The 115085-nt window shown below is 62.0% G+C and carries 104 protein-coding genes, 2 tRNA genes and 1 pseudogene (1 of these 107 running past the window's edge); 54 read left to right on the plus strand and 53 right to left on the minus strand.

Annotated features, from left to right (window positions below; all coding sequences use genetic code 11):
- Positions 1 to 9 precede the first annotated feature (9 nt).
- Together BUB53_RS04905 and BUB53_RS04910 are read left to right on the plus strand one after the other, a co-directional pair.
- Positions 10 to 939: an MBL fold metallo-hydrolase gene (locus BUB53_RS04905; protein WP_073033363.1), complete on the plus strand. Its 930-nt coding sequence runs from the start codon at positions 10 to 12 to the stop codon at positions 937 to 939.
- Between the two features lie 44 nt (positions 940 to 983).
- Positions 984 to 1379, plus strand: coding sequence for a metallopeptidase family protein (locus tag BUB53_RS04910; RefSeq protein ID WP_073033731.1), 396 nt, complete (start codon positions 984 to 986; stop codon positions 1377 to 1379).
- 269 nt (positions 1380 to 1648) lie between these two features.
- Here BUB53_RS04910 and BUB53_RS04915 read toward each other — a convergent pair whose 3' ends face one another.
- A complete protein-coding gene (locus BUB53_RS04915) occupies positions 1649 to 2179 on the minus strand; it encodes a hypothetical protein (RefSeq protein ID WP_073033365.1) in 531 nt (176 codons plus the stop codon).
- A gap of 66 nt (positions 2180 to 2245) precedes the next feature.
- Positions 2246 to 3910 carry an NAD+ synthase gene (locus tag BUB53_RS04920; protein ID WP_073033367.1) on the minus strand — a complete coding sequence of 555 codons (1665 nt, stop codon included), beginning with the start codon at positions 3908 to 3910 and terminating at the stop codon, positions 2246 to 2248.
- Positions 3911 to 4064: 154 nt separating this feature from the next.
- On the opposite strand from BUB53_RS04920, the gene BUB53_RS04925 reads away from it, so the two are divergent.
- Together BUB53_RS04925 and BUB53_RS04930 are read left to right on the plus strand one after the other, a co-directional pair.
- The gene (locus BUB53_RS04925; RefSeq protein WP_073033369.1) at positions 4065 to 5555 is read left to right on the plus strand and encodes an MORN repeat-containing protein; all 1491 of its coding nucleotides are present in this window, start codon (positions 4065 to 4067) and stop codon (positions 5553 to 5555) included.
- Between the two features lie 277 nt (positions 5556 to 5832).
- Positions 5833 to 7422 carry a 2-isopropylmalate synthase gene (locus BUB53_RS04930; protein WP_073033371.1) on the plus strand — a complete coding sequence of 530 codons (1590 nt, stop codon included), beginning with the start codon at positions 5833 to 5835 and terminating at the stop codon, positions 7420 to 7422.
- Positions 7423 to 7634: 212 nt separating this feature from the next.
- Here the strand turns inward: BUB53_RS04930 and BUB53_RS04935 are convergent, their stop codons facing one another.
- Positions 7635 to 9542, minus strand: coding sequence for an acyl-CoA synthetase (locus BUB53_RS04935; RefSeq protein ID WP_073033373.1), 1908 nt, complete (start codon positions 9540 to 9542; stop codon positions 7635 to 7637).
- A 140-nt stretch (positions 9543 to 9682) separates the two neighbouring features.
- Positions 9683 to 10777, minus strand: coding sequence for a zinc ABC transporter substrate-binding protein (locus BUB53_RS04940; RefSeq protein ID WP_073033732.1), 1095 nt, complete (start codon positions 10775 to 10777; stop codon positions 9683 to 9685).
- 90 nt (positions 10778 to 10867) lie between these two features.
- Between BUB53_RS04940 and BUB53_RS04945 the strand changes: the two genes are divergently transcribed.
- The 4 genes from BUB53_RS04945 to BUB53_RS04960 all read left to right on the plus strand — a co-directional run bounded on the left by BUB53_RS04945 (position 10868) and on the right by BUB53_RS04960 (position 14064).
- Positions 10868 to 11347, plus strand: coding sequence for a transcriptional repressor (locus tag BUB53_RS04945; protein ID WP_073033375.1), 480 nt, complete (start codon positions 10868 to 10870; stop codon positions 11345 to 11347).
- Positions 11344 to 12111: a metal ABC transporter ATP-binding protein gene (locus BUB53_RS04950; protein ID WP_073033376.1), complete on the plus strand. Its 768-nt coding sequence runs from the start codon at positions 11344 to 11346 to the stop codon at positions 12109 to 12111. Before BUB53_RS04945 ends, BUB53_RS04950 begins: the two co-directional genes overlap by 4 nt.
- The gene (locus BUB53_RS04955; protein ID WP_073033378.1) at positions 12108 to 12917 is read left to right on the plus strand and encodes a metal ABC transporter permease; all 810 of its coding nucleotides are present in this window, start codon (positions 12108 to 12110) and stop codon (positions 12915 to 12917) included. Before BUB53_RS04950 ends, BUB53_RS04955 begins: the two co-directional genes overlap by 4 nt.
- Positions 12918 to 13041: 124 nt before the next feature.
- Complete coding sequence (locus tag BUB53_RS04960) at positions 13042 to 14064, plus strand: extracellular solute-binding protein (RefSeq protein ID WP_073033380.1); 1023 nt, start codon at positions 13042 to 13044, stop codon at positions 14062 to 14064.
- A 129-nt stretch (positions 14065 to 14193) separates the two neighbouring features.
- Here BUB53_RS04960 and BUB53_RS04965 read toward each other — a convergent pair whose 3' ends face one another.
- From BUB53_RS04965 to capB, 7 genes are read right to left on the minus strand one after another with little or no spacing between them, the layout of a single operon-like run.
- Positions 14194 to 15366: an ABC transporter substrate-binding protein gene (locus BUB53_RS04965; protein WP_073033382.1), complete on the minus strand. Its 1173-nt coding sequence runs from the start codon at positions 15364 to 15366 to the stop codon at positions 14194 to 14196.
- A 20-nt stretch (positions 15367 to 15386) separates the two neighbouring features.
- Complete coding sequence (locus BUB53_RS04970; RefSeq protein ID WP_073033392.1) at positions 15387 to 16451, minus strand: branched-chain amino acid ABC transporter permease; 1065 nt, start codon at positions 16449 to 16451, stop codon at positions 15387 to 15389.
- 3 nt (positions 16452 to 16454) lie between these two features.
- Positions 16455 to 17369 (minus strand): branched-chain amino acid ABC transporter permease, encoded by a 915-nt coding sequence (locus tag BUB53_RS04975; RefSeq protein ID WP_073033394.1) that lies wholly within the window; start codon positions 17367 to 17369, stop codon positions 16455 to 16457.
- The gene (locus BUB53_RS04980) at positions 17366 to 18100 is read right to left on the minus strand and encodes an ABC transporter ATP-binding protein (RefSeq protein WP_073033396.1); all 735 of its coding nucleotides are present in this window, start codon (positions 18098 to 18100) and stop codon (positions 17366 to 17368) included. Before BUB53_RS04980 ends, BUB53_RS04975 begins: the two co-directional genes overlap by 4 nt.
- Positions 18100 to 18852, minus strand: a complete 753-nt coding sequence (locus BUB53_RS04985; RefSeq protein ID WP_229709429.1) for an ABC transporter ATP-binding protein — start codon at positions 18850 to 18852, stop codon at positions 18100 to 18102. The genes BUB53_RS04980 and BUB53_RS04985 overlap by 1 nt, the downstream gene beginning before the upstream one ends.
- Positions 18853 to 18856: 4 nt before the next feature.
- On the minus strand, positions 18857 to 20977 hold the full coding sequence (gene capA / locus BUB53_RS04990; protein ID WP_073033399.1) for a caprolactamase subunit alpha: 2121 nt from the start codon (positions 20975 to 20977) through the stop codon (positions 18857 to 18859).
- 25 nt (positions 20978 to 21002) lie between these two features.
- A complete protein-coding gene (gene capB, locus BUB53_RS04995; RefSeq protein ID WP_073033402.1) occupies positions 21003 to 22754 on the minus strand; it encodes a caprolactamase subunit beta in 1752 nt (583 codons plus the stop codon).
- Positions 22755 to 23036: 282 nt separating this feature from the next.
- Between capB and BUB53_RS05000 the strand changes: the two genes are divergently transcribed.
- Entirely contained in the window at positions 23037 to 23993 is a 957-nt protein-coding gene (locus BUB53_RS05000) for an AraC-like ligand-binding domain-containing protein (protein WP_073033405.1), read from the plus strand.
- Between the two features lie 55 nt (positions 23994 to 24048).
- Here BUB53_RS05000 and BUB53_RS05005 read toward each other — a convergent pair whose 3' ends face one another.
- From BUB53_RS05005 to gabT, 3 genes are read right to left on the minus strand one after another with little or no spacing between them, the layout of a single operon-like run.
- The gene (locus BUB53_RS05005) at positions 24049 to 24978 is read right to left on the minus strand and encodes a phosphate acyltransferase (protein ID WP_159437760.1); all 930 of its coding nucleotides are present in this window, start codon (positions 24976 to 24978) and stop codon (positions 24049 to 24051) included.
- Entirely contained in the window at positions 24945 to 26048 is a 1104-nt protein-coding gene (gene buk, locus BUB53_RS05010; RefSeq protein WP_073033407.1) for a butyrate kinase, read from the minus strand. The genes BUB53_RS05005 and buk overlap by 34 nt, the downstream gene beginning before the upstream one ends.
- A 53-nt stretch (positions 26049 to 26101) precedes the next feature.
- Complete coding sequence (gene gabT / locus BUB53_RS05015) at positions 26102 to 27403, minus strand: 4-aminobutyrate--2-oxoglutarate transaminase (protein WP_073033409.1); 1302 nt, start codon at positions 27401 to 27403, stop codon at positions 26102 to 26104.
- A gap of 123 nt (positions 27404 to 27526) precedes the next feature.
- Between gabT and BUB53_RS05020 the strand changes: the two genes are divergently transcribed.
- The 3 genes from BUB53_RS05020 (at position 27527) to BUB53_RS05030 (ending at position 30057) form a co-directional block, all read left to right on the plus strand.
- On the plus strand, positions 27527 to 28105 hold the full coding sequence (locus tag BUB53_RS05020; RefSeq protein ID WP_073033411.1) for a cupin domain-containing protein: 579 nt from the start codon (positions 27527 to 27529) through the stop codon (positions 28103 to 28105).
- 79 nt (positions 28106 to 28184) lie between these two features.
- Positions 28185 to 29075 carry a cation diffusion facilitator family transporter gene (locus BUB53_RS05025; RefSeq protein WP_073033413.1) on the plus strand — a complete coding sequence of 297 codons (891 nt, stop codon included), beginning with the start codon at positions 28185 to 28187 and terminating at the stop codon, positions 29073 to 29075.
- A gap of 28 nt (positions 29076 to 29103) precedes the next feature.
- Positions 29104 to 30057, plus strand: a complete 954-nt coding sequence (locus BUB53_RS05030) for a cation diffusion facilitator family transporter (RefSeq protein WP_073033415.1) — start codon at positions 29104 to 29106, stop codon at positions 30055 to 30057.
- Between the two features lie 22 nt (positions 30058 to 30079).
- Here the strand turns inward: BUB53_RS05030 and BUB53_RS05035 are convergent, their stop codons facing one another.
- The gene (locus BUB53_RS05035) at positions 30080 to 30973 is read right to left on the minus strand and encodes a hydrogen peroxide-inducible genes activator (RefSeq protein WP_073033417.1); all 894 of its coding nucleotides are present in this window, start codon (positions 30971 to 30973) and stop codon (positions 30080 to 30082) included.
- A gap of 178 nt (positions 30974 to 31151) precedes the next feature.
- On the opposite strand from BUB53_RS05035, the gene katG reads away from it, so the two are divergent.
- From katG to BUB53_RS05060, 5 genes are all read left to right on the plus strand, one after another.
- A complete protein-coding gene (katG, locus tag BUB53_RS05040) occupies positions 31152 to 33326 on the plus strand; it encodes a catalase/peroxidase HPI (RefSeq protein WP_073033419.1) in 2175 nt (724 codons plus the stop codon).
- A 285-nt stretch (positions 33327 to 33611) separates the two neighbouring features.
- Positions 33612 to 35036: a circularly permuted type 2 ATP-grasp protein gene (locus BUB53_RS05045; RefSeq protein ID WP_073033421.1), complete on the plus strand. Its 1425-nt coding sequence runs from the start codon at positions 33612 to 33614 to the stop codon at positions 35034 to 35036.
- A 6-nt stretch (positions 35037 to 35042) separates the two neighbouring features.
- Positions 35043 to 35984 (plus strand): alpha-E domain-containing protein, encoded by a 942-nt coding sequence (locus BUB53_RS05050; RefSeq protein WP_073033423.1) that lies wholly within the window; start codon positions 35043 to 35045, stop codon positions 35982 to 35984.
- Positions 35985 to 35988: 4 nt separating this feature from the next.
- Complete coding sequence (locus tag BUB53_RS05055) at positions 35989 to 36786, plus strand: transglutaminase family protein (RefSeq protein WP_073033425.1); 798 nt, start codon at positions 35989 to 35991, stop codon at positions 36784 to 36786.
- Positions 36787 to 36796: 10 nt separating this feature from the next.
- Positions 36797 to 37537, plus strand: a complete 741-nt coding sequence (locus BUB53_RS05060; RefSeq protein WP_073033428.1) for a proteasome-type protease — start codon at positions 36797 to 36799, stop codon at positions 37535 to 37537.
- Between the two features lie 91 nt (positions 37538 to 37628).
- Here the strand turns inward: BUB53_RS05060 and BUB53_RS05065 are convergent, their stop codons facing one another.
- Positions 37629 to 41258 (minus strand): hydantoinase B/oxoprolinase family protein, encoded by a 3630-nt coding sequence (locus tag BUB53_RS05065; protein WP_229709428.1) that lies wholly within the window; start codon positions 41256 to 41258, stop codon positions 37629 to 37631.
- A 142-nt stretch (positions 41259 to 41400) separates the two neighbouring features.
- Between BUB53_RS05065 and BUB53_RS05070 the strand changes: the two genes are divergently transcribed.
- The 13 genes from BUB53_RS05070 to BUB53_RS05130 all read left to right on the plus strand — a co-directional run bounded on the left by BUB53_RS05070 (position 41401) and on the right by BUB53_RS05130 (position 57347).
- Positions 41401 to 42381 carry a TRAP transporter substrate-binding protein gene (locus BUB53_RS05070; RefSeq protein WP_073033430.1) on the plus strand — a complete coding sequence of 327 codons (981 nt, stop codon included), beginning with the start codon at positions 41401 to 41403 and terminating at the stop codon, positions 42379 to 42381.
- Positions 42382 to 42457: 76 nt separating this feature from the next.
- Positions 42458 to 43000 carry a TRAP transporter small permease gene (locus BUB53_RS05075; RefSeq protein WP_229709426.1) on the plus strand — a complete coding sequence of 181 codons (543 nt, stop codon included), beginning with the start codon at positions 42458 to 42460 and terminating at the stop codon, positions 42998 to 43000.
- Positions 43000 to 44304, plus strand: a complete 1305-nt coding sequence (locus BUB53_RS05080; RefSeq protein WP_073033434.1) for a TRAP transporter large permease — start codon at positions 43000 to 43002, stop codon at positions 44302 to 44304. Before BUB53_RS05075 ends, BUB53_RS05080 begins: the two co-directional genes overlap by 1 nt.
- Positions 44301 to 44831 carry a winged helix DNA-binding protein gene (locus BUB53_RS05085; RefSeq protein WP_073033436.1) on the plus strand — a complete coding sequence of 177 codons (531 nt, stop codon included), beginning with the start codon at positions 44301 to 44303 and terminating at the stop codon, positions 44829 to 44831. The genes BUB53_RS05080 and BUB53_RS05085 overlap by 4 nt, the downstream gene beginning before the upstream one ends.
- The gene (locus tag BUB53_RS05090; protein ID WP_073033438.1) at positions 44828 to 45751 is read left to right on the plus strand and encodes a hypothetical protein; all 924 of its coding nucleotides are present in this window, start codon (positions 44828 to 44830) and stop codon (positions 45749 to 45751) included. Before BUB53_RS05085 ends, BUB53_RS05090 begins: the two co-directional genes overlap by 4 nt.
- Positions 45752 to 46114: 363 nt before the next feature.
- Entirely contained in the window at positions 46115 to 47911 is a 1797-nt protein-coding gene (locus BUB53_RS05095; RefSeq protein WP_073033440.1) for a sigma-54-dependent Fis family transcriptional regulator, read from the plus strand.
- 128 nt (positions 47912 to 48039) lie between these two features.
- Complete coding sequence (locus tag BUB53_RS05100; RefSeq protein WP_229709424.1) at positions 48040 to 50193, plus strand: hydantoinase/oxoprolinase family protein; 2154 nt, start codon at positions 48040 to 48042, stop codon at positions 50191 to 50193.
- A gap of 22 nt (positions 50194 to 50215) precedes the next feature.
- Positions 50216 to 52525: a hydantoinase B/oxoprolinase family protein gene (locus tag BUB53_RS05105; RefSeq protein WP_073033442.1), complete on the plus strand. Its 2310-nt coding sequence runs from the start codon at positions 50216 to 50218 to the stop codon at positions 52523 to 52525.
- A 61-nt stretch (positions 52526 to 52586) separates the two neighbouring features.
- Positions 52587 to 53090 (plus strand): acetone carboxylase subunit gamma, encoded by a 504-nt coding sequence (locus BUB53_RS05110; RefSeq protein WP_073033444.1) that lies wholly within the window; start codon positions 52587 to 52589, stop codon positions 53088 to 53090.
- Between the two features lie 200 nt (positions 53091 to 53290).
- A complete protein-coding gene (locus tag BUB53_RS05115; RefSeq protein ID WP_073033446.1) occupies positions 53291 to 54328 on the plus strand; it encodes a zinc-dependent alcohol dehydrogenase family protein in 1038 nt (345 codons plus the stop codon).
- 431 nt (positions 54329 to 54759) lie between these two features.
- Positions 54760 to 55029, plus strand: coding sequence for a hypothetical protein (locus BUB53_RS05120; RefSeq protein ID WP_073033447.1), 270 nt, complete (start codon positions 54760 to 54762; stop codon positions 55027 to 55029).
- 180 nt (positions 55030 to 55209) lie between these two features.
- Positions 55210 to 56172 carry a bifunctional enoyl-CoA hydratase/phosphate acetyltransferase gene (locus tag BUB53_RS05125; RefSeq protein WP_143163128.1) on the plus strand — a complete coding sequence of 321 codons (963 nt, stop codon included), beginning with the start codon at positions 55210 to 55212 and terminating at the stop codon, positions 56170 to 56172.
- Positions 56169 to 57347 (plus strand): acetate/propionate family kinase, encoded by a 1179-nt coding sequence (locus tag BUB53_RS05130; protein WP_073033449.1) that lies wholly within the window; start codon positions 56169 to 56171, stop codon positions 57345 to 57347. Before BUB53_RS05125 ends, BUB53_RS05130 begins: the two co-directional genes overlap by 4 nt.
- A gap of 136 nt (positions 57348 to 57483) precedes the next feature.
- On the opposite strand, the gene BUB53_RS05135 is transcribed toward BUB53_RS05130, so the two are convergent.
- From BUB53_RS05135 to BUB53_RS05155, 5 genes are all read right to left on the minus strand, one after another.
- Positions 57484 to 58260 carry an aminoglycoside adenylyltransferase family protein gene (locus BUB53_RS05135; RefSeq protein ID WP_073033451.1) on the minus strand — a complete coding sequence of 259 codons (777 nt, stop codon included), beginning with the start codon at positions 58258 to 58260 and terminating at the stop codon, positions 57484 to 57486.
- A 260-nt stretch (positions 58261 to 58520) separates the two neighbouring features.
- Complete coding sequence (locus BUB53_RS05140; RefSeq protein WP_084728878.1) at positions 58521 to 59297, minus strand: 2-oxo acid dehydrogenase subunit E2; 777 nt, start codon at positions 59295 to 59297, stop codon at positions 58521 to 58523.
- 19 nt (positions 59298 to 59316) lie between these two features.
- Positions 59317 to 59628 (minus strand): biotin/lipoyl-containing protein, encoded by a 312-nt coding sequence (locus tag BUB53_RS05145; protein WP_073033455.1) that lies wholly within the window; start codon positions 59626 to 59628, stop codon positions 59317 to 59319.
- The gene (locus BUB53_RS05150; RefSeq protein ID WP_073033456.1) at positions 59628 to 60638 is read right to left on the minus strand and encodes an alpha-ketoacid dehydrogenase subunit beta; all 1011 of its coding nucleotides are present in this window, start codon (positions 60636 to 60638) and stop codon (positions 59628 to 59630) included. The genes BUB53_RS05145 and BUB53_RS05150 overlap by 1 nt, the downstream gene beginning before the upstream one ends.
- 23 nt (positions 60639 to 60661) lie before the next feature.
- Positions 60662 to 61636, minus strand: a complete 975-nt coding sequence (locus tag BUB53_RS05155) for a thiamine pyrophosphate-dependent dehydrogenase E1 component subunit alpha (protein WP_073033458.1) — start codon at positions 61634 to 61636, stop codon at positions 60662 to 60664.
- Between BUB53_RS05155 and BUB53_RS23115 the strand changes: the two genes are divergently transcribed.
- Complete coding sequence (locus BUB53_RS23115; RefSeq protein ID WP_229709422.1) at positions 61622 to 61819, plus strand: hypothetical protein; 198 nt, start codon at positions 61622 to 61624, stop codon at positions 61817 to 61819. The genes BUB53_RS05155 and BUB53_RS23115 overlap by 15 nt on opposite strands.
- Positions 61820 to 61821: 2 nt before the next feature.
- Here the strand turns inward: BUB53_RS23115 and BUB53_RS23480 are convergent.
- A pseudogene (locus BUB53_RS23480) lies at positions 61822 to 62016 on the minus strand (hypothetical protein); the annotation flags it as partial.
- A gap of 487 nt (positions 62017 to 62503) precedes the next feature.
- Positions 62504 to 65206: a cation-translocating P-type ATPase gene (locus tag BUB53_RS05165; protein ID WP_073033462.1), complete on the minus strand. Its 2703-nt coding sequence runs from the start codon at positions 65204 to 65206 to the stop codon at positions 62504 to 62506.
- Positions 65207 to 65401: 195 nt separating this feature from the next.
- Here BUB53_RS05165 and BUB53_RS23360 point away from each other — a divergent pair, with 195 nt between their 5' ends.
- The gene (locus BUB53_RS23360; RefSeq protein WP_084728880.1) at positions 65402 to 65572 is read left to right on the plus strand and encodes an SDR family oxidoreductase; all 171 of its coding nucleotides are present in this window, start codon (positions 65402 to 65404) and stop codon (positions 65570 to 65572) included.
- Positions 65573 to 65704: 132 nt separating this feature from the next.
- The gene (locus BUB53_RS05175; RefSeq protein ID WP_073033463.1) at positions 65705 to 66121 is read left to right on the plus strand and encodes a CBS domain-containing protein; all 417 of its coding nucleotides are present in this window, start codon (positions 65705 to 65707) and stop codon (positions 66119 to 66121) included.
- Positions 66122 to 66127: 6 nt separating this feature from the next.
- Here the strand turns inward: BUB53_RS05175 and BUB53_RS05180 are convergent, their stop codons facing one another.
- Both BUB53_RS05180 and BUB53_RS05185 read right to left on the minus strand, forming a co-directional pair.
- Positions 66128 to 66826 (minus strand): Crp/Fnr family transcriptional regulator, encoded by a 699-nt coding sequence (locus tag BUB53_RS05180; protein ID WP_073033465.1) that lies wholly within the window; start codon positions 66824 to 66826, stop codon positions 66128 to 66130.
- Between the two features lie 567 nt (positions 66827 to 67393).
- Positions 67394 to 68593: a tyrosine-type recombinase/integrase gene (locus tag BUB53_RS05185; protein WP_073033467.1), complete on the minus strand. Its 1200-nt coding sequence runs from the start codon at positions 68591 to 68593 to the stop codon at positions 67394 to 67396.
- Positions 68594 to 68776: 183 nt separating this feature from the next.
- Between BUB53_RS05185 and BUB53_RS05190 the strand changes: the two genes are divergently transcribed.
- From BUB53_RS05190 to BUB53_RS05225, 8 genes are all read left to right on the plus strand, one after another.
- The gene (locus BUB53_RS05190; RefSeq protein ID WP_073033469.1) at positions 68777 to 69274 is read left to right on the plus strand and encodes a hypothetical protein; all 498 of its coding nucleotides are present in this window, start codon (positions 68777 to 68779) and stop codon (positions 69272 to 69274) included.
- Positions 69271 to 69768 carry a hypothetical protein gene (locus tag BUB53_RS05195; RefSeq protein WP_073033470.1) on the plus strand — a complete coding sequence of 166 codons (498 nt, stop codon included), beginning with the start codon at positions 69271 to 69273 and terminating at the stop codon, positions 69766 to 69768. Before BUB53_RS05190 ends, BUB53_RS05195 begins: the two co-directional genes overlap by 4 nt.
- Before the next feature lie 282 nt (positions 69769 to 70050).
- On the plus strand, positions 70051 to 70317 hold the full coding sequence (locus BUB53_RS22395; protein WP_143163129.1) for a hypothetical protein: 267 nt from the start codon (positions 70051 to 70053) through the stop codon (positions 70315 to 70317).
- A 242-nt stretch (positions 70318 to 70559) separates the two neighbouring features.
- The gene (locus tag BUB53_RS05205; RefSeq protein ID WP_143163130.1) at positions 70560 to 70880 is read left to right on the plus strand and encodes a hypothetical protein; all 321 of its coding nucleotides are present in this window, start codon (positions 70560 to 70562) and stop codon (positions 70878 to 70880) included.
- Between the two features lie 262 nt (positions 70881 to 71142).
- Positions 71143 to 71331 (plus strand): hypothetical protein, encoded by a 189-nt coding sequence (locus BUB53_RS22715; RefSeq protein ID WP_073033477.1) that lies wholly within the window; start codon positions 71143 to 71145, stop codon positions 71329 to 71331.
- Positions 71328 to 71567: a hypothetical protein gene (locus tag BUB53_RS05215; protein ID WP_073033479.1), complete on the plus strand. Its 240-nt coding sequence runs from the start codon at positions 71328 to 71330 to the stop codon at positions 71565 to 71567. Before BUB53_RS22715 ends, BUB53_RS05215 begins: the two co-directional genes overlap by 4 nt.
- 159 nt (positions 71568 to 71726) lie before the next feature.
- The gene (locus BUB53_RS05220; RefSeq protein WP_159437761.1) at positions 71727 to 74468 is read left to right on the plus strand and encodes a bifunctional DNA primase/polymerase; all 2742 of its coding nucleotides are present in this window, start codon (positions 71727 to 71729) and stop codon (positions 74466 to 74468) included.
- A gap of 492 nt (positions 74469 to 74960) precedes the next feature.
- Complete coding sequence (locus BUB53_RS05225; protein WP_073033483.1) at positions 74961 to 75647, plus strand: helix-turn-helix domain-containing protein; 687 nt, start codon at positions 74961 to 74963, stop codon at positions 75645 to 75647.
- Positions 75648 to 75762: 115 nt separating this feature from the next.
- Here the strand turns inward: BUB53_RS05225 and BUB53_RS22720 are convergent, their stop codons facing one another.
- Positions 75763 to 76419 (minus strand): hypothetical protein, encoded by a 657-nt coding sequence (locus BUB53_RS22720; protein WP_073033485.1) that lies wholly within the window; start codon positions 76417 to 76419, stop codon positions 75763 to 75765.
- A gap of 241 nt (positions 76420 to 76660) precedes the next feature.
- On the opposite strand from BUB53_RS22720, the gene BUB53_RS05235 reads away from it, so the two are divergent.
- A complete protein-coding gene (locus tag BUB53_RS05235) occupies positions 76661 to 77341 on the plus strand; it encodes a recombinase family protein (protein ID WP_073033487.1) in 681 nt (226 codons plus the stop codon).
- 564 nt (positions 77342 to 77905) lie between these two features.
- Positions 77906 to 81154 (plus strand): phage tail length tape measure family protein, encoded by a 3249-nt coding sequence (locus BUB53_RS05240; protein WP_073033489.1) that lies wholly within the window; start codon positions 77906 to 77908, stop codon positions 81152 to 81154.
- Between the two features lie 760 nt (positions 81155 to 81914).
- On the opposite strand, the gene BUB53_RS05245 is transcribed toward BUB53_RS05240, so the two are convergent.
- The 10 genes from BUB53_RS05245 to BUB53_RS05290 form a co-directional block, all read right to left on the minus strand.
- A tRNA-Phe gene (locus tag BUB53_RS05245) sits at positions 81915 to 81989 on the minus strand.
- A 79-nt stretch (positions 81990 to 82068) separates the two neighbouring features.
- Complete coding sequence (locus BUB53_RS05250) at positions 82069 to 82251, minus strand: DNA gyrase inhibitor YacG (RefSeq protein WP_073033491.1); 183 nt, start codon at positions 82249 to 82251, stop codon at positions 82069 to 82071.
- Positions 82248 to 83273 (minus strand): ribonuclease E/G, encoded by a 1026-nt coding sequence (locus tag BUB53_RS05255; RefSeq protein WP_073033493.1) that lies wholly within the window; start codon positions 83271 to 83273, stop codon positions 82248 to 82250. Before BUB53_RS05255 ends, BUB53_RS05250 begins: the two co-directional genes overlap by 4 nt.
- Positions 83270 to 83848 carry a Maf family protein gene (locus BUB53_RS05260; RefSeq protein ID WP_073033738.1) on the minus strand — a complete coding sequence of 193 codons (579 nt, stop codon included), beginning with the start codon at positions 83846 to 83848 and terminating at the stop codon, positions 83270 to 83272. The genes BUB53_RS05255 and BUB53_RS05260 overlap by 4 nt, the downstream gene beginning before the upstream one ends.
- A 66-nt stretch (positions 83849 to 83914) precedes the next feature.
- Positions 83915 to 84133 (minus strand): translation initiation factor IF-1, encoded by a 219-nt coding sequence (infA, locus tag BUB53_RS05265; RefSeq protein WP_023849011.1) that lies wholly within the window; start codon positions 84131 to 84133, stop codon positions 83915 to 83917.
- 82 nt (positions 84134 to 84215) lie between these two features.
- Entirely contained in the window at positions 84216 to 85100 is an 885-nt protein-coding gene (locus tag BUB53_RS05270) for a carbon-nitrogen hydrolase family protein (protein ID WP_073033739.1), read from the minus strand.
- Between the two features lie 135 nt (positions 85101 to 85235).
- Positions 85236 to 85664 carry a peptidoglycan-binding protein LysM gene (gene lysM, locus BUB53_RS05275; protein WP_073033495.1) on the minus strand — a complete coding sequence of 143 codons (429 nt, stop codon included), beginning with the start codon at positions 85662 to 85664 and terminating at the stop codon, positions 85236 to 85238.
- A gap of 72 nt (positions 85665 to 85736) precedes the next feature.
- Complete coding sequence (locus tag BUB53_RS05280) at positions 85737 to 87533, minus strand: ABC transporter transmembrane domain-containing protein (RefSeq protein WP_073033497.1); 1797 nt, start codon at positions 87531 to 87533, stop codon at positions 85737 to 85739.
- A 126-nt stretch (positions 87534 to 87659) separates the two neighbouring features.
- Positions 87660 to 87733: transfer RNA gene (locus BUB53_RS05285), tRNA-Gly, on the minus strand.
- A gap of 264 nt (positions 87734 to 87997) precedes the next feature.
- On the minus strand, positions 87998 to 88825 hold the full coding sequence (locus BUB53_RS05290) for an SDH family Clp fold serine proteinase (RefSeq protein ID WP_073033500.1): 828 nt from the start codon (positions 88823 to 88825) through the stop codon (positions 87998 to 88000).
- Positions 88826 to 88995: 170 nt separating this feature from the next.
- Between BUB53_RS05290 and BUB53_RS05295 the strand changes: the two genes are divergently transcribed.
- A complete protein-coding gene (locus BUB53_RS05295) occupies positions 88996 to 89334 on the plus strand; it encodes a hypothetical protein (RefSeq protein WP_073033740.1) in 339 nt (112 codons plus the stop codon).
- Positions 89335 to 89348: 14 nt separating this feature from the next.
- Here the strand turns inward: BUB53_RS05295 and BUB53_RS05300 are convergent, their stop codons facing one another.
- Positions 89349 to 90152, minus strand: a complete 804-nt coding sequence (locus BUB53_RS05300; protein ID WP_073033502.1) for an ABC transporter permease — start codon at positions 90150 to 90152, stop codon at positions 89349 to 89351.
- Between the two features lie 132 nt (positions 90153 to 90284).
- Between BUB53_RS05300 and BUB53_RS05305 the strand changes: the two genes are divergently transcribed.
- Positions 90285 to 90866 carry a GcrA family cell cycle regulator gene (locus BUB53_RS05305; protein ID WP_073033504.1) on the plus strand — a complete coding sequence of 194 codons (582 nt, stop codon included), beginning with the start codon at positions 90285 to 90287 and terminating at the stop codon, positions 90864 to 90866.
- Between the two features lie 61 nt (positions 90867 to 90927).
- Here BUB53_RS05305 and BUB53_RS05310 read toward each other — a convergent pair whose 3' ends face one another.
- The gene (locus tag BUB53_RS05310) at positions 90928 to 92934 is read right to left on the minus strand and encodes an AsmA family protein (protein WP_073033506.1); all 2007 of its coding nucleotides are present in this window, start codon (positions 92932 to 92934) and stop codon (positions 90928 to 90930) included.
- Between the two features lie 103 nt (positions 92935 to 93037).
- Between BUB53_RS05310 and rimO the strand changes: the two genes are divergently transcribed.
- The 3 genes from rimO to cutA all read left to right on the plus strand — a co-directional run bounded on the left by rimO (position 93038) and on the right by cutA (position 95597).
- On the plus strand, positions 93038 to 94417 hold the full coding sequence (rimO, locus tag BUB53_RS05315; RefSeq protein ID WP_073033509.1) for a 30S ribosomal protein S12 methylthiotransferase RimO: 1380 nt from the start codon (positions 93038 to 93040) through the stop codon (positions 94415 to 94417).
- Between the two features lie 84 nt (positions 94418 to 94501).
- Positions 94502 to 95152 (plus strand): PAQR family membrane homeostasis protein TrhA, encoded by a 651-nt coding sequence (gene trhA / locus BUB53_RS05320; RefSeq protein ID WP_073033511.1) that lies wholly within the window; start codon positions 94502 to 94504, stop codon positions 95150 to 95152.
- 133 nt (positions 95153 to 95285) lie between these two features.
- A complete protein-coding gene (gene cutA, locus BUB53_RS05325; RefSeq protein ID WP_084728919.1) occupies positions 95286 to 95597 on the plus strand; it encodes a divalent-cation tolerance protein CutA in 312 nt (103 codons plus the stop codon).
- Between the two features lie 34 nt (positions 95598 to 95631).
- Here cutA and BUB53_RS05330 read toward each other — a convergent pair whose 3' ends face one another.
- The 5 genes from BUB53_RS05330 to BUB53_RS05350 all read right to left on the minus strand — a co-directional run bounded on the left by BUB53_RS05330 (position 95632) and on the right by BUB53_RS05350 (position 97599).
- Complete coding sequence (locus tag BUB53_RS05330) at positions 95632 to 95910, minus strand: DUF6455 family protein (protein ID WP_073033516.1); 279 nt, start codon at positions 95908 to 95910, stop codon at positions 95632 to 95634.
- Positions 95907 to 96179 carry a DUF6455 family protein gene (locus BUB53_RS23125; protein ID WP_073033518.1) on the minus strand — a complete coding sequence of 91 codons (273 nt, stop codon included), beginning with the start codon at positions 96177 to 96179 and terminating at the stop codon, positions 95907 to 95909. Before BUB53_RS23125 ends, BUB53_RS05330 begins: the two co-directional genes overlap by 4 nt.
- Before the next feature lies 1 nt (position 96180).
- A complete protein-coding gene (locus tag BUB53_RS05340) occupies positions 96181 to 96447 on the minus strand; it encodes a DUF6455 family protein (protein WP_073033519.1) in 267 nt (88 codons plus the stop codon).
- A gap of 85 nt (positions 96448 to 96532) precedes the next feature.
- Positions 96533 to 96889: a YigZ family protein gene (locus BUB53_RS05345; RefSeq protein ID WP_073033522.1), complete on the minus strand. Its 357-nt coding sequence runs from the start codon at positions 96887 to 96889 to the stop codon at positions 96533 to 96535.
- Positions 96886 to 97599: a M48 family metallopeptidase gene (locus BUB53_RS05350; RefSeq protein WP_073033524.1), complete on the minus strand. Its 714-nt coding sequence runs from the start codon at positions 97597 to 97599 to the stop codon at positions 96886 to 96888. The genes BUB53_RS05345 and BUB53_RS05350 overlap by 4 nt, the downstream gene beginning before the upstream one ends.
- Before the next feature lie 118 nt (positions 97600 to 97717).
- Here BUB53_RS05350 and BUB53_RS05355 point away from each other — a divergent pair, with 118 nt between their 5' ends.
- Positions 97718 to 97963: a hypothetical protein gene (locus BUB53_RS05355; protein WP_073033526.1), complete on the plus strand. Its 246-nt coding sequence runs from the start codon at positions 97718 to 97720 to the stop codon at positions 97961 to 97963.
- 12 nt (positions 97964 to 97975) lie between these two features.
- On the opposite strand, the gene BUB53_RS05360 is transcribed toward BUB53_RS05355, so the two are convergent.
- Entirely contained in the window at positions 97976 to 98239 is a 264-nt protein-coding gene (locus tag BUB53_RS05360; RefSeq protein ID WP_073033528.1) for a DUF167 domain-containing protein, read from the minus strand.
- 113 nt (positions 98240 to 98352) lie between these two features.
- Between BUB53_RS05360 and BUB53_RS05365 the strand changes: the two genes are divergently transcribed.
- Together BUB53_RS05365 and BUB53_RS05370 are read left to right on the plus strand one after the other, a co-directional pair.
- Positions 98353 to 98931, plus strand: a complete 579-nt coding sequence (locus BUB53_RS05365) for a nitroreductase family protein (protein ID WP_073033531.1) — start codon at positions 98353 to 98355, stop codon at positions 98929 to 98931.
- Positions 98928 to 99626: an EI24 domain-containing protein gene (locus tag BUB53_RS05370; protein WP_229709420.1), complete on the plus strand. Its 699-nt coding sequence runs from the start codon at positions 98928 to 98930 to the stop codon at positions 99624 to 99626. Before BUB53_RS05365 ends, BUB53_RS05370 begins: the two co-directional genes overlap by 4 nt.
- A 31-nt stretch (positions 99627 to 99657) precedes the next feature.
- On the opposite strand, the gene BUB53_RS05375 is transcribed toward BUB53_RS05370, so the two are convergent.
- Positions 99658 to 99957: a DUF1467 family protein gene (locus tag BUB53_RS05375; protein ID WP_073033534.1), complete on the minus strand. Its 300-nt coding sequence runs from the start codon at positions 99955 to 99957 to the stop codon at positions 99658 to 99660.
- Entirely contained in the window at positions 99957 to 100361 is a 405-nt protein-coding gene (gene mce / locus BUB53_RS05380; protein WP_073033537.1) for a methylmalonyl-CoA epimerase, read from the minus strand. Before mce ends, BUB53_RS05375 begins: the two co-directional genes overlap by 1 nt.
- Positions 100362 to 100509: 148 nt before the next feature.
- Here mce and BUB53_RS05385 point away from each other — a divergent pair, with 148 nt between their 5' ends.
- Positions 100510 to 101232: a response regulator gene (locus BUB53_RS05385; protein WP_073033539.1), complete on the plus strand. Its 723-nt coding sequence runs from the start codon at positions 100510 to 100512 to the stop codon at positions 101230 to 101232.
- Here BUB53_RS05385 and BUB53_RS05390 read toward each other — a convergent pair.
- Both BUB53_RS05390 and aspS read right to left on the minus strand, forming a co-directional pair.
- Positions 101229 to 101936, minus strand: a complete 708-nt coding sequence (locus BUB53_RS05390; RefSeq protein WP_073033541.1) for a GNAT family N-acetyltransferase — start codon at positions 101934 to 101936, stop codon at positions 101229 to 101231. The genes BUB53_RS05385 and BUB53_RS05390 overlap by 4 nt on opposite strands.
- Before the next feature lie 88 nt (positions 101937 to 102024).
- Positions 102025 to 103803 (minus strand): aspartate--tRNA ligase, encoded by a 1779-nt coding sequence (gene aspS / locus BUB53_RS05395; protein ID WP_073033552.1) that lies wholly within the window; start codon positions 103801 to 103803, stop codon positions 102025 to 102027.
- A 254-nt stretch (positions 103804 to 104057) separates the two neighbouring features.
- Between aspS and BUB53_RS05400 the strand changes: the two genes are divergently transcribed.
- Positions 104058 to 105290: an SAM-dependent methyltransferase gene (locus BUB53_RS05400; RefSeq protein WP_073033741.1), complete on the plus strand. Its 1233-nt coding sequence runs from the start codon at positions 104058 to 104060 to the stop codon at positions 105288 to 105290.
- Between the two features lie 7 nt (positions 105291 to 105297).
- On the opposite strand, the gene BUB53_RS05405 is transcribed toward BUB53_RS05400, so the two are convergent.
- Complete coding sequence (locus BUB53_RS05405; RefSeq protein ID WP_073033563.1) at positions 105298 to 106425, minus strand: aminodeoxychorismate synthase component I; 1128 nt, start codon at positions 106423 to 106425, stop codon at positions 105298 to 105300.
- A 186-nt stretch (positions 106426 to 106611) separates the two neighbouring features.
- Here BUB53_RS05405 and carB point away from each other — a divergent pair, with 186 nt between their 5' ends.
- On the plus strand, positions 106612 to 109908 hold the full coding sequence (carB, locus tag BUB53_RS05410) for a carbamoyl-phosphate synthase large subunit (RefSeq protein WP_073033564.1): 3297 nt from the start codon (positions 106612 to 106614) through the stop codon (positions 109906 to 109908).
- Positions 109909 to 110363: 455 nt separating this feature from the next.
- Here carB and BUB53_RS05415 read toward each other — a convergent pair whose 3' ends face one another.
- The 4 genes from BUB53_RS05415 to BUB53_RS05430 all read right to left on the minus strand — a co-directional run.
- Entirely contained in the window at positions 110364 to 112055 is a 1692-nt protein-coding gene (locus BUB53_RS05415; RefSeq protein WP_073033567.1) for an ABC transporter ATP-binding protein, read from the minus strand.
- A gap of 1 nt (position 112056) precedes the next feature.
- On the minus strand, positions 112057 to 113499 hold the full coding sequence (locus BUB53_RS05420) for an ABC transporter permease (protein WP_229709418.1): 1443 nt from the start codon (positions 113497 to 113499) through the stop codon (positions 112057 to 112059).
- Between the two features lie 13 nt (positions 113500 to 113512).
- Positions 113513 to 114469, minus strand: a complete 957-nt coding sequence (locus BUB53_RS05425) for an ABC transporter permease (RefSeq protein ID WP_073033569.1) — start codon at positions 114467 to 114469, stop codon at positions 113513 to 113515.
- A gap of 209 nt (positions 114470 to 114678) precedes the next feature.
- A protein-coding gene (locus BUB53_RS05430; RefSeq protein WP_073033571.1) for an ABC transporter substrate-binding protein crosses the window boundary here: on the minus strand, positions 114679 to 115085 show its 3' portion. Its footprint extends 1204 nt past the window's final position; 407 of the gene's 1611 nt are visible here — the last part of the coding sequence; its start codon lies beyond the right edge, outside the window; it ends in the stop codon at positions 114679 to 114681.

Genomic DNA, 115085 nt, shown 5'->3' on the forward strand with positions numbered 1-115085 from the left:
AGGCTTACCATGACCGATACAAGATTCACCCGCCGCGGCCTCATCGCCTCGGCAGCAGCACTGCCCATCGCCGCCGCCGGAGCCCGCATGGCGAATGCCGCCGCCCCGATGCTGGGGATGGGCGCTTCGCGGTTCAACCGTGTGACTCTGGGCGGTTTCGAGGTGACGACCATTCTGGCGGGCACGCGCACCGTACCTGACCCGCAAACCATTTTCGGCATGAATGTCGGCCCCGAGGAATTTGCCAGCGCGTCGGACGCGGCGCGCATCCCGACCGATGCGGCGCAGTTCTTTTTCACGCCCACCATCGTGAACACCGGCAGCGAGCTGGTCCTTTTCGATACCGGGCTGAGCGCCGACGCCACCACGGCGGCCCTGGCCGAGGCCGGCTACACCCCGGATCAGATCGACGTGGTGGTGATCACCCATATGCATGGCGACCATATTGGCGGGTTGATGACCGGAGAGACGGCGACGTTTCCCAATGCGCGCTACGTCACTGGCGCGGTCGAATACGATGCATGGTCTGCCATGGATAACAATGACTTCGATACCAAAGTTAAACCTTTACATGAACAAATGAGCATGATCGCTGACGGCGACAGCGTGGCCCCCGGCATCACCGGGATGGAAGCCTTCGGGCACACGCCGGGACACATGACCTATATGATCGAAAGCGACGGGGAGCAACTGCTGGTGGCGGCGGATTTCGCCAACCATTATGTCTGGTCTCTGGGGTACCCGGACTGGGAGGTGAAGTTCGATATGGACAAGGCCGCCGCCGCCACGACACGGCGCAGGATTCTGGACATGCTGGCCTCGGACGGGATTCCGTTCATCGGGTATCACATGCCATGGCCGGGACTGGGATATGTCGAGGCGAATGGGGACGGATTTCGCTATGTTCCCGCCAGTTATCAGTTGATGATGGAACGCTGAGCGAATGGGTTTATTGTTTCTATACAAATACTTATATCATGGAAATGAACACCCCTGACCCCAGCCTCGACGAGATACACCACATGGCCCGCGACACGGTTGCGGGCCTGCCTGCGCCGTTCCGATCCGCCGCGCAGGAGGTGGCGCTGCGGGTGGCGGAATGGCCTGCGCGGGACATGCTGGAGGAGCTGGGGCTGCATGACCCGCTGACCCTGACGGGGCTCTATGAGGGCATCCCGGTGACCCAGAAATCCTATATGGATCAGCCGCTTGCACCCGATACCGTCTGGCTGTTCCGGCAGCCGATCCTGGCCGAATGGCGCGATCGGGGGGATATCGGGATCGCCAGGTTGGTGGCCCATGTCACCATTCACGAATTCGCCCATCACTTCGGCTGGTCAGATGCCGATATCGCCAGCATCGACCGCTGGTGGGAGTGAGCAGCGTTTTGTACAAAACGTACAAAATGGACATGGGTTTTGTACGAAATACCGGCCATTCTTTCAGATTTGCGTCCATCATGGACGCATCCGCATAACCTGCGAAAAAAGGTCGCCGCGTTTACCCCGGCTTAACCCGATTACGGTTCACTGGCCGCAACACGCGAGAGACAACCAGCCAGAGACCGATGCAACCACGCGCCCCTCAGACAGACCCGCCCTCCCGACAGGCCGGCATGGATGACGATATGATCGGGATCTCCGACCCGTCATTCCAGCGGGGGCAGGTCGACGCGCCATTCGATGCGCACGGGCACCGGGGCGGCGCCCTCCGCCACGTTCGGCCCGGACGTATAGCCCGTCAGGCGCAGGACTTCGCCCGTCACGACGCCCGAACCGGTATCGCCCTCCATCGTGAACTCGGACAATTCGCCCGTGCCGCCATCGGCCCCCATGGCCAGCGGCGCGTCGTAGCCCCGATCGTCGAACAGTTCGGCAGACAAAAGCCTCATGTCCCCCATATGCTTTTGCAGCGTGACCTGAAGCATCGGACGATCCGGTTCGCCATCCTCGTCCACCGCCATCCCCAGGACGTTGATCGTCAGGAACTGGCCCATGATCATCTTCTGCCCGGCAGAGCCACGCTCTTTTTCGGTGTCGTAGGGAATCACCAGATCGAGCGTGTCACCGCCAATCTGCGCGGTCATGGTGCCCATGGCGATGTAGCGATCGGCCAGATCGGCGGCGGAGAGGGGCGTGGCATGCGCGACTGCGACCGGCGCGGGAAAGAAACGGGCCATTGGAAATCTGCCTCGGGTCGTGTCAATGGCGGGAGCGTAACGCTGGCTGACCTTCCGGCAAAACGGTCAGTCGCCGCTGTCGTCCCGCCAGCGATTGACGATGGGATAACGCCGGTCGAGCCAGAAGGCGCGTTTGGACAGGCGCGTGCCGGGGGCGGACTGAAAGCGTTTGTATTCCGAGATATAAAGCAGGTGTTCCACCCGTTTGGCATCGGCCCGGTCATAGCCGGCAGCGACGCAATCGGCGATGGAGCCGTCCCGATCGACGAGAATGTCGAGAATGCCATCCAGCACCTCATAGGGGGGCAGGCTGTCTTCGTCGCGCTGATCGGGGGCCAGTTCGGCGCTTGGCGGCCGGTCGATGATGCGCTGCGGGATGACCTGCCCCGCCGGCCCTTCCATCCAGTCGCGGTGATTGGCGTTGCGCCAGCGGCAAGTCTCGAACACGCGGGTTTTATACATGTCTTTCAGCGGGTTATACCCGCCCGACATATCGCCGTAGATGGTGGCGTAACCCACCGCGACCTCGGATTTGTTGCCCGTGGTCAAGAGCATCTCGCCGAACTTGTTGGAGATCGCCATGAGCAGCAGCCCGCGCAGGCGGGACTGGATGTTTTCCTCGGTCACGTCGGGTTTCGTACCCTCAAACAGCGGCGCAAGCGTGTCGGTGATCGCCTGCCGCCCCTGCGCGATGGGCACGAAATCGTACCGGCAGCCAAGGTTTTCGGCCAGCGCCCTGGCGTCTTCCAGAGAGGCGTCCGACGTGTATTCCGAGGGCAGCATCACGCAGCGCAGGTTGTCCGCGCCCAGCGCATCGGCGGCAACCGTGGCCACCAGCGCCGAATCGATCCCGCCGGAGAGGCCCAGCAGAACCTTGGAAAACCCCGCCTTGCGCAGATAATCGCGCAGGGCCAGCACCATGGCATGGTAATCCTGTTCGGTGGTCTCGGGGATCGGGGCCAGATCGCCCGCCTCGAAACGCCAGCCGCCGTCGGTGCGGATCAGGTCGAGATGCGCGATGTCTTCCTGCATCAGGGGCATTTGCAGGGCCAGTGCGCCCCCCGGATTGAGCGCGAACGTGCCCCCGTCGAACACCTGATCGTCCTGCCCGCCGACGAGATTGAGATAGATCAGCGGCAGGCCGGTTTCGACCACGCGGGCGACCATCAGTTGATGCCGGTACGAAACCTTGCTGTGGTAATAGGGCGAGCCGTTGGGGACCAGCAGGATCTCGGCCCCGGTTTCGGCCAGGGTTTCGGCAACATCCTCGAACCAACTGTCCTCGCAGATCGGGCTGCCGATGCGCAGACCGTCCACGGCATAGGGGCCGGTCACGTCGCCCGAGGCGTAGATGCGCTTTTCGTCGAATACGGTTTCGTTGGGCAGGTGGTGCTTGAACACCCGCGCGGCGATCCTGCCGCCCTGAAGGATGTAATAGGCGTTATAAAGCTCCACCCCTTCCAGCGCCGGGCCGCCGATGGCCAGCGCGGGCCCGTCGGCGCAGTCGCGCGCCAGCGCCTCGATTTCGGCGATGGCATCGGCCTGAAAGGCGGGCTTCATCACCAGGTCCTGGGTGTTGTAGCCGGTGATGAACATCTCGGGCAGGGCCACCAGATTGGCGCCGGCGGCGCGGCCCTCGGCCCAGGCCCTGCGCGCCAGCGCGGCGTTGCCTTTCAGATCGCCCATCGTGGGATTCAATTGCGCCAGGGTCAGGCGAAACCGGTCGGCCATGAGGTGCCTCTTGTTTGAATTTCAAGCCAGATTTAGCAGATCGTTGCGCGAGGGAAAGCCGATTTGGGCAAAACCCGTTGTCACTGCGGCGAGGCTCCACTAGATTTCACAGGCACCCGCAAAGGCGCGGGCAAGCCGGGGATCAGGGGCAGACATGAACGTTTCACTGGGCAGAATCATCCTTGTCGCCATCATGCTGGGCGGGGCCGCGCAGGCCCAGGACGACGAGGTCCGCACCAAGCAATACGACGATGGCGGCATTTACGAGGGCACGTTCCGCAACGGCCTGCAGCACGGCACCGGCACCTATACCCTGCCCAACGGGTACGAATATTCCGGTCAATGGGTCGATGGCGAGATTCGCGGCGAGGGCGTGGCGCGTTTCCCCAACGGATCGGTCTATGAGGGCGAGTTCGCCAAGGGCAAGCCCGAGGGCGTGGGCCGCATCGTTTTCGCCGATGGCGGTACCTATGAGGGCGAGTGGGTGGATGGCAAGATCACCGGCCAGGGCGTGGCCGTCTATGCCAACGGCGTGCGCTACGAGGGCGGGTTCCGCAACGCGATGCATCACGGCAAGGGCCGGATGGAAAGCCCCGGCGGCTATGTCTACGAGGGCGACTGGGTGAACGGCGTCAAGGAGGGCATGGCGAGCATCACCTATCCCGACGGCGCGGTCTATGAGGGCGAGGTGCTGCGCGGGGCGCGCCACGGTCAGGGCAAGCTGACCATGCCGGACGGGCTGATTTACGAGGGGCTCTGGAAAGAGGGCCAGATCGACGGCGAGGGCCGGCTGACCCAGCCCAATGGCGATGTCTACGAAGGTCAGCTCGTGGCCGGGCGCCGGGAAGGACAGGGCAAGGTCACCTATGAAAACGGCGATGTCTACGAAGGCCAGTTCACGGACGACCGCCGCCACGGGCAAGGCACGTTCACCGGCACCGATGGCTATCATTACGAAGGGTCGTGGGACGCCGGCAAGATTTCCGGTCAGGGCAAGGTGACTTATCCCGACGGCTCGGTTTACGAGGGGGAATTCCGCGACGACCTGGCCAATGGGCAGGGCGCGATCACCTATCCCGATGGCTCGACCTATGAGGGCGAATGGACCGGCGGCGTGATCGACGGACAGGGCAAGGCCACCTACCCCAACGGCGTGGTCTATGAAGGCGAGTTCGTGAATGCCCGCAACGAGGGCTTTGGCGTGATGACCTATGCCGATGGCTATCGCTACGAAGGGCAATGGCAGGACGGTCAGCGTCACGGCATGGGCACGGCGACCTATCCCGATGGCACGGTCTACGAGGGCCAGTTCCGGGAGGGTCAGCGCCATGGGCAGGGCAAGATCACCATGCCCGACGGGTTCGTCTATGACGGCGCGTGGGAAAACGGCGAAATCTCGGGGCAAGGCGTGGCCACCTACACCAATGGCGATGTCTACGAGGGCACCTTCCTGAACGGCAAGCGGCAGGGCGAGGGCACCATGCGCTATGCCACCGGGGAAGAGGCCAGCGGCACATGGGACAACGGCGCGCTGGCCGATCAGACCGAGGAGACCGCCCCGGCAGGGGACGACGGTGCAGCGGAAGATGCCACCCTCCCCGAGGACAGCCCGCAAGGCGAAAGCGGCGGCAGCGCGGCGGAATAGCCGCGCGCGGCCCTGTTCGCGCCCCCCGAACGATCCCGAATGGCCGGTATCCCAGCCCGAGGCGAAATTCGGGGGTTTTCAAGCGCGCGGCGCATTCCTATACTGCGCGCCATGACGAAGCAGACCCATATCGCGATTGTGCAAGCGCCCCGCCCCGCGGGTTGCGTTTCGGCTCTGCTACTCCTAAGCCGCCTCTGAGCGTGCCGTTCCGGCGCGACCGCTCAGAGGATGTGCCTGCTTTCGCGCCAATGGCTTAGGACAAAAAACGAGTTCCGACATGACTGATCAAACCAAAGACGTATCGCCCGAGGCGAACAAGGACCGCGTCGTCATTTTCGACACCACGTTGCGCGATGGCGAACAATCCCCCGGCGCGACCATGACTCACGAAGAGAAGCTGGAAATCGCCAGCCTGCTGGACGACATGGGCGTCGATATCATCGAGGCCGGGTTCCCCATCGCCTCCGAAGGCGATTTCCGCGCCGTTTCCGAGATTGCACAGCAATCGAAGGACGCCACGATCTGCGGGCTGGCGCGCGCCAATCTCAAGGATATCGACCGCTGCTGGGAGGCGATCAAACACGCCAATTCGCCGCGCATCCATACCTTTATCGGCACCTCGCCGCTGCATCGCGCCATTCCCAACCTGACGCAGGACGAAATGGCCGAGCGCATCCATGAAACGGTGACCCATGCGCGCAACCTCTGCGACAATGTGCAATGGTCGCCGATGGATGCGACGCGCACCGAGTGGGAGTACCTGAAACGGGTGGTCGAGATCGCCATCAAGGCGGGCGCCACCACGATCAACATCCCCGATACGGTGGGCTATACCGCCCCGGTCGAAAGCGCCGATCTGATCCGCCGCCTGATCGACGAGGTGCCCGGCGGCGACGAGGTGGTGTTCGCCACCCATTGCCATAACGATCTGGGCATGGCCACGGCCAACGCGCTGGCCGCCGTTGCGGGGGGTGCGCGCCAGATCGAATGCACGATCAACGGGTTGGGCGAGCGTGCGGGCAACACCGCGCTGGAAGAGGTGGTGATGGCCCTGAAGGTGCGGGGCGACATCATGCCGTTCTATACCGGGGTCGACAGCCGCAAGATCATGAATATCTCGCGCCGCGTGGCGACGGTGTCGGGCTTTCCGGTGCAGTACAACAAGGCGATCGTCGGCAAGAACGCCTTTGCCCATGAATCGGGCATCCATCAGGACGGGATGCTGAAAAACGCCGAAACCTTCGAGATCATGCGCCCAGAGGATGTGGGCCTGACCGAGACCAATATCGTCATGGGCAAGCATTCGGGCCGTGCCGCGCTGCGCTCGAAGCTGAAGGACCTGGGGTACGATCTGGCCGACAACCAGTTGAACGACATGTTCGTGCGGTTCAAGGATCTGGCCGACCGCAAGAAGGAAGTCTACGACGAAGACCTGATCGCGCTGATGCGCGCGGGCGAGGACGAGGCCAGCGACCGGCTGGTCGTGAAATCGCTGCGCGTGGTCTGCGGCACCGGCGGCCCCGCCGAGGCCGAACTGGTCATGACCATCGACGGTGTGGAAAAGACCGCAAAGCAATCGGGCGACGGCCCGGTGGACGCCACCTTCAGGGCGGTGCGCGAGTTGCACCCCAATGACGCGCATCTGTCGCTCTATCAGGTGCATGCGGTGACCGAAGGCACCGACGCGCAGGCCACGGTTTCGGTGCGTCTGGAGGAAGAGGGCAACATCGCCACCGGCCAGTCGGCGGATACCGATACGGTGGTCGCCTCGGCCAGGGCCTATGTGAACGCGCTGAACCGGCTGCTGGTGCGCCGTGGCCGCGTGGGCGAAAACCAGAAGGAAATCAGCTATAAGGACGTGAGCTGATCGCTTTCAAGCGGTGATGAAAACGCCCCGGCCCGCGAATGCGCGGCCGGGGTTTTTCTTTGTTCTGCGCCGTGTATTGGGGGCTCTGCCCCCGCCGCCCTTTGGGCGACTCCCCCGGGATATTTTGAGCAAGAAGAAGCAGCCAGGAACCGAATGCTTCTTAGCTAAAATCCTCCCGGAGGTCCGGGCGGGGGCCGGCCCGGTTCAGGAGGTCAGGCGGCCTCGGTTTCCGGGTTGTCGGCCCATTCCCAGGGGCGAGTGAACTGGCCGAGGACGTGGCCGAGTTGTTCTTCGTCGACCTCGCCGGTTTTTTCCAGTTGCGCGACGAGGCCGCGTTTCCTGGAATCGATCACGTGGCTGACACGGGCGGCGACGCCCGCCTCGTCCAGCGCGGCGTTGTAGATGCGGGTGATCGCCAGTTTGCGCAGGTCGGGTTTGAAGACCTTGCCCACCGCCGTCTTGGGCAGCTCGTCGAGGATTTCGACATGTTTGGGGATGGCCGCGCGCTCATGCACATGGGTCTTGCAATGGGTCATCAGGTCCTCGGCGGTGGCGGTGCCGCCCTCGACCAGTTCCACGTAAACGCAGGGCAGTTCACCGGAATAGGCGTCCGGCTGACCGATGGCGCCCGCGATGGCGACATCGTGATGCGCCATCAGCGCCTCTTCGATATCGGCGGGGTCGATGTTATGGCCGCCGCGGATGATCAGATCCTTGGCGCGGCCCGTGATCCAGAGATAGCCGTCGGGGTCGATCCGGCCCAGATCGCCGGTGCGCAGGTAGTTCTCGTGGAAATAGAGATCGGCGTTCTTGGCGGTTTCGGTATAGGTGTTGCCGGCATAGACGCCGGGATTGGAGATGCAGATTTCGCCCACCTCGTCCACGACGCATTCGACCGGCGCGCCGCTTTCGTCGGTCTTGTAGATGCGCACATCGGTATAGGGGAACGGCACCCCGACCGAGCCGACCTTTTTCTCGCCCTCGGGCGGGTTGCAGGACACGAGGCAGGTGGCCTCGGTCAGGCCGTAGCCTTCGATGACGGTCATGCCGGTGGCCGATTCGAAGCGGTTGAACAGTTCCAGCGGCATCGGGGCCGAGCCGGAAAAGGCGTTTTTCACCGTCGAGATATCGGCATTCACCTTGCGCTGCATCAGCGCCGACACGGCGGTGGGCACGGTGATGACGAAGGTGGTTTTCCAGCGTTCCAGCAGTTTCCAGAAATTGTCGATCACGCCGTCGCCGCGATAGCCCGCGGGCGTGGGAAACACCACATGCGCCCCGGATTTGATCATCGCCATCAGGATGACGTGGCAGGCGAAGACGTGAAACAGCGGCAGCGGGCACATCACGCTGTCATGTTCGGTGAACAGAAGCCGATGCCCCAGCCAGCCGTTATAGACCATGCCGGAATAGCGGTGCTGCGCCACCTTGGGCATGCCAGTGGTGCCGCCGGTGTGGAAATAGGCCGCCACACGATCCTGCCCGCCGTCCTCAAAACCGAGCGTGATCGGGTATTTGCTCATTTCCTTGTTGAAGCATTTGACATCGGCGTGGTGATTGCCGGGATTTTTGGGGCGGATCAGCGGGACGATCCAGCTTTTGGGCGGGCTGAGGTAACGGTTGAGGTCGATTTCCAGGACCGTGTGGACATGCGGGGCGTGGCGCACGGCCTCGGCGGTTTTCTGGGCGATGTCGGTTTTCGGGAACGCCTTGAGCGTGACCACGACGCGGGCGTCGGTTTCGCGCAGGATCGCGCCGATCTGTTCGGGTTCGAGCAGCGGGTTGATCGGGTTGACGATCCCGGCGATGGCCGCGCCAATGGTGACGATGGCGGTTTCCAGTGCATTGGGCAGGACCAGCGCGACAACGTCGGTTTCGCGAATCCTGAGATCGCGGAACATGTTGGCGGCGCGGCACACCTGTTCGTGGAACTGTTGCCAGGTCAGGGTGTGCGACGGATCGGTCGCCCCCGACAGCAGTTGATAGCTGATCGCGGGGCGGTCGGGGAAGGCCTCGACCGTGTCGCGCAGCATCTGGTAGAGCGTGGCGGGACGGCCGCGCGCCTCCCACGGCATTTCGTTCTGAATATCAAGCGCATCCTGCCGCGAGGCAAATGTCATTGCAGTCTCCTCCCGAAGAACGGCCCAAGGACGGGCCGTATCGTTCCCTGCCGATCACCATGGTCAGCTTTGGCGCGTCACGCAAGTTTGACGCTGCGTTTCGCACCAAATGCCACTCGAGGGAGAACTGCAACGGGGGATCAGCCCGGATCGGACAGGCAATCGGTCATCGCATCCGCCATATCGCGCAGGAGTGCCGGGTAGAGCCCCGGCCCCACCGGATGATCGAGGCCCAGCGGATCGAGTTGCCCGATGCGCAGATCGTCGGCGAAGACGTTTTCGAGGATCGCGGTGTTGAACTGCGGTTCGGCAAAGGCGCAGACGACATTTTCCTCGTCGACAAGGGCGCGCAGTTCGGCCAGGCGCGCCGGGCCGGGATCGGAGGCGTCGCTGAGCGAAACCGCCCCTGCCGCGGGGAGGCCGAAACGGGTTTCGAAATACTGGTAGGCGTCATGGAACACCAGGAAGGGGCGATCCCCGAGCGGCGCCAGTTGCGTGGCGATATCGCTGCTCAGCGCGGCGAGTTCGGCCTTGGCCTCTTCGGCATTGGCGGTGTAGAGCGCGGCATTTTCGGGGTCGAGTACGGACAGTTCCGCCGCGATCAGGCCCAGCCAGCGTTCGCCGTTCTGCGGATCGAGCCAGGCGTGCGGGTCGGTGCCGTCATGATCGTGGGCATGATCGTCATGGTCGTGGTCGTCATGCCCATCGTGATCGTCATGCCCATCGTGATCATGGTCGCTGTGTGCGTGGTCGTCATGCCCGTCGTGGTCATGATCGTGGTCGTGGTCGTCGTGCCCATCGTGGTCGTGATCGTCATGATCGTGCTCGTCATGCGCATGATCATCATGACCGTGACCGTGATCGTGATCGTGGGCCTCGAAGCGCGCGCCGGTGCGGGTGGGTAATGTGTGCGTTTCGGGGTTGTCCAGCAAGGTGATCACCGCCGCATCCCCGGCCAGCGTTTCGATCGCGTGCTCCATCCACGGGGTCAGGTCTGCCCCCAACCAGATCACCAGATCGGCCTGTTCCAGTGCGCGGGCTTCGGACGGGCGCATGGCGTAGCCGTGGGGCGACATGCCCGGGCGCACGATCACGTCGGCCTCCCCTGCCCCTTGCATGACGCGCGCCACGAGCGACTGGACCGGCGTGATGTCTGTGGCCACGCGCGGGGCCTCGGCCATGGCGGGCAGGCCACAGGACAGCAGGGCAACGAGGGAAAGGGATGGCAGGCGCATCGGAAGCTCCATGTAATAGTATAACATTCGGGCGCTTGATATATGTAACCATATAACATATCAAGCCGGAAATTCCGGGAGGCCCTCCGCATGGACGCGATAGGATTCGAACGCCACGATCATAGCAGTTGCATCCGCGCCGGTCTGGACGCGGTCGAGCAAAGCTGCGCCGAGCGCGGATTGCAGCTGACGCCGGTGCGCCGCCGGGTTCTGGAATTGCTGCTGGAAGGGCATCGCGCCATGGGCGCTTATGAAATTCTGGACATCCTGCGCAAAGAAGGCATGGGATCGCAGCCGCCGGTGGCCTATCGCGCGCTGGATTTCCTTGTGAGCCACGGCTTTGCCCACAAGATCGAGCGGCTGAACGCCTTTATCGCCTGCATGCATCCGGGCGAGGATCATACCCCCGCCTTTCTGATCTGCCGGGCCTGCGATGCGGTGGCCGAAGCCCATGCCGACCCTGCCCGCGGATTTCTGGGGCAAGCGGTGCGCGAGACCGGCTTTGTCGTCGAGCAGGCGGTGGTTGAGGCCGTGGGACTGTGCCCCCGCTGCGCCGGAACCCGCGCATGAGCCTGATCAGGACCGAAGGGCTGGGTGTGCAGATCGGCGGCACGCGCATTCTGGAGCATGTGGATTTCGCCATCGAGCGCGGCGAGATCGTCACCATCGTCGGCCCCAACGGGTCGGGGAAATCGACGCTGCTGCGCGCCATCATCGGCGCGGTCAAGCCGACCGAGGGCCGTGTCGGCCGCGCGCCGGGGCTGAAAATCGGGTATGTGCCGCAAAAGCTGCATATCGACCCGACCCTGCCGATGACGGTGGGGCGATTCCTGAACCTGCCGCAGCGCCATCCGCGCGCGGCCATTCGTAGTGCATTGGAGCGGGCCGGGCTGCCCGATCTGGCGGGGCGTCAGATGACCAACCTGTCGGGCGGTCAGTTCCAGCGGGTTCTGCTGGCGCGGGCGTTGATGAACACGCCCGACCTGCTGATTCTGGACGAAGCCACGCAGGGGCTGGATCAGCCGGGATCGGCGGCGTTCTATCAGCGGATCGAGGAGGTGCGCCAATCCATGGGCTGCGCGGTGCTGATGGTGAGCCACGATCTGCATGTGGTGATGAGCGCCAGCGACAGGGTGATCTGCCTGAACCGGCATATCTGCTGCGAGGGCCAGCCCGAGCACGTCGCGCAGGCCGAGGAATACCGCGCGCTGTTCGGCAGCGGAACCCATGGCGCGCTGGCGCTGTATCGGCATACGCACGATCATGCGCATGACGATGGCGAAGGTTGCACCCATTCCCACGACCACGACCGAGACCACGAGGCGGCGCAATGATGATGCTGGACGATTTCATGATGCGCGCGGCGCTGGCAGGGCTTGGCGTGGCGCTGGCTGCCGCGCCGCTGGGGTGTTTCGTGGTGTGGCGGCGGATGGCCTATTTCGGGGATGCCACCGCCCATGCGTCGATCCTCGGCGTGGCGCTGGCACTGGGCTTTGGCGTGTCGGTCTTTGCCGGGGCGCTGGTGGTGGCGCTGATCATGGCGGCGACGGTGTCCACCCTGTCGGGACGGGGCTATGCGATGGACACGCTGCTGGGGGTTCTGGCGCATTCGGCGCTGGCCTTCGGGCTGGTGGCGGTGTCGTTCCTGCAAGGGGTGCGGATCGACCTGATGGGATATCTGTTCGGGGATATCCTGGCGGTCGGGAAAACCGATCTGGCGGTGATCTGGGGCGGTGCGATCATCGTGGTGGGGCTGTTGGTATGGCGCTGGCAGGCGCTGTTGACGGCCACGCTGAACCCCGATCTGGCGCAGGCCAGCGGAATCGACCCGCGGCACGAGCAACTGGGCCTGACACTGGCGCTGGCCCTGGTGGTGGCGGTGGCGATCAAGGTGGTGGGCGTGTTGCTGATTGCGGCGATGCTGATCGTGCCCGCCGCCGCCGCACGCCCAATGGCCCACACGCCCGAGCGCATGGCGCTGATCGCCACGGTTCTGGCGGCGGGGGCGGCCATGGGCGGCTTGCCGGTGTCCTTTGCACTGGACACGCCGACGGGGCCGACCATCGTGTGCATCGCGGCGTTTATCTTTGCCCTGACCACCGGAGCCGCGGCCATCGGACGGGCCAGCGCGCGCGGGTGATCCGAGCTGACGGGAAGCTGGTGCGAAACCGGATAACGCCGGTCAATTTTCGTCTTGACTATTTTTGTCGGAAATAGGTAGGGGTACCCTATCAATTTCGTCAGAATAGAAGGATGAGTCTGACATGACAGTTTCAGCCCCCCGCAGCCTAATCGCGGCGCTTGCCCTTTCGGCCATGGCCGCACCGGCCCTTGCGCAGGAGGTCAACGTCTATTCCAGCCGTCACTACGATTCCGACGATGCGCTGTTCGACGAATTCACCAGCCGCACCGGGATCACCGTGAACCGGATCGAGGCCAACGCGGACGAGCTGATCGCGCGCATTCAGGCCGAGGGCGACAACAGCCCCGCCGACGTGCTGCTGACCGTGGATGTGGGCCGCGTGGGCCGCGCCGAGGAGGCAGGCATCCTGCAGGCGTTTTCCTCGGACGTGATCGAATCCCGCGTGCCGCCGCATCTGCGCGACCCCGAGAACCAGTGGTTCGGCGTGTCGCAGCGCGCGCGCATCATTTTCTACGCCAAGGACCGCGTGGAAAACCCGCCGCGCACCTATGAAGACCTGGCCGCCCCCGAGTGGAAGGGCAAGATCTGCATCCGTTCGTCCTCGAACGTCTACAACCAGTCTCTGCTGGCCTCGCTGATCGACGCGAATGGCGAAGACGCCGCCAGGGAATGGGCTGCCGGTGTGGTCGGTAACATGGCGCGCGCACCGCAGGGCGGCGACACCGACCAGCTGCGCGGCATCGTCTCGGGCGAGTGCGACGTGGCGGTGGCCAACCACTATTATTTCCTGCGCGGGTTCGAACAGAATGTCGATGGCCTGACCGACGGCATCGACAACATCGGTTTCGTCTGGCCCAACCAGAGCGGCCGGGGCGCGCATGTGAACCTGTCCACGGCGGCCAAGACGGCCAATGCGCCCAATGCGGAAGAAGCCGACAAGCTGCTCGAGTTCTTCACCTCCGAATTCGCGCAACAGCACTTTGCCGGGCAGAACAACGAATACCCCGCCGTCAGCGGCGTGGCGCTGGATGAAGACACCGCCCGTCTGGGCATGTTCATCCCCGACACCACCACCAGAACGGCGGTGTTCGGCGACAACGCGAAAACCGCGCAAACGATTTTCAACGAGGTAGGCTGGGACTGATCCCTCCCCACCCACAAGGTGACCCAACTGCCCCGCACTTCGGTGCGGGGTTTTTTCGTTTTTCCGACACGAAAGCCGCCCCGAAACAGGGGCGGCCAGGGCCGGACGGACCGGCGGGGAGACTTGCGATCAGCGCTTGAGCAGAACGTCCAGCGGCACCGGTTCGCTGATGGTCCAGCTGTCGGTGACCGCCGGTTTGGCGGCGGTGATTTCGACGATCTGCATTTGCGCATAGTTCTGGTGGTGCAGTTCGGGCGTGAAGGTGCGCGGGCCGAAGGCCGTCGGCTCGTCGCGCATCTTTTCAAGCTCGGCGGTCACGGCGGCGCCGTCGACACTGCCCGCACGTTCGACCGCCTTGGCCCAGAGGTCGATCAGGATATAGCCGGGATAGGCATAGGAACTGGCCGGGCGTGCGCCGGTGGCGGCCTCATACGCCTTGTTGAAGGCTTCGACCTCGGGGCGCGGATCGTCGCCATAGATCGAGCCCTGCACCGGCACGACAAAGCCCGACAGGTCGGGCGTGGCATCGAGCCAGTAGGACCCATCGACCGCCGAGCCGTTCAGGATCAGCGAGTCGATTCCGGCCGCCCGAAGCTGACGCACGGCGGAGGCCGCGCCGGGGATGACCGAGCACAGCATGATCACGTCGGGCTGTTCCGGCAGGCTCTTGATGCGGGTAATCTGGCTGGCGATCGAGGCGTCGTCGTTCTTGAAGGTGTCGCGCCCGACGATTTCGGCGCCGTCGAGGCGCGGGAACATCCAGTCGAAGCCCCGGCAGATACCCTTGTTGTATTCGATGATGGTATCGAGCAGCACATAGGCGCTGCGCGCCTCGCGTCTGGCGTGGCTCCATTCGGCCATCGTGGCCCCCTGCACCGCGGCCAGGACCGAGCCCGAGAAACTGTTGGGCCCGACGCCCTGAATACCGGCCTTCACGTCCTCGGCGCACAGGAAGAACGAATTCATGCCCTCGCTTTCGGCGGCCAGAGCGGCGGGTGCGCCGAAATCGTAGTCGCAGCTGACCACCATCATGTCTGCGCCGCCGTCGATCAGTTGCAGCCCCGCCTTGGCCGACTGGGCGCGGTCGGTCTTGGTGTCGGCCTCGATCCACTTGATCTGCTGGCCGAGCAGACCGCCATTCGCGTTGATCTCGTCGATGCGGATGCGCGCGGCGGTGGCGGCGGGGGTGTCATAGGCTTCGAGCCAGCCGGATTTCGCGGTGGCGAAGCCGATGGTGATGTCTTCGGCGACGGCGGGCAGGCCCGGCACTGCCAGGACGGCAGCGAATAGCAGGTGTTTCATTGGGTTCTCCTTGGTTGGACTTAGTTGGTTTTGATTTGATTGCGCGGGGCCGGTTTGGGCCACGCGGGCCGGGCAAGGCGGAATTCCCGCCCGCCCGTCAGCCCCGAAGGGCGCAGGATCAGCACGAGGATCATCACCACGCCGATGGCGATTTCCTGTGTGCCGCCCGGCAGGGCGAAGGTGGCCGCGCCGATGCCGACCCCCTGTTCGCCACGCACCAGAAGTTCGATGAGGATCGACAGGGCCAGCACCCCGGTGACGGCACCCGACAGGCTGCCGATACCGCCCACCACCAGCATCGCGAGCGAGATGAAGGTGATCCCGAGGTAGAAATTGTCGGGGTTGAGGACGCCGATGTAATGCCCCAGAAGCGCCCCGGACACGCCGGTGAAAAAGCCCGAGATCACCAGCGACAACAGCCGGTGGCGATACATGTCGATCCCCGAGGCACGCGCGGCGATCTCATCCTCGCGGGTGGCGCGCAGGGCGAGGCCCGATCCGGAATTGGCATAGACATTGGCCACGACGATGGCGGCCACGGCCCAGGCCAGCGCGACCCACTGATCGACATAGCGCTCCAGCCCCACCACCGAGGAGGTCGCGCCGGTCACACCCTCCCAGTTCGAATAAACGGTGTTGACGATGGCCAGAAAGGCGAAGCTCGCGATCGAGGCGGCGATGCCCGTCAGGCGCAGGATCGCCGCGCCGGACAGCAGCGCCACCAGCGCCGCGAGCCCGCCCGAGGCCAGCGCGGCGGGCAGCATCGGCCATTCGGCCCCGGCCAGCCATGCCGGGAGATCGGGCAGGAACAGCGCCTTCATCTGCGGCTTGAGCGTGAGCCATGCCGAGCAATAGGCCCCGATAGCCATATAGCCCGCATGGCCAAAGCTGATCACGCCGGAATTGCCGGCGAAAATCCACAAGCCCACCACCAGCACCACCCGGATCAGGGTTTCGGCGGCCATGCGCGCCAGGGCCTTGTCGCCGAACAGCGTGACCGCGACGACCAGCGCCAGCAGGATGGCCGAGAGAATCAATGGCGTGGAATAGGCCAGCAGGCGGGTACGGGCGTGTTTGTTCATCATCGGTCAGACCCTCGGTTTGGCGGAATTCGGAACGAACAGCCCCTGCGGACGCACCAGCAGGCTGACGATCACCAGCGTGTAGAGAAACGCATCGCGGAACGGGCGCGCATCGAGCGGCAGGAACGCCTGCAACAGGACTGAGGCCGCACCGATCAGGAACCCGGCGGCCACCGCCCCCGGCAGCGATCCCAGCCCGCCGATCACGGTGGCGATAAAGGCCACCAGCATGATGTGCCCGCCCATGCGCACGTCGGCCACGCCGGTCTGGGTGACCATGATCAGCGCCACGGCAGCGGCGAGCGCGCCGGACAGGGCAAAGGCCCCGGTGATCACCACGTTGGCGCGCACGCCCAGCAGGCGGGCCATGGTGAAGTTTTCCGCCGCGGCGCGCATTTCCAGCCCGATACGGGTTTTCCGGAGCAGCGCCGCCAGCCCTGTCACCACCGCCAGCGTCGTCAGGATCACGATCAGTTGCAGCAGCGGCACGCTGGCCCCGGCGATGTCGATCGGGGTGTTCAGCTCCGGCCAGAGGCTGATCGCCTTGGGCCGCCCGCCATACACCGCCAGCAGGGCGTTCTGGATGATGAAGCCGAGGGCGAAGGACGAGATCATCATCGCCACCGGGCTGGCCTTGCGCATGTGGCGGAACACCACGTATTCCGACGCCATCGCCACCAGCGCACCGATCGTCAGGATCAGCGGAATCAGCAGCAGCGCCGGGGCCTTGCCCAGAAACATCACCGCAGCCGCATCGGTGGACGGCACGATCAGGGCGAAGACGCAGAAGGCGATGTATTCGCCATGTGCGAAGTTCACGAGGTTCATCACGCCGAAGATCAGGGCGATACCGAGCGCGGCCATCGCATAGATCCCACCAAGCGCGGCGGCGTCGAAGAAAAGCTGTGCGAGGGATGTCATTGCGCGGCCTCCGTTTCAGGTTTTCCGAAATAGGCCTCGGTCAGGGCTTCTCGGTCGGCGAAATCGGCAGCGTCGCCGCCGCCCACCACCGCGCCGCCGCGCATCAGAATCATCCTCCCGCCGACGCGGGCCGCGCGAAGCGAACTTTGTTCGACGATCAGCAGGGTCAGGCCGCGTTCCTCCTGCAACCCGATCAGGGTGTCATAGACCTGATCCACCACCTTGGGGGCCAGCCCCAACGAGGGCTCGTCGACCATCATCAGCTTGGGGTTGGTCATCAGCGCGCGCCCGATGGCCAGCATCTGTTGCTGCCCGCCCGAAAGCGCCCCCGCCGAGGCATGGCGGCGGTCGCCGAGGATCGGGAACGCCTCGTAGATCTCCTCGATATCCGATTGCACGGCATCGAGGTCGCGGCGCAGGCCGGTGCCCACGCACAGGTTTTCCTGAACCGTCAGGCTGCCGAAGATGTCGCGCCCCTCGGGGACCATCGACAGGCCAAGCCGGGCGATGCTTTCCGGGGTGCGCCCGGTCAGAAGCGCGCCGTCCATTTCGATCCGGCCGTGGCTTGTGGCCACCGATCCGCAGATCGCCCCCAGCAGCGAGGATTTCCCCGCCCCGTTCGGCCCCGAGATGAACACCCGCTCGCCCTCGGAGACGGTCAGGGACACATCGTTGAGCGCGGGCACCTTGCCATAGCGCACGGATAGGTCGAATACGCCGAGCTTGGACATTACGCAGCCTCCTGATCGGCGCCGAAATAGGCATCGCGCACGGCGCGGCTGGCGGTGATCACGCCCCGGTCGCCCTCTTCGATGATCTGCCCGGCATCCAGCACATAGACATGGTCCGAGACCGACAGGACCAGCCCGACATTGTGTTCGATCAGCAGAACGCCGGTGCCCAGGTCGCTGGCCACGCGGTTGATCAGCGCGGCCAGATCGGCGGCTTCGGTTTCGGACATTCCGGCGGCGGGTTCGTCGAGCAGCAGGAACTGCGGGGCGAACATCAGCGCGCGGGCGATGCCCACGCGCCGCTCGTCGGTATAGGGCAGACCGGCGGCGGGGACCTCGGCCAGATGGGGCACGCCCATCCAGTCCAGCAGGCGCATCGCCTCGACCTCGGAGGCATGGCGCGAATGGCCCAGCCCCACGCCCGTCACCGCGAGGTTGTCGAGCACGTCGAACCCGGTGAACAGCCGCCCGGCCTGAAAGGTGCGGGCAATGCCCGCACGCCGCAGGTCATGTGCCGACAGCACACCGACATCGCGCCGGCCCAGTGTCACCTGCCCCCCGGTCGGGGCCTGAAACCCGGTCAGCACGTTGACCATGGTGGTCTTGCCCGCGCCGTTGGGGCCGATCAGCCCGTGAACGGCCCCCGGTGTGATCGAGAGGGTGACATCGGTCAGCGCCCTGAAGCCGCCGAAGGCCACCGTCACCCCGGACGCGTCCAGAGAGACCTGTCGGATATCGGTCTGCTGTGCCACGGCCCTATGCCTCGGCCAGGGCTTTTTCGGGCGCGGCGCCGCTGGCGTCCTGCGCGACGGTCAGCACATATGTGCCGGTCTCGTGCAGGGTGACGCTCCAGCCCGGTTCGACGGCGATGGTGGTGGTCACCTCTTCGATCACCGCGGGCCCTTGCAGGGTATCCCCCGCGCCAAGCACCGAGCCGTCATAGACCGGCGTGGCGCGGGCCGCGCCATCGGCATCCCAGACCATGTCGCGCCGGCCTTTCAGGGCCGCCTCGGCCCCCTTGCCCGGCGCGATCTTCATGCGCGAGGGCTTGGCCACATGGCCGTTGATGGTGCTTTCGACATTCACCACCTCGACGGCGTTGTGCGGCTCGTCATAGGTGTAAAGCTCCTTGTGGCGGGCGTGGAAGGCCTCCTTGATCTTTTCAAGCGAGGTTTCGGTCACCTCGAAGGGGCTGATTTCGACCGTGCATTCATGCACCTGCCCGACATAGCGCATGTCCAGCGAGCGGCGGATCGAGATATCGCTTTCGGCGAACCCGTCGCCTTTCAGGTCGGCGCGACCGCGCTCTTCGAGCCCGTTGAACAGACCGTCGAGGCGTTTGGCCGCCTCGGCCCCCTCAAGGCGCAGCGGCGCAGGAGCCATGTAGTTGTAGCGCACATCCGAGATGATCTGGCCATACGCGCACAGCCCCGAGGCCAGCTTGGAGATCAGCACCTTGGAAATACCCATCTCACGCGCCAGCGCGGTGATATGCGCGCCGGTGGCCCCGCCCGCGCCCATCAGCACGAAGTCGCGCGGATCGTAGCCGCGTTCGACCGACACGCGGCGGATACCGTTGACCATGTTGTTGTTGACGATGGTGAACATGCCATAGGCGGCCTTTTCCACCGAGATTCCCAGCGGATCGGCCAATTTGGCCTTGATCGCGGCGCGGGCCTTGTCCACGTCCAGCGGCAGGCGGCCCCCCACCAGACCGTCGGAATTGAGATAGCCGAGCGTCAGGTTGGCGTCGGTGGTGGTGGGATTTTCTCCCCCCTGCCCGTAACAGGCCGGGCCGGGCTCGGAGCCCGCCGATTGCGGCCCCATCTGCATCAGGCCCATTTCGTCGATCCAGCCGATCGAGCCGCCGCCCGCGCCCAGTGTTTCCACCTGGATCATCGGGATGCCGATGCGATAGCGCAGGAAGTCGATGTTCTTGTTGACGTTGGCCTGCCCATCCTTCGTGAGCGTGATGTCAAAGGACGTGCCGCCCATATCGACGGTGATGATATTCTTGTCGCCCCAGGGTTCGGCCACGTCCAGCGCTGCCTGCGGGGCTGAGGCCGGGCCGGAATTGATGGCATAGACCGACTGATCCGACACCACCTTGCCCAGCGCCAGACCGCCATTCGACTGGAAGTAACGCACCGGATGTTTTGAGCCCAGTTCGCGGAAATAGGCGTCGATCGCTTCGACATAGCGTTGCAGGATCGGGGCCAGATAGGCGTTGACCACCGCCGTCGAGGTCCGGGTGTATTCGCGCACCTGCGGATAAAGCTGGCTGCCGATGGTCAGGCGCACACCGGGCATCATTTCGCGCACGATCTCGGCGGCGCGGTTTTCGTGTTCGGGGTGCAGCACCGACCAGACGAAGGAGATCGCGACCGATTCGACACCCTCGGCGATGAAATATTTGCACGCCTCGCGCACCTGATCCTCGTTCAGGGCGGTGCGCACCGAGCCGTCGGACAGCACGCGTTCCTCGATGCCCTTGCGCAGGTGGCGCGGCACCAGCATCGTGGCGGGCGGATAGTCGGGATCGTAGCGATACCCGTCTTCCTTGTGGCCAAGGCGGATTTCGATGGAATCCTCGTGGCCGCTGGTGGCGATCAGGCCGGTTTTGGCCCCGTTATGGGTGATCAGCGCGTTGAGGCCGACGGTTGTCCCGTTGATGCACAGATCGGCGTTCGACACGATCTCCTGTGCCGAAATGCCGGTTTCGTCGGCGATCAGCGCCAGACCGTTCATGATGGCCTTGGTGGGCTCGTTCGGGGTGGAGAGAACCTTGAAGATCTGAACCCCGCCGTCCTTGTCGGCCAGAATGAAATCGGTGAACGTGCCGCCGGCATCTATGCCAAGACGATATTTGCTACGCATGGTCTTTTCCTTTCCTGTCGTGGGCTTACGCGGCTGAGCGCGCTTTGGCGGTGGCGGCTTCGTCGACGGTCAGAGCCTCCGCATCGGCGATGATCACGCCGTAATCCAGTTTCGCGCCTTCGATGCTGACCAGGCCGTTGCGGATGTCTTCGACCACCTTGCGCGGATCGCGCTCGAACGGGTTGCCGAAGCCGCCGCCGCCGGGATTCTTGTTGGCGGCGCGTTCGCCGGGGTTGATGGTTTCGATCACGTTGTCGGTGATGACCTCGGTCTGGCCGTTGCGGGTGACTTCGAGCCGGCCGACCTTGGGGGCGATCATGGTGGATTTCGCCCCGCCCGCGCCCATTGCCGGGATGCGGCGGCCTTCGCCGAAGGTGACCAGCGTCATCGGCTGATCCAGTGGTTCCACCTCCCAGCAGGCGCCCGATCCGCCGCGGAACTTTCCGGCCCCGCCGCTGTCGGTCATCATGGAATAACGGTGGATGATGATCGGGTAGGAATGTTCCAGCATCTCGATATCGCCCGAGGTCAGCGCACCGAAACAGCATTCCGGCCCGCGCACATGCCAGCCGTCCTGGCTGGCCGTGGCCCCTGCCCCCGAGATGATAGAGGCCAGAACCATCGTGACGTATTCCTCGTCATGGCGGGTGTCCCAGCCGGCGATGTTGCAGCCATTGGCATGGCCCCAACTGGCCGACACCTTGTCGGGCGCGGCCTGTTCGAATGCCAGGCGCACGGCATCGGTGAGGGTTTCCATCGGCGTCGTGGTACAATTGGCGTGCGGCGCGGGGGGCTTGGCGTTGCACAGGGTGCCGCGCGGGCCCATATCGACCGTCACATTCCGGTACAGCCCTTCGTTATAGGGCGGCGGAAGCTGGGCGAACATCATCAGGCCGAGATAAACCCCGGAATAGCTGTTGCCCTCGTAAGAATTGATGAAATAGGGAATTTGCGGCGGGCTTTCGATCTCGATATGGCAGCTTTCGCCCTTGATCGTGACGGTTGCGGTGATGTCGAAATCGCCGAACCCGTGGCCTGCATCCTCGAGCACGGCGGTGCCGCTGTAGGTGCCGTCGGGCACCTTGGCGATCAGGCTGTCCATATGCTTGTTGGCCATGTCCAGCAGCACCTCGATGCAATCCTGCACCGTTTCCTTGCCGTATTTGTCCAGAAGCGCCGTCAGGTTGCGCGCCCCCACCTGACAGGCCCCGATCAGGGCGTTGAAGTCGCCTTCCTGATCGCGGCGGGCGCGCATGTTGGTCAGGAGCATGTTCAGGATGTCGTTGCGCGGCTCGCCCCTGTCCCAGATCTTGATCGGTGGAATGCGCAGGCCCTCGGCAAAGATTTCCTTGGCCTCGGGATTGTAGCCTGCGGGAACCGGGCCGCCGATGTCGGTCAGGTGGCCCTTGCACACCGTCCAGAACACCAGTTCGCCCTCGTAGAACACGGGGTAATACATGCAGGTGTCGATGATGTGGCTGCCCGCATAATCGGGGTCGTTGTGCAGGATCAGGTCGCCTTCGTTGATGTCGCCATCGAAAAACCCGTCGACCGCCTTCATCGCCGGAATGAGCGAGCCGAGGTGAATCGGAATGTCCTGCCCTTGCAGGATCATCTCGGGCGTGTGGTTGAACAGCGCCGTGGAATAATCATGCGCGAGATTAAAAACCGAGCTGCGTGCGGTTTTTTCAAGCGCCAGCGTCATCTCGCGCTGTGTGGTTTCCAGCACGCCGCGCACCACGGAAAGCGTGATCGGATCGACATTTTTCTGTGACATATGAGTTGTCCTTTGCATGGGGTGCAAAAAGCCCGCTGACTCTGGACAAGACGCTTGTTTTCTTGCCGAAGCCGGCGCGCTCCTCCTGCACGTCGAATTCATGACACGCAGCATTGCGCGGCCCGGCGCACCGGTCTTGACGCCCGGCGCAGAACAATTTGACGCCACGCGCAGAACGGTTTGACGCTGAGCGCAAGAATGCTTGACCCTCAGTGCAGGCCCGTGAAATTTCCTTTGTGTTTGAGGGATGTGGTTGTAATTTTCCTAAATGGAGGCAGAGAGATGACCGCAGCGTTCAAGTTCTCGACCGGACAATCCGCGTTTCAGGACCGATCCAGCCAGTGGAACGCGGTGATCTCGGACGCCTATTTTCCGCTGGAATTGCAGTTTCAGAACCCGTTCCAGTTCAACGGGCGGCTCAGCCGCATGTCGCTTGGGCATGTCGGGTTGTCGCGGCTCACCTCGGACCCGGTGAATTACGAACGGCGGCCGACGCATATTCGCGAGGCGCGGGAAGAGGATTACCTGGTCACCCTGCCGCGTGCGAGTTCGGTGGAATTCCGGCAGTTGGGCAAGGACGTGCGCTGCGATCCCGGTGGGCTGATCATCGAGCGCGGCGACGAACCCTATCGCTTCATGTATCAAAAACCCAATGATCTCTATGTGTTGAAGGTCAGCCGCCGGGCGCTGTCGGAGCGTGTGCGCAACCCAGACAGGTTTTGCGCGCAGGTGATAGATGCGACCTCGGGGACCGCCGGGTTGTTTGCGGCGATGGTCAATCAGGCGCAGAGCCGGATCGACCAGCTTGGCGGTCCGGCGGCGGAAACCGTGGGGCGGCAATTGCTGGAACTGCTGGGGCTGGCGCTGGACGAAGCGACGGGAGGAACGCCCGGCGATGTGTCGAGCGTGCGCGCGGCGCATCTGGCGCGGGTCGAGCGATTTATCCGCGACCACCTGAAAGACCCGGCGCTGTCGCCTGATCTGATCGCACAAGGTTGTGGAATTTCAAAGCGTTACCTGCATGACCTGTTCAAGGATGTGAACGGCACCGTCAGCCAGCAGATCCGCGACCAGCGGCTGACGGTGGCGCGTGACCGTCTGGCGGCGTCGCGCGGAATGACCATTGCCGAGGTCGCCTATCGCTTCGGATTTGCCGATCAGGCGCAGTTTTCGCGGCTGTTCAAGGCCCGGTTCGGGATCACCCCGTCCGAATTTCAGCGCGACCCTGCGATCCGCTGACCTTTCGTACAAAACGTACGTTTTACCCCATTGTTTCGTACGAAACCCGGTGCGCTCAGGCTCCGGTGAGCGCGGCGATGGCCAGCAACAGGCCGTTGATCCGGTTTCCCGGCCCGTCCGAGCGGGAATTGAGCAACACCGGCACCCGTGCCCCCATCACCAGCGATCCGGTTTCGGCCTGCCCGTGGAACTTCCACGATTTGGCGACGGCATTCGCCGCGTCGATGGTGGAAAACAGCAGCAGGTCGGCCACCCCGGCGGCGGGCCTGTCGTGCAGGGCCTTGATCCGTGCAGCCTGTGGTGACACCGCCACATCATAGCCGAACGGCCCGCCGACGACGAACCCCGCCAGGGGTTCCTGCGCAAGGGCCTGGGCGTCTCGCGTGGCGGGCAGCGTATCCGAGGCTTTCTCGGTGGCGCAGACGGCGGCGACATGCACCGGGTCGATCCCCAGCCCGCGAAACAGCGGGGCGGTGTTGAGGATGATCGCGCGTTTCTGCTCCAGCGTGGGGGCCGGCAGGATGCCGTTATCGGTGGCCGCGATCAGGCGCGGCAGCGAGGGCATGTGCGCCACGGTGACATTCGACAGGACACCCGAGCCACGCAAGCCGGTGTCGCGGTCCACGACAGCCCGCAGGTAGCTGGTGCTGTCGGTTTCCCCCTTCATCAGGATATCGGCCTGCCCGCTGCGCACTGCGCCGACGGCGGCGCGGGCGCAGTCGGCGGGGCTGTGCGCGTCGATCGCATCGAGATGCCGGCCTGTGCCCGAGGGGGCTGAGGCGCGGATCGCGGCGGCATCGCCGGTCAGGATAGCGTGGGAGACGAAACCGTCTTCGATCATGCAGGTGACGGCGAGCAGTACGTTGGGGTCTTCACCACCCGCGATGGCGATGCGGACCGGACCATGAGCGCGGGCGATGTCGCGCAGGTCGTCAAAGCTACGGGCGGGCATCAGGCCACCTGCCGGGGCGGCGTGACGGGCCATGTGAGCGGCGCCTCCTGCCCCGCCAGCACCCGCGCCGCGCCCTGCGCCAGCGCGAGACATTCGTCAGACCCCGGATAGACATGCAGCGGCGCAAGCGCACGGGTGCGGGCGCGCAGTGTATCGGCGACGCGGGCGCTGTGGGCTAGGCCGCCGGTCAGAACGATGGCGTCGAGATCGAAACCGGCCACGGCGGCCATGGCGCCGATGGCCTTGCCCACCTGATAGAGCATTGCGTCATGGATCAGGCGGGCGCGCTGGTTGCCGTCTTCGATCATCTTTTCGACGCGGCGCATGTCCCTTGTGCCGAGATAACCATAGACGCCGCCCTGCCCGTAGAGGCGTTTCAGAAGCGCCTCTTTGGAATACTTGCCCGAGTAGCACAGGTCGATCAGCGGCAGGGGCGGCAGGCCGCCCGCACGTTCGGGGGTGAAGGGGGAGATTTCCATTCGGTTGGAACTGTCCACCAACCGCCCGCCCAGAAGCGCCGCGATGGAAAACCCCGCGCCCAGATGGGCGACGACGGCGCATATCTCGTCAAAGGGTTTGTCCAGATCGGCGGCCAGACGCCGCCCGCAGGCCCGGATGTTCAGCGCATGCACGAAGGAAAAGCGCGGCAGGTCTTCGACGCCGGACAGGCGCGCGACGGGGGGCAGTTCATCGACGCTGACCGGATCGACCACGTAGGACGGCACGTCATGGGCCTGCGCGATGCGATGGGCGAGCGGCGCGCCGAGATTGCTGGCGTGGTGATAGACCGGGCGATGCAGGGCGAAATCGACCAGCGCGTCATTCACCGCGATCACACCCGAGGGCACCGGCGTCAGCATCCCGCCGCGCCCGGCGCAGGCCACGAGGCGGCGCGCGCCAAGATGGCGATCAAGGAACCCGGCCACGTGACCGGCCCGGAAGTCAAGCTGATCGGCGATGGAGGAAAACCGGGCCATGACGGTATCGTCATGGTCCAGCACCTCTTCGGCCAGCGGCGTGACCTGCGCGCCGTTCACGGCGAAAAGCGCGCAGCGGGTCGTGGTGGTGCCGGGGTTGATCGACAGGATGGCGGGATCGGTCATCGGGTCTTGCCGTTCGTTTCGGGCTGCATGGCGCGGCTATGCGGAGCGTGGGATCAGGCCGCCTGCGCGGTTCTGGTGATCGCGGCCTCGACTGAGGCCTCGATGATGTCCAGCGCCTCATCCACCTGATCCATTGGCGTGGTCAGCGGCGGCAGGAGGCGGATCACGTTGCCCCGCGTACCACAGGGCAGCAGGATCAGGCCGCGCTGTTCGGCCTCGGCCACGATGGCCTGCGTCAGCGCGGCGTCGGGGGCGCGGCTGTCGCGATCCGTGACCAGCTCAAACGCGATCATCGCGCCAAGGCCGCGCACGTCGCCGATGGGCTCCATCCCCTGCCGGTCGGCCAGCGCGGTCAGGCGGGCGGTGATCCGGTCTCCGATCTCGTCGGCGCGGGCGCAGAGGTTTTCATCGGCGATCACGTCGAGAACGGCATTGGCCGCGGCCACCGCCAGCGGATTGCCCGCATAGGTGCCGCCGATGCCGCCCACGGGAGCGGCATCAACGATATCGGCCCGGCCGGTCACGGCGGACAAGGGGAAGCCCCCGGCAAGGCCCTTGGCCATGGTCACCAGATCGGCGGCGACCCCGGCATGTTCGAAGGCGAAGAGCTTGCCGGTGCGGGCCATGCCGGCCTGTACCTCGTCGGCAATCAGGACGATGCCGTGATCGTGGCAAATCCTGCGCAGGGCGCGCAGGAAATCGGGCGGCGCGATGTTGAAACCGCCTTCGCCCTGCACGGGTTCGATGATGATGGCGGCCACGCGATCGGGGTCGATGGTGCTGCGAAAAAGCTGATCGAGCTGCGCGAGGCTCTGGGCCGGGGTGACGCCGTGATAGGCGTTAGGGAAGGTCGCGTGACAGACCTCGGGCGGCATCGCGCCAAAGGCTTTCTTGTAGGGCGCGACCTTGCCGCACAGGGCCATGCCCATCAGCGTCCGGCCATGAAACGCGCCGGAAAAGGCGATGACCCCGGAGCGCCCGGTATGGGCGCGGGCCATCTTGACGGCGTTCTCCACGGCTTCGGCGCCGGTGGTCACCAGCATGGATTTCTTGTCGAAATCACCGGGGGTTGCGGCGTTCAGGCGCTCGGCCAGGCGCAGGTATCCCTCGTAGGGGGCGACGTGGAAACAGGTGTGGGTGAAGGCCTGTGCCTGCTCGGCGACGGCCGCCATCAGGCGGGGGTGGCGGTGCCCGGTGTTGTTGACCGCGATCCCGGCGGCAAAGTCGATGTAGCGTTTGCCGTCCACATCCCAGAGTTCGGCGTTTTCGGCACGGGCGGCATAGATGCCCCGCGTGGCGACCCCGTTGGCCACGGCGGATGCGCGGCGCGATTTCAGATCCTGTGCAATGGGCATGGCAACCTCCTGTTGATTTCAGGAATTGAGGTTAGCTTTGCTCATTTTATTGAGCAAGTGATTTCTTGACCCGACGACAGGAAGCCGCGACAAATACGGGGTGTGAACCAGCGGTGAGACCTGATGGACGATTTCGATGTCGGCGCGAGATTACGTGAATTACGCAGTATTTACGGGCTAACCCAGCGGCAACTGGCCGAGGCGGCGGACGTCCCGCACGGCCAGATTTCGATGATCGAAACCAACAAGAGCAGCCCCTCCGTGGCTTCCTTGCGCAAGATATTGGGCGGAATTGGCATAGGAATGTCAGAATTTTTTGAGCCGGACGAGGGCGAATCGGACAAGGTATTCTTTGCGCCGTCCGATCTGCGCGACCTGACCTCGCGGCTGTATTCCGAGCGTGCCGACCTGCATGGCAAGGTCACGCTGCGGCAGGTGGGCGATGCGCGGGCGCACAACCTGCAAATCCTGCACGAAACCTACGAGCCTGGCGCGGATACCGGCGAGGCCATGCTGGAACATGCCGCCACCGAGGGCGGCGTCGTGATTTCGGGCGAGATCGAGGTGACGGTGGGCGCGGCGGTTTCGATTCTCAAGGCGGGGGATGCGTATCTGTTCAACTCGCGCGAGCCGCACAGGTTTCGCAATATCGGCGACCGGCCCGCCGTTGTGATCTCGGCCTGCACCCCGCCCTATCTGTAGGTTCGGAACCGCTTCGGGTTGAGCATTCCGGCACAGTTCTTTATCCAGAGAGTTCGCAGGCGCCACCCGGAGACCCCGCATGTCAGCCACCCTGAAACTTGCCGTGGGCAGCCTGATCGTCGGTGCGCTGGTGCTGGCGCTGAAGGCGCTGGCGTGGTGGCTGACGGGATCGGTCGCGCTGTTGTCGGACGCCCTGGAAAGCACGGTGAACGTGGCCACGGCGATTGCCGCGCTGGTGGCGATTCAGGTGGCGGCCAAACCGGCGGATGCGACCCACCCGTTCGGGCATCACAAGGCCGAATTCTTCAGCGCCGTTCTGGAAGGCGTGATGATCGTCATCGCCGCGCTGCTGATCCTGAAAGAGGCCTATCACGGATTCACCGCGCCGCGCAGCATCACCGCCCCGGTCGAGGGGCTGTTGCTGAACGGCGGCGCGACGGTGCTGAACGGGATCTGGGCATGGGTGCTGGTGACGCGGGGCCGCGCGCTGCGCTCGCCCGCGCTGGTGGCCGACGGGCGGCACCTGTTCACCGATGTGCTGACCTCGGGCGGGGTGGCGTTGGGCATCGTGCTGGCGCTGGTCACGGGCTGGTGGGTGCTGGACCCGCTGATGGCCACGCTGGTGGCGGTCAATATCCTGTGGTCGGGCTGGAAGGTGATCACCCAATCGCTGAGCGGGCTGATGGACGAGGCGGTGCCGGACGAGGACCTGACCCGCATCCGCGAGGTGATTTCCGAACATGGCGGAGGGGCCGTGGAGGCGCATGACCTGCGCACGCGCCATGCCGGGCGCGCCACCTTTATCGAGTTTCACCTGGTGGTTCCCGGAGAAATGAGCGTGTTCGACGCACATGAAATCTGCGACCGGCTGGAGGCGGCGCTGCACCACGCCATTGACGGAGCACAGGTCACGATCCATGTGGAACCCGAGCACAAGTGCAAACACAGCGGGATTGTCGTGCTGGATTGACGGCGCGGGGCGCGGGAAAGGGACCATCATGGCGCATGACCATCACGGAGGCCACGACCACCACGGCCATGCCCATCTGGACCCGGCCAGCGGCGACCGGCGTGTGAGCCTTGCGATCTGGGCCAACGGATTGCTGACCGTGGCGCAGATCGTCGGCGGCATCCTGTCGGGCAGTCTGGCGCTGGTGGCGGACGCCATGCACAACCTGTCGGACATGGCGGCGCTGGTGATCGCCTTTGCCGCGCGCAAGATTTCACGCAAGCCTGCGGACCGGGCGATGACCTTCGGCTATGGCCGGATCGAGATCGTGGCGGCGCTGATCAACTACACCACGCTGATCCTTGTCGGGGTCTACCTGATCTACGAGGGGGCGATGCGCCTGATCGAGCCGCCCGAGGTGGCGGGCTGGACGGTGGTGATACTGGCCGGTGTGGCGCTGATCGTGGATACGCTGACGGCGGGGCTGACCTATGCGATGCAAAAGGACAGTGTGAACATCCGGGCGCTGTTCCTGCACAACCTGTCGGATGCGCTGGCCTCGGTCGCGGTGATGGTGGGGGGCGCGCTGATCCTGCTCTATGACTGGCGGATCGTCGATCCGCTGATCACCATCGGCATCGCGGGATATATCCTGTACCTGGCCCTGACCGAGATCGGCGGGCCGATCCGCATGCTGATGCTGGGCAGCCCGGCGGGTATCGACAATGACGAGGTGATCGCGGCGATCCGTGGCATCGCAGGGGTGCAGGACCTGCACCATGTGCATTTCTGGCAGATGCAGGAACACAGCACGTCGCTGGACAGCCATATCGTTCTGACTGCCGACGCCTGGCCCCGGCAGGAGGCCCTGAAGGCGGAAATCAAGGCGATGCTGGATCAGCGGTTCGGGATCGGTCATTCGACGCTGGAATTCGAGCACGCCGCCCATGCCCATGATCACGCGGCGCTTTATGGCTGCGGCAAGGCGGCGGCCGATCTGTAAGCGGGAGCACGCAGGACGCCTGCTATTCCGCGTCCACCGCATCGCGAAAAATCCCGGCGATTTCCGTCAGTTGCAGCGCCAGCGGATTGGTCTTGCGCCAGATCATGCCCACGGTGCGCATGGGCCGGGGGCGCGGCAGCCGGGCCACGGACACATCGGCCGAGCGGGTTTCGATCGGCACCGCCATTTCGGGAATCAAGGTAACGCCGATGCCCGCGCCGACCATCTGCACGAGGGTGGACAGCGAACTGGCCTCCATCAGATCCCGCGGCACGGAGGGCGCCATGTTGCAAAACGACAGCGCCTGATCGCGAAAACAATGCCCCTCTTCCAGCAGTAGCAATTTCATCTCGCTCAGGTGTTCGGGCTTGGGCACGGGTTTGTGCGCCTCGCCCGCGGGCCGGACCAGCACGAAATCCTCGTCGAACAGCGCCACCTCGGTCAGCGTGGGTTCGGAGACCGGCAGGGCAACGATGGCGGTGTCCAGCTGCCCGTCGGCCAGATCTTCGATCAGGCGTTGGGTCACGGCCTCGCGCGGGCGGATTTCGAGCTCGGGGTAAAGCGCGGTCAGGCTCTGGACCAGCCGGGGCAGAAGATAGGGCGCGACGGTGGGAATCACCCCGATCCGAAGACGCCCGACCAGCCGGCTCTGGGCGGCGCGGGCCAGATCGCCCAGTTCATCGACGCTGCGCAGGATGTCGCGCACACGTTCGACAAAGACCTCGCCAAGCCCCGTCAAGCGGATTTCCCGCGCCCCGCGTTCAACCAGCGAGGTACCCAGGATTTCCTCCAACTCCTTGATCTGAACCGAGAGTGCGGGCTGCGAGATTGCACAGGTTTCCGCGGCACGCCCGAAATGGCCGTGCCGGGCCAGCGCCTCGAAATAGCGCAGGTGTTTCATTGACAGGCTCTTCATAACAAAACCTTATCACTTCAATTAAAAATTCCAAATTCATCTTATCGCAATTCTTTGATACCAAGCAAGGTATCAAGCGAATCCGTCATGGAAATGTGCTTGAACCTTTTTCCACGGCGCGCATGCTGCAAGCACGCGCGTCAAGCCACGAAACCGAAGCAAAGACACGGAGACACTCATGGACGGCAATGACATGAACACTGCGGGCAAATGCCCGATCATGCACGGCGGCAATACTGCGGCCGGGAAATCCAACATGGATTGGTGGCCCAATGCCCTGAACCTGGACATCCTGCACCAGCACGACAGCAAGACCAACCCGATGGGGAAGGATTTCAACTATCGTGAAGCGGTCAAAGGGCTCGATTTCGACGCGCTGAAGAAAGACATGCACGCGCTGATGACCGACAGCCAGGAATGGTGGCCGGCGGACTGGGGCCATTATGGCGGCCTGATGATCCGCATGTCGTGGCACGCTGCGGGATCGTACCGCACGGCGGACGGCCGCGGCGGCGGCGGTACCGGCAACCAGCGCTTTGCACCGCTGAACTCGTGGCCCGACAACGTGAGCCTCGATAAGGCGCGCCGCCTGCTGTGGCCGATCAAGAAGAAATACGGCAACAAGGTCAGCTGGGCCGACCTGATCATTCTGGCGGGGACCATCGCCTATGAGAACATGGGCCTGAAAACCTACGGCTTCGCCTTTGGCCGCGAGGATATCTGGCACCCCGAGATCGACACCTACTGGGGCTCGGAAAAGGAATGGCTTGCCCCCAGCGACGAGCGCTATGAAAACGTGGACGATCCTTCGTCGATGGAAAACCCGCTGGCCGCCGTGCAGATGGGCCTGATCTATGTGAACCCCGAAGGGGTGAACGGCACGCCGGACCCGATGAAAACCGCCGCGCAGGTGCGCGAAACCTTTGCCCGGATGGCGATGGACGACGAGGAAACCGCAGCGCTGACCGCAGGCGGCCACACCGTCGGCAAGACCCACGGCAATGGCGACGCCTCCCTGCTGGGCCCCGATCCCGAGGCCGCAGGCCCCGAGATGCAGGGCATGGGCTGGGACAACCCCAAGATGGAAGGCAAGGCCGCCAACGCCGTGACCTCGGGCCTCGAAGGGGCATGGACGACCCACCCGACGCAATGGGACATGGGCTTTTTCGACCTGCTGTTCGGGTATGAGTGGGAGTTGCGCAAATCCCCCGCAGGTGCCTGGCAGTGGGAGCCGATCGACATCAAGGAAGAGGACATGCCGGTGGACGCGACCGATCCGTCGATCCGTCACAACCCGATGATGACCGATGCCGACATGGCGATGAAGGTGGACCCGATCTACAACGAAATCTGCCAGAAGTTCATGGCCGATCCCGAGTATTTCAGTGAAACCTTCGCCCGCGCCTGGTTCAAGCTGACGCACCGCGACATGGGGCCGAAAGCCCGCTATATCGGCCCGGACGCACCGCAGGAAGATCTGATCTGGCAAGATCCGGTTCCGGCCGGGCGCTATGACTATGACGTGAACGCGGCCAAGGCCAGAATCGCGGCTTCGGGTCTGTCGCTGTCGGACATGGTTTCGACCGCATGGGACAGCGCCCGCACGTTCCGCGGGTCGGACATGCGCGGCGGCGCCAATGGTGCGCGCATCCGCCTTGCCCCGCAAAAGGACTGGGAAGGCAACGAGCCCGAGCGCCTGGCGCGTGTGCTGTCGGTGCTGGAGCCGATCGCGGCGGAAACCGGGGCGAGCGTAGCCGACATGATCGTGCTGGCCGGGAACCTGGGTGTCGAGCAGGCCGCCAAGGCCGCCGGTTTCGACATCGAGGTGCCCTTTGCGCCGGGCCGTGGCGACGCGACCGACGAGATGACCGACGCGGCATCCTTCGACGTGCTGGAGCCGCTGGCCGATGGCTATCGCAACTGGCTGAAGAAGGACTATATCGTCAGCCCCGAGGAACTGATGCTGGACCGCACGCAGCTGATGGGCCTGACCGCCAATGAAATGACGGTTCTGGTCGGCGGCATGCGCGTCATGGGCACCAACCACGGCGGCACCAAGCACGGTGTCCTGACCGACAAGGAAGGCGCATTGACGACCGACTTCTTCGTGAACCTGACCGATATGGCGAATACGTGGAAGAAGGCCGAGGACGGCGCCTACGAGATCCGCGACCGCAAGACCGACGCGGTCAAGTGGACGGCCACCCGCATGGACCTGGTGTTCGGATCGAACTCGATCCTGCGCTCCTATGCCGAGGTCTATGCCCAGGACGACAACAAGGAGAAATTCGTCAAGGATTTCGTTGCCGCCTGGACCAAGGTCATGAACGCCGATCGTTTCGATCTGGCCTGATACGATCCTGACGGCTCCGCCCGGCCATGATGCGCCGGGCGGGGCTGCTCGCGGCCCTGCCGGGCCTTGCGTGCACAGCACGCCCCTCCCCCGACACCCCATTGAAGCGACCGTCACGCCACTGCGAGACAGGCCTTTGATAAAACGCGCCCAAAAATCAGGCGATACGCCCATTTTTTACCCACAACGCCGGTCCGACCGGGCCATGCGGCAGGGTTCGGGGTGGATTGCGTGGACAGTCCGCGCCCCTTCCCGGTTGCTTGAAACAGGTAACCGGGGTGACGCATGGACAAGACAGCGGTCTTTGACGAGATGTGGGGCCAGGACGAGCGCCTGCGCGATCCATATGTGGGGTTTCAGGAGTGGTTTCAGGGCGAAGACGTGGCACGCCTGCGCGCCAAGCAACGCGAAGCCGACACGCTGTTTCGCCTGACCGGGATCACCTTCAACGTCTATGGGCGCGCCGAAGCCGAAGAACGGCTGATCCCCTTCGATATCATCCCGCGCATCATCTCGGGACCGGAATGGGCACGGCTGTCGCGCGGAATCGAACAGCGGGTCCGCGCGATCAACGCCTTCATCCACGACATCTATCACAAGCAGGAAATCGTGAAGGCCGGGCGCATCCCGCAAGAGATGATCAGCCGCAACGACGCCTTCCTGCCGCAGATGATCGGGGTCGCGCCGCCCGGCGGCATCTATACCCATATCGTTGGAATCGATCTGGTGCGCACCGGGCCGGGTGAGTTCTATGTGCTGGAGGACAATGCGCGCACGCCCTCTGGCGTCAGCTATATGCTGGAAAACCGCGAAACTATGCTCCAAATGTTTCCCGAGCTGTTTTCGCGCAATCGCGTGCAGCCGGTTCAGACCTATCCCACCGATTTGCGCCAGTCGCTGGCTGCCTGCGCCCCGGCCTGCACCGAAGGCAAGCCGGTGGTGGCCGTCCTGACGCCGGGCATCTACAACTCGGCCTATTTCGAACATGCCTTTCTGGCCGACCAGATGGGTGTCGAACTGGTCGAGGGGCATGACCTGCGCGTGGTGGACGGGCGCGTCGCGATGCGCACGACGCGGGGCTACACCCCCATCGACGTGCTGTATCGCCGGGTGGATGATGATTTCCTCGATCCGCTGAACTTCAACCCCGACAGCCAGCTGGGGGTGCCGGGCATCATGGATGTCTACCGCGCGGGCAATATCACCATCGCCAACGCCCCCGGCACGGGCATTGCCGACGACAAGGCGATCTATTCCTACATGCCCGAGATCGTGGAGTTCTACACCGGCGAGCGCCCCTTGCTGCGCAACGTGCCCACCTTCCGGTGTTCGGAAGCCGACGATCTGGCCTATGTGCTGGACAATCTGGCCGATCTGGTCGTCAAGGAGGTGCATGGCTCGGGCGGGTACGGGATGCTGATCGGTCCCACCGCCTCGAAAAAGGAACTTGCCGCGTTCCGCGCCAAGCTCAAGGCGCGTCCGGGCAATTATATCGCGCAGCCCACGCTCAGCCTGTCCACCGTTCCGATTTTCTCCCGGCAGGGGCTGGCCCCGCGCCATGTCGATTTGCGGCCCTTCGTTCTGGCCAGTCCGAAGGGCATTCGTGTCACCCCCGGCGGGCTGACGCGGGTGGCGCTGAAGAAAGGCTCCTTGGTGGTGAACTCGTCCCAGGGCGGGGGCACCAAGGATACCTGGGTGCTGGAGGACTGAGCGCAGATGCTGGGAAAAACCGCAAATGGCCTGTTCTGGATGTACCGCTATCTCGAACGCGCCGAAAACACCGCCCGCCTGATCGAGACCGGCCAGCGCATCGCGCTGACCCGGCTGAACGACCGGGACGAGGAATGGGGCCCTGTCCTGCAATCGGCGGGAACGCTGACGGCGTTCCGGGCTCAGGACGAAGACCTGAACCAGGAAACGGCGATCAACTGGATGCTGCGGGCGCGCGGCAACCCGTCGTCGGTCCTGTCCTGCATCGAGGCCGCCCGCCAGAACGCCCGGCTGGTGCGGGCCGCCGTGACCGGCGAAGTCTGGGAGGCGGTCAATGCCGCCTATATGGACGCGCGCGACCTGCTGGCGCGCCGGGTCAGGGAGCGCGACCTGCCGCAGGTGTTGCGCGCGATCCGGCAAAGCACCTCGCTTGTGCGGGGGATGACCCATGGCACAATGCTGCGCAATGAAATCTACGATTTCGCCCGGCTGGGCACGTTTCTGGAGCGCGCCGACAACACCGCGCGCATCCTAGACGTGAAATATTACGTGCTGCTGCCCTCGGCGGGTTCGGTGGGCACCTCGATCGACAATGTGCAGTGGGAAACGATCCTGCGCTCGCTGTCGGCGCATGGCGGGTTTCGCATGGAATACGGGGCCGGCGCGGGGCCGCTGGAAATCACGCAATTCCTGATCCTGGACAAGCGCATGCCGCGCAGCCTTGCCTTTTGCGTGGACAAACTGTGCGACAACCTGCGCTATCTGCACAAGGGCGACCGCACGCTCATGCCCTCGCTGAAACAGGTGAACCACTTGCAGGCGATGTACCTGTCGCACGATGTCAACGCGATTTTCGATTTCGGGCTGCACGAGTTCATCGGCCAGATTCTGGACCATCTGGGCCAGGTCGCGCGCCAGATCGAAATCGACTACAGGTTTTACGAGTGATCCCATGCGGCTGAAAATCCAACATGCCACCGAATACCGTTTCGACCAGCCGGTCAGCTATGGGCTGCAACAATTGCGCAAGACGCCCAAGACCTCGCCGCAACAGCATATCATATCCTGGCAGACCCGCGTCGAGAACGGGCAGAAGGAACTGAGCTTTGAAGACCATTTCCACAACACCGTCGAACTGATCAGTTTCGCCCGCAACGCCACGGCCCTGTCGGTGATCAGCGAAGGCGAGGTCGAGCTGACCGATACCAGCGGCGTCATCGGCCCGCACCGCGGCCCGGCGCCCTTGTGGCTGTTTCGCCGCCAAACCGGATTGACCCAGGCGAAAAGCGGGGTGCGCGCCTTTCTGCGCGATGTCGGGGCCGATGGCGGGCTGGAGGGGCTGCACGATCTGGCGAGTGCGATCCGCTCAAGCGTGCGCTATGAAATCGGAGCCTCGCACCCCGGCTGGAGCGCCGAGGACGTGCTGGAGGCCGGGGCGGGCGTATGTCAGGATCACACTCATGTCTTTCTGTCTTGTGCCCGCGAACTGGGTGTTCCGGCGCGCTATGTTTCGGGATACCTGATGCTGGACGACCGCACCGTGCAAGACGCGATGCATGCGTGGGCCGAAGCGCATGTCGAGGGTCTGGGCTGGGTCGGGTTCGATATTTCCAACGGGATTTCCCCCGATGCCCGCTATGTCCGGGTTGCGACGGGGCTGGACTATGGCGATGCCTCTCCGGTATCCGGCCTGCGCGTGGGCGGCGACGGCGAATTGCTGGACGTTCGCATCGACGTAGCGCAGCAATAGGGACAGCGACATGACATATTGTGTGGGGATGGTTCTGGACAAGGGGCTGTTATTCATGTCCGACACCCGGACGAATGCCGGGTTGGACAATATCTCGACCTTCCGGAAGATGACCGTCTGGGAAACCCCCGGCGAATGCGTGATCACGCTGATGGCGGCGGGCAACCTGGCCACGACGCAGGCCGTGGTCAGCCTGCTGGACGAGCGCAGCAAATCCCCGGAAGAACGCAAGCCCTCGCTGCTGACGGCGCCGTCGTTGTTTCAGGCGGTGCGCATGGTGGCCGAAACCCTGCGCGAAGTGATCGAGCAACAGGGCAGCGGCGGATTGCGCGCCGACAGCACGTTCAACGCCACGCTGATCGTCGGCGGCCAGATCGCGGGCAGCCCCCCGCGCCTGTTCATGATCTATCCCGAGGGCAATTTCATCGAAGCGGGCCGCGACACCCCGTTTTTCCAGATCGGCGAAACCAAATACGGCCGCCCCATTCTGGTGCGCGCCTACGATCCGGCGATGAGCTTTGAAGAGGCGATGAAGCTGCTGATCGTCAGTTTCGATTCCACGCTCAAGGCGAACCTGACCGTGGGGGCGCCGTTCGATTATCATTTCTACGAAACCGACAGCCTCAAACGCGGTGCGCAGGGCCGGATCGAGCAGGACAACCCTTATTTCCAGGCCGTGTCGAAGGGATGGGGGGATGCCCTCAAGGAGGCGCTGGACAGCCTGCCCGCGTTTTCCCCCGCACGGCGATAGCGCGCGGAACACACGCCGGACCTGAAACCGGCCCGCCGCCCGCCATCGGGCCGGGGTGGCCACGGGCGGGGTTGTCCCGCCCGCGTCACCATCACTCTTTGCTGCCGTAGCCGCCCGCCGTGGGCGTGACCACCGTCACGCAATCGCCCGGCGCGACGCGGTTCTGATCGGCGGCGCGCAGGGGCTCCAGCGTGCCATCGGCGCGCTGAATTTCGGTTTTGCCGACACGGCCAGCCCCGCCGCCCGCGATGCCTTGCGGCGGACGCCCGCGATGCGAGGACAGGATCGCCATTTCCATGTCTTCGAGGAAGCGGATGCGTCGGGTGGTGCCGTCGCCTGCCGCGAAACGCCCCTGCCCGCCCGATCCGGGATCGATGCGGAAATCCTCCAGCAACACGGGATAGCGCAGTTCCAGCACCTCGGGGTCGGTGAGGCGCGAGTTGGTCATGTGGACATGCACCGCATCCGTCCCGGCAAAGCCGGTGCCATCGTTGAGCACGCCCGCCGGGCTGCCCGAACACAGCGTTTCGTAATACTGGTGCCGGTCGTTGCCGAAGGTCAGATTGTTCATCGTGCCCTGGCTGTTGGCAATCGCCCCCAGAGCCCCGAACAGCGCGTTGGTGACATGCTGCGAGGTTTCCACATTGCCCGCGACCACCGCCGCCGGATAGCGCGGCGAGAGCATGCAGCCATCGGGGATCACGATTTTCACCGGGCGCAGACAGCCCGCGTTCATCGGGATCGGGGATTCCACCATGACGCGGAACACATAGAGCACCGCCGCGCGTGTCACCGGCTCGGGGGCGTTGAAGTTGTTGGCCTGCACCTCGGAGGTGCCGGTGAAATCCACCGTCGCCTCGCCCGCGTCGCGATCCACGGTGATCTTCACGCGGATCACCTGCCCGGTGTCGGTTTCGTATTCATAGGCCCCGTCCGACAGGCGCCCGATCACGCGGGCGACCTCGGCGGCGGCGTTGTCCTGCACATGGCCCATATAGGCCTGCACGACCTCCAGCCCGAACTGCCCGATCATCGCCTTCAGCTCGGCCACGCCACGGGCGTTCGCCGCGACCTGCGCCTTAAGGTCAGCGATGTTCTGTTCGGGATTGCGCGCGGGATAGGGGTGATCGGTCAGCAGGTCGTGCAGCGCGTCCTCGCGGAAGCGCCCGCCCTCGACCAGCTTGAAATTGTCGATCAGCACGCCCTCTTCGTCCACTGTGGTGGCCAGCGGCGTCATCGAGCCGGGCGCGACCCCGCCCACATCCGCATGGTGCCCGCGCGAGGCGGCCCAGAACAGGATGTCATCGCCAGAGTCGCCGAAGACAGGGGTCACGACGGTGATATCGGGCAGGTGCGTGCCGCCGTTATAGGGCGCGTTCAGGGCGAACACGTCACCGGGGCGCACCTTGCCCTTGTTCAGCCGGATGATGGTTTCGACCGAGCGATCCATCGAGCCCAGATGCACCGGCATATGCGGCGCATTGGCGACAAGCGCCCCGTCGGCATCGAACACCGCGCAGGAGAAATCCAGCCGCTCCTTGATGTTCACCGAACGCGCGGTTTTCTGAAGCGCCACGCCCATTTGCTCGGCGATGTTCATGAAGAGGTTGTTGAACACCTCCAGCAGGATCGGGTCGGCCTCGGTGCCCATCGCCTTGTCGCGCTGCGCGGCTTCGGCGCGGGTCATCAGGACGTGATCGTGCGGCGTGACCCCGGCCCGCCAGCCGGGTTCGACGACGATGGTCTGGTTGGGTTCGATGATCAGGGCGGGCCCGTCCACGCTGCGCCCCGGCGTCAGGGCCTCGCGCATGACGACGCGGGCCTGATGGGTCTTGCCGCCGGAATAAAGCGGCACCTCGGCCACGGAGGCGGCCTCGCCCGTGTCGGGATCGGCATGGGGTTCGGGATCGGCCGAAGGATCGGCAGCCTGCCCTTCGATCTCGGCGGATTCGATCACCAGCCGGGCGTCGGGCGCGGTAAAGCCGAACTCGGCCTCATGCGCGGTTTCGAACGCGGCGCGCGCGGCCTGCACGTCGCCCTCCCAGACCACTGGCAGGGCCGTGTCGGTGCCCGCGTAACGCAGATGCAGGCGCGGGATCAGGGTAACGCCCGCCTCCGGGACGCCCTGCGCCGCCAGCGCGGCGTGCACATCCGCCGACAGATCGGCGAGCGCGGTTTCGACCTCGGGCTTGCCATCTTCGGACAGCTCGGTTTCAAGGCCGCGCTGGCGCGCCTCGGTCACGCGGGCCAGCCCGATGCCATAGGCCGACAACAGGCCCGACAGCGGATGCACCAGAACCTTGGTCATGCCCAGGGAATCGGCCACGAGGCAGGCATGCTGCCCCCCGGCCCCGCCAAAGGCGTTGAGCAAATAGCGCGTCACGTCATAGCCGCGCTGCACGCTGATCTTCTTGATCGCGTTGGCCATGTTTTCCACGGCGATGCGCAGGAAACCCTCGGCGACCTCTTCGGGGCTCTTGCCCTCGGCCCTTGCGATGTCGGCGAATTTCGCCGCGACGGTATCGTAATCCAGACGCTGATCCTGATCGGGGCCGAAGATCGGCGGAAAGTAATCGGGGTTGAGCTTGCCCAGCATCACGTTGGCATCCGTCACCGTCAGCGGCCCGCCCCGGCGGTAACAGGCCGGGCCGGGATCGGCCCCGGCGCTGTCCGGCCCGACGCGAAACCGCCCCGGATCGGCATGCAGGACGGACCCGCCCCCGGCGGCAACGGTGTGAACCCGCAGCATGGGCGCGCGCATGCGTACCCCCGCCACCTGCGTTTCAAAGGCGCGTTCGAAATTGCCGTCGAAATGCGCCACATCGGTCGAGGTGCCGCCCATGTCGAAACCGATCACACGATCCTCGCCCGCGATCTGGCCGGTGCGCGCCATGCCCACGACGCCCCCCGCGGGCCCGGACAGGATCGCATCGCGCCCCTTGAACCGGTCCGCCGCGGTCAGCCCGCCCGAGGACATCATGAATTGCAGCGTCGGGCCGTCCTGATCGGGGGGCGTAGCGCCCAGCGCCTGCGCCACCTTTTCGACATAGCGCGACAGGATCGGCGTGAGATAGGCATCGACGACAGTGGTGTCGCCCCGGCCCACCAGCTTGATCAGCGGCGAGACCTCGTGACTGACGGAGACCTGCCCGAACCCGGCGGCGCGGGCGGCCTCGGCCAGGTGCTGTTCATGGTCGGGGGCGGTCCAGGCGTGCATCAGGACAATGGCCACGGCGTCGATCCCGTCGGCCTTGGCCTGCTCCAGAACCTTGCGCGCGCCGGTCAGGTCGAGATCGCGCTCGACCGTGCCGTCGGTGCGCACGCGCTCATCCACTTCGGCAACGCGTTCATACAGCATTTCGGGCAGGACGATATCCTTGGCGAAGATATCGGGACGATCCTGATAGCCGATTCGCAACGCATCGCGGAAGCCTTTGGTGATCAGCAGAAGCGTGCGATCCCCCTTGCGCTCCAGCAGGGCGTTGGTGGCCACGGTGGTACCCATGCGCACGGTGCCGATCCGCTCGGGCGGGATGGCGCCCGGAGCGGCGCCGAGAAAGCGGCGAATCCCTTCTATTGCTGCGTCATCGTAGACGCCGGGGTTCTCGGAAAGCAGCTTCATCGCCGACAATTCGCCAGCCGGGTCACGCCCGATCACATCGGTAAAAGTACCCCCCCGGTCGATCCAGAAATCCCAGCGGCCTGACATGGCGTCGCTCATCCCCGCGCTCCTCTTGAAACAGTATTCAATCACAAATCGTTGACAAATTGTCAGCGTCTGGTCAAGCTTTCCAAATCCGGGCCAAGGGCGGCGCGCCCGGTTTCGTCAGATCGCCGCCCCTCAGACGACAGGGAAAAACAACATGACCATCAGCCTTTTCCGCAGCCTGCCCGGCGCCATTGCCGCCGCCGCTCTTGCGCTGCCTGCCGCCGCCGCGAACTGGGATATGCCAACCCCTTATGGCGACAGCGTTTTCCACACCCAGAACATCCAGCAATTTGCTGAAGACGTGGCCGCCGCCACCGAGGGCGAAGTCGAGATCACGGTGCATTCCGCCGGCTCGCTTTATGCCCATCCCGAGATCAAGGATTCCGTCCGCCGGGGCCTGGCCCCGATCGGTGAGGTCCTGATGTCGCGGCTGGCCAACGAAGACCCGGTCTTTGCCGTCGATTCGATTCCGTTCCTGGCTTCCAGCTATGACGAGGCACGCGCCCTCTGGACCGCATCGCGTCCGCTGGTCGAGGAAAAACTGGCCGCTCAGGGGCTGACGCTTCTGTTCGCCGTGCCGTGGCCGGGCCAGAGCATCTATACCGAGGCCCCGGTGAACTCGACCGCCGATCTGCAAGGTGCAGCCTTCCGGGCCTATAACGCGGCGACCGAACGGCTGGCGCAGTTGATGGGCGCGGTTCCCACACAGCTTGAGACCGGCGACATTCCCACCGCCTTCGCCACCGGCCGGGTGGCCGCGATGATCACGTCGCCCTCAACCGGCGTGTCCAGCCAGGCATGGGATTTCACCTCGCATTACACCGATACGCAGGCTTGGCTGCCCAAGAACATGGTGATCGTGAACTCCGGCGTTTTCGACGCCCTGCCCGACGATCAGCGTCAGGCGATTCTGGATGCCGCCGCCGAGGCCGAGACCCGCGGCTGGGAAATGTCGGCCGAGGAAACCGCAGCCAAGATGGCAACGCTCGAGGAGAACGGCATGACCGTTTCGGCACCGTCCGAGACCCTGTCGGCCGAACTGGCCGAGATCGGCGCGACCATGACTCAGGAATGGCTTGAAAATGCGGGGGACGAGGGCCAGCAGGTCATCGACGCCTATAACGCGGCCAAGTGATCCGTCAGGCGGGGCGCGATAACCGCCCCGCCTCTTTTCTCATTCCCTTATTAGCCGGAGGGCCGGGATGCGCCGGATGCTCGACCGCCTTTATGCTGCCGCGCTATGGCTGGCGGCCATCACCTTTGCACTGATTGCGGTGCTTGTGCTGTTGCAGGTTCTTGGGCGGCTGACAGACCGCGCCGCGCGCCTGATGGACCTGCCACCGCCCGGCCTGACTATTCCGTCGCTCGCGGAATTCGGGGCCTTCCTGTTCACCGGCGCTGTTTTTCTGGGCCTTGCCGGAACCTTGCAGGCGGGCAGCCATGTGCGGGTGAAACTGTTGATCCAGTCCCTGCCCGACACGCTGGCGCGCTGGATGGGCGTTCTGGTCTGCGCACTGGCCGCCGGGCTGGCGGCTTTTGCCACATGGTCCAGCGCGTTGCAGGCCCTGGACAGCCTCAAATTCGGTTCGGTCAGCTATGGGGTCATCCCGATCCCGCTGGCCATTCCCCAGGGGATCATGACCGCTGGCCTTGCGCTGTTCTGCATTGCGCTGATCGACGCGATGGTGACGCTGGCGCGCGGCGGCATCCCTGCCTATCAGGCCGCCGAGGCCACCACGCAGGAGGCCGAATAATGGAGATCGCAACGCTTGCGCCGCTTCTGGTGATTGTCCTGTTCGGTGCGCTGGCCGCCGGGCTGTGGGTGGGCTTTGCCCTGATCGCGGTGGGGCTGGTCGCCATGCTGGCCGCCGCACCCGCGCCGCCCTCTCTGGTGTTCGCCACCAAGGTCTGGGGCGGGCTGTCCGTCTGGGATCTGACGGCGCTGCCGATGTTCATCTGGATGGGCGAAATCCTTGTGCGTTCGCGCCTGTCATCGGACATGTTTTCGGGGCTTGCGCCCTTTACCTCGCGCCTGCCGGGGCGGCTCTTGCATGTGAACGTGCTGGGCTGTGCGCTGTTTGCCGCCGTATCCGGATCGTCGGCGGCCACCACCGCCACCATCGGGCGCATGTCCCTGCCCGAGCTGAAAGCGCGCGGCTATGACGACCGCATGGCCATCGGCACGCTGGCCGGGTCGGGCACGTTCGGCTTTCTGATTCCGCCGTCGATCATCCTGATCGTCTATGGCGCGGCGACCGAGCAATCCATCGCGCGGCTGTTTCTGGCCGGAGTCCTGCCGGGGCTGATGCTGGCGGCGCTGTTCGGCGGCTATATCATGCTGTGGTCGATGCTGAACCGCGACCGCATGCCCGAGGCCGAACCGCCCGCCGACCGGCGCGAGGCACTGGCCGCCGCCGCCCGGCTGCTGCCGGTCGTCGGCCTGATCCTAGCGGTGATCGGCTCGATCTACCTTGGCGTCGCCAGCCCGACCGAGGCCGCCGTGATCGGCGTGACCGGCGCGCTGATCCTTGCGGGACTGACCGGCGCGCTGTCGCTGGCGGGGTTCTTCGATTCGCTGCGCGCGGCCACGATCACCACCTGCATGATCGCCTTTATCCTGGCCGGGGCCTCGTTCCTGACCGTCGCCATGGGCTATACCGGCATCCCCCGCGAACTGGCCCGCGCCATTGGCGACATGGGCCTGTCATCCTATGCGTTGCTGGCGATGCTGACGGTGTTCTTTATCGTCATGGGCATGTTCCTTGACGGGATCTCGATCGTGGTGCTGACCGTTTCGATCATCCTGCCGATGGTGATCGCCGCCGGGATCGACCCGATCTGGTTCGGCATCTTCCTTGTCCTCGTGGTGGAAATGAGCCAGATCACCCCGCCCGTCGGGTTCAACCTGTTCGTCATCCAGACGATCACCGGACGCGACATATTCGCCGTCGCGCGCTATGCCGCGCCGTTTTTCTGCCTGCTGGTGGTGGCCGTGGCGATCCTGTCGCTGTTCCCGCAGATCGCCCTGTGGCTGCCCGGAACGATGTTGTCGCGATGAGTGAGAGCGAGAGGAAACCCCCCGGCGTCGGGCCGGTCGTCAGTTCGGCGCATCTGGCCGCATCGGGCCTGCCCGAACTGTCCGAGGTCGAATATGCGCTGACCATGGCCAACAACGCCTTTCAGCGCTGGATCACCCGCTGCATGGACGCTGCCGGCGCACCCGGCATGTCGCCGCTGGAGGTGCTGATCCTGCATCTCGTCAACCATCGCGACCGGGCCAAGACACTGGCCGATATCCGGCTGGTGCTGCATATCGAAGACGCGCATCTGGTCAGCTACGCCGTGCGCAAGCTGTCCGAGCGCAAGCTGGTGACGACCGCCCGCAAGGGCAAGGAGAAATCCGTCGAGATCACCGCGAGGGGCGCGGCGCTCTGCACCCGCTACGCCGAGGTGCGCGAGGCGCTTCTGGTGGACCTGGCGCGCGAAACCGGCTTCCGCCCCGAAGACATGTCGCGGCTGGCGGCACTGCTGCGCGCGGTTTCAGGCAGTTACGATCACGCCGCGCGTGCGGCGACCACGCTGTGAGGGCGCTGGCCACCCTGGCCAGGCACGGGCGCTGGCTGTTGATCGCGGGGCTGGTGGCGGGCGTCTCGCTGCCGGGCCTGGCCGGATACCTGGCCCCGGCCATCGTGCCGTTCATCGCGGTGATGCTGTGCATCACGACCCTGCGTGAAGGGCCCCGCGCCGCCCTGCCGCGCGCGGGCAAAGCCCCGCGCGCCCTGACCACCACGCTGATCCTGCAATGCGCCGCGCCGTTCGTGGCCGGTGGGCTTCTCTGGGCTTGCGGTTTGCTGGACTCCCCTCTGGCCACGGGCGTCGTACTGGCCCTTGCCGGCGCCCCCATCACAGGGACGCCCGGCCTTGCCGTGATGTCCGGCGCCGATGGCGGTGCCGCCCTGCGCATGTTGATCATGGGCACGGCGTTGTTGCCCCTGACGGCGGTGCCGGTGTTTGTCGTCCTGCCGGTCTTTCCCGACCCGTGGGCGGTGATCTCGGGCGCATTGCGGCTCCTGGCGATCATCGGCATATCCGCAGGGGTCGCGCTGGTTCTGCGCGCCCGCATCCCCGCCCTGACCCGGCCCGAAACGCGCCCGGCGCTCGACGGGATCATGGTGCTGGCTATGGCGCTGATCGTGATCGCCCTGATGTCCGCCGTGGCCCCCGCCGCCCGCGACACCCCCGGCCAGCTGGCGGCGGCATTCGCGCTCGCCTGGGGGCTTTACCTTGTGCAGACCTTCGCCGCATGGCGCACCGCCCGCAGCGCCCTGCCCCGGCCCGAAGCCCTGTCCGTGGCCATCGCCGCAGGCAATCGCAACCTCGCACTGTTCCTTGCCGCCGTACCGCCCGAAACGGCGGCCCCCCTGATGGTCTTCGTGGGCTGCTACCAGATCCCGATGTACCTGACCCCGATGCTTTTGCCACGCCTCACGGATGCCCGCCGCTGAAAATGCAGGCGGCCCGCCAGAGCCCCGGCACAGCGACACTGCCGGATAACGGGTGTCTTTGTTTTGGAAGACGTGGTGCCCGGGTGAAGCGCCGGCTATGAAAATCGAAACCGAACCCACAGCCTTACGCCTGACAATGTCGTCGTGTCTGAGGATTCAACGGATCGCCGCAACATGGAGCCATGCGGCGATATAGACCGATTGTCCGATATTTGGACACTTCGGGCGTCTTTCAGTTGTTATGAAGAGTTCATCAATCGAAATTGATCGATTCGCGCGCTTTATCTTGTTGAGGAGCCAAGATCAAAGCGAGAGCATATATCCGAATCGACCTCTGACGGCTGATCTTTACGGGAGGAAAGCATGGAGAGCTTCGTCAGGAAAAGGGAATGGGAGAGTTTCATGGGCATGGGGCAGATGCCTGTGGGGATGCGCCCCGATGTCATCGAAAGCTGGAAGCGTTCGGCCCAGCATCCGATTTCAGGCAGAACCAGTGCGCCTGTCCTGAACGACGAGGGCCTGGAACACCGCCGTGTCCTGTCGCGGCGCCTGAGCAAGGCGGCGCAGGGCGCGATAAACCGCTCACGGCAACTGCTGATCGACACCAACGACATTCTGCTTCTGAGCGACAGCACCGGCGTGTTGATCGATGGCGCGGGCGATCCACACACGCTGGCCCGTGCGCAGGAAACGCATCTCCATCCCGGAGGACGCTGGTCGGAGGACGAAATCGGAACCAACGCCATCGGCACCGCGCTCCATCTCGGCCGATCCACCCTGATTCAGGATGCGGAACACTTTTGCGAGGCGATCCAGTGCTGGAACTGCGCGGCGACGCCCGTCATCGAACCGGGAACGGGGCGCATCCTCGGCGTGGTGGACATTTCATGGCCCGCAGGAATCGGACAACCCAACGCCGTCGCCCTTTCGGCAGCCCTGGCATTGCAGGTCGAGACGGAATTGACCCGCATGCTCTCCCGTGAACACGAGGTCCTGCTGGAAAAGCTGCATATTCGTCGGCTCCGGCGTGGCAACGATCCGATGCTCATCCTGGACCGCGCGGGGGCAAACGTCTTTTCCACCGAGGAATTCGCCCGTTTCTGCGACGATGACGATGCCCTGCACGAATTGCGGGAGAGGATTCCCGATCTCATCGACCTGTCGCCCGAACAGATCGGGCAAACCCTGACCGACTGCATGGAGGGAACCGATCTGGAAGTGATCGCCGACCACGGGGAGGCCATCGGCATTCTGCTCTCACTCCGCCGCCCGCAAAGGCGGACGGGCAAGGGCATCGGTACGGGGCTGCGCCAGATCGGCAGCGCGGGCACCATTTCCGCGGCCCTGTGCACACAAGCCCAGAGACTGGCGGAAACGCAAATGCCCGTGCTGATCGAAGGCGAGACCGGCACCGGCAAGACGTTCCTGGCCAGGGCGATCCATCGCGCAAGCGCGCAAGGGGACGGGCCATTCGACCTGATCGACTGCGTCCAGTTGACAGAGGAAACGCTTCGCAAGGATCTCGCGGCGGGCGCCATCGGAACGAACGGCGGCGTTTTGTGTCTCAACAGTCCGGGCGCCACCGCCAAACCCGTGCAGAAACTCCTGTTCACTCTGGTCGAACAGGCGATGAACTGCGGGACGAGGATCGTCGCGTTGTCGGCCCGCTCGCTCTATGACGCGATGTGTGCCGGCGATTTCCGCAGCGATCTCTATTTCCGGATCGCCGGCGCACGCCTTCATATCCCGCCGTTGCGCGAACGGGACGAAGAGATCGAGCCGCTTCTGCGCCAGATCGCCCAGATCCACGCGGCCGAAGCCAGACGACGGGAATTGCGATTTACCTCGGGGGCGATGACCGCCCTGAAACGATACAACTGGCCGGGCAACCTGATCGAGATGCGCAATCTGGTGGCGTCGCTCGACGCCCTGTCCCCTACAGGGCTGATCGACGAACGCAGCCTGCCACCGGAATTCCAGAAACCTGCCCCACGAACCCGCGCCGAAACGTTGCGCGATATCGAACGGGCCGAGATTCAAGGCGCGATAGAGGCCGAGAACGGCAACCTTTCGCGAGTCGCACGCCGCCTGGGCATCGCGCGTTCCACGCTTTACCTCAAGCTGGACAGCTACGGAATTTCCCGACAGCGCAAACCCTGACTTCGCGTCCGCGGCATGTCCGTCGGGCCGGACGAAAACCGGACATCCCAGGACCGGGCGGCATGTGCATCCTCCCTCTTACGGTCGCGCCCATTCCGGGCCGGCCATCGCAAAGGGAGGAGTTTTTCGTGCCACTGGACAAGAAAAACAGCCGTTCCGTGCAGGTGCTTGGCATCGACGCGGGCGGCACGATGACCGACACGTTCTTCGTCGACGCCGACGGGGAATTCGTGGTCGGAAAGGCGCAATCGACGCCGGACAACGAAGCCCGCGGGCTGATCGAATCGAGCCGCGAAGGGCTGGAGCACTGGGGCCTGTCGCTGGAGGAGGCCCTGGGGTCGATCCAGACCGGGGTCTATTCCGGCACCGCCATGCTGAACCGGGTGGTGCAGCGCAAGGGGCTGAAGACAGGGCTTATCGTCAATGCGGGGATGGAGGATTTTCACCGCATGGGCCGGGCCATTCAGGCCTATCTGGGCTTTGCCTACGAAGACCGCATCCATCTCAACACCCACTACTATGACGATCCGCTGGTGCCGCGCCACCTGACGCGCGGCGTAATGGAGCGGGTCGACATGTTCGGGAGCGTGGTCATCCCGCTGCGTGAGGAGACGGCACGCACAGCTGCGCGGGAACTGATCGCGCAGGATGTCGAGGGCATCGTGATCTCGCTCCTGCACAGCTACAAAAACCCCGGACACGAGCGCCGGGTGCGCGATATCGTGTCCGAGGAAATCGAGAAGGCGGGCAAGAACATCCCGATTTTCGCCTCGACCGATTACTACCCGGTGCGCAAGGAAACGCACCGCACCAACACCACCGTGCTGGAGGCTTTCGCCGCTGAACCGTCTCGTCAGACGCTCAGGAAGATTTCGACGGAATTCAAGGAAAACGGCTCGAAATTCGACTTCCGGGTGATGGCCACGCATGGCGGCACAATCAGTTGGAAGGCCAAGGAACTGGCGCGCACCATCGTCTCCGGCCCGATCGGCGGCGTAATCGGCGCAAAATACCTGGGCGAAGTGCTGGGATACAAGAATATCGCCTGCTCGGATATCGGCGGTACATCCTTCGACGTGGCGCTGATCACGCAGGGCGAACTGGCGATCCAGAACGATCCGGACATGGCCCGCCTCGTGCTGTCGCTACCGCTGGTCGGGCTCGACTCGGTGGGCGCCGGTGCGGGGTCTTTCATTCGGCTCGATCCCTATACCAAGGCGATCAAGCTCGGGCCGGATTCGGCGGGCTACCGCGTGGGGGTCTGTTGGGCCGAGAGCGGAATCGACACGGTCACGATCTCCGATTGCCACGTCATCCTTGGCTATCTCAATCCCGACAATTTCCTTGGCGGCCAGGTCAAGCTCGACCGGCAGCGCGCCTATGACGCCATGAAGGAACAGGTCGCGGACCCGCTCGGGTTGACCGTCGAGGAAGCGGCCGCCGGGGTAATCGAACTGCTCGACAGCGACCTGCGGGACTATCTGAGATCGATGATATCGGGCAAGGGCTACAGCCCGTCCTCCTTCACCTGCTTCTCGTATGGCGGGGCCGGTCCCGTGCATACCTACGGCTATACCGAAGGACTGGGCTTCGAGGACGTGATCGTGCCGGCCTGGGCCGCGGGCTTCTCTGCTTTCGGCTGCGCGGCAGCGGATTTCGAATACCGCTACGACAAGTCGCTGGACGTGAACATCGCCGAAGAGGCCTCGGACGACGCCAAGGAGATCGAGGCGAAAATCCTCGACGAGGCCTGGCACGAACTGGCCGAGCGGGTGCTCGAAGAGTTCGAACTCAATGGCTACAGCCGCGACCAGGTGCAGTTGCAGCCCGGCTACCGGATGCAGTATCGCGGCCAGCTCAACGACCTCGAAATCGAAAGCCCTATCGCCTCGGCGACGAGCGCGGCGGACTGGGACAAGCTGGTCGAGACCTTCAACGACACCTATGGCCGTGTCTACGCCGCCTCGGCACGTTCGCCCGAACTGGGCTATTCGGTCACCGGCGCGATCATGCGTGGCACCGTGCCGATCCCCAAGCCTAGGATTCCCAAAGAGGACGAAGGCAGCCCGACGCCGCCCGAAGACGCCCGGCTCGGCACACGGCAATTCTACCGCAAGGGCAAATGGGTCGACGCGCAGCTTTTCCAGATGGAAAGCCTGTTGCCCGGCAACCGGATCACCGGCCCCGCAATCATCGAATCCGACGCCACGACCTTCGTCGTGCCGGGCGGGTTTGAAACCTGGCTCGACGGTCACCGGCTGTTCCACCTGAAAGAAGTGTAACGGCCAAGGGAGGAGAAAAACCATGAACATGCAAAGTGAAATCAAGGGGATTGTCCGTGGCGGACAAACGCTCAAGCAGCACCGCGACGAAATCCTCGGCAAGACGAAACAAACCGGCCACTATGCCGGTCTCACGAAACGGGCACTGCACGACGAAAGCCCGATCCTTTACAACAAGCTTTTCTCTCGGCTTCGCGCCGGGGTGGTGGACGCGCGGGAAACCGCGAAGAAGATCGCCGCCTCACCGATCGTCGAACAGGAAGGGGAGCTGTGTTTCACCCTCTACAACGCGGCGGGCGATGCGATCCTGACCTCTACGGGCATCATCATCCACGTGGGGACGATGGGCGCCGCGATCAAATACATGATCGAGAACGACTGGGAGAGCAATCCCGGCATCAAGGACAAGGATATCTTCTGCAACAACGACAGCCTGATCGGCAATGTCCATCCTTGCGATATCCACACCATCGTGCCGATCTTCCACCAGGGTGAACTGATTGGCTGGGTCGGTGGCGTCACCCACGTGATCGACACCGGCGCCGTGGGCCCGGGCTCCATGACCACGGGACAGGTGCAGCGTTTCGGTGACGGCTATTCGGTAACCTGCCGCAAGATCGGCGAAAATGACACGCTGATGCGCGACTGGCTGCACGAAAGCCAGCGGTCGGTGCGCACCACGCGCTACTGGATGCTCGACGAGCGCACGCGAGTCGCCGGTTGCCACATGATCCGCAAGCTGGTGCAGGACGTGATCGCCGAAGAAGGGATCGAAGCCTACTGGAAGTTCGCCTACGAATCGATCGAACACGGCCGGATCGGGCTTCAGAACCGGATCAAGGCGATGACCATTCCCGGCACCTATCGCCAGGTCGGTTTCGTGGATGTGCCCTATAACCATGACGACGTGCGCGTGCCTTCCGATTTTGCCAAGGTCGATACGATCATGCACACGCCGTCCGAAATGACGATCCGGCCGGACGGCACATGGCGGCTCGATTTCGAGGGCTCCAGCCGGTGGGGCTGGCACACCTACAATGCCCATTCGGTAAGCTTCACCTCCGGCATCTGGGTGATGATGACGCAAACACTCATCCCCACCGAGATGATCAACGACGGCGCCGCCTACGGCACCGAGTTCCGCCTGCCGAAAGGCACCTGGATGAACCCCGACGACCGGCGTGTCGCCTTCGCCTACAGCTGGCACTTCCTTGTCAGTTCGTGGACGGCGCTTTGGCGCGGGCTTTCCCGTTCCTATTTCGGTCGCGGTTATCTGGAAGAGGTCAACGCCGGCAACGCCAATACTTCGAACTGGTTGCAGGGCGGCGGTTTCAACCAGTACGACGAAATCCATGCCGTGAACTCGTTCGAGTGCGCAGCCAACGGGGTGGGCGCGTCGGCCATCGCCGACGGGATCAGCCATGCCGCCGCCATCTGGAACCCAGAAGGCGATATGGGCGACATGGAAATCTGGGAACTGGCCGAGCCGCTGGTCTATCTCGGGCGCCAGATCAAGGCCAACTCGGGCGGTGCGGGTAAGTATCGCGGCGGCTGCGGTTTTGAAAGCCTGCGCATGGTCTGGAATGCCAAGGACTGGACGATGTTCTTCATGGGCAACGGCCATATCTCTTCGGATTGGGGCCTGATGGGCGGTTATCCGGCGGCATCGGGTTATCGCTTCGCGGCGCATGATACCGGGCTGAAGGAAAAGATCGCGAACGGCGATCCGATCCCCTTTGGCGGTGACAGCGATCCGCAGAATCCGGTCTATGAGACCATGCTCGACGGCGCGCGGATCAAGCGCGACAAGCAAGCCATCACCACCGAAGAGATGTTCGAGGACTACGATCTCTACCTGAACTACATGCGCGGCGGTCCGGGCTTCGGCGATCCCCTGGATCGCGAACCGCAGACCGTGGCCGACGACGTGAACGGCGGATACCTGTTGGAACGCTTCGCGGCACTGGTCTACGGGGTCGCGCTGGAGAAAGGAGCGGACGGACAGTTCACCGCGGACGAGGCCGCAACCGAGGCGCTGCGGGCGAATATCCGCAAAGAGCGACTCGCCAAGGCCCAGCCCACGCGCACGTGGATGGCGAAAGAACGCGAACGTATCCTCGCCAAGGACGCCGGAACCCAGGTTCAGCAGATGTACGCCGCGAGCTTCAAGCTGGGGCCGAAATGGGCGGAGGGCTTCCGCGAGTTCTGGGATCTGCCCGAGGACTGGCAACTCAACGAGGCGGATCTTCCGATTCCTTCCTACGGGCGTGAGTACTCGATGGATCTTGCCGATCTTCCCGATGTGAAAACCGTCAAGTTCGTCGAGGAATGACCCCAGGGGCGCCGCAACGGTCCCCCCAATGCGGCGCCCTGCAAAATTCAGGAGAAAACCAATGGCTTACACGAAAGCGAAAATCAAAGATCTGGTCGACGGCAAGATCGACCGCGACACGCTGCACACGATGCTGTCCACGCCCAAGGATGCGGACCGCTTCGTCAAATACATCGAAATCCTCCAGGAACAGGTGCCGTGGGACGACCGGATCGTCCTGCCGCTGGGGCCGAAGCTCTATATCGTGCAACGCGCATCCGACAAGAAATGGGTGGTCAAATCCCATGCCGGTCACGAATTCTGCGACTGGCGCGAGAACTGGAAACTCCATGCCGTGATGCGCGTGCGCGAAAGCGCCGAGGAGATGGAGGAACTCTATCCCCGCCTGATGGCGCCGAGTTCGGACTGGCAGGTGATCCGCGAGTATTACTGCCCGAAATCGGGCGACCTGCTGGACGTGGAGGCGCCGACGCCCTGGTACCCGGTGATCCATGATTTCGAACCGGATATCGACGCCTTCTATACCGAATGGCTGGGATTGGAGATTCCCGAGCGCGCGGCCTGATTTCGCATCGAACATCCGGTCCCGTAACGAGGCCGTGCGCTTTCCGGCGCGCGGCCTCTCCTGTCTCCGGCGGTGTTCCGGAACGCATCTTCTGCAAGCCCAAAAGCGTCCGAAAACCGGACAGGCGGACACTGCCTTCATGCGCTAGACTCCCGTTCGGGACCATACGCGGCGCCCCGGAGACAAAGGGAGACACCCCCATGAAAGCACTGGTTTACAACGGACCCGGCGAGAAAGACTGGGTTGAAAAGGACAAGCCCGAAATCGAGAAGCCCACGGATGTGATCGTCAAGGTGACCAAGACCACGATCTGCGGCACCGACCTGCACATTCTCAAGGGGGACGTACCTGCCGTAACGCCCGGTCGCACGCTCGGCCATGAAGGCGTCGGCGTGGTCGAGGCGGTTGGCCCGGCGGTGCAGAATTTCAAGCCGGGCGATCCAGTTCTGATCTCCTGCGTCACGTCCTGCGGCAAATGCGCGAACTGCAAACGCCAGCTCTATGCCCATTGCGCGGATGGCGGCTGGATTCTCGGCCACCTGATCGACGGAACCCAGGCCGAATACGTGCGCATCCCTCACGGCGACAACTCGCTCTACCCGATCCCGGAAGGGGCCGACGAGGAGGCATTGGTGATGCTTTCCGACATCATGCCAACCGGGCTTGAGATCGGAGTGCAATACGGCAAGGTCAAACCGGGCGACACCATCGCGATCATCGGCGCGGGGCCGGTCGGCATGTCGGTGCTTCTGACCGCTCAATTCTATTCACCGGGCCGTATCGTCATGATCGACATGGACCCGGCGCGGCTTGAACTTGCCAGGCAATTCGGCGCCACGGACACGATTCAGGTCGGCACCGACGACCCGGTCGAAAACATCATGGCGATGACCGATGGTGTGGGTGTCGATGTCGCGATCGAGGCAGTCGGCGTGCCCGCAACCTTCGATATCTGCCAGAAAATCATCTCGGCCGGCGGCAACATCGCCAACGTCGGGGTGCACGGCACGCCGGTGGAATTGCATATCGAGGAACTCTGGATCAAGAACATCAATATTTCCATGGGCCTGGTCAGCACCAACACCACGCCGATGCTGCTGAAGACACTGAATTCCGGCAAGGTAAACCCGGCAAAGCTGGTGACGCACAGGTTCAAGCTCGACAAGATTCTCGACGCCTACGAGGTCTTCGGCAATGCCGCGCGTGAAAAGGCGATGAAGATCATTCTCAACGCCTGACCCATAGCCGCAAGACGAGCCGGGGAAAATCTCCGCCGGCTCGTCTCGATGCGCATGCGAACGCGCGCCCCGGTCGGGAAACGAACGCAGCGCGCGCCCTCATCCCGGCCAAATCGACAGCCTCGGCCGTACATTCAATGAGTACTGTCGAAGCGCATGATCGAAAACCGGGTATTGGGCGGCCTGGGTTCCATCGGGTGCCACCCATTTGAACGACCTCTGGTTCTCCAGATCGGCTCCCGGCTGGTAAACTGTGAGACCAGATCGGAATGGACGATGACCTGGCCAGTGTGGACCTTCGCCGCAAAACGGCCATCGGCAGTCTCATCGCAGGATATGCGAACACCACTGGTAACATGTGGTCAATTGGGATTGTCCGGCGAGATCGCGGCTATTTTTCCGTAAGGCACTTGCAGGATTAACGGTCGTTAATGCCTGCCGCAGCGCAGCATGAGATCCTTGTGCCAGCTGCACCCACCGGGCCCGAAAAGGATTCGGACGAATGGAACATAAACATTCGGGACGAAAAGCATGCGGCTTTGGTCACAGGAGGCATTCAGGAATTGGGAACAGCAGCGCCCCATAGTCTTGCGGACTTGGGCATGAACGTCGCCGTGATGCATTTGGGCGGTGGTGACAGCGCCGATGCGTTCGACACCGAAACCGGTATGCCTGTCTTTGAATGGGGTGTCGCCGATTGAGACACGTGCAAAGATGGCGTGGCCCGGGTCGGGGAATCACTCGGCGCTATCGGCATTGCGGTGGTCGGAGCAATCCTCAGGACAGGTTAAACCGCCCAATATGGACGGCAAGTCAGAGCGCTTGCCCCCAACGCAAGCCCGCAACGGGCACCTATGGTTTTCAGCGTCAGGAGCAACAGCATGGAAGGCGACAACATGAAAGAAAGTCGAAGCGGAGATCGTATCGACCGATTTGCCAGGCTGGAGGACATTGCCCGCAGCGCAGGGCCTATTACCATGGGAATCGTGTATCCGACCGACGCGACCAGCCTGAGCGGCGCATTGGCGGCGGCAGAGGCAGGGCTTATCCATCCTGTTCTGATCGGCCCATCGGAAGATATCCGCAAGGTTGCACTGGACGCGGGTTTCGACATCGAAAAACTGCCGGTGGAGGAAGCAAAGACACCATTAGAGGCCGCGAAGAAAGCGGTCGACCTCGCACGCGAGGGCAAGGTCGATGCGCTGATGAAGGGGGCTCTGCATACCGATGATCTGATGCATCCCGTTGTCGCCAATACCGCGATGCGGACAGATCGGCGGATCAGCCATGTCTTTGCAATGGATGTACCGAGTTACGAGCGGCTTTTGTTCATCTCGGACGCCGCGATCAACGTGCGCCCCAACCTTGGCGAATTGCGTGATATCACCTGCAACGCGATCGACCTTGCACATGCACTGGGCACGGAGCGCCCGAAAGTCGCGCTTCTGTCCTGTACCGAGAATGTGTCGGAAAAGATCGAATCCACTGTCTTTGCGGCGGCAATTTGCAAGATGGCCGACCGGGGGACGATTACCGGTGCCGATATTGACGGGCCATTGGCCATGGATAATGCAGTTTCGCCCGAGGCGGCGAAGATCAAGGGAATCACATCGTCGGTGGCGGGTCACGCGGACATCCTGATCGTGCCTGATCTGATCTCGGGCAATATTCTGGCCAAGGATCTGGACTATCTCGCCGGGGCCGATGCAGCGGGAATCGTGATGGGCGCAGCAGTGCCGATCGCGCTGACCAGCCGGGCAGATGGTGAAGTCGAGCGCCGTGCGTCGGCTGCCCTGGCATGCCTTGTGGCAGCCTGGAAGAAACGCGGGAGGAATACCCCATGAGCGATCGGATTGTCGTTACGTTCAACGCGGGCTCATCCAGCCTGCGCTGTGGTGTATACCATGTGCGAGAGACCGGGCCCGAGCCGTTTCTGTCGTTGAGTATCCGCGGGCTGCCTCGGCGCATGATTTTGCAGACCATGGACCACACGAACAATACATCCGACGAAACCGAAATCGACGAACCGGGCGACAGACCTCACGAAACGGCCTTCTCCGTGGTGATGGCGCAGTTGCAGGAGCGGGTGGATTTAACGCGTATCAAGGCGTTTTCCCATAGGGTCGTTCATGGCGGTCAGGAATTCGATACTCCTGTCAGGGTCACACTGGAGAATCTGGATCGTCTGGACACGCTGTCACCCCTTGCCCCCAGTCATCAGCCGCACAATCTGCGGCCGATCCGCGAGCTGGCCAAGCGCCACCCTGATATCCCGCAGATCGCCTGTTTCGACACTGCATTTCACCGTCATCAACCGACGTTGGCACAGCTCTATGCGCTGCCGCGCGATCTGTGCGAGGATGGCATCATCCGGTTCGGATTTCACGGACTGTCTTACGAATACATCGCCGAAAAGCTTGCAGAAGATTACCCGCAGCTGGCCAAAGGCCGCGTCATCGTCGCTCATCTGGGCCATGGGGTCAGCCTGTGCGCCATGCAAGCGTGCCGCAGCATCGCCACGACTATGGGCCTGACCGCCCTTGATGGCATGCCGATGGGGCAAAGGTGCGGCGCGCTCGATCCCGGTGTGGTGCTGCATCTGATCCTCGACAGGAAATATGCCGCAGAGGAGGTGAAAGATATGCTGTACGAATACTCGGGCCTTCTGGGTGTATCGGGCATCAGCGGGGAAATGAACGATCTGCTCGACTCGGACGCGCCAGCCGCAGCAGAAGCGGTTTCGCTCTTCGTCTACCGGTTCCAGCGCGAGGTGGGATCGCTGACCGCCGCTCTGGGTGGGCTTGACGGTCTGGTCCTCACCGGTGGTATGAGCGAGCATATTCCCGCACTGCGGGAGTTGCTTTGCAGATCGCTGGAATGGCAGGGCGGAACCCTCGACGCGACCGCAAACAAGAACGGTGGGCCGCAAATTTCCACCGGCGAGAGTTCCTTTCAAATCCTGAACCTGCCGACGAATGAGGAACTGATCCTGGCAAAATCGGCCGTCGGCCCGCTGTGATATGCATCGCTGCGTGTCGATAATCAGGGCATTTGCCCTTTGGGTGCCGCTGCACCCCGGCTCGGTTTGCCCGCCGCCAGAGGGCAAACACCCGATCTGCGCCCGCCGCGCATAACCGGGGAGGACCACATTCTGGCTATAGCAAGTCGGTGACGTATTCGCCCATGTGCCCTGCCAACTTCTGGGCAGCGTCACTCTGGCTACTCCAATCGTCGGTGACCTCACCGAGATACGCCCGTCGCGCATGCTCCAGTGTCATGGCATCCGGGCCCGAGAGCCGCGGAATCGCCCACGTGGCGGCGGCGTCCTTCGTGATGAATTTCCCCGTACTGGCCGTGTGCCACATCCGCGCAAGCGTCAGCAGAACATTCCGCTCGTCTCCATGCAATCCATTCAGCAAATCCGGAAGTGCATCGCGCATGGCCTGACGGACATGCTCCGGCGAAACTTCTGTCAGCAGTTCATCCCCTGGTGGTCCGAGCAAGGGAATGGCCTCCTCACGGGCCTGTGCTATAACCAGTGAATACTCGGGATCACGTTCGGGTATCGGGCTTTCACCGGCCTCGAAAGCGTCCCGCAACCATTCTCCATAGACGAATTCGGCCCGCGCCGGGTAATCGCCGCGAACAAGTTCAGACTGGCAAAACACCACGACCTCAAGGCAACGGGGGCCTCCGGGTACGGCAGGGTGGCGTCCGGAAAGACGCAGCAAGTCCATCAACAGACCATTGCGCTGGCTTTCGGTCAGCTCGGAGTCAACCACTACCAGCAGATCAATGTCGCTCTGCGGCTGGAGTCCGCCGGACACTGCCGATCCGTGCAGATATACACCGAGCAGCGCATCGCCGAAAATGCGGTGCAGAATTGCCGACGCCGACCGTATCTGTTCGTTTTGATAAGGTGCCGTCTGCATGATGTACCTCTAACAGACATAGCTTATCGTCGGAAGGTAGCTTTGTTCCTGCGGCGTCCGGGTTGACGTGTTCCAAAATCCGGCGCGGAAATCTATGGCGCTTGCAGGTGACTGACGATGTCCGCATTGCTTCCGGCTACGCCCATGCTGAAACGCGTTCAGCCGGTACTGGATTAGCGTGACAATACCGTTGCAGGAATTCATCGTCATCGTCGTCCCCATTCGGGGATCATGTATTGAGCGATGTCTGGATCAGATCATCAACCGGGCGCACCGTTGTTATCTCCGGGCAATTCGAGAAGACGATTTCGCAACGCCTCCATGAAGCGCCCGGCGGCCGCCCCATCAATTACGCGATGGTCGTATGACAACGAAAGAGGAAGCATGAGGCGCGGGAGAACCTTGTCGCCGTCTTGCACCATGGGGCGCATTTGCGCCCGTGCCACGCCGAGTATGGCAACCTCAGGGGCGTTTATGATCGGCGCGAAACCGGTGCCGCCAAGCTTGCCAAGACTGGTCACCGTAAAGCTTGCGCCCTCGATGTCATCATTCCTCAACTTTCCATTGCGAGCACGTTCCGCAAGCGCCCCGATACCGCTTGCAATACTTTCCAGGCCCATGTCCTGGACATTGTGCAAGACCGGCACAAGCAATCCGGCCTCCGTATCCACCGCAATTCCGATATTGCGATATACCTTGCGATAGAGTGTCTTGCCGTCCGCCGCGAGCGAAGCATTGAAATCCGGAAATGCGCCCAAGGTATCCGAAACGGCTTCGACTATTACGGCCAACAGCGACAGGCGCGGCGTATCCACGCCACCCGCGCTGTTGGCGTCGTCGAGGTATGCATCCAGATCGGTGATATCGACGTCGTCGAAATGGGTGACATGTGGCACCTCCAGCCAACTGGCGGTAAGCCGCCGGGCCATGACCTGATGCAAGCCGTCTATCGAGTGCTCTTCGACATCGCCAAACAGCGTATAGTCATAGGTTTGCACCGACGGCATAACGCGATTGTCAGACTCTGCTTGTGACATCTTATTTCCCTCTCCGGCATCAACTCATCTGTTCTGGCTCGAACCCGGAGATGAAGGCCTCAACCTCATCATCCGGCACATCCTCGTCCGCCATGACACCGATCAGTTCGCCCACGGGCAGTGTCGCGCCTTCCTCGGCCACCTTGCGCCGCAGAACGCCCCCGACAGGGGCCTCCAGCGCGTTGGTGATCTTGTCGGTTTCGATATCGGCGACTTCGTCACCCTTTGATAGCCTGTCGCCCTCAGCGACCGACCATTTCGCCACCTTGCCTTCTTTCATCGTCAGCCCGAATTTCGGCATCGTCAGTGCCCTGATCATGTCTCCAGCCATCATTTACCTCCCGTGACGGATTTTACGGCCTCGACGATTTTCTCGGGGCTCGGGATATGGGCCTGCTCCAGATTCGGAGCAAAGGGCACATGATTGTGTTGTGGCGTCACCCGACGGATCGGCGCCTTGAGCGTGTGAAACCCCTGTTCCGATATGATTGCCGAAATGTCCGAAGCCAGCCCGCAACGTGGCAGGGATTCGTCCACGATCACCAGACGTCCGGTCTTCTTGACCGATTTCAGAATGGCATCGCTGTCCAGCGGCGATGCCGTGCGCGGGTCAAGCAATTCGCATTCAACGCCGTCTTGCGCCAGCTCTTCGGCGGCCTTCTCAGCGAATTGCACCATGCGCCCCAGGGCCACGACCGTGGCATCCTTACCTTCGCGCACGACACGCGCCTCGCCGAACGGAACGGTGTATTCCCCGTCCGGCACCTCGCCCTTGTCACCCGACATCGCCTGATGTTCGAAGAAGATCACCGGATCGTCATCGCGGATCGCCGAAATCATCAGGCCCTTGGCCTCGTATGGTGTTGACGGAACAACGACCTTGAGGCCTGGCACATGCGTGAAGATTGGATAGTAGCAATCGCTGTGCTGACTGGCAGCCCCGGTACCCGCGCCGTACAGGGTGCGGATCACACAGGGCGTCTTGGTCTTGCCGCCGAACATATAACGGAACTTGGCCATCTGGTTGAATAGCGCGTCCCCCGCAACACCGAAGAAGGTAACGAACATCAACTGCGCCACCGGGCGCAGGCCGGTGACCGCCGCCCCCGCCGCCGCTCCGATAAAGGCGCTTTCGCTGATCGGTGTGTCAAACACCCTGTCGGGACCAAATTCGGTGTAAAGCCCCGCTGTGGCCCCCAGAACACCGCCCCAGGCATCCTGCTGACCGCCGGCTCCTTTGCCGCCGGCAATATCCTCACCCAGCAGGATGACGTTCTCATCGCGCTTCATCTCGTTGCGCATGGCAGCGTTCAGCGCCTCGCGAAAGGTTATCACTGGCATATCGTTTCTCCTCCGAATGGATTTCAGTATGAGACGTAGACGTCAGTCGTCAGCGTCGACAGATCGGGCGCAGGGGCCTCACGCGCTTCATCGACGGCTTCGTCGATCAGACTGGCGACTTCGTCGTCGATCCGGTTCAGGGCGTCCTCGGACAGGATCTCGCCCTGAAGAACGCGCGCCCGGAAAAGATTCAGGGGGTCCAGATACTTGCGTTCATCCCGCACTTCGTTCTTGGGGCGATAGGTCGTCGCGTCCCCCTCGAAATGGCCGTAATAGCGTAGAAAATCGATATGGATGAACCTTGGCCCACCCCCGTCGCGAATGGCCTTGATCGCCTCTCCTGCCGCGTGGGTGACGGCAAAAAAATCCCGCCCATCCACCTTTTCCCCCCGGATACCGAAGCCAGCAGCGCGCTGCACGGGATCTCCGCCGCCGATCGACCAGCTACTTGCGGTCGATTCCGCATAACCGTTGTCTTCAAGGACGAAGAGAACCGGAAGATCATAAACGCGAGCGAAGTTCATCGCTTCAAGTGTCATGCCCTGATTGAACGCCCCATCGCCAAAAAAGGACACTGCGACGCCGCCGGTCTTCTTGACTTTGGCGGTCAGGGCAGCCCCGCAGGACAGCGATGTGCCGCCTCCCACGATGCCGTTGGCCCCCAGCATGCCGATGCTGACATCGGCAATATGCATGGACCCGCCCTTGGCATTGCACAACCCGCCCTTGCGTCCATAGATTTCCTTCATCATCGCCTTGACATCGCAGCCAACCGCGATCGAATGACCATGCCCGCGATGGGTGCTGGCGACGGTGTCCGTCTCATCCGCATGCAGATGTCGGATCACGCCTGCGGCGGATGCTTCCTCGCCCGCATATAGATGAACGAAGCCCGGAATTTGTCCGGTCGCGAATTCATCATGCAAACGATCCTCGAACATCCGGATCGTGCGCATGCAGCGATAGGCATCCAGCAACTGTTCTTGATCGAGATCCATTTTCTTTCCTCCTCAGGTTTTCTTCAGCAGATGTCAGCCATTCCTTTCGGCCAGGAAGTCACAGGCGCGCAGGGCCTCGTCTCCGCAAGCGGATGGCGGCCCGCCTCCCTCCCGATTGCGCCGCCGATCATCCTGGAAACGTCCTTGCGGGTGGCGCCTGCCTCGCGCATTGCGCTGACGTGATGGGCAATGCACCCGCAGCAGCCCACCGCAATGGCAATGCCCAAAGCAATCAATTCCCCGGGCCTGACAGAGAGTTCTCCCCTTGTGGCACCGGTCCGCACAAGCACGGTGAAACGGTCTGCCGGGCCCGGCACGTCGCACCCCGGATCAGAGAGTTCTGCATATTGGCATTCGGCGATTTTCGGATAGCCCGCCATGATAGCGACCCTTCATACATCAGGCGCAATTCTACGGGTTGCGTGGGTGGCGTTCATTAACCACTGTTAAGAGCCTTGAAATTGGGCGAACGCAGTCTGCTTACGGTCGGCAAGGAAGATCCCACTTCACAATCCGGCATGGGCCATTGCCAGAACGATGTGCGCCGCATCTCCGGCCAAAGCGCGGTGTCCGCAGATCGTCAGATGGAAAAATGTCCGCAAAAGACAGCCTGATCGCCCCCACAATCCGGACCTCCACTTGCCGCGCAGGACGGAGGCTATGTGGGGCGCACGCTTTGCGCGTGTCTGTATCCAAAAGCGGATAAACCCCGAAAACTACGGTGCCACCGAGTGTTCAATTCCTGAATGACGCCAGCCACCAGTGCAACTCACCTGTCATCCGACATCTATCGTCTCATCGTGCAAATCGGGTCGAGCCAAGGAGGCGAGATTTCATTACATGTCTCATGCAGCGCGGCCGCGGGCATTAACTGCGGTTGATGCGGTGCCGCCATCTCAGCAAGACAAGCGCGATCTGGCCTGCAACAAGCGGGGCAAGCCCCCCGGTCGCGGCCAACACCCACGCGGGTGCCGAGGCCGGCACTTCCAGCCCCAGCAGGCCAGACAGCGGCGGAAAGAAGACGGCCAGCGCCAGGAAACCGCCGGACACGCCGATCGCCCCCCAGACGAAGGGATTCTGCACCACATTGTTGCGCAGCATCGCGCTATCGACAGATCGCATATTGAAGACATGCCAGAGCCGCGCCGTGGCATAGCTCAGAAAGGCCACGGTCACGGCCTGGCCGGTCGGCATGCCATACACCGTCAGCGCCAAGGCAAAGACAGCAAGTACACTGCCGCCGATGAGCGCCGCGAAACCGCTGATTGCCCACCATTGGCCCCGCCCCAGGATCGGCTCGGTCGGGTCGCGGGGCGGCTTGTCCATGACCGAAGGTTCATCGTCGCCGATCCCCAGGGCGAGCGCGGGAAACACATCCAGCACCATGTTCAGGAACAGGATCTGCAACGGCAGAAGCGGCAAGGGCGCTCCGAAAAGCACCGCTCCCGAGACCGCCAGTATCTGTCCCAGATTGCCCGACAGCAGGAAGATCACAAATTTACGGATGTTCAGAAAGATCGTCCGCCCCTGCCGGATCGCCATCACGATCGTCGCCAGCCGGTCATCGCGCAGCACGATGTCGGCGGCCTCGCGGGCGACATCGGTGCCGCGCAGACCCATGGCCACACCGATATTGGCCTTTTTCAACGCGGGCGCGTCGTTCACGCCATCTCCGATCATCGCAACGATATCACCAGAGTTTTGAAATGCTGTGATCAACTGCATCTTGTGGCCAGGATCGACACGGGCGAAAGCATTGATCTGCTCGATCCGCGCCTCGTCGGTCTCTTCGAGTTGCGTACCTTCCAGTACCTCTGCCTCATCCGAATCGAGGATCCGCAACTCACACCCGATATTGCGCGCGGTGGCCACCTGATCCCCCGTTGCCATGACGACGCGAACCCCGGCAGAGCGGCAGGCCGCGATGGTTTCCGCCACATCCGCACGCGGCGGATCGTAAAAGCCGATAAGCCCCAGGAGTTCCAAATCGTCATATGGCGCCGCCTCGGTGCTGTCCGTACTCTTGCGGGCAACGGCCAGAATGCGCAGCCCGGCGCCGGCCATATCCTCGTTGCGGCGCAGCCAGGCTTCGCGCGCGTCGTCATCCATCGGCTCGGTCACCTCGCCCTGCACCTGCCCTGTAGCCCTGGCGATCACCGCCTCAGGTGCGCCTTTGACGGCAACAAGATACCCCGCCTCACTTTCATGGAAGGTCGCCATCATTCTGGTATCCGAGGAAAAGCTCTCCTCACGCGCCTCCGGCATCTCTTTCAGCAGGGCGGTGCGGTCCATGTCCGCATCGCGACCCGCGAACAAAAGCGCGACTTCCATCGGATCGCCATCTGCGTCATCCCCATCCCCGGCCATCTCGACGTTGTTGCACAGCACACCGACCAGCAAGGCTTCCATCAGTGCCGGTGCGTCGGCCGGATCGATCTTTTTGCCGTCGCGTTTGAACGTCCCATCTTCGTCAGAGCCGATCGTGATGTCGCCTTCGGCCAGAGCGACGCATCGCACGGTCATCCGGTTCTCGGTCAGCGTTCCCGTCTTGTCCGTCAGGATCACCGTGGTCGCACCCAAGGTCTCCACAGCCGACAGTTGCCGCACCAATGCCTGCCGCTTCGCCATCCGCCACATGCCCCGGCCAAGAGCGATGGTGGCAACGACGGGCAAACCCTCTGGCACCGCCGCAATCGCCAGAACAATCCCCGTCTCGATCATCAGCGCCGTGTCTTCGCCTGCCGCAATGCCCGTCAGGGCGACGACAGCACCAACACCTGCCACCAGCCAGATCAGGCGTTTGCCCAGCCCTTCCAGCCGCTGCTGCAAGGGGGCGATATCTTTTTCCGCCTGTTCCACCATTTCCGAAATCCGTCCGATCTCGGTCCTCGGTCCAGTGGCCACAACCACGCCGCGCCCTTCGCCACGGCTGATCCCGGTCCCACGAAAGGCCATGTTGCTCCGCTCCGCAAGAGGCACCTCATCGCCTTCCAGCGGTTCAGTCCGTTTGCCGACCGGCTCGGATTCGCCGGTCAACGCGGATTCATTGGCTTGCAGGGTTTCGGCCTGGATCAACCGCATGTCGGCGGTCACTACTTCGCCCTCGCGCAACAAGACGATATCGCCGGGAACCAGGTCGCTCGCTTCGACTTTTTCTTCCACGCCACCACGAAGAACCCGCGTCGTCATCTGGCCCATCTTTTGCAGGGCTTCCATTGACCGCACGGCAGACAATTCGGTGAGAAAGCCGATCCCGCCGTTGATGATCAGCGCCGCAGCGATCGCGATTGCCTCGACCATCTGACCAAAAACCGCCGCCACACCCGACGCCAGCAGGAGCAGGATTACGACAAGACTCCTGAACTGGTTGAGGAGAATCGCCCAAAGGCTTTTGCGCTGCGTGGCCATGAGGCGGTTCGGACCGTATTTCCGATGTCTCTCATGGACGTCTTCGGCGGAAAGGCCCTGATCGGGAGCTACGCCTTCGGCGGCGAGCACATCCTCCACGCGCTTGCCATACAGGGGCGTTCCGACCTGCCTCGCCTCCTTTACCTCCGGTCCGTTCGCCATGCACTGCCCCTGACGTCCTCACGATACAATAGCGGATCGCATTTCCCCCATATACCACCATTAACGCGCGTTAATGACCCGAAGTTTCCCATATGCTGAACTTTACGCGGTGTACCACGGACTGCCCTTGTTCGCCTGATTGAAATGCAAAGACCGGAGATCGAGCATGAGACGTCTCGATGAGATCGACAGGGCATCGGAGAAAGGCGGGGATGCTTTCCGCACCGAACTCAACAGGTTGCACCGGTCGGCCATATCGGCGAACCAGAGGATATCGTGGCGGGGATCGCCAATCTCGCCTCCGACGATGCGAAATTCGTCACCGGCAGCGAACTGGTGATCGATGGCGGCTATACTGCGCAATAGCGCCGCCGTCGCATTACTCCGGCGTTACACCGGGCCAAACGCTCGCCTCCCGCCGTTTACATCGGCTGATTTACGCCTTGCTGAAAGTCTCTGCAATTCCACGCACCAGGTCAGGATCCGGAGCTTTAGGGAATGAACGTAGACAGGATCATGCAAACCAAGATCACGAAGGTCACGTCACAAACATGGGTCTGCGCCGCGGCGGCGCTGATGGAGGCCGCCGACATAGGGCTGTTGCCGGTGTGCAAAGACGGTCGGCTCGTCGGGGTCGTCACCGACCGTGATATCGTGCTTCGGTTGATGTCCGGAAGTAGCGTCAGGGCCGATATGCCCATCGGCAGTATCATGTCCGAACCCGTGGTGACTTGCCGCCAGACCGACAGCATCGAACATGTGGCGGGGGTCATGGGCGATCATCAGTTTCGCCGGTTGATTGTCCTCGACAATGACGGAGGACTCGCCGGCATCGTATCGGTCGGCGACATCGCACGCGATGCCAGCGAAATCATCGCCGGCGAAGCTCTGGGAGAAATCGTCGAGATCCGGTGACACGCGTCAGGCGGGCTGTTTCAGTATGATCTCCGACCGGAGGAGTTCAAGATTCACATTGGCCATGCGGCAGATCGCATCGAGATTAATGATCTCGACCTTTGTCCGCCCGCTCGCCCTGACCAGACCGCTGCGGGCAAAGCGGCGCAACGTGCGGCAGACATGCACGTTTGACAGGCCAGTGAACTGTCCGATCTGCGTTTGGGTCATGGGGATACTGAAAATGGCCTCCTGTGTCTTTCCGGTCGCTTCCATCCTGAGAAAAAACTCCAACAAGGCATAGCAAACCCGTTGTTCAGCGGTGCCATGCCCAAGGCGCAGCAGCAGTTCAGCAGTCCTCGACTGTGAAACTACGATGTTTGCGGCAAGATGGCTGCGCAGCACGGCAGCTTCGGGCTGGGCACCGTTGACCATCTCTTCGGTAAATTTCAGATACCGCACGTCGTTCAACGCTTCCGCGCTGTATGGCAATGTCGTTGCACGGCTCGACCCGACCAAGGCGAAATCGTCATCCATCAGTACGTCAATTATCTGGGTTTCACCATCATCAAGGGATTTTGTCAGCGCCACCCAACCTTCAACGATCAGGAGAAAGAAACTTACCCTGTCACCCTCACGCGCGATAGTATCACCCGGCTTCGCCCGTTTCTCGCGCAGGTCGGAGCACAATCCCGTCAGAACGTCGCGCATATCCCGAACTTGCATATCGCCTCCTCCCTGTCTGGTAGCGGTAGATGCATCTGCGCTAAGAAACTACCGCAGCCCTTCCCGCAAAGCGCATGCGGAAAGTTTGACCGCGGATAACAGAGCCCTCTTGAATCAGAGTCCGATTAGGCTTCTGTCTTGCGCATTCTACCCATAGTCCCTGCAACGGATCAACTTTGGGCTGTGTCGGCACGACTTATGGAACAGCATACATAACCGGCCCCGTATTGGGGTGATCGGCATCCATGTTTGGATGCCGTTCCACAGACAAACTGCCGTTTGTCGCTTGCGGTTGAATTGCGGTTGAATTGCGGAACAGTTTTCACCGAAAATCGCCGGATTTCTGAAGAAACCCAACAAAACCCGGATTTTAAACCTTGAAAATGGTGCCCGGGGGCGGAATCAAACCACCGACACGAGGATTTTCAACCCTCAGTCTATTTGCCATTTTTTCTTATATATTCAAATAGGTAAGGCCCCCGTTAGGGGGCCATTTTGCCATGCTTTTGCCATGCTTTTTATGTGCTATTTCCCTGCCATGGCAATAAAACAGCACATCCCCCACGCTCAAAGGGCCATTTTCTCAAGCACGGCTGCGGCATCATCCGGGAACAGGTGACCGTATTCGCGCATGGTAAATGCCGGATCGTGATGCCCCATGTAGACTTGTAATTGCTTAAGGTTCGCCCCGGCTGCGATCAGGCGCGAGGCGTAGGCGTGGCGGATGGCATGGAAGCCCCAATTCTCAACCGGCGTTAGCCGGGAATCCTCACCACCCGCCGTAAGTTCGTTCGCACGGGCAATCCACTTTTTCAGCATCCGGTTATGAAGGTTCCCGATGCTGCGGGGAGTCCCCTCTTCTGAGGCGAAGGCCAGTTCATGCGGGGCCTTCTCAAGGTGCTTTTCCATGACGACCCTCAAAGCTGCGCTTAGCGGAATGTCGCGCCGCCCCGCCAAACTCTTGGGCCGCTTGATCCGCCCGTTTTCATCCGCCGTCTGCCGGATGCGAACCACCCCCTTCGTCGCGTCGAAGTCGCAGGCCGGAAATGCGCGGGCCTCTGAAATCCGCGCGCCGGTTTCGGCAAGGAAGTAGGCCAAAGGACGATACGTGACCCACGCCCGCCGCGTCCCGGCGTGGCGGTCTTCTGCAAGGCTGTCAGCGGCCCTCAGGAGCGTGTATACTTGATCTGGGGTGTATACCTCTTCCGCCTTGTCCTGCTCCTCTGCCCGGACGCTGGCGGGCTTCTCAAGCACCATTTCAGGGACAGGCACGGAACGGACCTCTTCCCGCACTGCGTATTTCAGAATCTGGCGGGTGAGTTTTAGCGCCTTGTTCGTCCGATCATAGGTCGCACCCTTCGCATACATCGCCTCCACGAGATACTTGAGCGCATGCCGATCAACGCCATTCGCAGTCGCGCCACCCTTGAATTCAAGGTGAGGCAAAATGTGCTCTTCTAGAAGAGACTCGTATCCTCGAATAGTGATCGGCTCGCGGGCATCGCGGTCAATTCGGGGCGTCTTAAGATCGGTGATGAAATCCGCCGCCAGATCACGAAAAGCACGGGAGCCGAGTTGCTTGACTTCCAGCGCCGTTAGCTCTTGCGTCTCGTGTAGCTGCGCCATTTCGGCGGCATGACTCTTTGCATCGCGCTTCATGTCGAATGATTTTTCGCGCCACTTTTCGCCCTCTTTCCACTTTGAAAGGTACTTCTTTTTCTTCTTACCGCCCTTAGTCGGCACTAACTTTTCGGTTACATACGCCATTTTGCCACTACCTGATTCCTCTTGTCGGCTTATTGGTAGCGCGCCACGGAAAGAACAGCAAGCCCGGTTCCTTCCGAATCGGCCCCAACCGTTCTGCTTCACAGATTTGACTTTTTGTCAATATTAATTTATCACATCCTCATAAATCGAAGAAAATTCCCAGAAATTGAGGAAGAGCAACCAGTGTATATTACGCAGCATTTGTACGCCCGAGAAACGGGCAGAGTCGTGGAGACCGCATGCGCGCGGCTGAAAACCGTGCCCCACATTAACGGCGGGCGGGGCGTGCATCATTACCATGTCGCCGCCGCCCTGCCGACATTGCGCCCGCGCGAGTATGACAGCATCCCCGCGCTAGTTCTCTGCGCTACTCCACCAGAGGACTCGTTGTATGTCGGTGGCCCCGAGGCCCTGCCGATGGCGCGGGCGCTGATCGAATGGTTGCCAGAAGAGCCGCGCGAACGATTCCGCGCGGTGCAAAATAGTTTCGTGGTCGCACTGGCGAATAGCAACGTATGCGCCGCGCCGGTGGTGGAGAATATCGAGACCCTGCGCGTCCTGATCGTTTTGCAGCCCGATATTTTGCGGTGGATTTTCAGGTGCGGAGACGTGCCGGACATGGACCGCCTCGCGCCTGCCTTCGCTATCGTCAACAACAGCAGTGAGGCCCTTGCAGCATGACAGACCACGCTAATTTTTTGAGTATTGTCGAACATTCCGAGACCGTCGCGGCCCGGTGGGCGGAGCTTGTCCAGAAGGCCGTCACAGATGCCCGCGAAAGGGGTGTCACGCTAGAGCCTGCTGACTGTCTCGACATTCGCGAGCTACGACTCGCCGCCATGGGGAATCCGCTTGATGAAGATAACTACCAGAGCGAGCTAATGGGCCTCCCCGCGCTGTCCGATGCCGCGATGCGAAAGGCGATCAAGGAAGGCGATCAGGAGGCCCGCGCAGCCGCCGTTGCCGACATCAACAGAGGTAAGGATACCGTCCACCCGGACAGGCAGGTGAATGATGCCGCGCGCCGTATCAGTCGCGCCAGAGAATTGGGCATCGCTACGCCGCCGCCGGAACAGGATTCGCGCAGTCGCTCCGAAAGGTTGGAGGCTCTTAAAGGTATCGCCAGTCCGGCGGAACGGCTGGCAACGGCGCGGCGTTGGGGGCTGGTAGCATGAACAACGTTGATCGCATCATAAACACCATTCGGCGCGAATACCCCCACGCGGTGAAAGGGGGCACTTTCAGAGGCCTTTTCCGTGCGAATGACGGGGGTCTAGTAGAGGCCCCAGCCGGTCCGCCCGTGCAGGCCGGACCCGCCGGGGGCTTTGTATTCGTGCCGGATTCTACGGTCCTTTCAGCCGCCGAATACAGCGCCATTTGCGCGGCGCTGGACGGTGCCGTTCTGTCAACCGCAGACCGTAAGCGCAACGCGCTGCGGGCGCGGGCTATCGATTCCCATGGATGACAGTATCTTTGACGATCCGGGATCAGTGGTGACCTTCGTCGGCGGAGGTGACGCGACTAACTATGACCCCGAGCTAGCCCTTGCGCATCTAAGCAAGGCCGAACGCAAAAAGGCTGTCGCCAAGCGAAAAGCCCATGCCGAAAAGATCAGGCGCTGGCAGGAGGCGCGCAGCGACTGGACGCCCGAAATGGTCGCCGCTGAAAATGAAGAACTTGAGCGCCAAAAGCAGGCGATCCTTGAGGCCCGTCATGCAGCTTAGCCGAATGGAAACAGCCATTGAACGTATGCACCGCCGCGCGGCGTTGTGGCACGCGGCGCGGCTGGCCTGCGGCACGTGGGGCGAATTTCGGGCCGCTTGGCCTTCGATCCAGCGCGCCGTTGATGCGCAACTCGCGCGAGAGTTCGGGGCCTAGCCCAAAATACCGCCCCGAACCGGCGGCGGGGGTCTCCGCCATATGGTCCCCGCCGCCGGATCATCCCAAAATTTACAGGATAACAAATATGGATACTCACCAAGAAAAGCTACTTTGTGCCGAGTTGTGCATGCTTATTGGCAACGCCACGACCCGACTCCGCCGGTTCCAGACAGATGGATATACCGTTTCATTTTCGGAATTCGCCGCGCGTGCTTGTGACGATGACCCCCGGCTTGCGCGACGGGTGTTGCTGCGCGCGGGCTGGGTGCCGGATGGTGACGGCGATTGGATCATTGGCAAGGGTGTGCACCCTCTTGAAAAGGCGATTCAGTGGGATGTGCTGGAAGCCACATGCGAGTCGATTCTGGATGATTACCGCCCGATCCCGGACGAAAAAGCGGCCTGAGAAAAAATTTTCCGTTTCTGGGCCAATTTTCAAGATGTGCGATTTTCATTTTTTGTCAGCGAACGTGACAGGAAAAATGCCTTTCTGGGCGAAGGCGTTAGCCCGTCTTACGGATGTGCTATTTCCCAAACCTGCAAAACGAAATTCAGCTTGAAGCCTAATTTGTTAATAAAATCAAAGTGTTGCATGAAAATTTGTTATTGCGCAGTGCACTTGGGCGCTCTAGGTCTGGTCCATCGAAGGTAAGTAGGGAGACGAAAAAATGACAGTTATCAACATGCCGAATAAGGAAGATCAGGTCATCATTTTGGCGCACCGTCTGGCGGACATGTCGCTGGAAGAGCCGGGACCGCGTCAGCGTATGCAGATGTTGGAGGTGATTGAAGAACTGGCGGCGCATCTGGTGCAGGAGTCGCGGCTGGTGAATGCCGCTCTTGAGGGTGGCGCATGACGCCGCTGGATACGACGATTAACGATCTTGCCGGGGCGCTTCAGAAGGCCACGGCCATGCCCGCCGGGCTGAATCGCGATGTTATCATATGCAAGTTTGCATATGTCATCGGGGATTTGTGCCGCATCAAATTGATACCGCAGATTTCAGAACAAGATGAGTACGATTTGGACCTGAGCGCGGAACGGATCGTCAACGACATTTTAGCGAGGGACGGCATGTTTGAAGCTGCATAGCCCGCGTTAGCGGGCGGCTGGGCCGCTTAGGCGGGCTGATACATATGGGGTGCGGATTTTGTTTTGTTTTGCCGTTGCCCGTCGCCGCCTCGATGCGGCCCGGAGAAACGATTCTGAAGGAGAGAGAAAATGAAATGAGGCTGAATGGAGTGAATATCAGTGCCAGAGACAGACAAAGAAGTAATTGAACAGAATCCGTATTCGCTGGCAGGCGACAACATACCCGCTGCGGAAACAGAGGACTCGAATGTGGTTCCTCTTAAGCGAGATGATCGCCCGCACGACCGCTTGCCGGTGAGTAGTTTTTTCAACCGCCCACCGCTGCGGAGTCCCTATCACACCGAGCGGGCCAAGTGCGCACGTCAGCGCGCAGCGAATGAAGTTTCGGGGGAGTTGGAACAGGCGCAGAAGGTGCTTGTCGACGCCGGTTTGAAACGAGCGAGTCCGGATTATGCAGACGCCGCAGATCACAACGCGATCACGCTGGCCTATGCACTGCGCTATGCCGAATGCGGCCTAACCGTGATCGACTCGCATGCGATTGATCCACAAACTGGCGAAGGGACCGGAAAGCAGGCAGGAGTCGCCACCGCTAAGATTCCGCGCGGCGCGAAGTGGCATGTTCGCGCAAGCGGTGATCCGGCGGAAATCGTTTCGTTCTGGACGGGTGACGGAGAATACCCACCAACCAAGAAAGGGGAAGTCTATGATTACGCAACGGTGCAAGCGCCGCGTAATGTTTCTATTTGCTTTCCTGAGGGATGCGGCCTTTTCGTTCTCGATATCGACGGCGAAGCAGGCAAGCAGGCACTTTCAGACCTAGAGGCGGAACACGGCGAATTGCCCCGCACCGCAAAGAGTGTCAGCGGGTCCGGCGGCTGGCATTTCATCTTCCGTACGTCGCGCCCTATCCGTAACACGGCATCCCAGATCGCGGCTGGTGTAGATATTCGGGGCGAAGGCGGGCAGATCATCGCCGCCCCGTCGATCCACAAGAGCGGGAATTTCTATCAGTGGGCCGAAGGGTGCGCCCCTTGGGACGGCATCACGGATGCGCCGGAATGGCTTGAAGAACTGGCATTTACGGCATCAAAGAAGAACGCCAATACCAAGGTCAAGAAGGGTACGAAGAAGAAGGCAGGGCGGCGCTCCGCTACGACCAAGGCCCGCGATAGCGAGGCGCGCGGATTGGAAGCCATCCTTGCCACCATCGGCGACCACGACGAGGGCGAGGGCTTCGACTCGCCTATCAATCGGGCGGCGTTGTCGTGGTTCAGTACGCGTGAAACGGATGCGGACACGGCGGAGCTTTTCGACGCTTTGCGAGCGCGGATTGATCAAGCCGAACGCGACCCCGACCGGGACCGCAGCAAATACGACACCGACGAATACCTGGCCACGCGGATCGAAAAGGCGCGCGAGCATATCGCCGAAGAGCGGGCGAAGCAGGAAGCCGCACCGTTCGACATGGCAGCGCCGCTTGGCGATAGCCTTGATGAAGCCCTTGCCAACCTCGACCGGGGATTCAAGTACGTGAACATCGGCGGCGAAGGACGGTTTCTGCGCGTTCTGGTGCCCGGCGAGAAGCCTAAGCTTGAAGTTTGGAATACCACTGCCCTGTCGAACTGGTACGCTAACCGTAAGGTTGTCATCACCACCACCGATGCCAAGGGCAACGAAGTTGAAGAGGAAATCAACCCGGTACCGGTGTTCTTCAACCGCGCGCGTCGGTGGTCGGACACGGCATTTGCGCCGCCGCCTGCCAGCATTCAACCGAACGTCTATAACCTGTTCCGGGGCTTTACGATGCAGCCGGAACCCGGTGACTGCGCCATGCTTAAGGATTTCATCCGGGACATTATCTGCGGCGGTGACGCGGAGGTGTTCAAGTGGGTCTGGCACTGGTTGGCGCACATGGTCCAGCGTCCCGGCGAGAAGCCCAAAACGTCGCTGGTGTACTGGGGCGAAGGTGGCACAGGTAAGGGGACCTTTGGGCGGCTCCTGCGTGCGCTGGTTCACCCCTACGGCACGACATTTGGAAGCCAGTATGATGTAGTGGGCCGATGGTCCGGGCAGCGGCATGCGCTGAATATCGTTGGCGTATCAGAAGAGGCCGTCTTCTCTGGAAACCGTGAGACGGTGAACCAGCTCAAGCACAAGATCGACGCTGAAGAAACCACGGTCGAGGTAAAGCAGATTCAGCCCATCGAGATGCCGTCATTCATGCGATACTGTTTCGACAGTAACCACCCCGACGCGATGCACACCGAAGGCAACGGATCGGAACGCCGGTACTGCGTCCTGCACGTCTCAAATGCCCGCAAGGGTGACCTTGCCTACTTCAAGGCCCTGCGGGAACAGATCGACGGTGACGGAATCAAGGCACTGTTCCGTGAGCTTATGACCTATGACCCGGCTGACGCCGGGATGCAGTGGAGCGACGTTTTCACCGCGCCCGTTACGTCCGACCGCACCGACATGGAACGCGAGACGATGCGCCCTGTCTATCGGGCCTTCGCGCGGATGGTTGAAGACGGTGAGTTCGTCCATAAGGATGGGTCCGAGACGTTCCGTTTCGACCTGACGGAAGGGCAGACCCGGATTCCCAAGGCGATGCTGCGGGCCTTTGTCGAGAGGCATGGGGATAGCCGTCAGGCTGGCGAGACCGACCCGGAACGCGTGTTTGAGCGCCTCTTTGGGGTCCCGCTGGAATCGCGCCGTTCGCGCTGCAAGTGCTACTACCGCCGCGCGCAGGACCATGGCATCGACGAATGGGAAGTGAGCGATATCAACGCGCATGCTTACTTCTTGGTGCCGCCTGTAGACAAGAAGAGGCCGGGACAGATTGCAGACCATGCCGACCTTCTGGGCAAGGGTGATCCGGAAACCGAACGGGTTTAGTCGCTGGACCGGCTGGGTTTCGGGGGTGGTGGTTCGGCAACACGGATAGGGGCGGCGTCAGCCGCCCTTTTCGGTTCTTGAGGCCGTTAGGCCTCAATTTTGTTCCATGTTCCAACGCCTGTTCCAGCGGGCGCGCGTGTAAGTTGTTGATATTTAAGGTATTGTTCCAATGTTCCAATGTTCCAGCGATTTTCACAACTCGCCAGAAGTTAATTCACACCACCGCAAAGGGCGCGCGGTAGGGTGGCGGTAGCCTATTACCTTGCTTCCATTATTTTCTCTGGAACAATTGGAACAATGGAACAAGTAAACAAAAACAACGCCTTAGGAGGAAATCGACTGGAACAGCGTTGGAACAGGCCGGAACACCCCCACCCGCATGGCAGGTGCCCGCGTTAGCGGGTTGGGTAAGATCATGCGTTCGGGATGCGTTCGGGGACAGACGATATCGCGCATGACAGTGTCTTCCCATCGTCAATATGGAGTGATCTAATGCACACGATGGAAGTAGACCCGATTTTTATAGCAGAGCGGTGCAAGTATATCCGCACTATGTTTGAGTGGACCCAAGAAAATCTTGCGGATGCCGCTGGCTTGACCACCAGAACAATCGAGAAAGTTGAAAGCGGGCGACACAATCCCAGCCTTCAGACCCTGAGAAGTATCGCCCGCGCGCTCAATTTCGACATGAGAGTTTTTGACAAGCCAACACCAGAACAGGAAAATCGATTCACTGAAGAACTGAAGCGTTCATTGCGCAAGGTCGCCCTTGTTCCAACTTCGCCGATAAAAACCGCAAACGACTTTTATTGCCGAAACCAAGAGTGGGAAGGGTTTATGTTTGACGCTTCGGCTGTTGAAGCGAGCGATGCGCTGCAATTGACTGCGGAAATTTCGGACTGGATTACGGAACTTGATGGAATTTGGGACCTAAGCACCGCTGCGCAGAAACTCGAATACTCGACTAGCATTGCATCCCTATGTCGCGAGTTGGAGGGACTGGGGTACGTGACGCAGTTTGGGAGTCTTCGCCAGCAGCATATGCATTACAAGGATTTGGTCACTTCGGTGTTGTTGCTAACATTTTTGCCGAAAGGAACACATGACCGCGCCATGTACGCTTTCGTGACCTTGGAAGACCCATGGGAATTGCCTGAACAGGACCGACCGAAGATTTAAAGTGCACTAGACCGCCCGCACTGCGTCAATTCTATCGTTAGTGCGGGCAGCCTATATCTAGGTGAGTTAGCGTAATACTTCTACTGCCTGTTGTGGCGCTGGCCCCGTAGCGCTATTATGATTGATGATCCTTCTTTCTACGGGTGACGACATGGTCAAGGGCGACAAAGGCGGCAGCAGTTCCAGCGCCAATAGCAATTCCGGCAACCGTTCCGGCGGCGGTAGCTCCGGTGGTGGCAAGCCCGCTTGGACAGGCAGCGGCGTAAGCAAAGGCGGAGCCTCCAGCCAAACAAATTCCGGTGGGAACCGCTCTAAATAATGCCACCTCACTCCGCCGTAAGCGTGTGCTTTTCTGGGCATTCTGCGTTTCGTTGATTGTGATGGCGTCTAGCAATTCTTGGGCCTGTAGCTCGCAAAGCTCTGCCCAATCCTCACTTGTCTTAATGAAGCACTCTGCATCATCGAACTGACGGCTTTTTGGGGTGAGGATACCGCTTTCAACCCTCAGCGACAAAAGCACTGAAGAAAACAGATAGACAGCAATAAACAGACATGTCGCCAGCGCGCACCCGCTGACCAACAAAGGCAAGGCCAAGCTATCACCATGCTTGAAGAGATACCCGGCAAGCGCGATGAATGATGGCAGCGCAGCGGTTAACCAATACTTGGCCTTGGCGTCTATTTCCCGAAAGCTGGTTTCATGGAATTCCACCAGCCTCTGAAACTCAGCCTTTAGTTCACCGATCCGCTGAATTCGTTCTTCAACTGTCATGTATACCTTGTGGCCTGTTGATCAGACACGGTCAAGAAAACCCCTTACAGCCGCCGTCTGCGCATTTACGCACAACACCCCGAAAAGTGTAACATTTGTATATACAAATGATATACGCAGAAATCGCCACAGAAACGCATTGTTTCCCGCTAACCTATTGATTCGACTCGCGAATCATGTCTTCGCGCTATACAAAATGGTGTATCAAATGACAGGCCGTTTTGTATAAGGAGGCAATCGCATGAAAATCGTAAGCTACACCCGAGTTTCCACAGCGCGGCAGGGGGCCTCTGGGTTGGGCCTTGCGGGCCAGACAACCGCTATCGAAGCCTACGCAGCCGCTAACGCGGCCATCACTGTAGGGGCATTCACCGAAGTAGAATCCGGGCGAAATAACGACCGTCCAGAACTGGCAAAGGCTATGAAACTGGCGCGGGTGACCGGGGCGGTGCTGGTCATAGCTCGACTCGACAGGCTAAGTAGAAGCGCCGCTTTTCTCCTTAGTTTACAGGAGTCTGGTGTTGATTTCGTATGCTGTGACAACCCCCACGCCACGCCCCTTACCATCGGTGTTTTAGCCCTTGTCGCGCAGACCGAGGCAGAGGCGATCAGCGCACGTATCAAAGCAGCACTAGCCGCGACAAAGGCAAAGGGAACCAAGCTAGGCAACCCCAACGGAGCCGCAGCCCTGCGCCGCGCAGGCAAGGGCAACACAGCGTCTGTGAAGGCCATTAAGGACCGCGCTAACGCGCGCGCTACTGACCTAGCCGACACACTGCTAGACCTCACTGAAAGCGGCTTTACAACGCTTCAACAGCAGGCAAATGAACTGAATCACCGGGGTATCAAGACAGCACGCGGCGGGCGCTGGCATGCATCCAGCGTGGCCAACCTGCGCAAGCGACTGAATAATGTGGCATAGCAGGTACGGCAGGCTGGTGATGCCCCCGTTAGGGGGCAAAGAACCAATCATTTTCAACAACAATTTGCTTGACGAATCATCATTTTATCGTGTAAAATCAATGCGATAGGGGGCTCCAAAGGGGGGTAACCCCGTACCCCATCGCGCGGCGTAGTAGCCGCGAGCGCGTTGTAGTGCAACTTGTTATGCACTTTTCATACAACCTGCCTGCAACTTCCAGCCGTTTTGTACAACTTTAGGGGTCCCACCCGCGACCCCCACCCCCCACCATTTGAATCGCAAATCGCCCTCCAAAAATGAAATCTTTGGGCGAAATATAGTTGCAGTGCATTTCGCGCGGTACGGGAAATCCCGTAACCCAAAACAGCCGATAGCTGCGCCACCCACCGCCTGACCGTTCCCGGTTTGTTCTTAGGCGTTTTCGCGCATCCGTGGTATTCTAGACCTACTCCAGTCAGTGCGCATTTTGCGCCAACTCCGGCGAAGTTTGCGGGCGATTTGCCTGCCACTGGTCACCCGCAAACTTCGCCACCCTTTCCAACATGCAGGCAAGAAGGAAGACCTATGGCAGAGACACACGAGCTACGCCTAAAAATAGACGCCGGTGCCGCAGAGTCCGGCGCAAAGAAATTCCGGGGCGCTATCGCCAGCGTCCGCAAAGCGGTGAATGACCTAGAGCGCGACACAAGCGGGGCTTTCACCAGCCTCAAGAGCCTCCCAAAAGTTGACGTGTCCGGGCTGAAAGCAGCCACGGCAGAGGCAAATCGCCTGTCAAAAGCCACCGCCGCCAGCGGGAACGCCAGCGACCGCGCCGCCGAAAACATCCGCAAGCTGGCCCTCCAATCTGCGAACGCTCTTCGAGTCAGTTCTGACCAAGCGAGCCGCCTTCGCGATAGACTCCTGAGTGTCGGCGATACCGCCGGTCTCGCCAAGCTGGAAGCCGGACTCGCCCGCCTTCGCACATCCTTGACGAATGCCACCAGCGGCCTAGACGTCCAAGAGTCGCGCAGTCAGTACAGTACGCTGGCCAGCGAGCTAAACCGGACCGCACGTGAAAGCGAAAGACTCCGGGCTGAGACCATTTCAGCAGCGCAGGCACAAGAGACCGCCGCTAACGCGGCCCGCACCCGCACAGAAGCATTGCAGCGCTTGCGTGCCGCCCACGACCCCCTTTTCGCGAATTCACAGCGCTATGAGCAAAGTTTGCGTGAGATTCAGCAGCTAGAAGACGCGGGCGTAATGAGCGCCCAGCGTGCCGCGCAGGCACGCGAACAGGCTAGTCAGACGCTTATGGCCGCGTCAGCGGCGAATACCCGATACGCCAAGACCGCCACCGTATCCAGCATGCACACAGCCAACATGGCCGCGCAGTTCAATGACATCGGCGTGATGCTAGCCGCCGGTCAGTCGCCCCTATTGCTCGCCGTTCAACAGGGCACGCAGGTATCGCAGGTTCTGAACATGATGGGCAATCGCGCATCAATTCTGGCCACGCTGAAAAGCGGATTCCTGTCCATGGTCAGCCCCGTGTCTCTGGTAACCGTGGGAGTCATCGCCCTAGGTGCGGCCATTATCCAGCATATCGGTAGCGCGATCCCCCCGACCGTGACTTTCAAGGACGCGATGGAAGACCTGAATGAATCCATCAGCAATGCCAGCAACGCCGCATCAAAAACAGATAGCTACGCCGCCCTTCGCGATGAATATGGCGCTGTGACAACCGAGGTGCTGCGCCTAATCGAAGTGCAAAAACAGCTTGCCCAAATCGACGCCCTTTCCGATCTTCGCGCCGCCCGAGATTCACTATCCGGCGAAAGCTTCGAAATCGGGTGGCTGAAATCACTTGCTGGATATGCCGACACCGCAGCGGGGCGCGCGCGCAGACTCCGGGACGAACTAGACCTAACAAAGGAAGCTGCAACCACATTGGAATCCTTGTGGTCCCGGTCGCGTGCGACGAACAACGCTGAGGAACTTGCCGACCTTTATGCGCAGATGCGCGAAACCATCATCGATTCCGTTGGCGGCGTCGAAAACCTCACCGGCGCGCAAGGGGAGCACGTTCGCAAGCTGACAGAAGCTGAGGATGCCGCGCGCCGCACGTCTGGTGCAATCGGCGGGGCCGTGGACCAGACGTATGCATGGGCCGGGGCAATGGCGGGCGTCCGAATGGAAATCGCCGCCATTCTTTCCAGTCTCGCCAGTATCGGTGGCGGTGTCCTTTCCAACGCGGCCCGGGCCTCAGAATTGACGGCCCTGAATGCGGGCAAAAACGTGCGAGCCGCCGCCGTGGAGCGCGAACGCTTCATGTTCAATCAAAAAATGGCCGCGAAAGAGATGCAGGCCAATGCAACCGGCGGAGTCGCGGGATGGGCGCAGAAACAGCTAATCGACGCAGAACGGCATCAGTTCAACGAGGGGCTTAGGTTGGATGCCCAGCTTGATGCGGCGAGGGAAGCGGCACGTAAGGCGGCGAAATCATCCAGCAAGGGTGGGGGCGGGTCCCGCAAGGCCGCGCTGACCGAGGAACAGAAGGCCACCGAAGAGCTAACCAAGAGCCTCAAAGATCGCCTCAATAGCTTGCAGGAAGAGCGAATTGAACTCGATCTAGTCGCGTCCGGTCAGTTCGAGACCGCCGAAGGCGCGCGCGCTATGGCTGAAGCGATGGTCGCAGGAGGGGGCGCGGTAGACAAAACTACGGCGGCAATGATCCGCCAGATCGACGCCGCCGCCAAGCTGAATGAAGAACTGAAAAGAGTCAGCGAAGACCCCGTCAAGAAATGGCGGGAGTCCGTGCCCACTTGGAAGGACGCCGCCACCGAAATCGAGATGGGGGCAATCAATCACGTGCGCGATGCCCTTTCAGAGATGATCCAGACAGGCAAGTTCGATATTGAATCCTTGGGCGAGGCCATTCTTGGTACCGTCGCCGATATCGTCGCTGACAAGGCGACAAAAGAGCTGCACACCCTGCTTGGCGGGGCAGACCGCGAAAACGGCGGACTTTTCGGGGGCCTGTTCGGTGGCTTCAAGTCTATCGGCGATCCTGAGACCCCCAATATCACCGGCGGGGAAGGTGCAGGCGTGGCACAGGGCGGCGCGCAGGCGGCGCAGGCCATATCCAGCGGTATGATTCAAGCAGGTCAGCAAGTATCGCAGCAGATCAACGCAGCCATGACTCAGGGCGGACAGCAAGCCGGTCAGCAGGCCCGTATGGGCCATGTGCAGGGCGGACAGTCGGCGGCGAATGCCACCCGCGCCGCAGGCATGCAGCACGGTCAGCAAGTCCGATCCGCCACAATGACCAGCGGTCAGCAGCACGCGACAAAAGTTAAAACGGCTATTGAAACCGGGGGCCAGCAACACGCCCAGATGATCCGTGGCGCGTCCGCCAGTGGTGGCGGTGGTGGTGGACTCCTGTCCGGCCTCTTCGGTGGCGACGGAATTGGCGGCATTTTGTCCATGGCGGTAGGGGCCTTCGCCGAAGGGGGCATGTCAAACAGCCCAGTCGGCATGGCGACTGCGCCGATCAGCGCCTTCCGGCACGCGCCCCACTTCTCAGCAGGTACGCCGAACACGTCTGGTATCCCTGCGATTCTGCACGACAATGAGGCCGTAGTAAATTTGACCAAGGGCCGGAAGATACCTGTAGAACTGAACGGCGACCCCGCTACGGGCGCAGGCGGCGGCGTGGTCAATAACTTTAACTGGAACGTCACCAGCCCCGACGCGGACAGCTTCCGTAGGTCGCAAAAGCAACTTGCATCCGATGCATTCAGCGCCAGCCGCCGCGCAGCAGCGGCAAACGAATAGGAGGCCAAACAAAATGGCATATAAATCACCACCAGCGCCGCACCCTCTGGGCATGCATCGCCCAACTATCGAAGAGCGGCGGCGCGAGCTTGGGCTAACGCCCTCAGGGTTCAAGGAAGGCGGGGGCGATCTAGCCGGAGCGGAAAAGGAAGCAATGGAACGGGAACTGCTAATGCGGGCTGACGCGAATTTGCCCGAGGGACTCGGCGGTGCCGGGGCATCAACGGACGATGACCCCCGCTAACGCGGGCAATTAGAAAAATCGAATATAGGTCATTGTGAGTCCCACCAGCGCTATCAACGTCCCGATGACCCATTTCCACTCACGCCCGAGAAACCCGACCACTACGTGCGCAGCGCGTGACGTCCAGTGCCGATGCGTGAATCCTCCGATGATAACGACTCCACTATCGTGATCATTCCTATAGGGCACATACGTACCCTTCCACCACGATCTAATCCGTCCCCGCATGCCTCACCTTACAGTCATTCGGCAACGTAACGCGCTACCGCCTCAAGTGCTTCTAGCTTGTCCGCCAGTAGATCGTCACCCCCGCTAACGCGGGGGATTTCCCGCATTAGCGGATAAACTGAGTCGCGCAGTCCACCCTTGCCATTCGTTTTTTGCCATGCTTTTGCCATGCTAAGGATGTGTGAAAAGCAAAAAATGCATACAAAATGGCACATAACGCCAAATTCAGCTTCAAGCCGAATTTCACCGTAACTACCTTGTTTTCAATGGGTTTTTCTGGGTTTTTGATGGTGCCCGGGGGCGGAATCGAACCACCGACACGAGGATTTTCAATCCACTGCTCTACCCCTGAGCTACCCGGGCACGGGGAACGCGTTTGCGTTCGGGTGGGCGTGTCTTAGGCGAGCGCGGGCGGGGTGTCCAGAGGGATCATTCAATTTTTTCAGTGCGGCTTGGCGCGTTGCCGCTCAACCTCGTCGAGGGCGCGTTCGATATCCTCGGGGTCGCGCGACGGCACGGCATATTCACCGCCCAGCCACTTGCCCAGATCGACATCGGCGCAGCGTTTGGAACAGAACGGACGAAAGCGCGGATCGGTCTCTTTTTCGCAGATCGGACAGCTCATCGGATCACCTCGCTCAGGGGAATGCGGTCGCGTTTGCGCTGTAGCTCGAAATGGCCCAGCGGCGTCCAGCCGACAAGGGCGGTCTCGACGATATCGGCGCGAAACGCCGCGCGCAGGGTGGTTTCGAACTGGCGGCGGTCCTTCTTGGCCATCGGGGCCGGGTCCATCACGACCTGCCCGCCAAGACCCCGCAGGCGCAATTGGCGCGGCAGGTCCCTGGCGGCGGCCAGGTTCGCCTTGAGCCCCGCCGCGGGCGAGGTATCGCCGCCCGTGTTCACATCCACCGCCACCAGTGCCCGTGTCGGCTCGACACTCATCGAGGCCCCTCCCCCCAGCGGTGCATCCGCCACGCGAAGCGCGTCGATCTGATCCAGCACGCCGTGATCGGCAAAGGACCCGGGCGCGGTATCCACCTGCGCCGGGGCGCTCCATCCCTGCCAGGCCAGCGCATGGGGGCCGTCGCCCTCGGTCAGTTTCTCGGGCCCGGTCCCGTCGGCGTCGCCCGTGACGGCCTGCGCCAGATCCTGCATGGTGCGGATATCTTCGGCAATCTCATCGTCTGCGGCCTCGGCACAGGACGAGCGCAGGATCAGCCCCATGTCCGAGTCGCCCATTTCCTCATGGGCAATGGCCAGCAGCACATCGCGCCGGTCATCGTCGCGGATGCTGCGCGACATGTTCAGCCCCGGCGCATCCGGGGTCACGATGGCATAACGGCTTTTGAACAGCACCTTCGCGGTCACCGGCAGCGCCTTGCCTGGTTCGGGGTATCCCGTCACCTGCACCAGGATCGGTTGGCCGGGGCGCAACCCCTTGATTTGCCGCAGAAACGCCGGACCATCGGGGGTGCGCAGGAACATGCCGCCCTGCCCTTTGACCGGACGGTCGGCGATGCCGCGATAGATCGCGCCGGGGCGCGGGGCGTCGCTGTCCAGAAACAGATCCTCCAGACGGCCATCGACCATCAGCGCGGCGGCTTCGGCCCCGTCCAGATGGTCCAGTGCGATCAATCGTCCCTTCATGCGTCCCCCTGATACACCGGATAGCCCGCGGCCTGCAAAAGCCCTGCGGTTTCACAGAGCGGCAGGCCCACCACCGCGGTGAACGAGCCCTGAATCCAGGGGATCAGCGCCCCTGCCGGCCCCTGAATACCATATCCGCCCGCCTTGCCCTGCCAGTCGCCGGTGGCGAGATAGGCGTTCAGTTCCTCGTCCGACAGCCGTTTCATCCTGACCGTCGTGACCACGTCACGCTCCCACAGCCGGTCGCCCCGGCGCACGGCCACCGCCGTGATCACCGTATGACGACGGCCCGACATGGCCAGCAGGAATTGCGCGGCCTCGCCCGCATCGGCGGGTTTGCCGAGGATGCGGCGGCCCAGTGCCACGGTGGTATCCGCCGACAGCACCACGTCATCGCTGTCCGCCCTCACCGCAAGCGCCTTTTCCCGCGCCATCCGGGCGCAATAGGGGCGCGGCAATTCGTTTTTCAATGGGGTTTCGTCTATGTCGGGCGGGCGGATGTCATCCGCCACCACCCCGATCTGCGCCAGCAGATCCCGCCTGCGCGGGCTGCCCGATCCGAGGATCAAACGCATTTTCGTCATAGCATTCCGCATCCTGTCCGAAAACCGGCATCCGCCCGAGGGATGCGGATATCGCGCTTACTTGAAGCGATAGTTGATCCGACCCTTGGTCAGATCGTAAGGGGTCATTTCCACCTGAACCCGGTCGCCAGCCAGAACACGGATGCGGTTCTTGCGCATCTTGCCTGCCGTGTGTGCGATGATTTCATGGCCGTTATCCAGCTCGACCCGAAACGTCGCATTCGGCAGGAGTTCCTTCACGACACCGGGAAATTCGAGCGTATCTTCCTTGGCCATGGTCTCTCCTTCGTTGCACGGCCCACCAATTCGTGAGCCGCGCCTTAAATGGGACCATTTGCCGTGTTTTTCAAGCGTATAATCAGCGCAGGCGGGTTGTTGTGGCTTTCTCGACGCGGCCGGGCTGTTCGTCCCAGTGGCTGCGGTTCAGCACCACGCCGTCCGCGCGCACCCGTTCGACCAGATGCGGATCGGCCTGCGCAAAGGTCCATCCGGGGCGGTTCAGCTGCCCTTCGGCAATCACGCCGGTGGGCGGGAACCCGGTATCGGGCGGGCCGAACACGCCCCCCATGCCGGTGTTTTCATCCACCGCCGGGCACCACGCCGCATCCCCCACGTTCGAGGCCATCGCCACAACGCATTGATTTTCCAGCGCCCGCGCCATCGCTCCGATCCGCACCCGCCAATAGCCCGCCAACGCCTCGGTGGCCGAGGGCACGAGGATCACGTCGGCCTCCGCCAGCGCCCGGCCAAGCAGCGGGAACTCGCTGTCATAGCAGATCAGGATACCGATCCTGCCCAGCGCCGTGTCGAACAGGGTCAGCGGCCCGCCGGGAATCACGTCCCATTCCTCACGTTCGAAGCGGGTCATGATCTGCTTGTCCTGCACCCCGCAGCCGCCCTGCGGCGTGAACAGGCGCGCGCGGTTGACCGGGCGCTCGCCCAGCGCCGCGTCGAACACCGGGGCCGAGGCGGCGCAGATATGCACCCCGAATTTCGCCGCCAGTTCGGAATGCAACTCATCCACCTGTGGCAGCCAGCGGGCCACCGCATGCAGGGCGCGCTCCAGATCGCCCGCCGCCTCGGGGCCGTCCAGCATGGCCAGTTCCATCGCGCCGTATTCGGGGAACAGCAACAGATCGGCCCCCTGCCCTGCGGCATCGGCCACCCAGTCGCGCAGCTTGTCGGCATAGGCCTGCCAGCCTTGCACGGGGTCCAGCGGATAGGCGGCGGTGGCGATCTTCATCAATGGCATCCCTTACGTCCCGAAAGAACAGCTACCCCGCCAAACGCGCCCTGTAAACGCCCCCGGAAAACCGCCCATGAAAAAGGCCCCGCCCGATCGGGGGCAGGGCCGCATCATTCAGGTAGCAATGGCCGATCAGGCCATGGTGCCGTCCTGCGGAATGCGCAGCTTCTGACCGGGGTAAATCTTGTCCGGGTCGCTCAGCATCGGGCGGTTGGCCTCGAAAATCTTCTGATACTCCGCCCCGTTGCCCAGGGTCTTTTCGGCAATTGCCCACAGGGTGTCGCCCTTCTGGACCTCGTGGAACACCGGATCGGCGCCCCCGGCATTGTCCTCGACCGCGGCAATCCCTTCGAGGTTGCCCACCGCCATGATGATTTTTTCCTTGGCGTCCTGGCTGGCCGCCTGTCCGGACACCTTGACCACGTCACCGTCCACGGTGATGTCCAGCCCTTCGGTATCCAGCCCCAGATCGCTGACTTCCTGCTGCACCTTCTCGGCGCTCGGCTCGTCCCCGCCAAACAGCGACTTGCCGGTGTCCTTCATGAAACTCCAGAGGCCCATTCGTACTCTCCCGTTGCGAAATGATAGGCCCATCATTGCCGCACCGCCCGCAGGCGCAAGGGGGAAACTCGCCTAAGCCGCCTCACCGTCGGTGAATTGCAGACGCGCCAGCCGCGCATAAAGCCCGCCCTCGGCCACCAGCGCCTCGTGGGTGCCCTGCGCCACGATGCGCCCGGCCTCCATCACAATGATCCGGTCGGCCTTTTTCACCGTCGCCAGCCGATGCGCCACGATGATCGTGGTACGGGTGCGCGCCATCTTCTCGACCGCCGTCTGCACCGCACGTTCGCTTTCGGCGTCCAGCGCACTTGTCGCCTCGTCCAGCAACAGCACCGGCGCATCGCGCAGAATGGCCCGTGCAATGGCGATGCGCTGTTTCTGGCCGCCCGACAACATCACGCCACGCTCGCCCACATAGGTGTCATAGCCCTCGGGCAGCGCGGTGATGAAATCATGCGCGGCGGCAGCCTTCGCCGCCTCTTCGACTTCGGCGTCGGAGGCGTCCAGCCGCCCGAAACGGATGTTCTCCCGCGCCGAGGTGGCAAAGATCACCGGGTCCTGCGGCACCAGCGCCAGCTCCTGCCGGAAATCGCTGCGCGCCATGTCGCTCAACGCGATTCCGTCCAGCGTGATGCGCCCCCCGACGGGGTCGTAAAACCGCTGGATCATCTGGATCACGCTGGTCTTGCCCGCCCCGGACGGCCCCACCAGCGCGATGGTTTCCCCCGGTGCGACATTCAGGTCGAAATCGTTCAACGCCGGAATATCGGGCCGCGCGGGATAGGCGAACTGCACGTTCTCGAACGCGATTTCGCCGCGCACCGGGCGCGGCAGCGCCACCGGACTGGCAGGGTCCTGCACCTTGTCCTCGGCGCGCAGCAATTCGACAAGGCGCTCGGTCGCGCCCGCCGCGCGCTGCAACTCGCCCCAGATTTCCGACAGGGCCGCCACGGCCCCCGCCACCATGACCGAATAGATCACGAACTGCACCAGCGTCCCGGCCGTCATCGTGCCCGCGCGCACATCGTTCGCGCCGATCCACAACACGCCGACGATCCCGGTAAACACGAGGAAAATCACGATCACCGTCATCGCGGCGCGGGTGGTGATCCGGCGGCGCGCCGAATCGAAACTCTGCTCGGTCACCCCGGCAAAGGCCGCGCGGCTGGCCGTTTCATGGGTAAAGGCCTGCACCGTCTGCACCGATTGCAGCGCCTCCGAGGCATTGCCCGAACTGTTGGCGATCCAGTCCTGGTTTTCCCGGCTCAGCTTGCGCAGCTTGCGCCCCATGGTCAGGATCGGCACGATCACCAGCGGCACCAGCAGCAGAACCATGCCCGTCAGCTTGGCCGAGGTCAGCAGCATCAGCCCCAGACCGCCCACGAAAATCAGCAGGTTGCGCAGCGCGATCGACACGGACGAGCCGATCACCGACAGGATCAGCGTGGTATCGGTGGTGATCCGGCTCAGCACCTCGCCGGTCATGATTCCCTCGAAAAACGCCGGGCTCATGCCGATCACGCGGTCGAACACCGCCTTGCGGATATCGGCCACCACCCGCTCGCCCAGCCGCGTCACCAGCGCATAACGCAGCCCCGTGCCAATCGCCAGAAGCGCGGCGATGCCAAGGGCCGCCATGAAATACTGATCCAGCACCGCGCCGTCTTCGGCCCCGAAATTATCGACCACCCGGCGCACCGCCATCGGCAGGATCAGCGACACCGTCGCCGTCAGCGTCAGCGCCAGCAGCGCGGCCAGCACCAGCAGGCGATAGGGCTTCAGAAAGGGCCACAACTCGGCCAGCGCGCCCACTTCCTTCGACTTGTCGCGTTCGATCATATCTGCGCCGTTCGAGGCTCTGCGCACCATGGTGTGTTTCCTTCGGCCTGTTCGGTCACGGTTCTTGGCCGCGCAGACGCGCCGGGTCAAGTGCGCAGATTAGCCGCAGGCAGGGTGAAAGCGCCTGTTTTTCGTCGTGATCGGGGAAATTCAGGTTGGAGCGGGCAGCGGGAATCGAACCCGCACCAAGAGCTTGGAAGGCTCGTGTGATACCATTTCACCATGCCCGCTCAACTGCGCGACGGGATACGTCATGGCGCATCGGGGGTCAAGCGGATCGTCGCGGCCTGTTGGGCGACGGACCGCGTTTGCGGTCGATCCGGCATTTTGGGTTCGTACAAAACCACGGGTGGTTTCGTACAAACGGTACGCGGTCGCCTTGTTAACCACGGCGATATACCGATCCGACACCGACGCGATACCGACGTATTACCGATGCGATACCGAACGCCGTTTTGTCTTGTTAACCAGTGGCTTGCCCTGATTCGCGTCCCTCACCCCATTTTGCGCCCCGGCGGGTCGAACGGCAGGAACTCGACCGCGCTCTGCTTGACCGGCGCAGGGTAGAGTTTCATCAGGTCCAGAACTTCCGGCGGCATCCCCACGGTGATCGCCAGGCCCAGCTCGCCCGCCTCTTCCGGGGTCAGCGCATAGTCATGGGTCCACGTCCCCGAGGCCAGCTTATGCGCCAGCGCCTCGGCCTTGTCGCGCTCCATCCGCGGGGTCATGATCTCGACCGCACCGCGCGTCACCTGCCGGATCGCCTTGTCGCTGACATCGGCCAGCACCATCGCCACATCCGACACATGCTCGACCGGCTTGGCATCCCGCGCGGCAATGATCGACGCGGCGGAAATCCCCATGATCTGCGGGTCGATCGGCCCCAGCATGGAAAACTCGCCCATCACGATTTCATCCGCCGCGAGGGCGATCAGGGTGCCCCCCGACATCGCATAAATCGGAACGAAAACAGTGACTTTCGCCGGGTGCGCCTCGACCGCGCGGGCAATCTGCATGGCCGCGATCACCAGCCCGCCGGGGGTGTGCAGCACCAGGTCGATGGGCGTATCCTTGGGCGTCGCCTTGATCGCGGAAATGATGGATTGCGCATCCTCGAGGTCGATCATCCGCGACACGTTCATGCCGAAGAAATTGCGCTTTTCCTGCCGGTGAATCATGGTGATGACGCGGCTTTTGCGCTTGCGCTCGATGCTGCGGATCGCCTGTTCGCGGCGAAACCCGAACACCCGCCCCGCCAGCAGCGGTTGCAGGATCATGACCATGAAAACAATGAAGAATAATGTGGAAAGACTGAAATCCATGGGACCTCCGGAGACGCTTGCACAGGCATCCTCGCAGGTCGGGCTGAGGTTGTGAATTGAAAAATCCCCGCCAATCGGGCAATGATCGCTCAGAGCAGGGAAAACCATCGGCGATGCGGCGAAAACGAAACAAACTCCGCCAGATCGTCAAGGAAAACAGGGCAGACAGGATGAAACAGGCATTGGTTATCGGGTGTGTGGCTCTTCTGGCCGGTTGCGGAGGAGGAGGCGACAAACGCCTGCCGCCCGGCGCCGTCCCCATCGCCTCGGGGCCGATCAGCAACGCCTGCATGGCGTCCGACCGCAAGGCGCGCTCGCACCGCCTGTGCGGCTGCATTCAGGCGGCAGCGGATCAGACCCTCAGCCGCTCGGAACAACGCCGCGCGGTCACCTTCTATTCCGACCCGCATCGCGCACAGGAAATCCGCCAGTCCGACCGCCCTGCGGATGAACGTTTCTGGCTGGCCTACAAGGCTTATGGCGAATATGCCGAGCGGTTATGCCGTTGAAAATCCGATGAATTTCAGGCCTTTAGCCGATATCCCCGCCCGAACATGACCCAGGCCACCATCAAGATCGCCAGCGTCGCGGCGAGACCGATCGCCAGGCCCAGAACGGGCGAGCTGTCGGACACCCCGATCATCCCATAGCGCACCCCGTCGATCATATAGAAGATCGGATTGAAATGGGTGATCTCGTTGAGCACCGGCGGTAGCGCCTGAACCGAATAGAACGTGCCGGACAGGAACGCCAAAGGCGTGACCACGAAGTTCGTGATCGCTGCCATCTGGTCGAATTTATTGGCAAAAATACCGGCAACCATGCCCAACCCCGAGAGGAACCCCGCCCCCAGCAAGACAAAGACCAGCGCCCAAAGCGGATGCGCGGGAAGCATCCCGCGAAAGACGAACAGGCCAGCCGCGATGGCCACGGCCACCAACAGGCCGCGCCCGACCCCACCCGCCATATAGCCGATCACCATCTCTCCGGGGCTGATCGGCGGCATCAGGGTATCGACGATATTGCCCTGCACCTTCGAGATCACGATGGAGGACGAGGTATTGGCAAAGGCATTCTGGATCACCGTCATCATCATGATGCCCGGCGCAATGAAGGTGGTGAAATCCACGCCCATCACGTCGCCCCTCCGGGGGCCGATCGCGATCGAGAAAATCACCATGAACAACCCTGCCGTGACCAGCGGCGCCAGCAGGGTCTGGGTCCAGACCGCCAGGAACCTCTGAACCTCGCGAGATGCCAGTGTATAAAGCCCCAGCCAGTTGACCCGGCCAAAGCGTCGCGTGCCCATTTCCGTGCTGCCTGCCATGCTGTCCTCTTATGTATCGGGTGGACGATTCGATGCCTTGTAACTTACCGGTGAGTGATTAGAATAGGGCCGATATCGGATTTTGCAGGGCGGCGCGGGCAACCGGCCGCCTTTTGAGATAGGAAAAGCACCATGTCCTGGAGCGACGAACGCGTCGAATTGCTGAAAAAACTATGGGGCGAAGGGCAATCCGCCAGCCAGATCGCCAAGGAACTGGGCGGCGTGACCCGCAACGCGGTGATCGGCAAGGTGCATCGCCTCGGCCTGTCCAACCGCAACGGCTCCGGCGGCGGGGCCGCTTCGGAAAGCGCGGCCAAGGCCAAACCCGCCCCCAAGGCCGAGGCCAAGGCGAAACCCGCCGCCAAACCGGCCCCCAAGCCCGATCCCAAACCCGCAGCCGAGGAAAAACCCGCAGCCGCCCCGGTTTCACGCGTCAAACAGATCATTCCGGCCGGTCAACCCTTGCCGCCACAGCCTTCGGCAAACGAAATCGACCCCGAGGCCCTGGCAAAGGTGAGCGAGATCGAAAAAAAGGCCAAGAAACTGACGCTTATGGAGCTGACCGAGCGGACCTGCAAATGGCCCGTGGGCGACCCGGCAACCGAGGATTTCTGGTTCTGCGGCCTGCCCGTTCAATCCGGCAAACCCTATTGCGAGGCCCATGTCGGCGTGGCCTTCCAGCCCATGAGCAGCCGCCGCGACCGCAAACGCTAGGTCGGGATAACCTGCGACTTGATGGCCGGGCGCGTTCAACACGGACGCGCCCGATTTCTGTCTACTCGAACAATTTCAAAAGGCCCTTGGCCGCCTCGTTCTCCAGTTTCTTCTGGAAGGCATCTTCAAGCGACTGGCCCTCATCCACCGTGACCCCCAGTTCTTTTTCGATGGTCCGGTTGATTTCCTTCTGGGCTTTTTCTTCCATCTTCTTGCGCTCTTCGCGCACCTTCTGCTCCAGCTTTTCCTTTTCTGCCTCCAGGTTCAGGTCGATGGCCTTTTCGAGATCGGGGGTAATGCGCGGGCTGGCCCACGGGCCGCGAATACGCACCGGAATCGCCAGCCCCTTGCGGTTCTCGCCCTCCAGCAGCGTGGGCGTGAACAGATAGTCGATGTCGCGTGCCCCCAGTCCGATACGGCCCTCACCCTGGGCGCGGGCAAGGGGCAAGCTTAGCAGCAGATCGGTGTTATACAGGTTGCCCTTGTTCATTGTGAAACTGGCGCTCAGGCTGTCGAATACGGTGGTGCCGCCGCTCAGGTCTCCCGACCGCATCAGCCGGTCCAGGTCGATTCCCGAGATCACACCGCGCGCCGTTTTGATCGCACCGTCCCCGCTGAGGCTGTTCATGATCGCGTGCAGGGATTGGCCCACCCCAAGAAAGCTGACCTCGGCATCGCCGGTGGTGGAGAACCGTGAAATATCGACCGCATCGGTGAGGAAGGTTTTCATGTCGATCCCCCCCGCCTTGATCTTGCCGCCCACCGACAGGCCGGAACGGTTGTTCATCACGAACTCCCCGGTGATCAGCCCGCCATACGCCTGCAATTCCCGCAGTTCGAACACTGCGCGCGAACGGTCCAGCGTCATCAGGCTGCGGGTTTTACCCAGTTTGAAATCCCCGAGGTTCACGCTGTCGGCCAGCAACGCCACCTCGGCATCGGCCAGGGCCAGTGCACTGACGTCAATCGGGGCTTTCGACCAGCCATCCGTGGGCACGTTGCCGCCACCGGCAGCCCCTGCCCCGCCGCCTCCTCCGCTCCCGTCCGAGGACGCGGCCAGAGCCGAGAAATCCAGCGCCCCGGCACGCAGTTGCGCGTTCACCCGCGGCTTGGCCCCACCCAGATAGATATCGGCCGCCCCGGTCAGGCTGTTGTTGTCCAGCGCGATGCCCGTGTCACGCAACGACAGGCGCATTTCCTCGGTCAGGGTCAGATCGGTTTCAAGCGTTGTCGCGCGCCCGAACCCCTGGGGAATATCGACACCCGACACCCCGAGCGCAGCCAGAAAACGCGCGGTATTCTCCAGATCGGCGCTCAGGCGCCCACCTATCTGCGGCTGCATCCCGGCCCGGCCCACGAAGGACAGTTTGCCACCCGGCGCCGAAACATCGGCCCGAATATCCGAAACCCCGCCGGCGATGAAATTGCCAACCTTTTCGAGCTGTCCTGAAATCGCGACAGCCTGGCCAGCCGGGCTGAGTGACGCCTCAAGCGTCGCGGCGCCGTCGTAATCGGGCCAGCGCAGATCGAAATCCATATCCGCCATGTCGATCCGCTCGCCCGTCCCGTGATCGACATAGGACAGCGCCGCATCGGTGATCAACGCCCGGTCGAGCGTCAGCGACAACCGCTCGGATCGCGCGGGCTGCCCATCGCCGGCCTGCCCCGAGGACGCAACGCCCTCGACCCCCAACTCCCAGTTCACACGGCCATTTGCGGCACGCTCCAGCAGGATCTGAGGCTTGACCGCCTCAAGCCCGGTAATGCGAATGTCGCCACCGAACAGTGCCGTCGGTTCGACCCCGATTTTCAGGCTGTCGGCCTTCAGCATCGGCCCAGCATCGGACCAGTCGGCATTGGCCACCGTGACCGCCCCGGTACTGACCCCCAGAACCGGGTAGAAACTGACGGTCGTATCGCCCGTCATGGTGACCTTGCGACCGGTCGCATTGCTGATCTGTTCCGCCGCGATGCGCGCGATCCGGTCACCGGGCAACATGAACAACGACACAACCGCGACCAGAGCCAAAACGATTACAAGCCCGATCAGGCGCAACAGCCACCGCATACCAGTTCTCCTTCGCTACCTTCGTGAAATGTAAGACCGCACCGGGTTGCCAACAACTGCTTTTCCCTTCCCGCACGGCCCACACTGGATTATACGCCCGTGCATGAGCACCAATCCCCCCGACCTGCGGCCCGATCTGGCCCGCGCCCGCGTGACCGAAACCGCCCGTCAGGGCCAGCCCACCATCGGCATGGTCAGCCTTGGCTGTCCCAAGGCCCTGGTGGACAGCGAACGCATCCTGACCCGCCTGCGGGCGGAAGGGTACGGGATTTCGTCCGCCTATTCCGGGGCCGACGCGGTGATCGTCAACACCTGCGGGTTTCTGGATTCCGCCAAGGCCGAGTCGCTGGAGGCCATCGGCGAAGCTCTGAACGAAAACGGGCGGGTGATCGTGACCGGCTGTCTCGGGGCAGAGCCCGACTACATCACCGGCGCGCACCCCAGGGTGCTGGCGGTCACGGGACCGCACCAGTACGAACAAGTGCTGGACGCCGTGCATGCCGCCGTGCCGCCCGCACCCGATCCTTTTGTCGATCTGTTGCCCGCGTCGGGCGTCAAACTGACCCCGCGGCATTACAGCTATCTCAAGATTTCCGAGGGCTGCAATCACAAGTGCAGGTTCTGCATCATCCCCGACATGCGCGGCAAGCTGGCCAGCCGCCCGGCCCATGCGGTGTTGCGCGAGGCCGAAAAGCTGGTCGAGAACGGCGTGCGCGAACTGCTGGTCATCAGCCAGGACACAAGCGCCTATGGCGTGGATATCAAACACGCAGAAACGAATGGCCATCGTGCGCATATCACCGATCTGGCCCGAGATCTGGGTGGCCTCGGGGCATGGGTGCGGCTGCACTACGTCTATCCCTATCCACATGTGCGCCAGTTGATTTCCCTGATGGCCGAGGGACTGGTGCTGCCCTATCTGGATATCCCGTTTCAACACGCGCACCCCGATACGCTGAAACGCATGGCGCGTCCTGCCGCTGCGGCCCGGACACTTGACGAGATCGCGGCATGGCGCCGGGATTGCCCGGAGATCACCCTGCGTTCCACCTTCATCGTTGGCTATCCCGGCGAAACCGAGGATGAATTCCAGACCCTGCTGGACTGGCTGGACGAGGCGCAACTGGATCGTGTGGGGTGTTTCAAGTACGAAAACGTGGATGGGGCACGTTCGAACGACTTGCCCCATCATGTGCCCGAAGACATCAAGCAGGATCGGTGGGAACGCTTCATGCAAAAGGCGCAGGCCATTTCCGAAGCGAAACTTGCCGCCAGGGTCGGTACCCACCAGCAGGTGATCGTTGACGATATCGACGCCGACGGCATTGCCACCTGCCGCACCAAGGGCGATGCGCCGGAAATAGACGGCTGCCTTTTCATCGACGAAGGCACCGAAGCGCTCAGCGTGGGGGATCTGGTTACTGTCGAGGTTGACGAAGCCGGCGAGTATGACCTGTGGGGTCGCTTGATTGCACCGGGTTGAGACTGGGACCGACATCTCCTGCGTCTTTTCGAAAAATTCTATGATATTATCCTGATGTTTACTTTTGTCTGACAGACAGGAGGCATGATCGACTTGTCCTATCCCGACTACACCCGTGCCGAACGCATCGCCGATGGCGTCGTGCATGTTGCCGGCATCGTTGCCGCGCTGATCGGAATCGCGGTTCTGTTCGCCCTGTGGGCTTTTCAGATGGATGGACCGACGCTGGCAGCAACGGTTCTGTACTGCACCGCCCTTGTCATGATGCTTACGGCCTCGGCGACGTATCATATGGCGGCGCACACTTCGGCCCGGCCAATTTTACGGCGGCTGGATCATGCTGCAATCTTCGTCAAGATCGCAGGCACCTTCACACCTCTCGGTGTCGTCCTTGGAACGGCATTCGGATATGTCGTTCTGACTGTGGTCTGGGCCTGCGCCCTGATCGGGGCCGGGATGAAATTGATGACCGCACCGGGCAAGATGACAACCGGGTGGGTGCCCTACATGGCGCTTGGATGGGCCGGGCTCGCCCTGTTTATTCCGCTCGTGCCGGTTCTGCCGGTGCTGAGCCTGACAATGATCGTGGCCGGGGGTCTGCTGTATACGGGTGGCGTGGCGTTTTATTGCCGGGAAGACCTGCGGTTTTCCAATGCCATATGGCATATCTTCATCGTGATCGCCTCGGCCTGCTTCTTTGTCGGGATCACCGCCGCCGTGGCGCAAGGCAGCTAGGCTCGCTCCATGCGATACTGCGTGGCATCAACCGGCACACAGGCGAATTCGTACCAACCCGCTTAACAGAATCCCAGACACGGGTTAGGCTGATCCCCGACCCATCGACCATGGCCAAAAAGGGATGCTCGCCATGATCCACGTAAGCACCACCTGCCCCGATCTCGACGCGGCGCGGATGCTGGCCAGTTCTGCGCTCGAGGCGCGTCTGGCGGCCTGTGCAAACATCACGCCGGGACTGATCAGCCTGTTTCACTGGCAAGGCGCAATCGAAGAAGAACAAGAAGTCCTGCTGACGCTCAAGACCCGTGCGGACCTGCGCCAGCCCCTGACCCGAATGCTGGAAGCGGATCACCCATACGACCTGCCCGTCATAACATGGGAAGATGTCGGCAGCACCTCTGACGCCGCCGCATGGTTGTCCGAGGAAACGGGCGGCGACTGACGCCCGCCCGACGGCGCAAGCCGACAGTCTGCCCCTAGGCTTTCAGCTCAGCCGCCAGCCGGTTGAGGATGTCGGCATTCGGACAATGATCAGGCGCGCGGGCGGCCGAAGCGGCGTTCGACGCCAGCCATGCTTCGCATGTTTCGACATGCTGACATTTGCGGCACCGCGTCACGAGGGCCGAATATTCCTGCACATTCAGGCATCCATTGGCCATGGCCTCGGACAAATTGACATACGCGGCCCGCGCAACCGAACGTGTCAGCCAGAAATGCAGCGTCGGATCGCCAAGGCGGGCTACGTGTGCAGTCATGTGCAGTCCAACTCTTCTTCGATCTTCAAAAGCGCCAGCCGTGCCCGGTTGCAGCATCGTGCCGGTATATGACGAGGTCCGGGAGTGCGGCGTAACCACGATTGACATCCGTCAGGCCAGCTACAGGCGCGGCAGCGACCGACCATGCCAGCCCATTCCTGCGTGCTGATTCGCCCTTCGCGAAACGCCCTGGCCAGATCGACCTGGGTGGCTTTCGCCATATCCTGCAACAACCAATAGTGACGGCATTGCGACCCGATCGGTTTCATCTCATATCCGTTTCCCGGCTTTCAGCGCCGCGAACAAATCACTGTTGCGACACATCCCCGGCGGGGCATCGGCCCCCTCATCGTTCAAAGCAAGCCAGTGAACACAATCTTCAGGCCCCGCGCATCCCGTACAGTTCAGGACCGCATCGCTGATCCCGTCAAAGTCGATTTTGCCTTCCATGACCTTTTCTTCCAGATCGACCCCGAGTGCGTTGGCCATCCGATCAACCAGTTCCGCATGGCGTTTCAGCGTAATGGATGTGGACATTCGGACGCTCCCTTTTCTTGCGCCCTCATAGTATGGGCACAAGCCCAAGCGTAAATCACACCGCCTGCCGGAACCTTGACCTGAGTCAATCGCCGAACCTGTCCAGGTAGGCTCGCACACAGTCCTGCACGTGCCGGAAGCGATCCCCGCCCAGATGTTTTCCGCCATACCACCGCGTAACCACGATTACATGATCCCGAATATTCGCGCGTTCCAGCATGCGTAAAATGACCATGCCAGCCCCGGATTCGCCATCATCGCCTTTCAACGGCGTCCCGTCCGACATCAGAGCCGCCCAGGTATTATGCGTGGCCTTGGCGAACTTCTTGTCCCGCTTGAGGGCTTTCAGAAATCCCTCGATTTCCGCGCGATCCGCGACAGGGCCACCCGATACCGCGTATTTGGACCCGCGGTCGCTGATCACACCTGTCAGTTGGTTCATCGCAATTGGGCATCGACGCGGCGCACGGTTTCGATACGCTGCGCATTGGGCGGGTGAGTTCCAAGGAACCGGTCGCCCGGATCGGGGATACGGCTAAAGAAGGCTGCACCGCGCACCGGATCATAACCTGCGGCCCTTGTAATCACCGTTCCCAGTGCATCGGCCTCAAGTTCGAATTCCTTCGAATAGCTGCGCGCGCCCACCGATGCCCCCAGATCCGCAGCCGTGCGGACGGCATCCGCGCTGGCCCCACCGAGTGTCGCCAACCCGCCCAGCAAAACGGCCCCGGCCATGGCGTTCTGCTGTTGGCGTGGAATATGCCCGGCAATGTGGTGCGCTGCCTCGTGCCCCATGACAAAGGCCAGTTCGTCACGGTTGCGCACTTCCGCAATCATGGGAAGCGTGAAGGCGATGATCGGACGCCCTGATTTGTCGAGCGTCTGATAGGCGTTCACTGGCTGGTTGGGGCGGTCATCCACCACGATGCGAAAATCACAATTCGTCCCCGCTGCGGTCCGGCTGCGGCACACATTCTCGGCCACCGGCTCGACCGAGTTCACGACCGACACGAACTGATCCACCTTCGCGCGCGTCGGCATCGAGGACGCTGTCGGGGGGGATGTCGGCGCGGGGCGCGACGGGGCGCCGGTTTCGGTCGCAGGCACACAACCAGCGAGGCCGATCAGGCAAAGAATGGCGATCAGGCGCATGGGTAAGCTCCAAATTTCCTTTGGCCCGGAATCTAGCAGGTTTTCAGGCCGCTGGAAGCCCCCACCCCAGGAAGCATACGGCGGTTGCAAAGTGCCGCCAACAGGTTAGGCTGGACCCATGTTTTCGATTGAACATGAATTCGACGCCACCGTGGTGACGCTTGTGGATGACGGCAATACACCGTTGCAGGAGGATGTCGTCATAAATGCCTTTGAAGAATGCGTCACGGTCGAACAATACGATCCGCGCACGGATACCGTCAGCAAAATCACCCTGTCTATGGCACAGCTGCGCGATCTGAGGGCGGCGCTGAACCTGCCCGAGGGCGTCTACACCATCGGCCCTGACGGCAAGTCATCGTAACGCTCATAATCCTCAAGCCTCATCAATCCTGAACACTTTGTCTCGGGATTTCTGGCCCTGTGTCAGCGTCAAGCGGGATTTCGGAAGCCCGAGGGCCTTCGCCAATAATTTCTGAACGGCTGTATTGGCCTTGCCGTCCTCTGGCGGAACCGTGACATAGATGCGAATATCGCCTTCGGGGGCGATGACGATACGATTGCGCGACGCCTTGGGGGTAACGCGCACGGCGATGAGTGCACCGGGCAAAGCAAGATGGCTGAGCATCGGATCCGACATGGCCCCTGCATACGTGATCCGATCGTTACACACCAGATGGCACATGCGGGCTTGACCCCATGCGCCCCCGCCCCGACATGTAGGGCTCAGGATCAAACAGCGACAGGATCAACATGCCAGCCCCCAATCCAGATGCCTTGGACTTTCTTCTGACACGACGCTCACGCCCGGCCAAAACGCTTTCCGCTCCGGTCCCCACGCGCGAAGAGTTGCTGCCGATTCTGGCGGCAGCGGCCCGCAGCCCCGATCACGGCAAGCTGGAACCGTGGCGCTTTATCGTTCTGGAACGTCCGGCACTGGACCGGCTGGCCGAACTGGCCGGTGCGCACGGACTTTCCCTGGGCCGGGACGAGGCCGACATCACGAAAGGGCGCAAGCAGTTCGAAGACAGCCATCTGGCCGTGGCGGTGATCGAAGTTCAGAAGCCGTCGGACAAGATTCCGTCGCTCGAGCAGACCTATTCGGCCGGAGCGGTTTGCCTTGCCCTGCTCAATGCCGCACTGGCCTCGGGATGGGGCGCGAACTGGCTGAGTGGCTGGCCCGCGCATGATCGCGGTTTTGTGGAAACGGGTCTTGGGTTGGGCATGGACGAGCGCGTGGCCGGGTTCATTCATATCGGCACAGAAACCGCCGCGCCGCCCGAACGGCCCCGCCCCAATCTCGACCAGATTGTCGAATGGGTGTCAGAATGATTTTCACATCCTTTTTCAAAGCCCTGTCCCAAATCGGCGACCCTCGTTTCCGCAAGGTTCTGTGGCGGGGCATCGGATTGACGCTGCTGCTTCTGGCCGGGATTACCGCGCTCCTGGTCTGGGGCGTGGGCTGGATGGTTGGCGATAGTGTCACCCTGCCGCTTTTGGGCGAGGTGCAATGGGTCGACAACGTGATCAGCTGGGCCTTTGTGGCGTTGATGTTCGTCATGTCGGTCTTCCTGATGGTGCCCGTGGCATCGGCCTTTGTGTCCATGTTCCTGGATGAGGTCGCCGAGGCCGTCGAAGACCGGCACTATCCAAACCTTCCAAAGGTCGCTGGCGTGCCGCTGCGCGATGGCATCATCGACGGTCTGTCGGCCATGAGCGTTCTGGTCGTGGCGAACATTCTGGCACTGCTGTTGACACTGGTATTCCCCATGGCCGGTTTGCCGGTGTTCTATGCGGTCAACGGGTTTCTTCTGGGGCGGGAATATTTCACCGTGGCCGCGATGCGGCGTTTGGGCCGGGCCGGCGCCACGCAGATGCGCAAGAAGCATGGCCTGACGATCTGGATGGCGGGAGTGCTTATGGCCTTACCGCTGACCGTGCCGATCCTCAACCTCGTGGTGCCGATCCTTGGGGCAGCCACGTTCACCCATCTGTTTCACCGAATACAGGCGCGTGCGGCAAGATGATTGGATCACAGGCTCAAACTGAATGCGCGTGTTACTCGGTTTCGCTGTACCACATGCTGTTTCCGGGCCCGAGCCGGTGAAACAGGTCGATGTCACGCACCGAGATCACGCCAGAGATGATCGTTCCGCCAATGATCACCCAAAGAACCGTTGCAATCCCCGTGGTGATCCATGCCTTTTTCCTGAGATGATGCTTTTGCGGTGAGCCCGCATGCGTGCCGGGCACGATTTCCCCCAGATCGCCCTGTGTTTCGATACGGATCGGGATCACGATCAGAAAGGTCATGAACCAGATCACCATGAACAGAACGATGGCCGAAGCGATGCTCATCAGACTTGCTCCAACTCCACGAGCGTGCCCTGAAAATCCTTGGGATGCAGGAACAGAACCGGCTTGCCATGCGCTCCGATCTTGGGCTCACCTGAACCTAGGACACGTGCACCGCTTGCCTTGAGCGCATCACGCGCTTCGATGATGTCTTCGACCTCGAAGCACATGTGGTGAATACCGCCCGATGGATTCTTTTCCAGAAAACCATTGATCGGGCTGTCCTCTCCCAAGGGATAAAGCAGTTCGATCTTGGTGTTTGGCAGTTCGATGAAGATGACGGTCACGCCATGATCGGGCTCATCCTGAGGGTCCCCGACTTTTGCACCAAGCGCGTTGCGATACTGGTCGGCCGCAGCCTGCAGGTCTGGCACGGCAATGGCGACATGGTTCAGGCGTCCGATCATGGTTAATTCCCTTTGGTTTGGTTGCGCCCGTTATGGAGGTACGCGTCCGCCGAGGCAAGCGACAGGGGGACGCAACCACGGAATTAACCGCTCATTAGCCAAGGCTGGCCTAGCCTCTGCAAAGAACCTGTAGCCTGAGGATCATGACATGGATAAGTTCGAGACGTTTTCACCCTTCCCTGCCCCGACAAATACGCGCCCCTTGCTGGGGCTGACGATTCTTCTGGTCGAGGACAGCCGCTTTGCTTCCGAGGCCATGCGCCTGATGTGCCTGCGCAGCGGCGCGCGCCTGCGGCGGGCGGATTGCCTGTATGCGGCGCGCCGCCATCTGAAAGTCTATCGCCCATCGGGCGTGATCGTTGATATCGGCCTGCCCGACGGATCGGGGCTGGAGTTGATCGAGGAGCTGAGCACAACCAGCCCCCGTGTGGGAATACTGTTGGGCCTGAGCGGCGATCCCGATGCCGCGGACAAGGCCACAGCGGCCGGGGCGGACGGGTGCCTCGTCAAACCGTTGCACAACCTGGCGGGTTTCCAACAGAAAATCCTTGCCGCCCTTCCCACCGAGCGTCAGCTTGCCGGGCCTCGCGCCCTGACCGACGAGGTCATCGAACCCGACCGGACGGCCTATTGCGATGATATGAGCCGCGCGGCAAACCTGCTGAATGTTCCCGGCGACGAGGGCATTCTTGATTACGTGGCACAGTTCCTTGGCGGCATTGCCCGGTCTGCCGGGGACGACCAACTGGCCGATGCAGCGCGCAACCTGGCCCATAGTCGACGCAACGGCACACCGAGCGATTTACTGGCCGCCACCGCACGGGTTGGGACCCTTGTGCAGGATCGGATGCAAAAACGCGCTGCGATCTAGGTATTCGAAGCCGGAACCAACGCCTGTGCGGTCAGATCGCTCAGGCGGCTATTCTGACCTCCGGCAGCATCGAAATTGTCCGGTGCCAGCCAGGTCGCGTAGGCCGTGCGCAACGCGGGCCATTCGCTGTCGATCACCGCGAACCACGCCGTATCGCGGTTGCGCCCTTTGACAACGGTGGCTTGCCGGAAGGTCCCCTCATAGGTAAATCCGAACCTTTGCGCCGCCCGCCGAGAGGGCGCGTTGAGCGCATCGCATTTCCATTCGAATCGCCGATACCCCGCGTCGAACGCCCATTGCATCATCAGGAAAATTGCCTCGGTCGCGGCGCGGGTACGCTGAAGGCATGGTGCCATGGCGATATAACCGACCTCAATCGACCCCGAAGCGGGCTTGATCCGCAGGAAAGACGCGAACCCGCCCCAAACCCCTGTATTGCGGTCAAAGATCGCGTAAAACAGAATATCGTCGCGGGCGGTCGCGGCCTGCATCCAGTCGGCAAACGCCTCGGGCGTCGCAAAGGGACCGTCGGGCATGTAATCCCATACCCAGTCATGCCCGACAAAGGCGTCATACAACGCTTCGGTGTGCGTCGTGGCGGAAAGCCGTTCGAGCAAGGCAAAACGCCCCTCCAACCGATCAGGGCCGGGGCATGGCGGCGTTTTCCAGTTTCCGACTGGCGGGCCAAGGGGGCGGTCTGTCATGAAAGGCTCCGGAGCAATGTCGGCGCAGCATAGGAACCGGAGCAACGCATGAAAAGGGCGCATCGTTCAGATGCGCCCCTGATCATGATCAATCCTGCTGTTCGATGACCCGCAGGCTGAGATCCATCAACTGGTCGCTGGTGGGCTCAGAGGGGGCATTCATCATCAGGTCTTCGGCCCGCTGATTCATCGGGAACATGATGACTTCGCGGATGTTGATTTCATCGGCCAGCAGCATGACGATCCGGTCGATCCCCGCAGCGCAGCCGCCGTGGGGCGGTGCGCCATACTGGAACGCGTTGACCAGACCGCCAAAGCGTTTGTGGACCTCGGCCTCGTCGTAACCGGCCAGTTCGAACGCCTTGATCATGATGTCCAGCTTGTGATTCCGGATCGCGCCCGAGACCAGCTCATACCCGTTGCAGGCAAGGTCATACTGGAAGCCCAGAACGTCGAGCGGATCGCCGTCAAGTGCATCCCGCCCGCCCTGAGGCATCGAGAACGGGTTGTGCGAGAAATCCACCGCACCGGTTTCGTCGTCTTTCTCGTACATCGGGAAATCGACGACCCAGCAAAAGGCGTAGCGATCTTTTTCCGTCAGGCCCAGTTCCTCACCGATGACGTTGCGGGCACGACCGGCCACCGCCTCGAAGGACGAGGGCTTGCCGCCAAGGAAAAATGCGGCGTCGCCCTTGCCGAGGCCAAGTTGCAGGCGAATGGCTTCGGTGCGTTCGGGGCCGATATTCTTGGCCAGGGGGCCAGCGGCCTCCACCCCGTTTTCGCCATCGCGCCAGAAGATATAGCCCATACCCGGCAATCCCTCTTTCTGGGCATAAGCATTCATGCGGTCGCAGAACTTGCGGCTGCCGCCGGTGGGCGCGGGGATGGCGCGAATTTCGGTGCCGTCCTGCTCCAGCAGCTTGGCGAAGATGGCAAAGCCCGATCCGCGGAAATGCTCGGATACGTCCTGCATCTTGATCGGGTTGCGCAGGTCGGGCTTGTCGCTGCCGTACCACAGCGCCGCGTCACGATAGGAAATATGCGGCCAGTGCTTGTCGACCTTGTGGCCACCGCCGAATTCCTCGAACACGCCTTCGATCACCGGCTGAATGGTGTCGAACACGTCCTGTTGTTCGACAAAGCTCATTTCCAAGTCGAGCTGATAGAAATCGGTGGGCGAGCGGTCGGCGCGCGGGTCTTCGTCGCGGAAGCACGGCGCGATCTGGAAATACTTGTCGAAACCCGACACCATGATCAACTGCTTGAACAGTTGCGGGGCCTGCGGCAGGGCGTAGAACTTGCCGGGATGCAGGCGTGAGGGCACCAGAAAGTCGCGCGCGCCCTCGGGCGAGGATGCGGTGATGATCGGCGTCTGGTATTCGCGAAACCCCTTGTCCCACATACGGCGGCGGATCGAGGCGATCACGTCCGAGCGCAGGGTCATGTTGCGCTGCATCTCTTCGCGGCGCAGATCGAGGTAACGATAGCGCAGGCGGGTTTCCTCGGGGTATTCCTGATCGCCGAAAACCATGAGGGGCAGTTCGTTTGCACTGCCCAAAACCTCGATATCGCGGATGAACACCTCGATCTCGCCGGTGGGGATCTTGGGGTTGATCAGGCTGTCGGCGCGCGCCTTCACGTTGCCGTCGATACGGATGCACCATTCCGAGCGGACCTTTTCCACCTCGGCAAAGACCGGGCTGTCGGGATCGCACAGAACCTGGGTGATGCCGTAGTGGTCGCGCAGGTCGATGAACAGAACCCCGCCGTGATCCCGGATGCGATGCACCCAGCCAGACAGGCGAACGGTGTCGCCCACGTTGGATTTGTCGAGTTCGGCGCAGGTATGGCTGCGATATGCGTGCATGACGTCCTCTCTGGCCCCGGTGGGCTGCGTGGCTTGGTTCGGGCCGATACACCTTGGCAGAAGACCAAAGTCAAGGGGCGGGCGGGCGCGCATCCGGCATGCGGTGCGTAAAATCGTTTGCAGACAGGGTTTTCTTGGGCAAAAATATGGACATCGGGCAGAAAAGCCGGGGCAACCCGGACAACCGTCGGCAGGTTTCGTATCTCCGTATGACCGCGCCAGATGCAGGCGCATTTGCATGGGGGTGGAAGGAAATGTGGACGAAAGCGCTGGACAGGTTGCTGGAGCACCTGTTCCGAAACGGTGATCTGAAGATCGTGTTTCCCGACGGGACAGCACGGCGATATGGCGACGGAACCGGGCAATCCGTGTCTGTTACGCTGCTTGATGACAGCCTGCCCCGCCGGATCATCCTGTCGCCGGACATGGCTGTAGGCGAAGCCTATATGGATGGCCGGCTAACCATCGAGGACGACGACCTTTATGGTTTTTTGGCGCTCGCCATTGGCAACATCGCAGCCAACGGGCAACCGTGGTTCCGCAAGCCGCTGGTCATGGGCCGCCATCTGCTGCGCCGCCTGGAACAGTTCAACCCGATGAGCCGCGCACAAGCCAATGTCGCGCATCACTATGATCTGTCCGGCGAATTATACGATCTGTTTCTGGACCGTGATCGGCAATACTCCTGCGCCTATTTCCGAAATCCCGACATGACGCTCGAAGAGGCGCAAGAGGCCAAGAAACACCACATCGCCGGCAAGCTGCTGATCGAACCGGGCATGCGGGTTCTGGATATCGGCTGTGGCTGGGGCGGTATGGGGCTTACGCTGGCGCGCGACTATGGCGCCGAGGTTCTGGGCGTGACCCTGTCAAAGGAACAGCATGCCATGGCCAATGCCCGCGCCGAAAAGGCGGGGCTGGCGGATCGCGCAAAGTTCGAATTGCTGGACTATCGCAAAGTCGATGGACAGTTCGACAGGATCGTTTCGGTCGGCATGTTCGAACATGTGGGCATTCCGCATTATACCGAGTATTTCCGCAACGTGTCGGAGCGTCTGGCTCCCGATGGCATCGCCCTGATCCATACCATCGGGCGGGCCGAGCCACCGGGCACGACCAGCCCCTGGATCACCAAGTATATCTTTCCAGGCGGCTATGTTCCGTCGATGTCCGAAGCCATGAAAGCCATCGAGAAACAGCCGCTGTATACGACGGATGTGGAAATCTGGCGGCTTCACTACGCAGAAACCCTGCGCCATTGGTACGACCGCTTCACCGCCAATATCGACAAGGCCCGCGCGCTTTATGACGAACGGTTCTGCCGGATGTGGCGCTATTACCTTGTGGCCTGCGAACTGACGTTCCGGCTGAACCGGCAAGTGGTGTTCCAGTTTCAGCTTTCACCCAAGCAAGACGCGGTGCCGTTGACGCGGGATTACCTGTACCCGGACGACGGGAAAAACACGCTGCGGCACGCGGCCGAGTGAGTGCACTTCAACCCCGCCCCGACACAAGACGGCTAGCGAAACGGGCTTTCCACAACGCCTCTTCGTATTCCAAAGCGGCGGTGCTGTCATAGACCACGCCCCCTCCCACGTTCAGCGTTGCGCATTCACCGTCCAGCATCAGGGTACGAATGGCCACATTGAATTCGGAGCGCCCGTCCGGCGCGGCCCAGCCGATGGAACCGCAATAGATATCGCGCGGTGACGGTTCCAGTTCGGCCAGGATTTCCATGGCGCGCAATTTCGGCGCGCCGGTGATCGACCCACAGGGAAACAGCGCACGGAAAATATCGGACATACCCTTGCCCGCCTGCATCTGCCCGACAACCAGCGAGGTCATCTGATGCACGGTTTCATAGCTTTCGACCTTGAACAGTTCGGGTACGCGCACGCTGCCGGGGGTACAAATCCGGCTGATATCGTTGCGCAACAGATCGACGATCATCAGGTTTTCAGCGCGGTTCTTTTCGTCCGTGGCCAGAAAGGTGCGGTACTGGGCATCCTCCACCGGATCGTCGCTGCGCGGCTGCGTGCCCTTCATGGGCCGCGTTTCGATCTGCCCCTGCGCATCGGTGCGAAAGAACAGTTCGGGCGAGCGTGACAGGATCGCGGGCAGGCCTTTTGCCTGGATCAATGCGCCGAAACGCACGGGCTGAACCCTGCTGAGCGCAGCATAGAGCGCCTGCGCCCCGCCCCTGGCGCGCATACGCAGCGGGAATGTCAGGTTCGCCTGATAGATATCCCCTGCCCCGATATAGTCATGCACGGTCTGAAAGGCGGCAGCGTAGTCCTGTTCTCTCCAGTCCGGGAGAAGGTCGTTCAGGGTCACGTCAGTCAACGGCAAATCGCCCGCCTCGTTCGGTGGGGTGTCATAGACCCCAAAGCGCAACAGCGGCAGGCGGCATCCCTTGGGCATCAGCGCCTCGAGACGCGGCTCAAGCGCGTAGCCAAGCTCATAACTTGCGAACCCGGCCAACCACTTCCCCGCATCGCGCGCCGCATCCAGGGCCAGCAACGCGGCAGGCACATCCGCGATCCGGGACGCCTCGATGATCTGCCGCGGGCGGGCGAAGACCGCCGCATTCCCATCCGGTCCATGATCAAAGCGAATCTGCACTGCGTCTTTCCTCGGGCTCTGGTGGCGCGTATGTAGAACCTACAGGTGGAAAACACACCCTCAAAAGCGGCCTTTCGACCTTGTTTTGCGATCCCCCTTGCAAGCGGTCGCGTGATGGATATAACGCCAACAATTTGCGCACGCCCCATTGTGACGGTGCGCCCGCTCAGCTGCCCGAGGATCACCATGCCGAAAAGAACTGACATCTCGTCCATCATGATCATCGGGGCGGGCCCGATCATTATTGGCCAGGCCTGCGAATTCGACTATTCCGGCGCACAAGCCTGCAAGGCCCTGCGCGAAGAAGGCTACCGGGTGATCCTGGTCAATTCCAACCCCGCAACGATCATGACCGATCCGGGGCTGGCCGACGCCACCTATATCGAGCCGATCACCCCCGAAGTCGTGGCCAAGATCATCGAAAAGGAACGCCCCGACGCGCTCCTGCCCACGATGGGCGGGCAGACCGGCCTGAACACCGCACTGGCAGTGGCGGATATGGGCGTGCTGGACAAGTTCGGCGTCGAACTGATCGGCGCCAACCGCGAGGCCATCGAAATGGCCGAGGACCGCAAGCTGTTCCGAGAGGCGATGGACCGGCTGGGCATCGAAAACCCGCGTGCCACCATCGCCAACAACATGGACGAATGCATGGCCGCACTCGAAGACATCGGCCTGCCCGCTATCATCCGCCCCGCTTTTACCCTTGGCGGCACCGGGGGCGGCGTGGCTTATAATCGCGACGATTACGAACATTACTGCAAGACCGGGCTGGATGCTTCGCCGGTCAGTCAGATCCTGATCGACGAATCCCTTCTGGGCTGGAAGGAATACGAAATGGAGGTCGTCCGCGACAAGGCGGACAACGCGATCATCGTGTGTTCCATCGAAAACGTCGATCCGATGGGCGTGCATACCGGCGATTCGATCACCGTGGCCCCTGCCCTGACGCTGACCGACAAGGAATACCAGATCATGCGCAACGGCAGCATCGCCGTTCTGCGCGAGATCGGTGTCGAAACCGGCGGCTCCAATGTGCAGTGGGCAATTAACCCCGAAAATGGCCGCATGGTGGTGATCGAGATGAACCCGCGCGTGTCGCGCTCGTCCGCGCTGGCCTCCAAGGCCACCGGCTTTCCGATTGCCAAAATCGCCGCAAAACTTGCCGTGGGTTATACGCTCGACGAGTTGGACAACGATATCACCAAGGTCACACCGGCCAGCTTCGAGCCGACCATCGACTATGTGGTCACCAAGATACCGCGCTTCGCCTTCGAAAAGTTCCCGGGCTCGCAACCCAACCTGACCACCGCCATGAAATCCGTGGGCGAGGCGATGGCGATCGGCCGCACGATCCACGAGTCCCTGCAAAAGGCTCTGACCAGCATGGAAACGGGGCTGACCGGTTTCGACGAGGTCGCTATCGAGGGCGCGCCGGACAAGGCCGCCGTCATCAAGGCAATCAGCCAGCAAACCCCGGATCGCATGCGCACCATCGCGCAGGCCATGCGCGAAGGCCTGAGCGACGATGAAATACAGGCCGCAACAGCCTTTGACCCATGGTTTCTGGCCCGCATCCGCGAAATCGTCGAGGCCGAGGCCGACATCCGCGAAACCGGCCTGCCGCAGGACGAAGAAGGCCTGCGCCGTCTGAAAATGATGGGGTTCAGCGATGCGCGTCTGGCCAAACTGACCGGCTTTACCGAGGCCGACGTCCGCAGCCGGCGCGTGGCCGCCGGTGTGACCGCGGTATTCAAGCGCATCGACACCTGCGCCGCCGAGTTCGAGGCGCAAACGCCCTATATGTATTCCACCTACGAGGCCCCGATGATGGGCGAAGTGGAATGCGAGGCGCGTCCATCGGATCGCAAGAAAGTGGTCATTCTGGGTGGTGGCCCTAACCGGATCGGCCAGGGGATCGAGTTCGACTATTGCTGCTGTCACGCCTGTTTCGCGCTGAGCGACGCCGGGTACGAAACGATCATGGTCAACTGCAACCCGGAAACGGTTTCGACCGACTATGACACAAGCGACAGGCTGTATTTCGAACCGCTGACGTTCGAGCATGTGATGGAAATCCTGCGGGTCGAGCAAGAAAACGGCACCCTGCATGGTGTGATCGTGCAGTTCGGCGGCCAGACCCCGCTGAAACTGGCCAACGCACTCGAAGCCGAGGGCATTCCGATCCTGGGCACCTCGCCGGACGCTATCGACCTGGCCGAAGACCGCGAGCGGTTTCAGGCACTGGTCAACCAGTTGAAGCTGAAGCAGCCCAAGAACGGCATCGCCAGCACCGATGCTCAGGCCCTTGAAATTGCGGAAGGTATCGGCTTCCCGCTCGTAATCCGCCCGTCTTATGTTCTGGGGGGCCGCGCAATGGAAATCGTGCGCGACACGGCCCATCTTGAACGCTACATCGCCGAGGCGGTCGTCGTTTCGGGTGACAGCCCGGTGTTGCTGGACAGCTACCTGTCGGGTGCTATCGAATGCGACGTGGATGCCCTGTGCGACGGCGAAACCGTGCATGTCGCCGGGATCATGCAGCATATCGAGGAGGCCGGCGTTCACTCGGGCGACAGCGCCTGTTCCCTGCCCCCTTATTCCCTAAAATCCGACACCATCGCCGAAATCAAACGCCAAACCGAGGCACTGGCCCTTGCTCTGAACGTGCGCGGATTGATGAACGTCCAGTTTGCCGTGAAGGATGACGAGATTTACCTGATCGAGGTGAATCCCCGCGCCAGCCGGACGGTTCCCTTCGTGGCCAAGGCGACGGATTCGGCCATTGCCTCGATCGCCGCACGCCTGATGGCCGGTGAGCCGATGGCGAACTTCCCGCATCGCGGCCCCTATCCGGCCGACGCCAGGCCCGGCACGTTGCCAATGGCCGACCAGATGACACTGGCCGATCCGGCAATGCCATGGTTTTCGGTCAAGGAAGCAGTGTTACCCTTTGCCCGCTTCCCCGGCGTGGATACCATCCTCGGCCCCGAGATGCGTTCGACCGGCGAGGTGATGGGGTGGGATGTCTCCTTCCCGCGGGCCTTCCTCAAGGCGCAATTGGGGGCTGGCAGCGATCTGCCGTCAGGTGGCAAGGTGTTCTTTTCAATCAAGGATGCGGACAAGACTCCACAACTGGTGGACACAGCGCGCCTGCTTGTCGATATGGGCTTCGAACTGGTCGCGACACGTGGCACCGGCGGTTTCCTGGCCGAGCATGACATCGCCTGCGAGATGGTGAACAAGGTTTACGAGGGGCGCCCCAATATCGTTGATATGCTGAAGGACGGTCAGATCGCGCTGGTCATGAACACCACCGAAGGCACACAAGCGGTAGAAGACAGCCGCGAGATTCGCTCGGTGGCGCTGTATGACCGCATTCCCTATTTCACCACTGCCGCCGGTGCACACGCCGCGGCACAGGCGATCAAGGCCCGCGATGAAGGTGAGTTGACGGTCATGCCACTGCAAGGAATCGCCTGAGACCGCACCAACGCAACATTCAAGCCTTTGATATTTTTGGATTAACCTCCAGAAACGTCGCTCAAAGCGAAATCTATGCTGTGGATGCCAAGCTGCCATGCATAAACCGCATGGATTTTAAACAGCTTTTTGATTGCAAGGTGCGATTTTTCGACTATGTGCGGAATATGGACGTGAGACACGCCCGACTCAACCGCAACCTCGATTCATCAGGAGGCTGACATGACCCGCGACGAACTGAACCGCGAATTGCGTATGCACAGTGCTTCCTGGCCGGCGGTACTCATCGTGTACGGCATCATCGTGGCGACGATGGTGTTCAGCGCGATGTCCATCACCTGATCCAAGGCATGTATTGGCCAGGGGCCTTTTTCCGGCTCCGGGCACGCATTTCAGAATAGATACGGCGGATGGCGTTCCCTCCATCCGCCGTTTTCCTTTATGATTGTCTGCCCTCAGATATTCGTACCCTGCACCTTGGCATCGTCGGGATCAATCTCAGACGATGCCGCCTCGCCCACGTTGTCGACACCGCGTTCTTCCAGAAGGGTCGTCAGCCAGTCGGGGTCCATCTCGGGAACCGAACTGAGCAACAGATCCGTATAGGGGTGATGCGGAGGCTTGAACATTTCGTCCTTTGGCCCCTGCTCGACCACCTTACCGTGCTGCATGACCACCACCTCGTCAGCGATGGAGCGCACTGTCGCCAGATCGTGGGTGATGAACATGTAGGCAAGATTCAACTCCTTTTGCAGGCGATCCAGAAGGCGCAGAATACCCTCGGCCACCAGTTGATCGAGGGCCGATGTCACCTCGTCACAGATGATGAAAGTCGGGTTTGCCGCCAAAGCCCGTGCAATACCGATCCGCTGCTTCTGACCACCGGACAGCTCGGGCGGATAGCGGTTGTAGAACTTGGACGGTTCCAGTTCGATGAGGTCCAGCAACTCATCGACACGACTTTTCAGTTCGCTCCCCCGCAAGCCCTGATAGAATGCCGCCGGGCGCCCAATGATCTCTGAAATCCGCACCTTGGGATTTAGTGCCGTATCGGCCATCTGATAGATCATCTGGCACTGGCGCAACTGATCCTTGGTTCGGTTCCGATAATCCGGCGGGAAAGGTTCGCCCTTGAACAGAACCTCGCCCTTGCTCGGTGGCAACAACCCGGTGATCACCCGTGCCGTTGTCGATTTACCCGAGCCGGATTCCCCCACGACGGCGACGGTCATGCCCTCGTAGACATCGAAACTGACATCATCGAGAACTTTCGCGCCTCCCGTATAGGACGCATCGACATTGCGCACCGAAATCAAAGGCACGCCATCCTTGGGCCGGCTTTTCTGAGGTCGCTTGAAGCTGCGGACCGCCCAGAGACTTTTGGTATAGTCCTCCTGCGGGTTGTCCAGCATCTCCTTTGTCGTGGCCTCTTCGACCTCTTCGCCCTTGAGCAGCACCTTGATCGTGTCGGCCATCTGGGCCACGACCGCTAGGTCATGGGTGATATAGATCGCCGCCGTATTGAACTGATCCACGATATCGCGGATCGCGGCCAGCACTTCGATCTGGGTGGTCACGTCGAGGGCGGTCGTGGGTTCATCGAAGATGATCAGGTCAGGACGGCACGACATGGCCATGGCCGTCATCGCACGCTGCAACTGCCCACCCGACACCTGGTGCGGATAGCGAAACCCGATTTCCTCGGGATTCGGCAGGCGCAGGCGATTATACAGGTCAATCGCGTCTTCCTGGGCCTCCAACCGCTTTTTCAACCGGTATTGAAGCGGTGCTTCGGTGTGCTGGTCGATGATCTTGTGCGCCGGATTGAACGAGGCCGCCGCCGACTGCGCCACATAAGCGATGCGGTTGCCGCGCAAGCTGCGCTTTTCCGCCTCGGTCGCGGTTGTCAGTTCCATACCGTCGAACTCAATCGACCCGCCTGATATCCGCGTGCCGTCGCGGGCGTACCCCATGGCGGCAGCGCCGATGGTGGACTTGCCCGCACCCGATTCACCGATCAGGCCCAGAACCTCGCCGCGATGAAGGGTCAGATCGACACCCTTGATGATGTCGACCCATTGTTCATCGGAATAGCCCTGAATTTGCAGATCCTTGATCTCGAGCAGGACTTCTTTTGATTTTACCATCTTATTTCTCCTTCAGGCCCGAGGAACGGAACAGCATCCAGTCCACCACGAAATTGACCGAGACAGTCAACAGCGCAATGGCCGCCGCCGGGATCAGTGGCGTGATGTCACCGAACGAGATCAGGGTTGCGTTCTCCCGCACCATAGACCCCCAGTCCGCCGTCGGCGGCTGGATACCGAGGCCCAGGAAGGACAGGCCCGCAACCAGCAGGAACACGAAGCAGAACTCCAACCCGAATTCGGCGATCAAGGGCGCGGTGGAGTTGGGCAGTACTTCTCGGCGTACCAGATACCACTTGTTTTCTCCACGTAGCCGAGCGGCTTCAATGTAATCCATTACGGCAACATTCCCAGCTACCGCTCGTGTCAGTCGATACACCCTTGGTGCATAAATAATTGCGACGACGAGTATAAGCACCACATAGGACGCGTCGAATAACGAAGCCATCCCAACTGCGAAGCCAAGTACGACAACGGTACCGGTAAGCGAGCCAAACAACCACCCGGCCACACCTTGAGCAGCAGCGGCAAGTACGAGCATCCCAATGAGGAAACCGATAAATGCCATCATAGCAGAACTCATGACAAATTCTGCAAGCTCCTGATTTCCGTTAAACAAGTCCAGCCACTCCTGACTGTCTTTGAGAGCACTAAACACTGATACCATCAGGAGAGAAAAAATCAGCGACGGGATTGACATAATAACATCGGCAACACGCGACAAAACCTGATCGAGCAATCCTCCATTCACTGCCGCCAACAGACCTGCCATCGCCCCAAGAATGAATGCTAGCAATGTCCCCATAAGCGCCAGTGAAACAGAGTTGCGTGCGCCGTATATGATCCTACTGAAGATATCACGGCCCAACTGATCGGCTCCAAGCAACATATTCCCATCCGCAGGGGCAAAAGCCGATGCTATTACTTCAGCCTCACCATATGGCGCAATATAGGGGGCAAAGATGCCCGCAATCGCATAAGTAAAGATGACGAACATTCCAAAAGATGCAGTCAAGGGCGCGGTGCGCAACTCTTTTGCGATCTCTGTTGTCATCGCTATCATGAGAACTGCCAGAATAAACAAGGCAATGGCGATTTCCTTGAGCGGCCATCCCATTATCGCAGACACAATGAATAGTACGACCGGGATCAAGAATCCGCTATAGAGCAGAGGCGGTGCCGCGGCGAAGGAACTACCCACATTGCTTTCTGCCAGCTGGATAAGAAACTCACGAAAGGCGTAAGACACCATTGCAGTCAGGCCAAGAAGCCCAGTGCACACGGCAACCGCTTTGAGCATACCTACACCTCCGACGATACCCAGTACAAAAGACACCAGCGTCAGAGAGAACAGCAACAGGAACCAAGTGCGCTTGTTGAAATAGGCCGCCAGACACGAGGCGATCAGGAGAAGGGTATAGTAGACGATTACGAAAAGGTTCATTGATCTGCCCCCCTCACTTAGGATGCCGCAGACGCGGATTGGTCAGGATAGCCCCGACATCTGCCGCGAGATTCAGCAGGATGAAGGTCGCCGCGAAGATCAGGCAGCACGCCTGCACAACGGGGAAGTCGCGCTTGGACACCGCATCGACCAGTGCCTGGCCGATCCCCGGATAGACGAACACCACCTCGACCAGCACAACACCGGTAATCAGGTAGGCAAGGTTCAGCGCCACGACGTTGATGATCGGCGCCCATGCATTCGGCAATGCGTGCTTGACGATCACTTTCCATGGCGGCGCGCCTTTCAACCGCGCCATTTCAATATAGGGAGATGCCAGCAGGTTGATGATCGCAGCCCGTGTCATACGCATCATGTGCGCCGTCACCACCAGAACCAGCGTCAAGGCCGGCAGGAACGTACGGTAGAGAAGGTCTCCGAGACTCATCCCCTCGCTCAGGCTGGAGATTGCGGGAAACATGCCCCACTTGACCGAGAAGTAGAGGATCAGAATATACCCGAGAAAAAACTCGGGGGACGAGATCGAAGTCAGTGTCAGCACATTGGCCACCCTGTCGAACACCGAATTGCGCAACAGCGCCACGATGATGCCAAGGACAATCGCGAACGGCACGGCGATCACCGCGGCATAAGCCGCTAGGAACAGCGTATTCATGAACCGCTCGCCAATCAGCGTGGTCACACGTTCCCCGGTCACGACCGACGAACCGAAATCAAATGTCACCGCGCCGCTCAACCATTCGAGATAGCGCACGATCGCCGGTTTGTTCAGGCCCATCTGCTCGCGCAATGCGGCAAGGTTTTCTTCGGTCGCACCCTGACCCAGAACCGCCTGAGCGATATCGCCCGGCAGCAATTCGACCATGAAGAAGATAATGATCGAGATCACGAAAAGAATGATCAGTCCGAGACCGAGCCGTCTTCCTATCAGCCCTAGAATGTCTCCCATCTGTCCCTCCTGCTGTTGTGCCTGCGTCTTGGGAATCTTCTGGTTCCCGGCGCATGGCCGAACAGATTAGTTCTTGTTTCCCTGCCCCGGTTTTGATCTGCATTTACTTTGTCCGGGGCGGTTTTTGGCCGGGTGAGCGAGGCTGGGACGCCCGTTACACACCCGGCAGCGAGCAGGCCCGGCGCTTTCGCACCGGGCCGTCCTGTCGTTTAGCTACCGAACCACCAACGGCTGCAAGCGCGCGCGCCGTCCATCTGCCAGCTCGGCGCCAGATCGGGGCCGTGCTGCACATTCTTGCGGCGGGCATAGACGAAATTCGAGAAGAACGGGATCAGCGTGCCGCCATCGTCACGAGCCAGCATCGCCATTTCACGATACATCTCGGCACGAAGGTCGTTGTCCAGCTCACCCTTTGCCTGAAGCAACAGTTCGTTGAAACGTTCGTTCTGCCAGTGGCTTTCGTTCCAGGCCGCATCGTCCTTGTAAGCCAGCGAGTACATCACGTCCGGGGTCGGACGCGCGCCCCACTGTACCACGCACCACGGATCTTTCAGCCACACATCCGAATAGTATCCGTCGCTTGGCGAACGATTGACCCTGATGTCGATCCCGGATG

Source organism: Roseovarius pacificus, assembly GCF_900142665.1.
Taxonomy (GTDB): domain Bacteria; phylum Pseudomonadota; class Alphaproteobacteria; order Rhodobacterales; family Rhodobacteraceae; genus Roseovarius; species Roseovarius pacificus.

Bases quoted from the DNA above. Each gene is read 5' to 3' on its own strand.
- BUB53_RS04905 (WP_073033363.1), top strand. From the start codon at position 10: ATGACCGATACAAGATTCACCCGCCGCGGCCTCATCGCCTCGGCAGCA.
- BUB53_RS04910 (WP_073033731.1), top strand. From the start codon at position 984: ATGAACACCCCTGACCCCAGCCTCGACGAGATACACCACATGGCCCGC.
- BUB53_RS04915 (WP_073033365.1), bottom strand. From the start codon at position 2,179: ATGGCCCGTTTCTTTCCCGCGCCGGTCGCAGTCGCGCATGCCACGCCC.
- BUB53_RS04920 (WP_073033367.1), bottom strand. From the start codon at position 3,910: ATGGCCGACCGGTTTCGCCTGACCCTGGCGCAATTGAATCCCACGATG.
- BUB53_RS04925 (WP_073033369.1), top strand. From the start codon at position 4,065: ATGAACGTTTCACTGGGCAGAATCATCCTTGTCGCCATCATGCTGGGC.
- BUB53_RS04930 (WP_073033371.1), top strand. From the start codon at position 5,833: ATGACTGATCAAACCAAAGACGTATCGCCCGAGGCGAACAAGGACCGC.
- BUB53_RS04935 (WP_073033373.1), bottom strand. From the start codon at position 9,542: ATGACATTTGCCTCGCGGCAGGATGCGCTTGATATTCAGAACGAAATG.
- BUB53_RS04940 (WP_073033732.1), bottom strand. From the start codon at position 10,777: ATGCGCCTGCCATCCCTTTCCCTCGTTGCCCTGCTGTCCTGTGGCCTG.
- BUB53_RS04945 (WP_073033375.1), top strand. From the start codon at position 10,868: ATGGACGCGATAGGATTCGAACGCCACGATCATAGCAGTTGCATCCGC.
- BUB53_RS04950 (WP_073033376.1), top strand. From the start codon at position 11,344: ATGAGCCTGATCAGGACCGAAGGGCTGGGTGTGCAGATCGGCGGCACG.
- BUB53_RS04955 (WP_073033378.1), top strand. From the start codon at position 12,108: ATGATGATGCTGGACGATTTCATGATGCGCGCGGCGCTGGCAGGGCTT.
- BUB53_RS04960 (WP_073033380.1), top strand. From the start codon at position 13,042: ATGACAGTTTCAGCCCCCCGCAGCCTAATCGCGGCGCTTGCCCTTTCG.
- BUB53_RS04965 (WP_073033382.1), bottom strand. From the start codon at position 15,366: ATGAAACACCTGCTATTCGCTGCCGTCCTGGCAGTGCCGGGCCTGCCC.
- BUB53_RS04970 (WP_073033392.1), bottom strand. From the start codon at position 16,451: ATGATGAACAAACACGCCCGTACCCGCCTGCTGGCCTATTCCACGCCA.
- BUB53_RS04975 (WP_073033394.1), bottom strand. From the start codon at position 17,369: ATGACATCCCTCGCACAGCTTTTCTTCGACGCCGCCGCGCTTGGTGGG.
- BUB53_RS04980 (WP_073033396.1), bottom strand. From the start codon at position 18,100: ATGTCCAAGCTCGGCGTATTCGACCTATCCGTGCGCTATGGCAAGGTG.
- capA (WP_073033399.1), bottom strand. From the start codon at position 20,977: ATGCGTAGCAAATATCGTCTTGGCATAGATGCCGGCGGCACGTTCACC.
- capB (WP_073033402.1), bottom strand. From the start codon at position 22,754: ATGTCACAGAAAAATGTCGATCCGATCACGCTTTCCGTGGTGCGCGGC.
- BUB53_RS05000 (WP_073033405.1), top strand. From the start codon at position 23,037: ATGACCGCAGCGTTCAAGTTCTCGACCGGACAATCCGCGTTTCAGGAC.
- BUB53_RS05005 (WP_159437760.1), bottom strand. From the start codon at position 24,978: ATGGCCCGTCACGCCGCCCCGGCAGGTGGCCTGATGCCCGCCCGTAGC.
- buk (WP_073033407.1), bottom strand. From the start codon at position 26,048: ATGACCGATCCCGCCATCCTGTCGATCAACCCCGGCACCACCACGACC.
- gabT (WP_073033409.1), bottom strand. From the start codon at position 27,403: ATGCCCATTGCACAGGATCTGAAATCGCGCCGCGCATCCGCCGTGGCC.
- BUB53_RS05020 (WP_073033411.1), top strand. From the start codon at position 27,527: ATGGACGATTTCGATGTCGGCGCGAGATTACGTGAATTACGCAGTATT.
- BUB53_RS05025 (WP_073033413.1), top strand. From the start codon at position 28,185: ATGTCAGCCACCCTGAAACTTGCCGTGGGCAGCCTGATCGTCGGTGCG.
- BUB53_RS05030 (WP_073033415.1), top strand. From the start codon at position 29,104: ATGGCGCATGACCATCACGGAGGCCACGACCACCACGGCCATGCCCAT.
- BUB53_RS05035 (WP_073033417.1), bottom strand. From the start codon at position 30,973: ATGAAGAGCCTGTCAATGAAACACCTGCGCTATTTCGAGGCGCTGGCC.
- katG (WP_073033419.1), top strand. From the start codon at position 31,152: ATGGACGGCAATGACATGAACACTGCGGGCAAATGCCCGATCATGCAC.
- BUB53_RS05045 (WP_073033421.1), top strand. From the start codon at position 33,612: ATGGACAAGACAGCGGTCTTTGACGAGATGTGGGGCCAGGACGAGCGC.
- BUB53_RS05050 (WP_073033423.1), top strand. From the start codon at position 35,043: ATGCTGGGAAAAACCGCAAATGGCCTGTTCTGGATGTACCGCTATCTC.
- BUB53_RS05055 (WP_073033425.1), top strand. From the start codon at position 35,989: ATGCGGCTGAAAATCCAACATGCCACCGAATACCGTTTCGACCAGCCG.
- BUB53_RS05060 (WP_073033428.1), top strand. From the start codon at position 36,797: ATGACATATTGTGTGGGGATGGTTCTGGACAAGGGGCTGTTATTCATG.
- BUB53_RS05065 (WP_229709428.1), bottom strand. From the start codon at position 41,258: ATGAGCGACGCCATGTCAGGCCGCTGGGATTTCTGGATCGACCGGGGG.
- BUB53_RS05070 (WP_073033430.1), top strand. From the start codon at position 41,401: ATGACCATCAGCCTTTTCCGCAGCCTGCCCGGCGCCATTGCCGCCGCC.
- BUB53_RS05075 (WP_229709426.1), top strand. From the start codon at position 42,458: ATGCTCGACCGCCTTTATGCTGCCGCGCTATGGCTGGCGGCCATCACC.
- BUB53_RS05080 (WP_073033434.1), top strand. From the start codon at position 43,000: ATGGAGATCGCAACGCTTGCGCCGCTTCTGGTGATTGTCCTGTTCGGT.
- BUB53_RS05085 (WP_073033436.1), top strand. From the start codon at position 44,301: ATGAGTGAGAGCGAGAGGAAACCCCCCGGCGTCGGGCCGGTCGTCAGT.
- BUB53_RS05095 (WP_073033440.1), top strand. From the start codon at position 46,115: ATGGAGAGCTTCGTCAGGAAAAGGGAATGGGAGAGTTTCATGGGCATG.
- BUB53_RS05105 (WP_073033442.1), top strand. From the start codon at position 50,216: ATGAACATGCAAAGTGAAATCAAGGGGATTGTCCGTGGCGGACAAACG.
- BUB53_RS05110 (WP_073033444.1), top strand. From the start codon at position 52,587: ATGGCTTACACGAAAGCGAAAATCAAAGATCTGGTCGACGGCAAGATC.
- BUB53_RS05115 (WP_073033446.1), top strand. From the start codon at position 53,291: ATGAAAGCACTGGTTTACAACGGACCCGGCGAGAAAGACTGGGTTGAA.
- BUB53_RS05120 (WP_073033447.1), top strand. From the start codon at position 54,760: ATGCCTGCCGCAGCGCAGCATGAGATCCTTGTGCCAGCTGCACCCACC.
- BUB53_RS05125 (WP_143163128.1), top strand. From the start codon at position 55,210: ATGGAAGGCGACAACATGAAAGAAAGTCGAAGCGGAGATCGTATCGAC.
- BUB53_RS05130 (WP_073033449.1), top strand. From the start codon at position 56,169: ATGAGCGATCGGATTGTCGTTACGTTCAACGCGGGCTCATCCAGCCTG.
- BUB53_RS05135 (WP_073033451.1), bottom strand. From the start codon at position 58,260: ATGCAGACGGCACCTTATCAAAACGAACAGATACGGTCGGCGTCGGCA.
- BUB53_RS05140 (WP_084728878.1), bottom strand. From the start codon at position 59,297: ATGTCACAAGCAGAGTCTGACAATCGCGTTATGCCGTCGGTGCAAACC.
- BUB53_RS05145 (WP_073033455.1), bottom strand. From the start codon at position 59,628: ATGGCTGGAGACATGATCAGGGCACTGACGATGCCGAAATTCGGGCTG.
- BUB53_RS05150 (WP_073033456.1), bottom strand. From the start codon at position 60,638: ATGCCAGTGATAACCTTTCGCGAGGCGCTGAACGCTGCCATGCGCAAC.
- BUB53_RS05155 (WP_073033458.1), bottom strand. From the start codon at position 61,636: ATGGATCTCGATCAAGAACAGTTGCTGGATGCCTATCGCTGCATGCGC.
- BUB53_RS05165 (WP_073033462.1), bottom strand. From the start codon at position 65,206: ATGGCGAACGGACCGGAGGTAAAGGAGGCGAGGCAGGTCGGAACGCCC.
- BUB53_RS05175 (WP_073033463.1), top strand. From the start codon at position 65,705: ATGAACGTAGACAGGATCATGCAAACCAAGATCACGAAGGTCACGTCA.
- BUB53_RS05180 (WP_073033465.1), bottom strand. From the start codon at position 66,826: ATGCAAGTTCGGGATATGCGCGACGTTCTGACGGGATTGTGCTCCGAC.
- BUB53_RS05185 (WP_073033467.1), bottom strand. From the start codon at position 68,593: ATGGCGTATGTAACCGAAAAGTTAGTGCCGACTAAGGGCGGTAAGAAG.
- BUB53_RS05195 (WP_073033470.1), top strand. From the start codon at position 69,271: ATGACAGACCACGCTAATTTTTTGAGTATTGTCGAACATTCCGAGACC.
- BUB53_RS22395 (WP_143163129.1), top strand. From the start codon at position 70,051: ATGGATGACAGTATCTTTGACGATCCGGGATCAGTGGTGACCTTCGTC.
- BUB53_RS05205 (WP_143163130.1), top strand. From the start codon at position 70,560: ATGGATACTCACCAAGAAAAGCTACTTTGTGCCGAGTTGTGCATGCTT.
- BUB53_RS22715 (WP_073033477.1), top strand. From the start codon at position 71,143: ATGACAGTTATCAACATGCCGAATAAGGAAGATCAGGTCATCATTTTG.
- BUB53_RS05215 (WP_073033479.1), top strand. From the start codon at position 71,328: ATGACGCCGCTGGATACGACGATTAACGATCTTGCCGGGGCGCTTCAG.
- BUB53_RS05225 (WP_073033483.1), top strand. From the start codon at position 74,961: ATGCACACGATGGAAGTAGACCCGATTTTTATAGCAGAGCGGTGCAAG.
- BUB53_RS22720 (WP_073033485.1), bottom strand. From the start codon at position 76,419: ATGACAGTTGAAGAACGAATTCAGCGGATCGGTGAACTAAAGGCTGAG.
- BUB53_RS05235 (WP_073033487.1), top strand. From the start codon at position 76,661: ATGAAAATCGTAAGCTACACCCGAGTTTCCACAGCGCGGCAGGGGGCC.
- BUB53_RS05240 (WP_073033489.1), top strand. From the start codon at position 77,906: ATGGCAGAGACACACGAGCTACGCCTAAAAATAGACGCCGGTGCCGCA.
- BUB53_RS05250 (WP_073033491.1), bottom strand. From the start codon at position 82,251: ATGAGCTGTCCGATCTGCGAAAAAGAGACCGATCCGCGCTTTCGTCCG.
- BUB53_RS05255 (WP_073033493.1), bottom strand. From the start codon at position 83,273: ATGAAGGGACGATTGATCGCACTGGACCATCTGGACGGGGCCGAAGCC.
- BUB53_RS05260 (WP_073033738.1), bottom strand. From the start codon at position 83,848: ATGCGTTTGATCCTCGGATCGGGCAGCCCGCGCAGGCGGGATCTGCTG.
- infA (WP_023849011.1), bottom strand. From the start codon at position 84,133: ATGGCCAAGGAAGATACGCTCGAATTTCCCGGTGTCGTGAAGGAACTC.
- BUB53_RS05270 (WP_073033739.1), bottom strand. From the start codon at position 85,100: ATGAAGATCGCCACCGCCGCCTATCCGCTGGACCCCGTGCAAGGCTGG.
- lysM (WP_073033495.1), bottom strand. From the start codon at position 85,664: ATGGGCCTCTGGAGTTTCATGAAGGACACCGGCAAGTCGCTGTTTGGC.
- BUB53_RS05280 (WP_073033497.1), bottom strand. From the start codon at position 87,533: ATGGTGCGCAGAGCCTCGAACGGCGCAGATATGATCGAACGCGACAAG.
- BUB53_RS05290 (WP_073033500.1), bottom strand. From the start codon at position 88,825: ATGGATTTCAGTCTTTCCACATTATTCTTCATTGTTTTCATGGTCATG.
- BUB53_RS05295 (WP_073033740.1), top strand. From the start codon at position 88,996: ATGAAACAGGCATTGGTTATCGGGTGTGTGGCTCTTCTGGCCGGTTGC.
- BUB53_RS05300 (WP_073033502.1), bottom strand. From the start codon at position 90,152: ATGGCAGGCAGCACGGAAATGGGCACGCGACGCTTTGGCCGGGTCAAC.
- BUB53_RS05305 (WP_073033504.1), top strand. From the start codon at position 90,285: ATGTCCTGGAGCGACGAACGCGTCGAATTGCTGAAAAAACTATGGGGC.
- BUB53_RS05310 (WP_073033506.1), bottom strand. From the start codon at position 92,934: ATGCGGTGGCTGTTGCGCCTGATCGGGCTTGTAATCGTTTTGGCTCTG.
- rimO (WP_073033509.1), top strand. From the start codon at position 93,038: ATGAGCACCAATCCCCCCGACCTGCGGCCCGATCTGGCCCGCGCCCGC.
- trhA (WP_073033511.1), top strand. From the start codon at position 94,502: ATGATCGACTTGTCCTATCCCGACTACACCCGTGCCGAACGCATCGCC.
- cutA (WP_084728919.1), top strand. From the start codon at position 95,286: ATGATCCACGTAAGCACCACCTGCCCCGATCTCGACGCGGCGCGGATG.
- BUB53_RS05330 (WP_073033516.1), bottom strand. From the start codon at position 95,910: ATGACTGCACACGTAGCCCGCCTTGGCGATCCGACGCTGCATTTCTGG.
- BUB53_RS23125 (WP_073033518.1), bottom strand. From the start codon at position 96,179: ATGAAACCGATCGGGTCGCAATGCCGTCACTATTGGTTGTTGCAGGAT.
- BUB53_RS05340 (WP_073033519.1), bottom strand. From the start codon at position 96,447: ATGTCCACATCCATTACGCTGAAACGCCATGCGGAACTGGTTGATCGG.
- BUB53_RS05345 (WP_073033522.1), bottom strand. From the start codon at position 96,889: ATGAACCAACTGACAGGTGTGATCAGCGACCGCGGGTCCAAATACGCG.
- BUB53_RS05350 (WP_073033524.1), bottom strand. From the start codon at position 97,599: ATGCGCCTGATCGCCATTCTTTGCCTGATCGGCCTCGCTGGTTGTGTG.
- BUB53_RS05355 (WP_073033526.1), top strand. From the start codon at position 97,718: ATGTTTTCGATTGAACATGAATTCGACGCCACCGTGGTGACGCTTGTG.
- BUB53_RS05360 (WP_073033528.1), bottom strand. From the start codon at position 98,239: ATGTCGGATCCGATGCTCAGCCATCTTGCTTTGCCCGGTGCACTCATC.
- BUB53_RS05365 (WP_073033531.1), top strand. From the start codon at position 98,353: ATGCCAGCCCCCAATCCAGATGCCTTGGACTTTCTTCTGACACGACGC.
- BUB53_RS05370 (WP_229709420.1), top strand. From the start codon at position 98,928: ATGATTTTCACATCCTTTTTCAAAGCCCTGTCCCAAATCGGCGACCCT.
- BUB53_RS05375 (WP_073033534.1), bottom strand. From the start codon at position 99,957: ATGAGCATCGCTTCGGCCATCGTTCTGTTCATGGTGATCTGGTTCATG.
- mce (WP_073033537.1), bottom strand. From the start codon at position 100,361: ATGATCGGACGCCTGAACCATGTCGCCATTGCCGTGCCAGACCTGCAG.
- BUB53_RS05385 (WP_073033539.1), top strand. From the start codon at position 100,510: ATGGATAAGTTCGAGACGTTTTCACCCTTCCCTGCCCCGACAAATACG.
- BUB53_RS05390 (WP_073033541.1), bottom strand. From the start codon at position 101,936: ATGACAGACCGCCCCCTTGGCCCGCCAGTCGGAAACTGGAAAACGCCG.
- aspS (WP_073033552.1), bottom strand. From the start codon at position 103,803: ATGCACGCATATCGCAGCCATACCTGCGCCGAACTCGACAAATCCAAC.
- BUB53_RS05400 (WP_073033741.1), top strand. From the start codon at position 104,058: ATGTGGACGAAAGCGCTGGACAGGTTGCTGGAGCACCTGTTCCGAAAC.
- carB (WP_073033564.1), top strand. From the start codon at position 106,612: ATGCCGAAAAGAACTGACATCTCGTCCATCATGATCATCGGGGCGGGC.
- BUB53_RS05415 (WP_073033567.1), bottom strand. From the start codon at position 112,055: ATGGTAAAATCAAAAGAAGTCCTGCTCGAGATCAAGGATCTGCAAATT.
- BUB53_RS05420 (WP_229709418.1), bottom strand. From the start codon at position 113,499: ATGAACCTTTTCGTAATCGTCTACTATACCCTTCTCCTGATCGCCTCG.
- BUB53_RS05425 (WP_073033569.1), bottom strand. From the start codon at position 114,469: ATGGGAGACATTCTAGGGCTGATAGGAAGACGGCTCGGTCTCGGACTG.